Raw genomic sequence first — 83,433 nt, 5'->3', positions numbered from 1 at the left:
GAGCAAGGCGGGGCCGAGGCCGCCTCGATCAATTTGCGAAAGAATCTTGACGGTACCCACCCCAAGCGCGCCAAGGCATATTGGTTCATCAACGTGCACGTTACCGACGAACCCTATACGCACGAGTATTCCGTCGAGACCTTTGGCACGGACTTTTTGTTCCGCGTGCGCTTGGACCTGGGCTTTAAGGTCAACCAGCGCATCAATGCCTACCTGCGTCAGATCGTTGGCGACTTGATGGCATCGGGCGAGCTGCCGCCGCAGCATCACACCTACTCCATCTACGAGACGCGCGGCAACGTGGGCGACTTCCGTTTTTGCATGCTGCGCAAGATGCTTGCTCCCGAGACGGACATCAACCGCAACGACCATCGCGTGATGGCCATCAAGTATGCCGTCCGCCGCGCCTGCGGAAGCCCGGCACGCTGGTACGGTCTTGAGAACTCGGCCATCATCATCGAGTACGTACCGCTCTTTGCCCGCATGCGTCCAGCAGTCAAGCTCGTACGCACCCAGGTGCCACTCGAGGTCCAAATCGAGGAAGCCGAGGAAATGGAAGTCGATATCTTCTCGGACGACCTGGTCAACGGCAACGAGGCCGGTAAGGACATGAACGTCGATCCCACCGAGCTGCTCGAGAGCGTCGCCGATACGCCCGAACAGCAACAGCTCGACGGCCTCGAGAGCGAACAACTCAACGACGCCAACTTCTAGCAACGCCACAAATCAACGACAGCGGCCCTGCGCCTCACGAGAGACGCAGGGCCGCTTTGCATTGCAGTAAAGCTAACGGCTACGAACGGCGCGGCTCGGGAACCACGAGCCTATCGGGGCTCGCGCCCTCGGCATCCATCAGGCTCACGTAGCGAATCGACGGATCCCCATACATCGCGTAGTAATAATTGCCCGTGCGCGCACTAAAGCATCCGGTGTAGATAGTCTTCTCGAACTTGCCATCGCCCATCCTGGACGCTCCCTCGATCATCACCACGCCCTCGAGCGAGCGGAACATGCGAACGACGTTTTCGGTCTCGCTCTCCTTTTGCGGGTAATTGGCATTGAGGTACGCCGCCTTTACAAAACGGCTCGGCGAATAGCAGTCACCCGGAATACCGCGCATGCCGGCACCCGCGCCATAGGGCTTGAGCTCGGCGCCACGCCATGTCGCCGTCTGCGGAAAATCGCTTGTGGCCGTGATATAGGTGCGCAGGTTTTCCATGTGCCACGGGAAGGTGGGCTGATTGGCAAGGGTATCGACCGGATCGTCGTATACATGCAGGCCGTCAGCCATCATCTCGACCACGATGCTGCGCTGGCTGTCGCCGATAATCCAATGGAGCAGCGACACGCCCAGCCCCTCTCCGGCAGATTTGGCGACAATCACCGTGTCGCGCAGCGCGTCCTCGACCTCATCGACCGTCGAGAACGTCGCTGCCACCCACAGGGGAAACTCATAGGCCGCGATATTGTTCTTGCCGTCGACAGGGCCCTCGGCATACTCGGCATAACCCGGGAAATTGAGACCCGCCACGGCGAGGCCCGCATCGTTGCCGCAGTCGAAAAACATGGGATAGTTCTTGTAATCGATGCACATACCAATCACCGCGTGTGCCGCTGTCGCGTCGTCGATAAACGAATACGGAATGTGGAACCCGCGCGGCATCACACGAACCTGTTGGCCGTAGTCAAAGCTCCAGTCGAGGTTGCGGCCTAGATACATGTGGCCAGAATTATCGGTAAATCGAATGCTCGTACACATAGCGCCTCCTAGCTTTACGTTCCTGCTAAGGTTATTGTCACCAAACAAAAAGGCGCTAAACACAAAAGCCCGGACATGACAACAATGTCACGCCCGGACCAAAAGAGACGAAGTGTGGTGCTTTGTTCCCCTTAGACCAACTTTCCTAGACAGTGGTCAATCATGTGCTGGATCATCTGTGCCTCAAAGCCCGCGTAGTCGCGGCGGCACTCCTTCATCTTGCCGTCGACGATCTGATCAAAGGCGACCTTGCACTTGATATAGCGCGTGGACTTGGTGACCTCCTCGTGCGTCAGGCAGCTCTCCTCCATCTTGCTGGCGCCCAGGCCAAACACCAGACGGGGGTTGTAGAGCACGTGGGGCTCGCCGGCATCGTCCAGGTAGACGCAAACCTTCTTGGTAACGCCAATCTGGTTAGCGGCCAAGCAGCCGGCATCGTCGAGCGACTTGATGGTATCGATCAGGTCCTGAGCAACCGACTCGTCCTCGACGGTCGCAACCTCGCAACGCTGGGACAGAATAGCCTCGTCGTGGCAAAGCTCTTTAATCATACGTTCCTCCATAGGGGTCGTTGTAACCGCTTAAGTATACGGTACCCACACATTTTCATGCGAAAAATACCGTCCGTCTGCTACAAAGCGCCGAACATCAACATGCGAGGAACAACAGCGTCGTAAAGGGGCTATAGTGGGTGAGTTCGTGTCAATCGGCCTAAACTCGGGGCCGAGCAAGGAAAGGGTATGCATGGACGAACTATTTCACGTCAGCGAGCGCAAGTCCACAATCGGGACCGAACTGCGCGCTGGACTGACAACATTCCTGGCGATGGCCTACATCATCGCCGTCAACCCCGCAGTGCTCTCGGGCGCTGGCATCGATGCGGGAGCGCTCGCCTGCGCCACCTGCCTGGGCGCCGGCATCATGACCATCTGCATGGGCATCTTCGCCAACCGCCCGCTCGCCTGCGCGTCGGGCTTAGGCGTCAACGCGATGATCGCTGGAATCACCACCACCGTCTGCGGCGGTGACTGGCACGTGGCCATGAGCGTCATCTTCCTCGAGGGTATCGTCATCTTGCTGCTCGTGCTTTGTGGCCTGCGCGAGGCCATCATGGACGCCATCCCGGTTGTCCTGCGTCACGCCATCTCGGTGGGTCTGGGCCTGTTCATCGCCATGATTGGCCTGTGCGATGCCGGCATTATCACCGCTGGCGCCGGTACACTCGTCGGTCTGGGCGACATCACCTCCCCCACCTTCATCGTCGGCATCATCTCCATCCTGGTGACAGTCGCCCTCGCCTGCCGCAACGTCCCCGGCTCGCTGCTCATCGGCATCGTCGTCGCCGTCATCGCCGGTATCCCCCTAGGTGTGACCCATGCTCCGACCGGTATCATCGCCCCGCTCGACTTCTCGAGCATCGGTGGCCCCATCGCCGACGCCGGCGGCGTGCCCGCCATCGTCAAGGTCCTTACCGACCCCACGCTCCTCGTCATCTCGTTCTCGCTGCTCATGAGTGACTTCTTCGACACCATGGGCACCGCGATGGCCGTAGCCAAGCAGGGCGAGTTCCTCACCGACGACGGCAACGTCGAGAATATCAAGGAGATCCTGATCGTCGACTCCGCCGCCGCTGCTGTGGGCGGTTTCATGGGCGTCTCCTCCATCACCACCTTCGTCGAGTCCACTTCCGGCGCCGCCGACGGTGGCCGCACGGGCCTCACCTCCGTCACCACCGGCGTGCTGTTCATTCTCGCCGCGTTCTTCTCCCCCATCGTCACCATCGTTTCCAGCGCCGCCACCTGCGGTGCTCTGGTCTACGTCGGCTACCTCATGATGAGCGAAGCCTCCGAGGTCGACTGGTCCGACGTGTCGCAGGGTTTCCCGGCGTTCATGATCGTCGCCGGCGTGCCCTTCACCTACTCCATCTCTGCCGGCATTGGCCTGGGCTTTATCGCCTACGTGATCGTCGCGCTCTTTAAGGGCGAGGCCTCCAAGATCAAGCCGCTCATGTGGATCGCAGCCCTTGCCTTCCTCGTCTACTTCTTCGTGGCGTAACGGCATAGTCTGCTAAAGCAGAACATCAAGGCGCGGAGTCGCATCGAGCGGCTCCGCGCCTTTCTTTTAGCGTCTGCCCCCGCGCCAGCGTGCGACAATTGAGGCTGTCAATATCACAACACCGAGAGAAGCCTGCCTTGGAAGCGCATCATAAGCAGATAACCGTTTATTCAGAGTGTGTGGAAGGCGCGCCCGTCATCTACCTTCCCGTGGTTATGGGCGACGGTAGTGAAGTCTACGAGCGCTGCCGAGAGCTCGACTGCCCGCCCTTCACCCTTGCCGCCATTGGAGGACTCGATTGGAATCGCGAGCTGAGCCCCTGGGAATGCGACGGAACTATACGAGATGCCGAGCCCTTTGGCGGACAGGCGTCTGAGTTTCTCGATGAGCTGCTGAATCAGATAATCCCAGAGGCCGAATCATCACTTCCCTGCCCGCCCACCTGGCGCGGCATTGCCGGCTACTCGTTGGCGGGTCTTTTTTCACTGTGGGCACTTTGGCAAACAGATGTCTTTGAGCGCGCGGCAAGTGCATCGGGGTCGCTGTGGTTCCCCGGCTTTATCGACTACGCGCGCGAGCGCACGATGACAGCCACGCCCGACGCCGCCTATCTGTCGCTCGGTAAAAAGGAAACCAAGACGCCCAACCGCATGATGCGGCACGTACTCGACGATACGCGTGCGATGGAAGAGCTGTTTATCGAGCGTGACATTCCAACAACGCTGGAGCTCAACCCCGGCAATCACTTTGCCCAAACTGACCTGCGCATGGCGCGCGGCATCCACTGGATACTGACGCATTAAAAATGGCGTCCACGCGTACATACGCATGGACGCCATTTTTAATTTGGCTGAACGCAGCTACTATTCAGCAGTCTCCTCAAGCTCGGAAGTATCAAACTCAAAGTCATTACCGGGCAGGATGGCGTTGAGCACAATGCCCACCAGCGAGCCCACGGCAAGGCCCGAAAGCGAAATCGTCACGCCGCCCAGCTCCAGCACGATGGCACCGGCGGTACTGTAGGCAATGCCGAGCGAAAGCACGAGCACCAGAGCCGCCACCAGCACGTTGCGGTTGTTCTGGAAATCAACCTGATTCTCGATGAGGTTACGCACGCCAACGGCGCTGATCATGCCGTAGAGCACGAGTGACACACCGCCGATAACGCACGCCGGCATGGCGGCAATCACCGCAGCAAACTTGGGGCAGAACGAAAGCACAATGGCGCAGCAGGCGGCAATGCGAATCACACGCGGGTCGAACACACGCGTCAAGGCAAGCACGCCGGTGTTCTCGCCATACGTCGTATTGGCGGGGGCGCCAAAGAGCGATGCCAAGATGGTCGCCAGGCCATCGCCGAGCAGGGTACGGTGCAGACCGGGATCGGCAATGTAATTGCGTTCGCAGGTAGAGCCAATGGCGGAGATATCGCCGATATGCTCGATCATAGTTGCAAAGGCCAGCGGCATGATGGTGATGATGGCCGTCGTGGCAAGACCGCTATCGAACTGCGGGCCAAAGAGCGCAAACACGGTGTTGTCCCACACGATGGGCAGACCGACCCACGGAGCGGCGGCAACGCCCGAAAAATCGACCTCACCCAACGCGGCCGCAACGGTATAGCTCACCACGACGCCCAGCAGGATCGGCACGATCTTGACCATGCCGCGGCCCCAAATATTGCAGATGACGATGACGGCCGCAGCGACAACGGCAACAAGCCAATTGGTCTGGCAGTTGGCAATGGCAGAGCTCGCTAGGATCAGGCCGATGGAAATGACGATGGGACCGGTCACCACCGGCGGAAAGAAGCGCATGACACGCTTGGCGCCAAAGGCACGGAACAGGGCCGCGAGCACCGGATAGAGCAGACCGGCGCAGGCAACGCCCAGGCAGGCGTAGGGCAAAAGCTCGGCCTCGCCGTTGGGCGCAATGGCGGCATAACCCGCGATAAAGGCAAACGACGAGCCCAGGAACGCAGGCACCTTACCGCGCGATAGAAAATGAAACAGCAGCGTGCCGATGCCGGCGAACAGAAGCGTCGCCGAAACGGAAAGGCCGGTGAGCACGGGCACGAGCACCGTTGCTCCGAACATCGCAAACATGTGTTGCAAACCCAACACGAACATGCGCGGGCGGCCGAGCGACGATGCGTCGTAGATGGCATCGGTGACGGCGGGCGTCGAGGATTGGGACATGGAAGTCCTTTCATGATGGAAGGGCGATCAGGCATATCGGATAACCTGCCCGAACGATACGATCCGAACCATTGTACGTGATACACCATGTCTCGCGCGCGCCGTCACCTGCAAGCGGTAACGTTACTTCCAAACGCGCTCAGCAATGCGCTTGACCAGCGCGATCTTTGCCCACTGTTCGTCCTCGGTCAGCTTGTTGCCAATCTCGCAGCTGGCAAAGCCGCACTGGGGCGACAGGTACAGGTTCTCGAGCGGCACATACTTTGCGGCCTCTTGGATACGTTCGACGATAACGTCCTCGTCCTCAAGCTCAGCCGCCTTGGTGGTCACCAGGCCCAGCACGACCTTCTTGCCGGGAGCAACGTACTTAAGCGGCTCAAAGCCACCGGCGCGTGGCGTATCGAACTCAAGGTAGAACGCGTCGACGTTCTCATGTGCGAACAGGTACGGCGCAATGGGATCGTAACCACCCTCGAAGGCATACGTGGAGTGATAGTTGCCGCGGCACACATGCGTGTTGATAACCAGATCGTCGGGCTTGCCCGCGATGGCAGCATTGTTGAGCGCCACGCCCAGCTCGCTCACCTTTTGCAGGTCAACCGGGCTCATGCCAGTCTTGGACACAAAGTCCGTATCGCAATAGATGCCCCAGGTGCAGTCATCAAATTGGATGTTGCGGCAGCCCGCGGCATACAGGTCGGCGATCACCGTGCGATAAGCGGCTGCAATGGCGTCGGCAAGTTCCTCATCGGTCTTGTAGACGGCGCGCAGACTCTCCTGCTGTCCATCGCAGCGGTCGAGCGTAACCTCCGAGAACGTCTGGATCGGCGCCGGAATGGTTTGACGCGCGACCTGGCCCTCCCCCTCAAGCGCCTTGACAAACTTAAAATGCTCGACGAACGGGTGGTTCTCGCCGCTAATGGGACCGGTAACCACGGCGGTGTCGGCCGTCGTCTCCTCGTCATGGAACATATAACCCGTGCGTGAGGTGCGGCGCTCAATGCCGTTAAGGCCCCACATAAAATCGAGGTGCCAGTAACTGCGGCGGAACTCGCCATCGGTGATCACCTGCAGGCCGGCGGCCTTCTGCTTGGCCACTAAGTCGCGGATGGCCTCGTCCTCGACGGCCTTAAGGCCGGAAGCGTCGAGTTTACCCGCGACATAGGCGGCACGGGCATCCTTTACAGCCTGCGGACGAAGAAAACTGCCGACGATATCGGCACGAAACGGCGCGTTCGGTTGAATCGAAGTGCTCATAGATATCTCCCTTTGCATTGGTTGCTTTACTGGGACAGAGTATGAGCGCTCATATGGTCATCGTAAAATATACGTTTATAACAGTTTGATATAGATGCTTCCTATATCAGTCTGGACTGTCATAAAGAGACTTGAACCGTGCGGAGCACAGCAGCCTAGATATGCTGACGAATCGCGTCGATATAGGCCCGACCGTAGCGCGTGAGCGTCGTGTTCTTGCGCGTGATGATGCCAATCTCCATGTACTCGTCCACGTCGAGCGGAATCGAGATAATGCCGGGGCCGTTGAGCTCGTGGCTGATCACGCCCGAGCATACCGTGTAGCCGTTGAGGCCCATGGCCAAATTGAACAACGTCGCACGGTCGCGCACGCGGATATTTTTGCGACGCTCGAACGTCGAGGTCAGCTCCTCGGAATAGTAAAACGAGTTGTAGCTGCCCTGCTCGTAGGACAGGAACGGGTAGTCTTCCAGATCCTCGAGCGTCACGCTGGAGCGGCCCGCCAGCGGATGGTCGGCGCAGACGAAGACATGCGGCGTGGCGCAGAAGAGCCCTTCGAACACGAGCTCGTTGGCGGCAAGCATGCGCTCGATGACCTCGCGATTGTGCTCCGACAGATACAGGATGCCGAGTTCGCTTTTCATATGCGCGACATCCTCGATAATTTCGTGGGTCTGCTCCTCGCGCAGGGTAAAGTCGTAGCGCGCGGCATCGAACTCGCGGATCACATCGACAAACGCATTAACGGCAAAGGAATAATGCTGGCAGCTCACACTAAAGTGCGGCACCTGCTCGGACGTGCCTTTGTACTTGCCCTCGAGCAGGTCGGCCTGGTCGAGCACCTGGCGCGCGTAGCCCAAGAAGGTCTCGCCTTCCTCGGACACAATGACGCCCTTGTTGGTGCGCTCAAAGATATGCACACCCATCTCGTTTTCGAGATCGCGAATCGACGCGGTAATCGAGGGCTGCGACACAAAGAGCCGGCGCGAGGCCTCGGTGATGCTACCGCATTCGGCAACCTTAACAACATATCTGAGCTGCTGGAGCTTCATAGCCTTCTCCCTAGACGTTCGTGACGCCAAAACCTGCCGCGTCCATTTGACGCATAAACGACGGCATCTCCCCCGTCGCGGCGCAGGCGGCAATCTGATGCAGAGCCCCGGCAACCGCATCATCTGCCGCAGCGCCAATATGCCAGCGTGCGGCAGCCGTGACGGCCTCGTTGGCATTGGCGACTGCAACGGAGTTAGGAACGGCATCGATCATGGGCAAATCGTTATCAGAATCGCCGAATACGGCCACCTCGTCGGGCGTCAGGCCCAAAGCGCGCGCCAGCTCCAGCGCAGCGCAGCCCTTGTCCCAACCAGCCGGAAGGATGTCGAACAGGCGCACTCGGTTGTTGGGAAACACAAGCGAGAGTTCCGGCACCTCAGCGGCAACGCGCTCACGTAGCTCCGCGAGCTCCTCACGCGAACGGGCACTCCAGATATTCGCCTTAAACACCGACGCGTCATCGACGACGGGACGACATGGGGCCTCTTCGCCTTTGAGCCACGCGTTGCCGCCCGACTCCATGGCGCGACGAACGCGCTCGGGGTCACTCGTCACACAATGGGCATCGTTGCCCCAAAAGTCATCGCCCAGGCTGTAGACTTTTAGAAATGTATCGTCGGTCTCTTGCTCCAGATAGTCGGCCAAACGCATCAGAGCATCGTTGTCGATTGCGCGCGAGGCGACTACTTCGCCGTCAACAAACATCACCTGGCCGTTACAGAACGCACCGGTCGAATAACACCCGGAACGGTTTTTGAACATCCAGCCCATCGCGGACGGCTGACGACCCGAAACCGGCCCAAAGTGCAAACCCGCCGCCTGCATGGCATGAATACCCTCAATGGCGTAGTCGCTGGCGCCGTCATGCCCGGCTGGAATCAGTGTATCGTCCATATCGGTCAGCACAAGTTTGATCATAGAGTCCCCTCGGTCATTCTTAATCCCATCTATTGTACCGACCTGCCAAAAAGGGACAGGTTTATTTCGGCAGGTTTCATCTGGGAAAACGCAAAGTCCCAGTTGTTACCTGCCAAAATAAACCTGTCCCTTTTTGGCAGGTGCGCTAGTATAGGGAACAACAGATTCGATGCGGGAGTGCCGGCGGTGCAAACCACAAGGCTGAGAGGGCATGGGGCCCAATCCTTTGAACCTGTCAGTTAATGCTGGCGTAGGGAGCATGCCGCCTTTACAGGGGCGCTGTCTATGCACAGCGCCCCTTTTCTATGCCAAGGAGGCATGTGCAGTGATTGATTCGGAACAGCTTAAGCAACATATGGTCAAGGCCGTGGAGGAGATTCGCACCACCAATCCGATGGCCGGCTCCATCACCAACACGGTGACGATCGACTTTGTCGCCAACGCGCAGCTCGCTGTGGGTGGATCGGCCGCCATGGTCTATCTTCCCGACGAGGGCGAGGCGCTCGTTGCCGGCGGCGGCGCCATCTATCTCAATATGGGCACGCTCTTCCCCATCTACGAGCAGACGATTCCCCGCGCGGCCAAGGCGGCACACGACGCCGGCAAGCCCTGGGTGCTCGATCCGGTGGGTCTGGGCATCGGCAGTCTGCGCACCCAGTTGGTAAACGAGCTTAAGCAGTACAAGCCCGCCATCGTGCGCGGCAACGCCTCCGAGATCATCGCGCTCGCCGGCCTGTGGGGTCTTGAGGGCGAGGCGGCCGATCTGAGCCGCGTGCGCGGTGTCGATACCACCGACACGGTCGACGCCGCCCGCGATGCCGCCGTGGCGCTCGCCCGCTACACCGGCGGCGCCGTTGTGGTCTCGGGCGAAGTCGACCTGATCACCGACGGCATGACCGTGGCCAAGTCCCACGGCGGCAGCCCGCTCATGTCCAAGATCACCGGTTGCGGCTGCTCGCAAGGCGGCGTGCTGGCTGTGTACGCCTGCGCTGCCGACCCGTTTACGGCCGCCGTCTGCGGCACCGCCGTCTACAACGTTGCCGGCTCGCGTGCCGCCGCTGTCGCCGACGCCCCGGCAAGCTTTAAGGTCGCCTTTATCGACGAGCTCTACCGCGCAACCGCCCAGGACATCGCCAACAACCAGCTCGACCTCGAGGAGGCATAGGCCATGTCCGAGCCCGCAACCGATGCCGGCATGAATACGCTCGTCGCCGTGGCCATCGCCCCGTGCGGCACCGGCGATGAGCTGTCCGCCGAGGTCGCCGAGGTCGTGCGCGTCATTCGCGAGAGCGGCCTTCCCAACCGCACCACCTCGATGTTCACCGAGATCGAGGGCGACTGGGACGAGGTCATGCAGGTCGTGCGCGACGCAACCTTTGTGTTGGCGAGCAAGGGCATCCGCACCGAAGTCGTGCTCAAAGCCGATATTCGACCCGGATTTACCGACACCATGACCGGCAAGCTCGAGCGCATGGAAGCTCAGATCAAAAAGCAGGAGGAAACACGATGAGTATCCGCGACAACCTTGATATCTCGGCCTATCTGGTGCTCGGCCCCGAAAACACGCTCGGGCGCCCCGTGGGCGATGTGGTGGCCCAGGCACTCGACGCCGGCTTTACCTGCATCCAGGTGCGCTCCAAGGTGGCAAGCGCCCGCGAGATCATTGCGCTGACCGGCGACGCCGCGCAGGCAATCGCACAGGCCGGCAAGACCGGTCAGGTCGCTTTGCTGATTGACGACCGCCTGGACTGCGTACTCGCCGCGCGCGAGCAGGGCATTGCTGTCGACGGCGTGCACGTGGGTCAGAGCGACATTCCCGTCGAGGTCTGTCGCAAGCTGCTGGGGCCCAACGCCATCGTGGGCCTTTCCGCCCGTTGCGAGGAGATGCTCGAGTACGTCAAGACCGCCGACATGAGCCTAGTCGACTACCTGGGCATCGGCCCACTCCACGAGACCGAGACCAAGCGCGACTGCGGACGCGCGGCCGACGGCTCTATCATCACCAAGAGCTTTGAGGACCTGGCCGCCCTCCACGCGGCAAGCCCCGTGCCCATCGTGGTGGGCGGCGGCGTCAAGACGGCCGACCTGCCACAGCTCAAGGCCACCGGCGTCGACGGCTTTTTCGTGGTGAGCGCCGTCTGCAGCGCCGATGACCCCTACGCCGCGGCCAAGGAGCTCGTCGACACCTGGCAGCAGGCGTAAGTCTAGGCCGAGCAGCTGATTCGCAGCCTCATATCTTCAGCAATGGAAAGCGCATCCCAGTTTGAGCCTCCATTCCGGGATGTGCTTTCCGCCGAGATGGCGGCAGCAGCCTCTACCCTGCCAGATATGCCTCCAGTGCCGGCAAGGTCGCCTCCGCATCGCGGCGACCAATCTGGTAGATGCGCTCAAGTTCATCGGGCTCGCGACACAGCGACGGCACCTTCACCGATTCGCTCGGACGCACCACAAAGATCTCGCCGGCAGCCTCGCGACGTGCCAGGTCATCGAGCGTGGCATTGTAGACCTCATGCCGATGCTCAAGCGCTGCGACAAACTCCGGATAGTGACGGAACACGCGCCGCAGCATGGGCATCACGCTGTTGGGCTGCTTCACAAAGCCCGCCGGCTGCGTGAGTACCACGATATTGCGGTCATACCCCTGCGCAAACAGCCACGCGCTGGGAATAGAATCAGCCACGCCACCATCCAGATACTTATGCCCGTCAATAGCAACGGGACGCGTCGCCACGGGAATTGCCGACGACGCCCGAATCCACTCGATATCGCGCTCGTCGCCATACGGCAGATCGTGATAGACGGCCTTGCCCGTCTCGATATCGGTACACACGCACGTAAATCGCATGGGACAGGTGCGATACGCCTCTAAGTCGATAGGATCGCGCTCGATAGGCACCTCGTGATAAGCAAAGTCGGCATTGTACATATCGCCGGTTCGCAGCCAGCTGGTCACGCTCGCATAGCGCTTGTCGGCGCAATAGGCCTTGTTATAGCGAATGGCGCGGCCGATCTGGCGCGATTTAAAGTTGTAGCCAAACGCCGCGCCCGCCGAGACGCCCACCATATGGTCGCAGGTCAAACCGTGCTCCATCCAAACGTCGAGCACGCCCGCCGTATACATACCGCGGTAGCCGCCTCCCTCGAGCGCCAGCCCCACCGTGCGCGTCATATTTGACTGTGCCATGCGACCATCTCCGTTCCTGCGTTTTAAAACGGGACAAGTATACCCGTCAACATATATCGTCCCAGTCGCATTTTTATCGAACATCGCATCGTCGCGCTACCGCTTGTCGAATAATAGCCGCCCACAGCATGTGCACCCATATATAATTGTGCACTATTGTTTACACTACTCAGCTGTTATCAACAGCGAACATTAGCCGACAAATTAACTCAACAACGCGGCAAGGCGGGGGCCTGGATACATGCAAAGCGCTGAGCAACGACGCGTGTACACAACGAGCTCGCCCGACGCAATCCGCCCCGACCTCAGAAAGTCGCTTAGAACATGGAAACTGTCAGCAATTACACCGAAACGCTCGAAAAGACCGTCCGCGACCTTCTCGAACGGCAGGAGGATCTGATCAGGACTGCCTTTACCGACCAGCTTACCGGGCTTGGCAACCGTGGCGGCTTTGCCCGTTCCCTCGAGGAGCTCTGGGAGCAGGACGCCCCCGTTACCATGGCGTTCATCGATATCGACAATCTCAAGCACTGCAACGACGTCTTTGGGCATGACGAGGGCAACCGCTATATCTTGCAGGTAAGTCTCTATCTTAAGCTGTATATGAAGGTGGGCGAAGCGGCGTTTCGCATAGGCGGCGACGAGTTTGCCATCCTATCTACGATTGCAACCGAGGACGACCTCGCCGAACGTCTGAAACACTGCCGAACGGTTCTGCTCAAAAACAACGATTCCGAGATGCCCCACTCGTTTAGCTACGGAGTGTCACATGCCGACCCCGCCCTGGGCGAAGCTTCCAATCGCATGACGCTCGATGCCGACCATCGCATGTACGACTACAAGCTACGTCATGCCATGCACCTCGATCGACGCAATATCACGCAAGTCCACGCCGACGACTTCGAAATAAGCGATCGTATTTTTGACGCCTTTTCGATGCTCAACGAGGGCCGTTATTTCTTTATCGAGAACTTGGACAAACATCGCACCCTTTGGTCACAAGGTGCCTTGCGCGATCTTGGCCTTCCCTCGGAGCACATAGACAACTGTCGCGATTACTGGAAAACGCGCGTCCATCCCGACGACCTTGAGGCCTGCATCAACGACATCGACCAAGTCTACAACGGCACCAAGCACCGTCGCGTCATGCAGTATCGTGTGCGCAACGCCGTCGGCGACTACGTCCTTTGCCGTGCTCGCGGGTTTCGTATCGACGGCGACGGAAATGTCCCCTCGCTCTATGTCGGCGAGCTCGTCAACCACTCACTTGCCGAAACCGTCGACGCTGCCACAGGCCTCGGAACGCAGCGCATGCTGGTCAACGCCATCGACGCCTGCCGCCGCGATCGTTGCGAGACAGGGCTTATAGCGGTGCGCGTTCGTGGCACGACAAAACTCAACGAGCTCTACGGGGCCGAGGCTGTCGACAACATGCTTGCCGAATACGCAGGCCGCATGCTGTCGATCACCCGCGGCAGGAGCCGGGTCTACCGTTCACGAAGCGTCCAGTTCGTCGTGCTCAGCAACGAACTAGACCACGAGGCATTCGAGCAACTGACCCGCCACCTTAAAGAAGCCGTTTTCGCTCCTGTTCGAATCGCAGGCGACACCATTACTCCCGTCTGCCTTGTCGTCCCGGCCTTTTACGAGCACTTAACCCATCAAGCGACCGCCGTTTTAGGCGAACTCGACCGTCGCCTTCGCACGGCCGGCGGGCTTGTTCCCAACGACAGCCTCCCCATACCCGAGGCGGAGCGCAAAAGCGCCATAGCTGAACGTATCGACTCGCTCACGGGCCTCTATCGACCCAGCGAGTTTATGCGGCGCGCCAACGCATTTCTCGAGGCAAGGCGCAACGGCACCTGGTGCATCGCCACAGTCGACATGGGCCACATGCGCCTGTTTAATGAATGGCACGGCCAGGCCGAGGGCGACCGCGTACTCGCCGATGTGGGCACGGTCCTCAAGGACATCGAGAATGCCGATATGGGCGTCGCAGGGTACTGGGGCCAAGATGACTTTTGTGTACTCATCCCCTTTAAGCACATCACCGTCCATCAAATCTACAACCGCGTTCGCGAGGCCGTAGCCAGACATGATGACGGCGTAGGTTTTTGGCCGTCCATGGGCGTTTACCCCATCGACTCCAATGAGGAAATCACCATCGATGCGCAGGCAAAGGCCATGTTTACCAATCGACGCGCAAAAAACGACTTTAAGGAGCGCATTGCTATTTTCCGCCCCGCGGAGTACGAGCGCGAAGTCGCGTTCCACCGCACGCTGACCGAATTCCAGTACGCGCTGTCAAATGGTCGCATCACGTACTATCTTCAGCCCCAGGTCGATATGGAAACCGGCGAGATTATTGGCGCCGAAGCACTCACCCGCTGGATTGACAAGGACGGCTCTCTCATTTCGCCCACAACGTTTATCCCCGCACTCGAGGAAAGCGGCTTTGTAGTGACGCTCGACAAGTACATTTGGCAGGGTGTCGCCATATGGCTTCGCGAGCGTCTCGATCGCCGTCTTCGCGTGGTTCCGGTCTCGCTTAATGTGTCGCGCGTGGATATCCTTGCCTGCGACGTTGCCGAACATATGGGGGCGCTCGCCGCCCAATACAACCTACCGCCCGAGCTCATGCGTATCGAGATCACCGAGACGGCTTATACGGGAGAATCCGAGGCCGTGGATAAGCTGACCGCAGATCTGCACACCCGCGGCTTCTCGACCTATATGGACGATTTTGGCACCGGTCAGTCCACGCTCGCGATGCTCAAGAACGTCAACGTCGACGTCATCAAGCTCGACCGCACCTTTGTGCCCACCGACCGCGATCAAGGCCGCAGCACGCAAATCATTTCATCGATGCTCGAAATGGCGCAGTCGCTCCATCTGCCCGTCGTGGTCGAAGGCGTCGAGACAAATGAGCAGGCAAACATGCTACGACAAATGGGCGCCCGCTACGCTCAGGGCTTCCTCTACTACCGCCCCATGCCTGCGAAGGATTTTGAGGCATTGCTCGATGGTGGCAATAACAACTGATACGCTCGCGCGCAAAACGCCACCGTCGAAGGGGGCATTTGTCTCCATTAGCTAACTTATATCCCCAATTCAAACCGAATTGGGGATATGATACAAACCGTTGTTCCGCCCAAGGAGGTTATCCATCATGAACGAGTCATATCGCCTGGGCGAGCAATCGATTATTGCCTATCTTCAGCGACTTGCGAACGGCGTCTCGACCGCCGAACTCGATGTTGCCGCGCTGCCTGCTGAGCTACGCGCCGTTGGTGAGCAACTGCAAAAGACGCATGCCATCCTGCAACAAGAGCGCCAGCTGCTTGAGCGCAACGCCTATATCGATCCGCTCACCAACTTGGGCAACCGCAACGGATTCGACCGTCACGTCGAGCAACTCTGGCGCAAAGGCGACCCCTTCACCTGCGCCTATATTGACATCGACCATCTCAAGCATTGCAACGATAGGTTTGGCCACGCCGAAGGCAATCGCTATATTCTGAGCATCTGCCGCACGCTCTCCGAAACCATGGAGCACGATGAGATGCTGTTCCGTATCGGTGGAGACGAGTTTGTGCTCATCTCGCCCTCCGCAAACGAGATTGAACTCGAGCAGCGCTTGGAGCAGGTACGTACCAGGCTGATCGAGGCGAGCTCAGGTGGCAAGGCGCCCATGATCGGCAGCTTTAGCTTTGGCTGCTCGCGCGTCGATCCACTTGCTGGCGACACGCGTCGCCAGATGACGATGGATGCCGATCGCAAGATGTATCGCTATAAGCTTATGCATCGTGTGCAGCAACCGAAAGACGATGACGCGCCGCAACGCCCAATCGTCGATCAGCTTCCCTGCAACGACCGGGTGTTCCAAGCGATCTCCATGAGCTCCGAGACGCGCTATCCGTTTATCCTCAATCTCGATACGGGAGAATCGCAATGGTCGGTTAACGCCGTGCGCGATTTTGACCTGCCCTCCCAGCACCCTTTTAACTCACTCGACATGTGGCTCGCCCGCGTTCATCCCGAGGACCGCGACAACGTACGTGCCGAGCTCGACATGGTGATAAACGGCACATGGCACTTCCACTACATGCAGTATCGCGTAATGGATGCCACCGGAAAATACGTGCTTTGCGACTGCACGGGCTACCGCTTGGACGGCACCGATACCGAGCCCGGCATGTATGTGGGCATTATCATCAACCGAAGCTTGGCAGATACGACCGATTCCGTGACCGGCTTGGGCGATATTCACGCCCTGGTCAACGCCATTGGAGAGATGCGCCGCGTGGCGCGCGAGGCAGGCTTTATTGCCATTAAGGTCGACGATATCGCCGAAGTCAATGCCCGCTTTGGATTCGATGCAGGCGACCGCGTGCTCGCCGAAAGCGCCGCCTGCCTCATGGACTGTTCGCGCGGCAAGGGTCGCTTGTTCCGCTCGACGGGACCAATGTTCGTGGCGCTTTTCGATGAGCTCGGCCCCGAGGCAATCGACGAGCTCGCAAACGAAATCGAACGATTCCTGGGTTCTCCCGTGCTCATCGGCTCGCTTGAATATCAGCCGCCCATTCGTGTGGCGACGCTTCATCTGGACGCTGTCAATCGACAGCCCGTTTCCATTTTGAACGAGCTCAAAGCGTTGCTCGGTAAAGCCGTGCAGGTGCCAGGTACCAAACTGGATTAGCACCGCGCCCGCACCGCCTCCCCCATCGTGCGATAATCCTCTGCAGAAGTCACCAACAGCAGAGGGAGTTTGTGATGAAGGTTCTTTTGGTCAATGGCAGTCCCAAGGCAAACGGCAATACCGCCCGCGCACTCGCCGAGGTCTCCGAGCAACTCAACGCCGAGGGCATCGATACCGAGGTGTTCCAGCTGGGCGCCAAGCCCATTCGCGACTGCATCGGTTGCGGCCAGTGCGGCAAGCTTGGCGGTCGCTGCACCTTTGACGACGACGTGGTGAACGAGCTCATCGCTGCCGCCGAGCAGGCAGATGGCTTTGTCTTTGGCTCCCCCGTCTACTATGCGCATCCCAGCGGACGCATCCTCTCAGCCCTCGATCGCGCCTTCTATGCAGGCGGGCATGCCTTTGAGCACAAGCCCGGCGCCGCGGTCGCCGTCGCCCGTCGCGGCGGCACGTCGACCACGTTCGATGTGCTCAACAAGTACTTCACCATTAAGCAAATGCCTGTGGTTGCCTCCACCTACTGGAACAACGTGTTTGGCCGCGTGCCCGGCGACGCCGATGGGGATGCCGAGGGCCTTGCCACCATGCGAAACATCGGCAAAAACATGGCCTGGCTCCTGCGCTGTATCGAGGCAGGACAGGCCGCCGGTATCAACGCACCCGAGGCAGATCGAGCAACGACCAACTTCATTCGATAGAGCGGCGGAGCATGAATATCCAGATTTTTGGAACCAAAAAGTCTTTCGATACCAAGAAGGCCCAGCGCTATTTTAAGGAGCGCCGCATTAAGGTGCAGTTTATTGACCTTAGGGAAAAGGAGATGAGCAAGGGCGAGCTCACGAGCGTGATGCAGGCGGTCGGCGGCATCGACAAGCTGCTCAACCCCAAGGCCAAGGACGAGGAGACGCTCGCGCTCATCCAGCACCTCACCCCTAGCCAGCGCTTCGACAAACTGCTCGAAAACCAGCAGGTTCTAGCCGAGCCCATCGTGCGCAACGGCAAAAAGGCCACCGTCGGTTATTGCCCCGATGTATGGGGAGCCTGGGAGTAGCCTGTGTTATTTGCCGGCGCGTGGGTATAAGAGCAGGCGTTTGGCATAAGATTCAACTGTAAGCCATGTCTAACAAAGGAGGGCACATGCCCAACAAACCCGTGAAGATCATCATGCTTACCGGATACCTCGGTGCCGGCAAGACCACGCTGCTCAACCACATCCTCGCTAACGACGGCGGCATCCGCGCCGCCGTGATCGTCAACGATATCGGCGAGATCAATGTCGACGCCAGCCTTATCGCCGACGGCGGCCTTTCCGAGACCGACGACCTCATCCCGCTCACCAACGGCTGCATCTGCTGCACGCTTTCGGACGACCTGGCCAACCAGCTGCAGGGCATTGCCGATTCGGGCAAGTTCGACTACATCATCATCGAGGCATCGGGTATTTGCGAGCCTATCCCCATCGCCTACACCATCTCGAGCTTCTGCGACGAGGCCAAGGTGGGCGGCGAGCCCAAGCTCGCGCTCGACAACATCGTGGCCGTGGTCGACTGCGCCCGCATGTACGACGAGTTCAACGGCGGTCGCGACCTGCTGGCTGAGGATATCGACGAGGACGACATCGAAAGCCTGCTCATCCAGCAAATCGAGTTCTGCTCCACGCTGATCCTTAACAAGACCGATACCGTAACGCCCGAGCAGATCGCCGAGCTCAAGGCCATCGTGCGCAGCCTGCAGAAGGACGCCGTGATCGTCGAGGCCCAAAACGGCGAGGTCCCCATGGAGGAGCTGCTCGATACCGACCGCTTCGACTTTATGCGCGCCTACAACTCCGCCGCCTGGATCGAGGCCATGGAGCATCCCGAGGAGCACGACGACCCTGAGGTGCTCGAGTACGACATCGAGACCTTTGTGTACTCGCGCCGCAAGCCGTTTGACCTGCAGAAGTTCACCGATTTTGTTGAGCAGGAGTGGCCCGACGAGGTCATCCGCGTCAAGGGTCCGCTGTGGCAGACCGGCGATCCGGACATGTGCTACATGTTCGAGCAGGCCGGCCACCAGATGCGCCTGATGGAGAACGGTCTGTTCGTTGACTCTGCGCCCGAGGGCGAGAAGCAGAAGATTATCGACGAGAACCCCGAGATCATGCAGATTTGGGACGACGAGACGGGCGACCGCATGACAAGCCTGTGCATCATCGGCCGTCACATGGACAAGGATGCGCTCATCGCCTCCCTCGATGCCTGCCTGACCGACTGGCACCGCGCCTAGGTTTATCCAAGCGGGCATTTTTCCGCCTACGTAACCGCCAAACCACCACGAAGGTGCCCTTCGTGGTGGTTTTTCGTTCTGAGCCAAGGAGATTCATGTTCAATATCGTGCTGTATGCGCCCGAGATTCCGGCCAATACGGGCAATATCGGCCGTACCTGCGTGGTCACCGGTGCCCATCTGCATCTGGTGGAGCCGCTGGGGTTTTCCCTCGATGACAAGACGGTACGTCGCGCCGGTCTGGGCTACTGGCAAAATTTGGACGTGACGACCTATGCCGGCTGGGAGGATTTCCTTGCGCGCAACGGCCTCTCCCCCGCCGATGGCCATCTGCATCTGCTGACCAAAAAGGCACGCCGCACCTATGCGCAAAGCACCTACCGCGACGGTGACTATTTGGTCTTTGGCAGCGAGAGCTCGGGCATTCCCGAGCCACTGCTTGCCGCGGCGCCCGAGCGCTGCGAGCGCATCCCGATGCTGCGCGATTGTGACTCACTCGATAACGCCGAGGCCTGGGAAGCTCACGAGGAATCGCTCGGACATACCGAGGACAGCCACGAGACCATCCTTCAGCAGGATATCTGCGGCAACTTCGTCAACCCGGACGACTACCGCATCAGCGCACTCAACCTCTCCAACAGCGCCGCCATCGTCCTCTACGAAGCCCTACGCCAAACAGGCTTTCCGGGAATGTGACAAAGGGACTGACCCTTTGTCACATTCAAGCGCCACGCCGACGGCACACACGCCTAATTGATGCTCTAGATAAAGAGCCATCACTTTTAATCAGAATTAACTAAAGTAAAATGAAATTAAACGGCGGTGTGAAAGGAGAGCCTTGTGAAATATCTCGAGAACCCGTTTACCCCCAGTTTTGGCGAGGTTCCTGCCCATCTCGCTGGCAGACAACAGATTATTCGGGATTTGGACCGCGCCTTCTTGAGCCAGCGCAGGCGCCCAGAATTGACCTCGATCTTCTCAGGCGCGCGTGGAACCGGTAAAACCGCTCTCATGTCGTCGCTCGCGACAAGGGCGGAATCCCACGGCTGGATAGCCGTAAAGACGACCGCGCTCCCGGGAATGCTTGAGGAAATCGAGTTCGGGGCGAAACGCGCCGCAGCCCATCTCATCGACTCGTCCAGCCACTTCGAAGTCACCGGTCTCGGAATTGCACCGCTCGGCAGCATCGAGGTCAATCGCGTTCACGATGCCTCAACCTGGCGTTATCGCATGAGCGACATCATCGACCAGCTCAACGAGGCGGGCACCGGTCTGCTCGTCACGGTTGACGAGGTAGACCCGACACTCGACGAGATGATTCAGCTCGCAGCGACGTATCAGCACTTTGTGACCGATGGGAAACGCGTCGCGCTGCTCATGGCGGGGCTTCCCAACAACGTCTCGACGTTGCTGAACCACAAGACGGTCTCGTTCCTTCGCCGCGCCCAACAATATCATCTGGGTCGCATTGCCGACTATGACGTACGCGAGGCCTTGATTCGCACGATCCAGGAAAACGATCGCCTGGCAGATGTCGAGGGAATCGATAGAGCCGTTCGCTCGATCTCTGGTTTTCCCTTCCTATTGCAACTCGTAGGCTACCGTGCCTGGGATCTCACAAGCGATTCGAAGGAAATCTCGTCACGCGACTTTGACCTGGGAATCAAAATCGCGCGCGACGAGATGGACGACCGAATCCTCGCGGCAACCTATCGGGAACTCACTGCAGAGGACAAGCGATTCCTCATCGCCATGCTCGATGACGAGGAAGAGTCCACCACCGCTGACCTTGTCGAGCGCCTTAAGCGTTCGCCACAGCAGGTCTCCCGCTACCGACGCCGCATGATAGATGCCGGCATCATCGGAGAACGAGGACGAGGGCTCGTCGCATTTGAATTGCCATTCTTCCGCGACTATCTCACGGCTCAATGCGTGAAATAGAAGTCAATGAGGCAAAGGGGCTGTCCCTTTGCCTTGTTGTCTATAGGTAGCGTCCGGTAATGCTCTTGGAGCAGACCGCGATATCCGCCGGCGTGCCGGCGCAGACGATTTGCCCGCCCGCATCGCCACCGCCCGGGCCCATGTCGATCACGTAATCGGCGTTACGGATAAGATCGAGGTCGTGCTCGATCACGACAACCGTGGCGCCCTTGGCAACAAGGCCGTCAAACACGCTCAGCAACACCTGAACATCGAGCGGATGCAGGCCAATCGTGGGCTCATCAAATACGAATACGGCATCATCCTGCACGCGGCCCATCTCGCTCGCGAGCTTAAGACGTTGTGCCTCGCCGCCCGAAAGCGCCGGTGTGGGCTCGCCAAGCGTGAGATAACCCAGGCCCAGGTCGTGCAAGGTCTGCAAGCGCGCCTGCACCTTTTTGAGCCCCACCGTGGCGTCGAGGGCCTCGTCCACACTCATGTCCATGAGCTGCGGCAACGTAAGCAGGCTCTCGTCCTTGCCCTCGCGATGGATATGCGAGGCGGCCTCGGCGTAGCGCGAACCACGGCATGCCGGGCAGACGATCTCGACGTCGGGCAAAAACTGCACGTCGAGCGATATCGAGCCCGTGCCGTCGCACGTAGGGCAGCGCAAGGCGCCGGTGTTGTAGCTAAAGGCACCCGCCTTGTAGCCGGCCGCCTTGGCCTCGGGCGTACGGGCGAAGGCGCGGCGCAACTCATCATGGATGTCGGCATAAGTCGCCACCGTCGAGCGCACGTTGGCGCCGATGGGCGTGGCGTCAATCAGGTTGGCACGGGCGATGCCCTCGGCATCGATCCAGCGCACATGGCGTGGCAAGCGCTCGCCAGCTGCCTGTGCCTTAAGCGCCGGGATGAGCGTCTCGAGCACGAGCGTCGTCTTACCCGAACCCGAAACGCCCGTTACCGCGACAAGGCGGCCGCGCGGGATATCGACTTCGAGCGGCTTGACGGTATGGATGGTATCGGTCGCCATACGGATATGGCCCTGGTCGAACATTTCGTCGTCAGTCACCTGCGGACGCAAGCGCTTGGACTCTGAGCGCAAAAACGGCGCGATGCGACTGCCCTGCGATTGTTCGATCTCGTCTACCGTACCAGCAGCGATCACGTTGCCGCCGCCTGCTCCGGCAACGGGGCCCATCTCGACCAGATAATCAGCCTCCGCCAGCACGCGCGTGTCGTGGTCGACAACAACCACGGTGTTGCCGTCATCCACCAGATCGCGCATCACGCCTACCAAGCCGTCGACATTGGCAGGATGCAAGCCGATCGAAGGCTCGTCCAGCACATAAAGCACGCCTGTCGATCGGTTGCGCACCACGCGAGCAAGTTGCACGCGCTGGCGCTCACCCGTGGAGAGCGTGGCGCCAGCACGATCGAGCGAAAGGTAATCGAGGCCCAAGTCGACCAGGCGACGGGCCGCGCTCAAAAACGAATCGCAGATATCCGTCGCCATGGGCCGCATCTCGGGCGGCAAGGATGCGGGCACCCCGCGCACCCACTCAATCGCCTCGCCCAGCGTCATGGCCGCCGCCTGCGCCAGATTGATACCGCGCACCTGGGGCTGGCGCGCAGCCTCGGAGAGACGCGTGCCACCGCAATCGCGGCATGCTCCCTCGCGCAAAAAGCGAGCAACGCGTTTTAAGCCCTTATCGTCCTTGACCTTGGCGAGCGCATTCTCAACGGTATAGACGGCGTTGTAATAGGTAAAGTCGAGCGGCGTGGCGCCCTCGCCGTTTTTGGGCACGTAGAGAATGTGTTTTTTAACCGCCGGGCCGTGGAACACGATGTCGCGCTCTTGAGGCGTGAGCTGGTTAAACGGCACGTCGGTACGCACGCCCATCTCGCCTGCCACCTGCTTCATCAGATCCCACATGAGCGTGCCCCAGGGAAGGACCGCACCCTCGTTGATGGTCTTTGACTCATCGGGCACCAGGCTCGCCTCGTCCACCTCGCGCATGACACCGGTGCCACCACAGGTGGGACACGCACCGCCGCTGTTAAAGGCAAGGTCCTCGGCACTCGGCGCGTAGAACTCGCGACCGCATGCAGGGCACGTGAGCGACAGGCCCGCAGCCACGTTAAGGCTCGGCTCCACGCGCGCCCCGCAGTGCGGGCACACGTGATGGGCGCAACGGCTAAAGAGCAGACGCAGGCTGTTGTTGAGCTCGGTCATGGTACCAAAGGTCGAGCGCACGCCCGGCACGCTGGGGCGCTGATGCAATGCGAGGGCCGCCGGTACGTGCAATACCTCGTCCACCTGGGCGTGCTCGGCCTGCGTCAGGCGACGTCGAGTATAGGTGCTGAGTGCTTCCAAGTAGCGACGCGAGCCCTCGGCATAAAGAACCCCCAGTGCCAGCGAACTCTTGCCCGAACCCGACACGCCGGCAATACCCACGAGCTTTCCCAGCGGGATATCAATATCGATGTCCTTAAGGTTATGGACACGCGCGCCACGCACCTCGATAGCCTGCGGGCTCATCTTCTGTTCCGTCACCTTTATCACCCTACTCATGCCATAAAACTCGATCGCGAATGTACTCGCCCAGCATGGGCACGGTAAACCGGACGAGACCGTATCCGGCAGCCTCGATGACGCGTTCGCGAATCAGGCTTGCGCGATATTTGCTCGCCCAACTCTGAGTACGGTCGCAGCGCTCAATGATATCCGCCATACGCGTCGGTTTACCCTCGTCAGCAGCCATGGCCTCGATAAAGAGGCGTTGCGGACTGCGCAATCCATAATACAGGGGCGCGTCGACCGCTTCGTAGAACTCGGAGGCGGCATCCGCATGGCCATCCTCGACATCGCGCCTTTCGATGACCTGCGAGCCACGCCGGACAGCAGACCGCCACATGTAATAGCCCACCAGCTGAACCATATAGGGATGCCCCATGCTTTTGCGCGCCGCAAGGTCCGCCGTCTCCGCGTCAACGTAAAGACCAGCGTCTTTGACCGTCTGGATATACGAATCGCGCACCTTGGGCAAAGATATCGCCCCCAGCGTACGCTGCTGGGCACGCCGCAAAAACGTCACGCTCGGCTCTTCGAGCAGATCGTCAACCATACTGGGTAAGCCGGCAAAAACAAGCGCAAGGCCGCGCTGGTCGCTATCGGACAAGCCCGTGGCATCCTGGTCTCCGAGCACCTGTTGATAGAGAACGGCAAGAGCCGCCAGCTCCTCGATAGACGCAGATTGAGCCTCGTCAATCGCAAACAGTATGCCCTTGCCTGGACCGAGCTTCTTGAGGCGCTCGTTGACCAGCCCTCGCAACGTCTCGCCCTTTGCTCGCGCCGCCTCGACTGACATCCGCCCAAATGACGGACCGAACTCCATTGACGTTACAACGGGTTTATTCGAGCGAAGCGCGTCGGCCAAGCGGTCGCATAAGCCAAGCGAAGCGGAATCGGAGACAACCGCCCATCCGCGCTCACTGGCCAGACGTTGCAGCTCCCGCAGGAGAACTGTCTTGCCGCAGCCGCGGTTTCCCGTAATGAGCATGAGCCTACCCGGCGCTCCGGCGCCGTTATCGAGCCCTTCCTCGAAATCTTCGATAACCGACTCGCGACCGATGAGTATCGGAGGCCGCTTGCCTGCCGTTGGCTTAAAGGGATTTGGATTCATGTCGGCCTCCTCGGATTGGCAAACCCTGGTAATAGTTATACCAACTTATACCGAGTTATACCAATAGCATGGAACAAAAGGAACTGCCCCTTTGTCACATGTGGCCGAAAAACTCCGCGTCTGCTGCACGCCAGGGGCGGAAGGTGGCGGGATCGACCTTTACGTGTGCCGCGGCGGGTACGTCGTACCATTTGACCGTGTAACCGGCGCCGTGAGAGCAAAAGACCGAGTCGGGCGTGTTGGGCAGATCGGCCTCGGGCTCATAGGCGGCAGTCTCGATGACGCGCTCGACATCATGGCAAGCCGCATAGCCGGCGAACTCCAGGTACAGATGCCCGCGACCGCTCGTGTAGGCGGCCACCTCCAGCGCGTAATCCTGCACCTCGGATGCTGGCACGCGACCCACAAGCTTTGTCCGGTCTCCCGCCATCGTCGGCGGCTCGTACTCGGCACCCATGCGTGTGGCATCCGAGAGCGCCCGGCCCACGCACTCCCCCGGTACCTCGAGCTCAAAGCGATACCACGGCTCCAGCAGTACCGCCGCGCCGGCCTCACGCGCCTGCATGAGTCCCTGGCGAATCGCACGGTACGTGGCCTGGCGAAAATCACCGCCCTCGGTGTGCTTGGCATGCGCGCGGCCGCCCGTGAGCGTAATGCGCACATCGGTGATGGGCGAGCCAGTCAGCACACCCAGGTGGTCGCGCTCCATGGCGTTGGTGAGTGCCAAACGCTGCCAGTTAAGATCGAGCTCGTCGGTCGAGGTCACGGTGCCAAACTGCACGCCCGAACCCGCTGGCAACGGCTCCAGGCGCAAATGCACCTCGGCATAGTGGCGCAGCGGCTCAAAGTGGCCCACGCCCTCGACCGGCTGCGAGATAGTCTCCTTATAGAGAATGCCGCCAGACTCAAACTCAATCGAAAGGCCAAAGCGATCTGCCAACACCCGCTGCACGACCTCGAGCTGCACGGCGCCCATCAACTGCAAGTGAATCTGCTCAAGATGCGTATTCCAGCTTACGCCGAGCATGGGGTCTTCGTCCGCCAACTCGGTCAGCGCTTTGAACACCGCATGGACACCGTGTTCGCCCGGGAGCACCGTATAGGTGAGGACCGGCGCAATGACGGGTGCATCGCACCCGGGCTCCGCGCCCAAGGCATCCCCCGGGCGAACGTGCGCAAGACCCGTCAAGGCACAAATACCGCCAGCAGCAACTTCTTGGGCAAGCTCATACTTCTCGCCGTTATAGATACGTACTTGATCGACCTTCTGCTCCCATGCCTCGGCGCCGGAACGTCCGTTAATCAGCTGTTTGGCGTGCAGCGTGCCGCCGGTCACTTTAACCCATGCCAAGCGCTCGCCGCGAACGCCTCGGCTGACACGATAGACGCGCGCGGCGAACTCCGGGGCCCACGCCTGCTCACGCATCAGCGTGCACATACCATCCAGCAGCTCGTCAACGCCCTGGTCCTTGAGCGCCGAGCCGGCAAAGCAGGGAAAGAGCTTGCGCTCGGCAACCATACGTGACAGCGTTGCGACGGAAAGCTCACCCGTCTCAAGAAACTCCTCGAGGGCTGCCTCGTCCAACGCGGCAGCGTCCTCCCAAGCGGCACCGCCCGCCAGCAGTTCGTTCGCATCGAGGCAGCCCTCGGATAGACGTTGCCCAAGTTGTGCCAGCAAAACATCGCGGCCGGGATTCTCCAGATCGATTTTGTTGATAAAGATAAACGTCGGGATGTCATAGCGCGCAAGCAGACGCCACAGGGTATCGGTGTGTCCCTGCACGCCATCGTTGGCCCCTACAACCAAAATCGCGTAGTCGAGCGCGCGCAATGTGCGCTCTGCCTCGGCCGAAAAATCCACGTGGCCGGGAGCGTCCACGAGCATAACGTGGGTATCTCCGTGATCGAGCACTGCCTGCGACGAGAAAATCGTGATGCCGCGCTCGCGCTCGATAGCGTTGGTATCCAGGTGCGAGTCGCCGTCATCCACGCGGCCGCGCTTGCGAATGCGACCCGCGCAGAACAGCATGGCCTCGGCCAGCGTGGTCTTGCCGGCATCGACGTGCGCCAAGATTCCAACGACAGCTTGCTTCGACATGGCTCTCCTCTTATTGCGAGCCCATCGCACGCGGCAACGGGCATTCTCGTTCCACACTGGATGATACAATTTACGAGCCGGCGGGCGAAGCGGGCCCTATCCCCCGACCGAGCTCATCGCCCCGCGTTGCCGCGCGGCGATTTTCGTAGGTTCGCGCCTTGCGAAAGCCGGCTTGCAAATCAGCGCAGCGAACGAAAATGGCCCCGGGTGGGACCATTTTCGTTCGCGCGAATTGTTGACACGCGCCCCTGCTCTTACGCCTCGCGCAGCCAGTCGAACGCAACACGCGGCGTGCCGTCCGAAACATACACGACGCCGGCGCGCTCGAACCCCGCTTTCATGCTCGCGCCCTGCATAGGCAGGTTGTCCGCGTGCGTGTCGATACGCAGGTGGTCGGCGCGCGCCTTGGCAAAGGCAAACATCGCGGCCGCGATACCGTGCACGGTGCCGTCGGATGCCACGCGATGCAGCACGGCATATGGAGTGTCGCTGCGCCATTGACCGTCCTCAATTACGTCATAGCACTCGTCCGGACCCGGTAAAAAGGCAAACGTCGCCACCACACGGCCGTCGACTTCGCACACGTAACTGCCACCAGCGGCAATATCGGCAGCCAGCTGCTCGGCCGAAGGCGTGCCCTCGGGCCACTGCGTGGCGTTACCATGCGCGCGCATAAACGCGCGGGCGGCGTCATAGATAGCCATGACGGCGGGAATGTCGGTATCGAGGGTTTTTCTGATCATCACGCGGCAACCTCACGTTTATTGGTATCACATTGATTGGGCAATGATACCAACGTTTTGAGAAGGGCGCGAAGCAGATGGGAAGCAAAAAGCGAGCCGCCTGGTCAAAGGCCAAAAGCGAGTTTTTGGGCGCTGCTACCGGCGGCGATATGAGCGACCTGTTTGCGCGCGAGGACGAGCGCCGCGACGCCCTAGACGCCAAGCGCGATGAAGTCTGGCGCTACAAGTCGTGCGAGCGCAAAAACCGTTACGACACGCGCGCCGAGGCCGAGGCCGTTATGGCCGACTGCGAAAACCGCGGGCGGCGCGGTTTGGCCTGCTACAAATGCGAATACTGCGGCGGGTGGCACCTGACGTCGCACCCTTGGAAATAGACCCCGCATCGACACGGCGCTGACGGAGCACCAGCCATCGCACGCAAGCTACGGGCGCGGCGGCACCAGGACATCGTAGCGGACGGCCTTGCCCGCAAGCTGATAGCTCGGCTTAACGCCGGCAAGCAGCGGGCCTTTCACCGGCCGCTTGATAACCACCTTGCGCGGGTGCACCGCGAGCGCAGCTTCGACCAGCGCCTCCTCATCGGCACACGGCTGTTCCAGATGGTGCAAGAGTTGGAACTTCTTTTTCACCGCCGCGCTCTTGTTGCGCTCGGGAAACATGGGGTCCAGATATACCACGTCGGGAGCGGTAAGCTCGCCCCGCCCGATCAGCTCAGCTGCATGGCGAAGGCCGGCAATGCTATCCTCGCCCGCATGTAAGCGCATGTGCGCCGCGGCAGTCGCAAGCGCCGGATCATCTGCCGCGCGATCCAGGGCATCCTTGAGAAGCGCCGCGATCACGCAATCCTGTTCATACAGATCGACGGTAAAGCCCGCGGCCGCCAGCAGCAGCGAATCCTCGCCAAAGCCTGCCGTGGCATCAATCGCCCATGGGCTCTCGATGCCTTTTGTGCGCGCAGCTTTTACCAGTAGCTCTTGCTGCAGACGGCCCTGCTTGAGCCGCGGAAGCATGCGGGTAAAATCGGCACGCAGCTCCATCGTACCGTCGGTGAGTGTGAGGCCCTCGGACTTCCCGGTCAGCTCAAGCCCCGCGGCCCGAGCAACAGAAAAGGGATCGACGACGCCCATGGGTACTCCTTAGCAAGCAAAACGAATACGCGAGCGCCGTTTACGCCGGCACCCAACCGTCCGCTATTGTCCCACATGCGACATGGCCCACAGCATCCCAATGCAAAGCGCCGCCATCAATCCCGTGCACACGGCAGCGATCACAGAATCACCCATGCGCCTTCCCAACGACCGCGGCTCACGCACTTGCTTGGCTCCGTACATCATGGCTCCTCCTTCGCTCCAGCTCTTACCATGGCCCCATCATCGCAGCGCCGCGCATACGCTGCCATCGATTTGGCTTACACCCAGCTTTCCTTTTTGAAAGGTTGGACCGTTCAGGCAAGAGATGCTTTCAAACGCACGCATCGCCCCGTTGAACTACAATGTGCTTCACGATATGTGCCGCAACCTGGGTGCGACAGATTCTCTGCACCCGCATCGAAAGGACCAGCTATGAGCGCCGCTCGCAAGACACTCAAAATCCTTGCCCTGATTTATTTTGTTCTGGGCATCGCCAGTCTCGTCATTGGAATCGCCGGCATCGCGACCGGCAAGTTCGAGTCCACCTACGGATCGAACGCCATGCTCGCCGCGATCGTGCTGGTCGCCAAGGGCCTTGTCGATCTTGCCGCAGGTGTTGCGGGCATCAAGGGTGCCAACAAGCCTTCGCAGGTGGATGGCGCGTTTAAGCTTGGCATCGTTGCCGCAATCGCCACGATTGCGCAGGCCATGCTCACGCTCCCCGCGTTTGGCGGCGACGCCATCAACTTTGGCGCCTTTGTCATCGTGGTGTACGACCTGTTCTTTATTCAGCAGGCACACGCCGTTAAGGCCGAGAACAAGGACCGCCTGTAAGCGCTCGCTTTTCATAACCTCTGCAGCCAAACAACTAAAAAGGGGCCGATCGCGCATCTCCGCGGTCGGCCCTTTACGTTTGCCCAGATAAAACCTGCCAAAATAAACCTGTCCCTTTTTGGCAGGTTGCTAGCAGTGGCGGTACTCGGCGATGATGAAGTCGATGTCGGTTTGAAGGGTGTCCAGGTTTGCCAGGCGCTCTTTATCGGCAGGGCGCGTGCGGTAGTAGTACGGCGTCATTTGGAATACCGCCTCAATGTCGGCCTGCGTCCGGAGCGTAATATTCGCAGACACCCGCTGCGTTCCGACCAACTCGAGCTCGGTAGTCTTCGGCAGTTTCTCATCGTTAAGGTACGGCGTGTCGTAGAGCACTTCCTTAAGCCCAAACAGATGACAGGCACCCGGCACCACGGTATAGAGTGAACCGTCTGGCGCCAGCACGCGGGCAAACTCGCGCTCGTTAAAGGGAGCAAAGAGCTCGGTCACCATATCGAAGGCGGCATCAGGCACGGGGATGTCCTTCATGTTGGCCACGAAGTAGGTCGCATCGCCGCGCTTGGCGGCAAGGCGCACCATCTCTTTGCCCAGGTCAAAGCCGTAAGCATCCACGCCCGGCACCGCGCCCATGGCGCTGGTGTAATAGCCCTCGCCACAGCAAATATCGAGCAGCGTCATGGGGCCGTTCACGGGCGCGGCGCGCCCAGACACCTGCTTGCGCGCCAACTCAACCATCGCATCGCGCAACGGCGCATAGTAACCGCAATTCAGAAAGTCACGGCGGCTGCGTGCCTGCGACTTGGGATCGCCCATAGAGTCGCCGCTCTTGGACGAGCGCAGTAGATATAGATAGCCCTCGCGCGCACGGTCAAACCGGTGTCCGCCCGCGCATGCAGCACCGCGCTCGTCGTCCACCAATGGCTTATGGCAAACGGGACACAACAACATGGCAACTCCTTAGCGCGAACAACACAACGCCCACCATTGTCGCACGCCTTCCCCACCTAGTCATTGGGGACGTTCTTGAATGACTAGTCGTTTAAGAGCGTCCCCAATGACTAGTCGATTAGGAGTATCATCGTCTGCGCAAATAAGCGCGAAATAGCATGTTAGAGATTGAGAGCGTATGGCCGATACCGTATCTAGGCACATTGACATGACCACCGGCTCGCTGTGGCGAAATATTCCCCTGTTCGCCTTCCCCGTGGCCGCCACGAGCATCTTGGAGCAGCTGTCGAACCTCATCGCCACGGTCATCATCGGTAACTTCTCGGGCGACCAGGGAACCCTCGCCATGGCGGCGGTCGGCTCCAATGTTCCGCTTACCAGTCTTATGCTCAACCTGTTTATTGGCATGTCGCTTGGCTCCAACGTGGTCATCGCCAACGCTATCGGCCGCAACGACCAGAACATGGTCAAACGCGCCGTCCATACCTCGATTCTTATGGCGCTCGTGGGCTTTGTCGTCATCGCACTGGGCGAAATCTTTGCCGAGCCCATGCTCGCCGCGCTCAACGTTCCCGCCGAAACCATGCCGCTCGCTTCGCTCTACCTGCGCGTCTTTTTGCTCAGCATGCCCTCGATCTTGCTCTACAACTTTGAGGCCGCGATCTTCCGCTCCGTCGGCATCACCCGCATGCCGCTGCAAGCACTTGCCGTGTCCACCGTCCTCAACATTGGCCTGGACCTCATCTTTGTCCCCGTGCTCCACTGGGGCGTCGCGGGCGTCGCCATCGCCACCGCCATCGCCTACACCGTCAGCGCCGCTACGCTCTTTATCCACCTGCTCAAGACCGACTCCGTCGTCCGCGTTACCCCACGCGACCTGGCTATCGACCCCGTCGCCCTCAAGCGCATCGTCAAGATCGGCCTGCCCGCCGGCATCCAAAGCGCTGTCTTTGCCGTCGCCAACATCATCATCCAGTCTGCCATCAACAGTCTGGGCACCGAGGTCATGGCCGCATCGAGCGCCGCCATGAGCCTGGAGTACGTGTGCTACAACCTGCTCAACAGCTTTAGCCAGGCGTGCACCACCTTTGTGGGACAAAACCACGGTGCCCGCCAGATTGACCGCTGCACCAAGACGCTCAAGGTCTGCCTGGTCGAAGGCGGCATCGTTGCGCTCACCACGATTGTCGTCATTGTCGGCCTGGGGCGCGAGATCCTGTCGCTGTTCAACAGCGATCCCAACATCGTCTCGATCGGCTATATCCGCGTGTGCTCAATCTTTCCGGCATACGCCTTTAGCATGTTCTACGAAAACATGTCCGGTTATCTGCGCGGCTTTGGCATCTCGCTCACGCCCGCCCTCATCACCATGATCTGCGTCTGCGGCATCCGCTTCTATTGGGTGTTCTGCGTGTTCCCGCACTTCCGCACTTTTGCGAACATCATGATGGTCTACCCCATCAGCCTGGGCACTACGGCGTTCTTTATGGTCGTGGCGGTACTACTTTGCCACCCGGCACGCACCTATCGCGCCACCCAAGCCAAAGCGACAGCCCGCTAAACACCGCGCTCAACGCCACGCCAGTCATTAATTGACAATATGCGAGCTCATATAGTCGATAAAGCGCCTCGTGGCGATGGGCATGGTGTCCCAGCTGCGCCAGGCGGCCACCACGTCGCGCGAGGGGGCATGCACGATGGGACGCACGCGAATATCGGTCTGCATGCCCTCGACGGTACGGCGATACAGCATGCTCACGCCTAGGCCCTCCTCCACCATCGCCATGATGGTGTAGTCGTCGGTGACCTCGCTCGTCACATGCGGCGACAGCCCATGCGCTGCAAATGCATCGAGTACTAGGCTCTGTTCGCCCTCATCCAGCAGCACAAACGGCTCGGACGCCAGGTCGGCGAGCGTTACCTTTTCCTTTGCCGTCAGCGGATGCGTGGCCGGCAGCAATGCCACCAACTCGTCGTGATAGACCACGCGCTTCTCGAGCCCAGCGGTAAATCCGCGCGCCGTAAAGCAAAAGTCAACCACGCCATCGTGCACCCACTGGGCGTTACGCGTGTAATCGCCCTGCTTGAGGGTAAAGTGCACGCCCGGGTGCAGAGCCCCAAAGTCGCGAATCACGCGCGGCAGCACGGTACGACTCACGTTGGTGAACGTCGCAATGCGAATATCAGTCGAAGAGAGCCCCAGCAGCTCCTGGCGCTTGCCCTCAAGCTCGGCCTCGGCGGTCACAATCTGGCGCAGGAACGGCAGATATTGTTTACCGTCGCGCGTAAGCGAAACGCCCTGCTTACCGCGCTCGATAAGCGTAGTACCCAGCTCGCGCTCGAGCGCCTTGACGGCCTGGCTCACCGCACTTTGCGTATAGCCCAGCTCGTCCGCCGCGCGTTTCAGGCTGCCGCGATCGACCACCATACAAACAATCTGATACCGCGATGCCATCGTGCCTCCATATCAATGCAGCCGTAAAACGTTTTGCCAGGGCTTTTCCCGCCAACATTAGCATTTCTTAATCATACTGAAGATACATTCGCTTTACTACATCCAAATCTGCGAGCAGAATCCCTTTTACGAAATCGTTCTGTAACAAAAGGAGTCCCATGGATCGCAAAAAAGCAATCGCGCTCTCATTTTCCGTTCCCGTCGCATGGGGCTTTTCGTACCCCCTTATGAAGATCGGCATGGACAGCATGAACGCCACGAGCATCGTCGCGCTGCGCTGCATCATCGCCTTTGCGGCCTGCCTACTGCTCTTCCACAGGCGCGCGTTCCGTATCAACCGCGATCTTATGGTCCGCGCCGCCATCATCGGCGCCATTATGGCAACCGAGCTCACCTGCATGTGCCTGGGCTCCAGCCTCACCTCTGCCTCCACCGCCGGCTTTTTGCAGAGCCTGACGGTCGTGATCGTGCCGTTTGCCAACGCCGCCCTGCTGCGTCGCGCCCCCGAACGCAAAGTGCTCGTCGGCACCGCCATCGTCACCTGCGGCATGCTGCTGCTCTCGGGCGCCGACTTTACCAGCCTGAATCCCGGCGCGATCATCATGCTGCTCTCGGCCTTTATCTATGCCGGCCATATCATTGTGGCGAAGCGCTTTGTCGAAGATGTCGACCCGCTGGCCCTGGGCGTTTGGCAGCTGGGCTTCGGCGGCTTATTCTCGGGTATCGCCGCATTCACCTTTGGCGGTTTCACGCTTCCCGGCACGCCGGGCGAGGTCGCGGTCGTCGTCGCACTCGCACTCATCTGCTCTGCCTATGGCTTTATCACCCAGACGCTCGTGCAGCCCCACGTGCCCGCCGAGACCACCGGCTTCGCTTTCTCACTCGAGCCGGTCTGCTCTGCCGTCTTCTCGTTCTTCCTGGTCGGCGAGGTCCTGAGCCCCATCGCCTTCTTTGGCGCCGCCCTCATCCTCACCGGCGTCATGGTGGCAACCGTCGAGCTTCCGCGCCTTCGCGCGCATGGACAGGCTCGTATGGCAGGAGCGCCCGAGCGCGTCTCGTAATCCCCACTCCTTATGCAGCCGCGGCATAAAGGCAACCGGTGCGCCTTTACAATAGATGCCAACAGAGCATCTGCCATAAAGGAGCCCCATGGACACCGCAACCCGCGACCGCAACATAGCAACTTGGTTGGGCGATGCGCCGCAGCCGGTACGTGACACTACGAACCAGCTGCTCGAGCGCATCGCCCTTTTGCGTGCCGAGCAGACTATCTACCCGGCACAAGACGACATCCTCAATGCCCTCGCCTACACGCCGGCCGACCAGGTCAAGGTTGTCATCTTGGGTCAAGATCCCTATCACGGACCCAACCAGGCCATGGGACTGTCCTTCTCGGTCCCCGCGACGCAAACCAAGTTGCCGCCGAGCCTGCGCAACATCTATAAGGAACTCAAAGCCGATCTGGGCTGCCCTATTCCCGCCACGGGAGATCTAACACCATGGGCACAACAGGGCGTCCTGCTCCTCAACACTACGCTCACCGTGCGCGAGCATGCCGCCAACTCGCACGCCAAACTGGGCTGGAGCACGCTCACCGACTATGTTATCGAACGCTGCTGCCAGCTGCCCCAGCCGGTCGTCTTTTTGGCATGGGGCCGCTTTGCCCAGCAGATGGTCGAAGGCAAGCTCGTCGCAACTGGCGCGGGCAAGGCAACCGACAAGTTCTGCCTGGCCTCTACGCATCCCTCGCCGCTTTCGGCCAACCGTGCCACGGCAGAACTCCCCGCTTTTATGGGATCGCGCCCCTTCTCGGCAGCCAATCGGCTACTCGAGCAGCACGGCTCGACCCCCGTCAACTGGACTTGCCTCGGCTAAAAATCGATACATCAAAAACGCGCCCGACGGCTTTCCATCGGGCGCGTTTCCTATTCAGGCCAAATAAATTGTGTGCGGCCGGCCTCGCCGCCATCGATCAGCAGGCTCTGCCCGGTCATAAACCGGTTGGTCACGCCCACAAAGTAGATCCACTCGGCGATCTCTTGGGCAGTGGCCCAGCGCTTAAGCGGCGTGAGCTCCATAATCTGGTTCCACAGGTGCTCGTCTTCCATCACACAACGGTTGAGCGGCGTGATAACGCCACCCGGGTCCACACTGTTGGCGATGGCCTGCGGCGCCAGACGGTTTGCAAGGTTCTTGGTGTAGGCGATAACGCCACCCTTGCTGGCGGCATAGGCGGGAAACTCCGATCCCGTATGCCCGCTCGCCGACCCCACATTGACCACGGATTTGATAGCCGGCGCAGGCTTGGCGGCAAGCCCCTCCCCCACAAAGGCGTAGTGCTCGGTCACGTTGATGGTGCCACGCAGGTTGGCAGCGATATCGTCGGCCGAATCCTGCGTACCGGCAACGTTCACGATTACCTGGGGTTCAAGGTCGCCTGGAAACGAGTCCGGCTCGCGTACATCAACGATCAGATGGCGGTAGCGCTCGTGTTCGATCGCCGCCGGCAGCAGATCAAAGCCCACGACCTCGTGGCCCTCGTCCAAAAAGCGCTGCACGCACGCGGCTCCGATACCGCCCGAAGCGCCCGTGATCAAAACCCGCATACTTGCTCCTTAGGCGGTTGCGTGGCGCTCGAGGTACTCGGAACCCACATTCTCGCGCTCCCAGCCGCGCACGACCTTGTAGCCCACGGGGCTCAGGAAGACCTCGCACAGCAGCTCGGCGACAGCGCCGGTCAGTGAGCACATAAGGACCTGCACCCAGGTCCAACCAAAGAACGTGTGGCTCACCACAATGGCAAAGACCAGGTTGTCGATAAACTGGCCAACACCCGTGGACACATAGGAGCGGAAGGCGAAGCTCGCAAAATTATTCTTTTTGAGCATGCGGCCGAGCGACTGGTTGAGCGTGGAGTTAACCACGGCAGAGACGAGCATTGCCAGCGAAGAGCCCAGCACCACGTACCAGGTGCCACCGATGGTAGCGTTAAGGGCAGTGTTAACCTCGATCATGCCCGTGTCGTAGTAGGCGCCCCACATACCGGGCGTGAGCGAGCATGCCCAAAAGCACAGGCTCACGGCCAGGTTGACCAGCAGCGCGAGGATAGAGATTTTGATGGATGCCTTGGCGCCAAAGCGTTTGCAGATCATGTCCTGGCACAAAAACGAAACCCAGCTCACCACAAAGCCGCAATCGAGTGCCAGATACGGCAGGCTGATGAGCTCTTTGTTGGCCAGCAGGTTCATCATGATGACACTCACGAAAAACAGCGAAACCGTTGCCGCGGGAATGCTCCGCAACAGGACCTTGTAGTCCTCCATGACCTTCTTGATCATTATGTACTCCTTTGGTTTTAGGTTTAACGAGCAGGATATCGGACCCGAACTGCTCGGACGCCCCGGTCTTGAGACGACGGTGGTATGATAGCCGCTCACACGGCATCAGGCAAGCAAACGGCGCGGCAGCCCCGCAGGGCCACCGCGCCGATGCGTTAAAACGCTACGTTGCCAAACTCCGACAGGATAAGGTCGGGGTTGTGGTCGGTTGCCCAGTCCACGTTCCACGGGCTCGTGAACAGCAGCAGCTTACCGCCGCGCATATCCTCGACACGAAGCGTGTCGCGCGTGAGCGAAAGGGCCGGGATATCGATGGTATCGGGGTCGTTCTGGATCCAGCGGATGTCCGTATAGGGCAGCGGCTGGCGACGAACCTCAACACGGTACTCGGCCTTGAGGCGGCGCTCGAGCACCTCAAACTGCAGCACACCGACCACGCCCACGATGACGCTCTCCATGCCGGCACCCAACTCGCGGAAGATCTGGATGGCGCCCTCCTGGGCAAGCTCCTCCATGCCCTTGACGAACTGCTTGCGCTTGAGCGTGTCGACCTGCGTAATACGAGCGAACATCTCGGGGGCAAACGTCGGGATCTGCGGATACTGCACGTGGCGCTTGCCAGAGCACACGGTGTCGCCGATGCTAAAGATGCCCGGATCGAACAGGCCCACGATATCGCCCGCGTACGCCTCGTCCACGATGGCGCGGTCATCGGCCATCATCGACGTGCCCGTGGCAAGCTTGAGCTTGCGGTTGCCCTGCACGTGGAAGGCATCCATGCCGCGCTCGAACTTGCCCGAGCAAATGCGCACAAAGGCGATGCGGTCGCGGTGGTTCTTGTCCATGTTGGCCTGGATCTTAAACACAAAGCCGCTAAAGTCGTCGCGGCAGGGATCGACCGGTTCGCTGGTGAGCGTATCGGTATAGGCGCGCGGCGTCGGGGCCAGACGCAGGAACTCCTTGAGGAAGGGCTCCACGCCAAAGTTGGTAAGCGCCGAGCCAAAGAACGCCGGGCTCAGCTTGCCGCAGGCCACGGCGTCCAAGTCGAGCTCGTCGCCGGCACCATCGAGCAGCTCGATGTCGTCCATCAGGTTCTTATGGTTCTCCTCGCCGATAAGCTCGTCCATGGAAGGATCGCCCAGCTCGGCCTCGACCTCGGCGACCTTCTTGGTGGCGTTGGCGTGACCGTCGCCCTCAAAGGCAATGACGCGACGGGTCTGACGATCGAACACACCGCGGAAGTTGCGGCCGCTGCCGATCGGCCAGTTCATGGGATACGTATTGATACCCAGGACGTTCTCGATCTCTTCCATGAGCTCAAACGGATCGCGAGCCTCGTGGTCGAGCTTGTTCACAAAGGTGAAGATGGGAATGTGGCGCAGCGTACAGACCTTAAAGAGCTTTTTGGTCTGGGCCTCGACGCCCTTGGCGCCGTCGATGACCATGACTGCGGCGTCGGCGGCCATAAGGGTACGGTAGGTATCCTCCGAGAAGTCCTGGTGGCCGGGGGTATCGAGGATGTTGACGCAGGCGCCGTTGTAGGTGAACTGCAGCACCGAGGAGGTAACGGAAATGCCGCGCTCCTTCTCGATGTCCATCCAGTCCGAAACGGCATGCTTGGCCGAGCTCTTGCCCTTGACCGAGCCGGCGGTCTGGATGCTGCCGGTATAGAGCAGCAGCTTCTCGGTAAGCGTGGTCTTACCGGCGTCCGGGTGGCTGATGATCGCGAATGTGCGGCGCGACGAGATTTCATCCGACAGGCTTGCCATGCGGATCCTTTCTTGCATTGAGTGCATTACGTCGTTGTAACCGTATTATTGTAGCCGCGAAATCTCGCTCTAGGGCGCCTATCAGGACAAATTCATCAGTCAGAACGTGAACGGCTAGTTATCGAAAGTATTCTGCAGCAGACTGTCTCAATCTGTAACAGCAGAGCTTATTTGCCCCCCCTATCTGTTACAGATTGAGACAAACGAACTTGTCCGCCGGCACAATCTCAATCTGTAACACCTGGCCGCCCAAATTGGGTCTAGCTGTTACAAATCGAGATAAACGGAAAGGCAGGCAGCCAATGTCTCGTTCTGTAACATCTAGCCGCGCAAATCGACTCTTACTGTTACAGATTGAGACAAATAGGCAGGCGGGAAAATAACATCTCAATCTGTAACAGCTGGCGACCAAAAACGGACCCAGATGTTACAGATTGAGATTGTTTTGGAGCAAGCGCGGCGCCGATGGTCTATTCCACATTTAGCTCTTGCATAACTGTGCATAGTGTATATATACTGTGCTTACCGGTTATATACACGTGTAGCCCAACAGCTAAGGAGCCGCTGTGGACATCATCCTATCCAATTCGAGCGATAAGCCCATCTACGAGCAGATAACCTCGCAGGTCAAAGCTCAGATCTTATCGGGCACGCTCGCTGCGGGAGCCAAACTCCCCAGCATCCGTGCACTCGCGAGCGACCTGGGCGTGAGCGTAATCACCACCAAGCGTGCCTACGCCGACTTGGAGCAGCTTGGCTTTATCTGCACCGTGCAGGGCAAGGGCTGTTTTGTCGCCGAGGGCAACCAGGAGCTTTTGCGCGAAAACCAGCTCTGCCATATCGAAGAGCTACTTGCGAAAGCGGCGAGCCAAGCCGAAACCCTGGGCGTCACGCGCGACAAACTGCACGAGATGCTCGACCTGGTAGCCCCCGAAACCATGCAGTAGCCATCTGCAAGAAAGGCTATACCATGCAAAACTTGCTTGAACTCAAAGGCATCTCACACGCTGTAAGCGACCGCTTTTCGCTGCGCGACGTCACGCTTGCCGTGGAGCCTGGCCAGATCATCGGCTTTGTTGGTGCCAACGGTGCTGGCAAAACAACGACGATTCGAGCTGCTCTCGGGCTTATAAAGCTCGATGCCGGCGAAGTGCACCTGTTTGGGCAGCGCTGTGGCGCCGACGCGCCCGATGAGTCGCAACGCCATCTACGCTCCCGCGTCGGTCTTGTCCTGGACACGTGCCCCTTCCCCTCCACGCTCAAGGTGGGCCAGATCGAGTCGCTCGTAGGCCCAGCGTACCCCACGTGGGACCGCGAAACGTTCGCCGGATTCATCAACCGATTTGGCCTCGATCCCAAGACAAAGGTCAAGGACCTCTCCCGCGGCATGGGCATGAAACTGCAGCTTGCCTGTGCGCTCAGTCACAAGGCCAAGCTGCTCGTTTTGGACGAAGCCACCGCGGGCCTCGATCCCATGGCACGCGAGGAACTGCTTGATGAGCTGCTTGCCTTTGTCGCCGACGGCCAGCACAGTGTGCTGCTCTCGAGCCACATTACGTCCGACCTCGATCGCACCGCTGATCGCGTCATCTGCATCGATAATGGCTCGATTATTTTTGACCTGCCGCGCGAGGACATTACCGACCGCGCCGGCATCGCCCACTGCACCCAATCGCAGGCTGCCGAGCTTATGGCTTGCGTCGAAGGCGCCCGTGCCGCCCGTCACGCCTACAGCGTGGACGTACTCGTACCCAACCGTCGCGAAACGCTCGAGGCCTTTCCCGAGATTCCCTGCGATCGGGCAACCATTGATGACTATCTGCGCCTCATACTGAAAGGGGCTTCGAAATGAAACGCGCCTTTATGTCCGAACTCGCCATCGTTCGCACGCTCATCCCGAGCATTGCGGGCGTCGGCTTGTTCATCTTCGTTGTGCTGACGCTCGTCAACGCGTCGGATGGCGATTCCGGTATGAGCGCCGGCGCCTGCGCCGTCAGTGCCATGTCGCCCATCATAGTCATGAACTCACTGGCCGGTTTCGACAATCAAAACGGTTGGGAGCGCTACCGGGCAACGCTGCCCTTCTCGCGCAAAGACATCATCCGCGCACGCTACCTGAGCGTTATTGTCTTCTCCGCCGTCATGGCATGTGCAGCTACGCTTTTGAGCATCGCCTCCATCCCGCTCTTCAACAGCGCGGGCATTCCTTCGACGGGACAGACGGTCTTTGAAATCGCAATCGCCTCGGCAGCATCGATGCTCATCTCCCTCATGATGGTGTTTTTGGCGCAGCCGCTGTTCTTTCGATTTGGTCACATGGAGGCGCTGCGCCTATCCGTTGGCCTGTTTGCCCTGCTTGGTTGCGGCACCATGGCCACGCTGAGCTCCTCCAACCCCATCAGCAACTGGCTCATGTCGATTGCCGGAGCGAATCCCGATCCTGCCGTTCTTGGCTGCCTGTGCGCAGGAATTGCCGTACTGGCCCTCGCGCTATGTGCAGTCAGCTGTACCGTCAGCACCAAGGTTTATCAAGTACGCGATCTGTAGGCACGCGAAACTCGACCTATGCAGGCCACTATCGGTCGCAATCGCCCATCCGCAAATCCGTGACAAACGGCATGTCCCCGGCGTGCGTCACCGTGCTACTTACGCAGCGGCTTGGGCAGCGGAATGCCAGCGGCGATAACGGCGGCGATGATCATGCAGACGATGCCCTTGAGCGGGAAGCACATAAGCAGCAGGCCCACAACCATGACAGGCTGGCGCATGACCGCACCCATCGTCGATGCCGTGCAGACGGCGACGCAAAAGACCGGATCTGCGCCGGTGAGGATGGCAAGGCCATAGCCCAGGCTTACGCCCGAGAAGATAACGGGGAAGAAGTGGCCGCCGCGCCAACCAAGGTTGATGAGGGCGGGCGTCAGCATGGCCTTAACAAGACCGGTCGCGATAAGCACGCCGGCGGGAATGGTGAGGTAGGTCTCCATAAGTACATCGGCCTGGGTCTCGCCGGCAAACATGGTGTAGGGCAAGACCGTGCCGCAGATGGCGAGCGCCAGACCGGCCAGCATGGCCTTGACGACAGGACGCTCCCCTATTGCATGGGACAGCGCCTCGCTCGCGTGCTCCGAGACAAAGTACAGCCAGCCGCAAACGGTGCCAACCAACGCCAGCGGGATGAGCCAGGCAAGCTCCAGGTTGCCCACCTCGGCGGCCTCGAACCTGGGCATGCCCATGCCGCCGCCCATAACCTGGCCGAGCAGCAGATAGGTGCCCAGGCCGCCGGCAATCGCAATACCGTAGACCACAGTCTTCTGTGCCTTGGGCAGTTTGATGGTGATCTCGCCGGACGCGGACCCATCGCCGGCGTCTTCGCCCTGGCCGTCGGCGCTACCGGCGAGCGGCGCCACAAAGCCAAAGACGGGCGCGGTAAAGAGCGCCGTCAGCGCGGCCTGGGTGCCCAACAGCGTGAGCTCCCTGAACTCGGCGCCAAAGCGGCGCATGCGGTCGCCGACCCAGCTGCACAGACCCGCGATAACGCCGGTCAGGCCGGCCTCCGGTCCAATACTTCCGCCAAACAGCAGCGGCAGCAATGCCGCGAGCGAAAGCTTGCCCAGGTTGTCGTACGGGTAGCGCCCGTCTTGCTTAACCTTAGCCATCACCTGGTTGAGGTCGTCGGTCTTGGTGCCCGTAAGCTTTTCGTACAGGCCGATCAGCAGGCCGCCCAGCAGGCAGACGAAAAACGGATACGGCAGAAAACCGAACGGGCCGCTGGCGAGTTCGGGCGACGCCGCGCCCAGCATGTGGGGGATCTCGGTCCACAGATAGTCGATACCGTGCTCCATCGCAAAAAAGAACAGCCAGACCGCGGCACCTGCGAACGCACCGGTCACGGCAACGCTCATTAAAAACAGCGCGCGGTTTTTGGGTTTGGCAAGGCTATCCATCGGGTCCTCCCGCGGTCAAAGTCGACATAGATACGTTTTATTGTAGAGCGAGCGTTGCCCAGACAAGCCAACCATCCGCGCTGCAAACGGCACCATTGGGAGTCATAGCGGAACAGGCTCAAGACTTGTCCGTTAATAATCGAGGCAATCTCGCGCAAATCGTCGGCAAAGTAGATGCCTTGTTGGCGCTGCGGACTCGACAATGCCTTTTCGATCATGTGCCCGAGCAGGGCTTTGAGGTCGTTGTAGTACCCACCCAGGTTGTACAGAATGCACGGAGCACTCAGGTGCCCCAACGATACCGCGGACATAACCTCGGCAATCTCCTCGAGCGTGCCCGTCCCACCGGGAAAGGCGATGAACGCATCACCGAGCTCGATCATCTTGGCTTTGCGCTCGGCCATGTCACTTGTAACGATAAGGTCGTCGATGCCCTCGTGCTGGAACTCCGCCTCGATAAAAAAGCTCGGCTCAACGCCCGTCACGTGTCCACCTGCCTCGAGTACGCTATCGGCGAGCGCGCCCATCAGGCCCGATTTGGACCCGCCGTATACCAGCGCGTGCCCGTTGGAGCCAATCCAGTTGCCCAGCTCTTGCACCGCAGGCAGAAACGCCGGGTCATTGCCGACGCTGGCGCCCAGGTATACCGTGATATTCATATTCAGTCCCCCTCGTCGTGACGCGCGGCGCCCGTTCTAGCGTTGGCGTCGGCGATATTCGCGCACACGGCGCGACAGGTCGGCGAGCTCGTCACGATCGAGCTCTTCCAAATGCTCCAGATCGTCCATAAAGCGCGCCATGGTGTCCTTTTGGCGCAGCTTGATGAGCATATTGCAGTAGTTCACCGCCACACCCGTGAGCATGGCGATGTAGAAGATGCTGATAACGCTCAGGACGACGGTAATAGCGCGAGCGACCGGCGTTTCGGCCGGGATATCGCCAAAGCCGATGGTCGAGACCGTCTCAAAGCTAAACCAGAGACCATCGCCAAACGTGAGGGTCGTGGGCTCGGACAGCCAGACAGCCGTCGAGCACAGCAGATAGAAGATAAGAAACAGGCCCGTGATGCGCGCAAAGCCAGCCTGGCGCAACACGTCGGCAAGCGTCCTCAACTTGTTCATCGCGACCCCTTTTCTCAGATGCCCAATCACATTCGCTCGGTATTGTCCCACATCCGGCACTTGAGGACGTTCCTTTTGTGCCGGCAGAAAGGGACTGTCCCCAAGTGCTGGGAGGAACCGTTTAGCGGCGCAACTGCCGGTTAGGCAGGCTGAGCTGGTATCCTTGTGCGGTAACGTCTCGATTCGTTAGGATTGCATGTGAGAGCTTCCGCTGTCCTTCGTTCAGTTATATATCGCACCCTGGCCGTCGCGCTTGCCGCGCTCGCCGTACTGAGCACCATCATGCCCGCCCCCGCCTTTGCCGCCGGCTCCGATCAACAGGTCAAAACGGTCCGCGTTGGTTGGCTCGTCAACAACGAGGGCTTCCAGGACGGCACCCCCGGCGAGCGTCTATCGGGATGGGGTTACGAGTACCTCCAGACCCTGTCGTACTACACGCCCGGCTGGCGGTACGAATACGTCTCCGGCACCTTCACCGAGCTTATGGACATGCTCGAGGCAGGCGAAATCGACCTCATGCCCAACATCTCCTACTCCGAGGAACGCACCCAAAAGCTGCTCTTTTCCTCGAACCCCGAGGGCACCGAGCGCTACTACATCTACGCCAAGCCCGATCGCGACGACCTGGCCAAGGGTGACCCCCAAGCGCTCCAGGGCCTTACCATCGGTTGCAACTCCGGTGTTATGCAAACCTTCGTTGGCCAGCAGTGGCTCGCCAACGAAGGAATCACCTGCACATACAGGGAGTATGACGGAGGATCCGATCTCTTTGACGCGCTCGCAAACGACGAAGTCGATGCCGTCATCATGAACGACACGACCTCGTCGCCCAGTGCCTCCCCCATGTTCTACATCGGCTCGAGCGACTACTATTTTGCCGTTCCCAAAAGCCGCCCCGACCTGATGAACGACATCAATGCTGCCATGACGGCAATCGCCCGCGTCAACCCACGCTATAACGACGAAGTCAAATCTAACTACTCGACCCAAAACAGCGGTTCATCATCGCTCAACGGCCCCGAACGTTCCTGGCTCAAAGCAAATGACAACACCATCACACTCGGCTACATTACGGGCAAACTCCCCTACTGCAACGAAGACGAAGACGGCAAAATGGAAGGCTCGCTCGCATCGCTTGCGACAACGTTGCACGATAAATTTGGCATTACGGTCAAAACCGTCGCCTTTGATAGCTACAAGATGACGTCAAAGGCCCTGTCAAAGGGAAGCATAGACGTTGCGCTGCCGGTATACCGAGATTACTGGTTTGCCGAGCAAACAGGCGTTGTGCAGTCGATATCGTTGGGGACCATATCCCTCACCGCCATCTACACCGGCAGCAACCTGAACAAAGACCTTCAGAACATCGCCTGTACCAAATCATCGTTTGTCAACAAAAATGCACTTGAAAGCCTGTTCCCCACAGCGACCGTAACCGAATACCAATCCGACGATGAAGCGTTCGACGCCCTCAGGAAGGGAACGGCGCACTGCATCGTCGCTCCCAGTTCACGCGTAAAAACCATCGGTGACCGTTACGATCTCGAGGACTGCGAGACGGTCGAGCTCCCTGACACCTGTGAGCTCTCGTGCTGGATTTCGCGCGGAAAGCCCGAGCTGCTGGGAATCATCAACAAGGGCATCATCAATGCCGGAGAATCGCTCTCCGCAAGCAATTTCTCCTCCACGTCGTACACGGCCCAGGAATCCAACACGCTTCAATTCCTTTATCGCAACCGCACCGCCATTGCAGCTACCCTCATCGGTATGTTGTCGGTCGGCATCGTCCTGCTCATCTGGGCGCTCGTGCGCGCTCGAACCGAGCGCAAAAAAGCCGATGCCGCCAACGCCGCTAAGACGGCATTCCTCACGCGCATGAGCCACGACATCCGTACGCCACTCAACGGCATCCTGGGTCTTATCGAAATTGAGGAATTGAAAGACGGCGACATGCAGGCCGCCCGCGAAAGCCGCGCCAAGGCGCGTGTTGCCGCCAATCACCTACTCTCGCTGATCAACGACATCCTCGAGATGGGCAAAATCGAAGACCGCAAGCTAACTCTGGAACATGCGCCTTTTAACCTCAAAGAGCTCTGTGACGATACGCTGGTGCTGTGCAAGCTCCGCGCATCCGATAACGGCATCACAATGCAGGACAATAGTCTGCCGTACGCCACGGGGCCATACATGATCGGCAGTCCCACCCATATCCGACAGATCATAATCAACCTGTTAGACAACAGCATTAAGTACAACAAGCGCGGCGGCTCCGTCACCTTTAGTTCAAAGACCAAGCCACTCGATGATGGGCGCGCGCTCTTTTGCTTTAGCGTTTCGGATACCGGCATTGGCATGGCTCCCGAGTTTTTAAAGCATATCTATGAACCGTTTGCCCAAGAAGGTGACGATGCGCGCAGCAAGTTCCAAGGAACCGGCATGGGCATGCCAATCGTCAAGTCGCTTATTGAACTGATGGGCGGTACGATTGAGATTTCGAGTGAGGTTGGCGTGGGGAGTACGTTCAACGTCCAGATTCCGCTCGATATCGACAAGAACCCTCAGGCGCGGGCAGATACGGTCGAGGGGGTGCTCGACTGCTCGCTCGCCGACATGAACGTGTTGCTCGCCGAAGACAACGAATTGAATGCCGAGATTGCCCAGACGCTGCTAGAATCCGAGGGCGTCGTGGTCACCCGCGCCGCCAATGGCAACGAAGTCGTCGATCTGTACCTGTCACATCCCGCCGGCAGCTTCGATGCGATTCTGATGGACATCATGATGCCGGGCATGGACGGCTATGAGGCAACCCGCGCGATTCGTCTGAGCGAGAAGGTCGATGCAGCCGATATCCCCATCATCGCGCTCACCGCCAACGCCTTTGCCGAGGACGCCAAGGCGGCACACGATGCCGGCATGAACGCCCATCTGTCCAAACCGCTCGACTTTAACAAGCTCAAAAACATACTCGCCCGCATCAAGAAAAACGGATCCGTTTCGCTATAGTTTGTGCTCAACCACCACGCACGACCAGAAAGGAAACCAACGATGTTTAGGCCCTTACGTCGAAAAAAACGCGCCATCACTGACGAGGAAGCGCGCGAACTGCTCGCTACCTGCAAGCGCGGCGTCTTTGCCGTCAACGGCGACGATGGCTACCCGTACGCCATTCCCGTCAACTACTTCTTTGACGCCGAGCACGACAAGATTTATTTCCATGGCGCCAAGGCTGGCCACAAGGTCGACGCACTCAAGCGCGATGACAAGGTCTGCTTTACCGTTTACGGCAACGAGTGGTACCAGGACGGTGACTGGGCTCCCTACGTTATGAGTACCGTGGTCTTTGGCCGTTGTCGCCTGGCGAATGACACCCCCGCGTTTATCGAGGACAAAGTCCGCCAGCTCGCGCTTAAGTACTACCCTTCTGCCGAGGAAGTCGAAGAGGAAATCGCCAAAGACATCAAGGGCGTCCAGCTCTACGAGATTACGATTGAGCATCTTTGCGGCAAGCAGATTCAAGAAAAGTAAGCCTCTCAGCAGGTCTGCGCCCAATTGCTACAGATGCTTTACCATGTGGGGCCTTCTAGCCAACTTGGCAGAAGGCCCCACATGCAGCGCACGCTTACCGTGCATTAAAAACGTAGCGGTCCAGGCGGTCGCACGCTTCCCTCACGCGCGAAAGCGGCAGCGCCAGATTCACGCGAATGTGGCAGGGCCCGTGGAACGGGCGGCCGTCCTGATACCCCACGCCCACGCGCGCCCCCTCGTCGAGCAACCACTGAATATCGCGGCCATGCTCGCGGCACCACTCGGTGCAGTCCAGAAACACCATGTACGTGCCCTGCGGACGCGAAAACGCGACGCCCTTCCAGTGCTTTTCTGCATACGTGCAGAAGTACTCGATATTGCCGGCAAGCACCTGGTTGAGCTCATCAACCCACTCATAGCCCTGCGGCTGGTAGGCACCGATAAGCGCATGCATGGAGAGGACATTCATCTCGTTGTAGTGGGTCTTGTTGGACACGGCGCACACGCGGTCGCGCAGCGTCTCGTTGTAGATGATGTGGTAGCTGCCGACCAGGCCCGCCAGGTTGAACGTCTTGCTGGGCGCGTAGAGGGCAACCGTGCGCATGCGAGCATCCTCGCTCACCGACTGCGTCGGGATGTGCTTGTGTCCCGGCAGGATGATATCGGACCAAATCTCGTCCGAGATCACCACGCAATCGTGCTGGCGATAGATGTCCATGGCGCGCTCGATCTCGTCGCGCTCCCATACGCGGCCGCAGGGATTGTGCGGCGAGCAGAACACCGCGGCATGGATGTAGTTTTGGGCGAGTTTGCGCTCCATGTCCTCAAAGTCCATGCGCCACACGCCCTGGTCGTCGAGCTTAAGCGGGCTGTGGACAATACGATAGCCCGCGGCCTCGATGGACTTGGTAAAGCCGATGTAGGTAGGGCTGTGGACCAGCACCGCATCACCTGGCTGGACATACGCGCGTAGCGTCGACACGACACCGCCCAGCACGCCGTTTTCGTAGCCGATATGCTTCGGCGCCAAGTCCTCAACGCCGTTGCGACGGCTCTGCCATTCGATGATGCGGTCGAAGTACTCGGGACGCGGATTGAAGTAGCCAAACATGGGGTGCTGAGCGCGCTTGATGATGTACTCCTGAACCGTGGGCACCGTGGCGAAGTTCATGTCGGCCACCCACATGGGAATGCGGTCGAAGCCCTCGTCGGGTGCGTTCGGAGCCATACTGGGGATCTCGCCCCAAGAGTCAACGGCGATGGCATCCATGCCGTGGCGGTCGATAAGCGAGCTAAAGTCGTATTTCATGCTGAGCTCCCATGCAAAGCGGACTATTTTGGTAGGCGTTATTGTCCACCAGCATGGGCGATTTTGACATGGGGTTTGGCGCTTAATTTGACGGGTTCAGACGAATGGCTGGTTAGTCTTGCGCGTCGTTGACGGCGACTACGGTTAGCTGGGTTTTATCGACCGTAAAAGATATGTCGAGCCCAGCATAAGCTAAGTGGTAAACGCGGTTTGGCTCGTGCTTGCTGCCCGCGCGGCGCGGATCTTGGCAAAGGACCTCGACCAAGCCGGGGAGCTTTGCGGGCGGGACCATATCCTGCAGCGCTTGTGGAAACTCAACATCGAGCTCTTGCCACGGAGCACCCTCAATCCAGCCGCCGGTCGCATCCGGGTGGCAGTCCGCAAACGGGATGTAGGGCTTGATATCGTAGATGGGCGTGCCGTCGCGCAGATCGGCCCCCAGCACATGGATGATGGGGCCGTCGTCGGTAAGCTCCACGCGGTCGAGCTTAACGCAGGTGAGCCCGATGGGATTAGGGCGAAACGGACTGCGCGTGGCAAAGACACCCACGCGCTCGGCTCCGCCCAGACGCGGCGGGCGCACGGTCTTCGACCACTTGACGTTGGTGCCAGACCTGTCCTGCGACTTGGCATCGGCAGCTATGTCGTTTGCCGTGCCGCCGGGCGTTCCGTTTTCGAAGCGCCACAACAGCCATAGGTGAGAGAAGGAGTCCAGGACCTCAACCGCTGCATTGGAGGCAAATTCCGGCTCAAAGACGATGTGTCCCTGCAGATGAGGCGCCAAAAAGCTGTTGCGCGGAATGCCGAACTTCTGCGGCAGGTCGGTATGTATGTGTGCGATAGGTTCCATGCCGGTCATTGTACGGCATGGAGGTGTGGGGCGTTGCGTGCAATTCTTCGCCGCGGTCCCCCGTCGTGCAACCAACGGTTGCTTGGAAGGGCGCCTGCTGCCGCGTATGCTTAAGCCATCAACCAGCAGAAAGGAGCCGTTATGGCCTTTGCAGAAAAGCTCATCGCCGTCCGTCGCGCTCATCACCTCACCCAAGAGCAACTCGCCGCCAAGCTCTTCGTCACACGCCAAGCCGTCAGCCGTTGGGAGCGTGGCGAGGTCACACCGGGCATCGACATGATGAAGCTCATCGCCGCCGTGACCGGCGAGCCCCTGTCTCATCTGCTCGAAATGCCCGAGCACTATTGCCAGAGCTGCGGCATGATACTCACGCCCGACGACTGCGGCACCGATGCCACGGGCGCCACGACCGACCATTACTGCAAGTGGTGCTACGACCACGGCAAGTACACCTACGACACCACCATGGAGGCGATGATCGAGGACTGCGCCCCGCGCCTGGCGCAAAACACCGGTATGTCGCTCGACGATGCCGTCTCGCTCATGGGCGCCGTGTTGCCGCAACTGGAGCGCTGGCGCACCGTGCAGGAAAACGAGGAGCGCTACGGCGCCGAGGCGCGGGCGCGCTATGGCGATGAGGCTATCGATGCAGCAAACGAAACGTTACTGGACATAGATCCTCAGACATGGAACGACATGAAGGAACTTGAACGCGCTATTCTGGGCCAGCTCTCAATTGCCATGGGCATTGGCGACCCAGAGAGCAACGAGGCTCGCAAGCTTGTCGCGATGCATCGTCGCTGGATTGCTCTCAACTGGGGATGCGAGCCCCAGAACGAAGCGTACCTGGGCCTCGCCCACGGTTATCTTGCCGACCAGCGCTTTGTTGGCTACTACGACAAACCCTGCGGCACCGGAGCCACGGCGTTTTTGGTACAGGCCATCGAGTCGTCGCTGGCCCGCGCATAGATTGCGGCGGCTTTGGGTATTTCAATCAAAACCGCAACCGATTGGAGACCTATGGCTACTAATCATGAGCTCGTGCTCTACGTTATGACCGGCTGCCCGTATTGCATAAAGGTCAAGCGCTTTTTGGCCGATAACGGCGTGACCATTCCCGAACGCAATATCTCGACCGATACCGAAGCCGAGCAGACACTCATCGCCGTCGGCGGAAAACGCCAGGTTCCCTGCCTGTTCATCGACGGCAAGCCACTCTACGAGTCGAGCGACATCATCGCGTGGGCGCAGGAGAACCTGCTCTAGCGTTCTATTGCGGTCGGCTGGCCCCAACCCATACGACCCAAACATGTACACCAGCATCCAAAATCGACATTTTTCGACATCTTTGGATGCTGGTGTACAGTTTTTTGCATGGGTAGTCATTGGGGACGTTCTTAAATGACTGGTTGTTTGAGACGACCTTTGGATTATGGCTGTTTGAGGCCATCTGACATCTCTGGAAAGGGCTCCTTAGAGGACCGTGTTCAAAAAATGGCAAATATGAGTACTGCTACTTGTTTAGTAACAGCGATTTTAATCATTTCAGGGATCATTCAACGCCCCAAGCGCCCGCAGACGGCGTTATTCCTCCCCATATGTTCAATAAAAGAGACGCCTAATGGTATTAAATCTCATCAGGGACCTCATTTTTGAAAAAAATAAATGCAACCATAATGGCAACAGTACTCATATTTGCCCTTTTTTGCACACAGCCCTCCAGAATAGTCGTTAGGGACGACTCAAAATGGCAATTCTGGCACTTAGACACTCTTTTCTTGAATGACTAGTTGTTAAAGAACACTCAGCGACTACTCCAATTCGCGACACACTGTGTCGCGAATTGAGCTGTTCTCACCACCGAAGACCGGTGAAAGCTCCTGACCAGAATCTCGATAGTTTGTTAAAGTGCCCCCTCTGCAGGTTCAATGAGCGCTCATGTTCCAGACTGGAAAGCGAAGAAATATCGAAGCCATCGATGCTCATTTCCTATCGAAAAAACTAGTCAATACACGCTAATTAGCTTGATAAACTGCTTGTATTTTTGTCTACAAAACTGTATACAAAAAGAGATTCCGAGAACCAGCGCTCGACATTATGTCAATCGATAGGGGGCGCTATGGACGCTAAGCAGCTCGAAAAGATGATGGGGTTTGCCCCCCGGAGAGTTGGAGAAAGCCGCGGAGGCATACGAAAAAGATAAGTGGCCGAAGGGTCGCACCATCAAGCTGGGAAGACCGCCGATCTCTGATGAGCCAAGCATTGTTTTATCGGCACGTGTGGGTGAGTCGGTTCTTGATGCGTTTGACGCAAAAGCAAAGCGCCATGGGCAGACACGCACAGAGCGACTCAGGGAGCTCATCACGATCGATGCAATGATTGCCTAGTTATCCACCGAGCCCAAAGACGTACGCCAGCATCCAAAGTCGACATTTTTCGACATCTTTGGATGCTGGCGTACGGTATTTTGCAACATAGTCATTCGGGACGTTCTTTTAAATGACTAGTCGTTAAAGTGCGTCCCCAACGACTAACTAGCCGTGGAAGCGTGCTATGGGCGCAAGTGGCTGTTCGCGAAAGACGCGCTCGACGGCGGCGCGGTATTCGTCGACCTTTTTGGTCTTGCGTACGAGCTTGTGAACGGTAGCGGGGTCGGCGAAGGCGCATTTGGCGTAGAACCACCACTCCTTCATGCGAAAGACCGCATTGCCGCCAATCTCTTCTGCATAGGCCGCAAACAGCGTGTCGTGGAAGCGCTGCAGCTCAGCAGCCGTTGCAGCAGGGCCACCCTTGACCATGCGAGCGAGCGCGGGATTCGCAAGCAAGCCACGCCCCAGCATTACATGGCGCGTGCCGGGATAGGCCTCCACCAGCGCGTCCATATCCTCAAGATCGAAAATGTCACCGTTATAGGCCACGGGGAACGGCGCGCGTTCCAGCGTCTCGCCGTAAAACTCCTTGCGCGGCGATCCCGTATAGCGGTCCTTTTGCACGCGCGGGTGCACGATCAGCTCTGCCAACGGCATGCGGCAATACAGATCGAGCACACGCTCGTATTCGTCGTCGCTCTCAAGCCCCAGCCTGGTCTTGACCGATACCGGCAACGGTGACCGCTCGCACACATCGCTCAAGAACACCTCGAGCTCGTCGAGGTTGCGCAGAAAGCCCGATCCTTTACCCTTGGCAACAACCGTACCCGAGGGGCAGCCAAGGTTGAGATTGACCTCGCGGTAGCCCATGTCGGCGAGCACCTGTGCCGCCCATACAAACTCGTCCGCGTTCTTAGACATCAGCTGAGGCACTACGTTGAGCCCCTGGTTATTGGCAGGATCGATCTCCTTAAACGCCTTGCCGCCAAAGCGGTTTCCCACCCGCGGCGGCGGCAAAAACGGCGTATAGTAGCAGTCGAGCGCACCAAAGCACTCCGCATGCACGCGGCGGAACACATGCCCAGTAATCCCCTCCATAGGGGCCAACGATAGAATCATCAACATCTACTCTCAGATCAATGCGGTAAAGGGACTGCCCCCTTGTCACATGCATTATGCCTTGTGCTTCAGATGATTCACAAGGCAGAGGTAGCTACTTGACGATAATCACCCTTCCATCCGTCGCCTCACGCAACGAAGGTGAATGCTTTTCCGCGAAGTGAACGAGTAAAATCGGACCCCCGAAGCATCGACACTTTTGGAAGACCAATTCCTGCGGTTTTATCACTCAAATCCTGCGGTTTTTGCATCCAAAAGTGCGAATGCTTCAGAGGTCCAGAATAGGTCGTTCACTTCTCGGGAAACCATTCACCTTCGATTTGCTGGCGCTCACAAACAGCGAGAGGCTGTCCCGCGACAGCCCCCTTGCGCGTCATTCGCCCCATGACAGCGGCTCCATGCTCCAAAAACGACGTTCATGATCACGACGACCGCCAACAGCACGCTGTTGACCGCTATGTCTGAACAACAGACACCCTCCACTCATCTATACTCAAGAGCATGTGCGCATCGCCCAAAAACGATGAGAGTCGAGGCCCCATGCAGCAGCTCACCGAACAAGAAAAGAAACGCATCCAGCGGTACTGCACATACCCCAAGATCGCAGCGACCGCACTCGTCATGTCGTTCGTGGCATGCCTGTTGATGTTGCCGCTCCAAATGATCAACGATATCGCGTTCCACCAAAAGGAATTCCAACCCGCGGGCATATGTACCGCCATCGCACTCACCGCAATCGAACTCGCCATCTTTTGCTATTGCGCTCTTGCGCCGCGCTTTGGAATGCAGGGCAAACAGTGGAAGGAGCTGCAGAGCAGGCTTGCGGTAGCCCAGACTAACAAGGACCGTTCCGCGGAGGTCGCCGGCGTGCTTTCCGCGCAAGCTGCCGGCCGCATGCTCAAGAACAGCGATAACGATCTCGCGCGCGACCTGGGCGGTGCCGCCGAGGTCGCCGGCGCCGTAGGGGCAGTCGCCACGGCGGCAGACGTGCTAGCCGAAACCTCGAGCAATGCCGAGGCCATGGCAAACGCATACGGCGTGACGATTCCAAGCGTCAAGAAGCAGGTCATAGCTCTCGCAGTGGTGCCCGTCATTGTGCTGCTTGGCGTCTACATCCCGCAGTTTATCCAGGGAAATAACGAGCTTCAGGCAAGAAAGGCTGCAGCCGCCGAGCAGCTCGCCATCGCGCAAGATGCCTTGGAGCCCGTGTGCGAACGCGTCGCAGCAGACGACCCATACGTGTCATATCACGACTACGGCTACCGCATAATCGGCTATCTACGCGATAATGACCTCGGCGCTCAAGCAGCCTATGTCTACCTTTCTTTTGATGCAGACAGCATGCTCACGGACGTCGATTACACCAGTCAGATCGACCCCGAGGAAAGCCTTGCAGACAACCTCGCCCGCGCCGAGCAGGATATCGCGACGCTCTGCGCCCCGCTCAACGGGTTGGACATTTCCGTTGCCACACCGGGCCTCCTCACGCCATGCAGCCTGTCGGATGAATTTAAACAGGCATTTTTAGCCGGATCCCTATATGAAGAAATCAGCATCAAGACGGAGGACGAATCTATCAAGTCGTACTACACCTTTGACACCGAGCCCAAGGAAGAGTTCGACGAATACACCCATCCGGAAATTAGACTCATGCTCTCTGCAAAGAAGAACTAAAAGCTTACGCTCTAATTGCCGCTCGCAAACATCATCTATATCTCGAGGTCTAATACTTTTCCGAGAAGTGAACGGCTGTATTTGGACCCCCGAAGCATCGACATTTTTAGACGTCAAAACCGCAGGATTTGACTGGCAAAACCGCAGGAAATTGCATCTCAAAAGTGTCGACGCTTCGGGGGTCCATTTTGACTCGTTCACTTCTCGGAAAAGTATTAGACCCCGATTTACATGCCACTCAATGTGACAAAGTGGCTGCCCCTTTGTCACATTCGATGAAAAAGGGCACCGATGTTAGTCGATGCCCCAAAGCGGCTGTAGGTTAAGCCCTACAGCGTATGTCTAAGACGAATCGAACTATTCGTCCCAGGAGAGGTTCTTACCAGTCTTTTTTGCCAGCAGCAAGAACAGGCCGATAATAACGTTGCATGCGATGCAGAAGATGAAGACGCCCTGGAAGGAGCCGACAAGCTCATAGACCTTCATCATAACGGGCATGCCAAAGGCGCCGACGATATAGCCCACGGAGCAGATCAGCGCGAAGATGCGACCGAAATCGCGGGAGCCAAAGACGTCCATAACCAAAACGGTCAGGGCAGTGCCAGCGATGACGTACATTACGTCGTTCACGCCTGCTGCGAGGATGCTGAGCGTCGAGTTGCCGCTGCTCATCATGAGCATGACAAAGGAGAGGATGGAGACAGCGAGCCAGCCCAGAATAGCCTTCGTGCTGCCAAACTTATCGCAAGTGGTGCCGACGATCGGATTGAGGAACAGATCGAAGAGCGATGCAGCGGATACCATGAAGCCGCCCACCATGGGGCTAAAACCAACCTCGGAAGCATACGTCGGGAAGAGCTGGTTCATGCAGCAAGTGAGCTGAACGAGGCAGAGGAAGCCGATGCAGAAGAAGAAGGCAGGCGACTTAATGGCGCGCGCATAGCTAACGCCACGCGTGCTATCCTCGGTCGTCTCCTCGGTCTCGGCGTCCGGCTCGCCCTCGACGTAGCCATAGGGCAGCATGCCCTTGTCCTGAGGCTTATAGCGGATAATCAGGACGGAAGCGGGGAGAATGAGCACGGCGGAGACGCCAGCGAGCACCAGATAACCAGTCCTCCAGCCAGCGGCCTCGATGACAGAGGTGATGACGGGGCTCATGATGAGCATGTAAATCGAGTTCACTGCCCAGGCGAGACCAATTGCCAGGCCACCAGATTTTTTGAACCACTGGTCAATAACGTCGGACATGGCGACGCCGGTGGTGAAGGCGAAGCAAATGCCAATCAGGGCGCCAGCGGCGATGAACATCCAAACTTCGGTGTAGAAGGCCATGCCTGCGCCGGCGGCGAGCAGAATAAGCTCGACGACGGGGAGCCAAACCTTGCCAACAACCTTGGGGATAAGTTTTCCGACAAACGGAAGCGCCGCCGCAAGACCGATGAGCGTCGCGGTGAAGTAATACGAGAAGATTGAATAGTCAAACCCGAACTCCTCGCACACGGGCGCGACGAAGGAGCCGGCGATTACGCTATAGGATCCGGTCGTACCAGCAGACATGAGGCCAAGCGCGATTACGAGAACCCATGCGTAGACCTTGCTGCTCTTTAACTTTGCATTTTCCATTGATACAGCTCCTAGAGACCCAGAAGGGCACACATAACGGCCTTGATGGTGTGCTGACGGTTCTCTGCCTCACGGAAGATGACCGAAGCGTTGGCCTCAAAGCACTCGTCGGCAATCTCGAAGCCCTCGGTGATGATCTCGCGATGAAGGTCGTTCTTGCACTGGTCGAGGAGCATTTTGCCAACACGGTGATCTGCGTTATGGACAGAGGGAAGCTCATGCATGCAGAAGATGTCGGGATTGTTGGTGCGCTTGCACAGCTCGCTGGTGACGCGATAGGGGTACAAAGACTCGGCATCGCCCAGCCAGGAGTTGTAGTCGTCGGGATCCAGAACCTCTTCGCCGCACTCGGGGTTGATGTAGCGCCACTCCTCGGTAACGATAACGTCAACGCCATCCAGGGCATCGAGGTCAGAGGTGATGGTAAAGGTCCTATTGGGAGCGTACTTGGCGTAGCAGGCCTCCACCTCTTCGATCATTTCCTTGCACATCTGATGACGGAGGTCGTCGGGGCCGATGGCAAGGAAGTCCATGTCGAGCATAGCGCACAGACGGCCATACCACACCGGGGCGCCGGCGCAGTTGCCAACGAAAGCCATCTTCTTGCCGCGGCTCGTACGCAGACCGCCCCATTGCTCTTCCATCGTAAGAGCGTCAGCGAGCATCTGAGTCGGGTGATCGCCGAGAGTAAGGGCATTGATGACCGGGATGTCAACCAGGTCGGCGACGTCATAGAGGAACTGCTCGTCCTTCTGTGCGCGGTAGACGATGAGATCGTACATGCCGTTAAAGACGCGCATGGCATCCTTGACGGTCTCGCAGTCACCCATGTGGGAGTTGGTCAGATAAGTGAAGCCCATGCCCAAATCATTGCAGGAGGTCTCGAATGCGCAACGAGTACGGGTCGAACCCCACTCAAAGTTGGCGAGGACGTTTTTACCGGGGAAGTAGCGCTGGTCGACACCAGACTTCTTCTGAGCCTTAAGGTTCCAGGCAAGATCAATGAGATAGCGGAAATCCTCGGAGGAGAGATCATGGATGTTGATGTAGTCGCGACCGCGGAGGCTGTTGTTCATGCCTATTTCCTTTCCATTTAGTAATAGATGAATGTCGAATGTGTCCCCGAGGGAAACACGGATATCCCTCGGGGAGCAGTAAGTGTGGCGCCTAAATCAGACAGTGCAGGCTCAAAGGCTCGCTAGCAGCTGGCTGCCACGTCCTTGGTCCAGCAGTGCACGCCGCCGCCGGACAGGTTAAGCGCGAGAGAGTCAATCATGATGACTTTGCGATCGGGGAAGCAGCTCTCAAGAACGGCTTTGGCCTGCTCGTCCTTCTCCTTCACGACTTCGTTCATGCCCTCGTGGTAATAACGCTGACCAAGAACGACGCCATTGCAGATGAGGAAGTTGCAGTAGCTCGCTGCTGCGTAGAAGTGAACGGGACCCTCGGGCCAGGGAGTGCCATCCATAAACTTGCCGCCCATTTCGTCGATGAAGCCCTTATAGAGCTCGTAATCCTCATCGCCAGGGGCGATAACGACTTCAATCGGCTCGGCGGTGGGCATACGAACGATCTCGAAGGGCTTGCCCTCCCAGTCCGTTTCGTTGCTCAGGATCTCGTAGGCCGCCTCAATGCGGCGACGAGACTCTGCGCCAGCCTTGCTCGAAGCTGCCTCTTCATCGGACACCTCGGCAAGAAGAATCTTGTTCGGAGTGATAAAGCGACACATCTCATCAATGTGAGCCGCAAAGCTCATGCCAAAGACGGGAGTTCCGTCTTCCTTCTCGTCGAGGATGCCCAGTCGATAGTCGTCGTCCTCGAGCATAGGCTGCGGAAGCCAGATAACCTTGTTGAGGTTGTAGATGCGCTTATACTCGGCCTCAACTTCCTCTTTCGTGAACTCGGGGTTACGCTTGCGGCATTCCGTGTCCTCGATGGCGATCAGAGTGCCGTGACCGTCAAACTCGCGGTCGCCGCCCTCCGAAACCATTTCGGAATTGACGATATCGAAGCAACCGAGCGCAACCGCCATGTGAACGGCTGCCTTACGTGCGGACTGGCACTCCGGGGAGTTCTTGTCCCACACGCCGTAATAAGTCCAAGCAGGGTTGACCATATAAGAATGGCCCTTGTCGTCGACCATGATGCTGGGACCGTTGTCGCGGACATAGAAGTTGGAGTCTTCGAACTGCGTGATCTCGATGCGATCGAGATCAACCCCCTCCTCCTTCAGGCGCGAGCAAGCCTCCTCATAGGAGCCGGGGGTGCCGCAATTGAGGTTGACCGTAACGTCGCCATACTCGAGCAGAGCCTTGATCACGTCAACGCAGGGCTGGCGGTTATCGTAACCCTCTGCACGGATGTAATCGGGAAGCCATGTCACATAGACGTTGGAGCGCTTCTCGAACTCGCCCGGCATACGATAGTTCTCGTACATGGTTGGTCCTTCCGTCGGGTTTCCCGCGATGCTGTCCGGCCGCGACAATAGCGGGGTTTCACCTGCTATAGTACTACTATACCTACCGTTCGGTAGATAGTTTTGAATAATTTCCGCTCGCCTACTGATACATACCGTTCACCGTATATAGTGGTCATGTTTGGACACGAATTGATGTTCCGTTGCCATCCTTAATAATGTTGGTAGTGCGGAAATGATTTGCAATGGAGAAATGCAGCGTGAGCACAAGAAAAAAAATATTGGACGCAATGTACGATCTTGTGGCAGAAGTCGGTTATGACAAAGCGTCTATCGGAAAGATTTGCGACTTTGTCGGTATATCCAAGCCGTCGGTGTACTACTACTTTCCCTCTAAAGAGGAGATTTTCACTACGCTCTTGGACAGCATGTTTCCGACCATCGACTATCAGCGCGACTACTCGCTAATAGTCGATAGGGACGGGTTCAAGGCCGCGCTTATCGAGCTCGGCAATTCAGTTATAGGTGGTTATCGAAGCGATGAAAAGCGCCGGCGCGTGCTGGCCGAGGTTAGCGTTCAAGCAAATCGAATTCCTGCAGTTCAGGAACGTCAAGCGACGGCGACCAAACGAACCATGGATGCGCTTAAAGACATCCTTCTTCATGGTGCAGAGATTGGCGCGTTTTCCGATAGTGCCGACGTGATGCTCTACGTACAAATTCTTTATACCGTTCTGGAGGGAGCGAGCAATACGGTCGCTCAAGGTGAGGATATTGATGAAAAAGCGGTTTGGGCGGGAATAGTCGAGCTTATGTTCAAATAGGCCAGCCAAGCTGAAGCGCATGTTGGCACCCATGGTGCCTGCGGGCAACCTTTAAAACGAAAACAGGGGTTGACTCCAGTCTGGCTTGGAGTCGACCCCTGTTGCATGGCAATCTATGCCGATGCAATCGGCGCTTATTACTTTTCAGCAGCCTTACTGAGAAAGCCGGAAACGATAGCAAACGCAGCAATCATAAGGTTGCAGGCAATGCAGAAGATAAATACTCCCTGGAATGACCCTGCCATGCCGTAAACCTTCATCATGACCGGCATTCCAAAAGCACCGACGACATAGCCCGCTGAGCAAACGATTGAATAGATCCTTCCAAAATCGCGTGATCCAAAGAGCGAGAGGAGAAGCATCGGCATTGCGGTTCCAACAATGGCGAACATGACATCGTTTACGCCAGCTGCAATGATGGAAACGGTCTCATTGCTTCCGCCAATGATGAGAAGTAGGAATGAAAAAATGCTGACACCTGTCCACGCGACCGTTGCTTTAATAGCGCCGAGTTTGTCACATGTTTTGCCTACGAAGGGATTTAGGAAGATGTCGGAGAACGAAGCTGCCGAGACCATTAAGCTTCCTACGATGGGATTGAAACCGACCTCGCTTGCATAGGTTGGAAACAACTGGTTCATGCAGCAGGTGAGCTGCGCCACGCAAAGCAGGAGGACACAGAGAATAAAAGACGGCGTTTTCGTGGCATCACGGAGTGCCATGCCCGAGAGGGTATCTTCCCGCTCATCGACGCTGTGGCTCTCATGGGTTTCAGAGGTGGTCTCTCCGTACGGAAGCATGTTGCGATCAGAGGGTTTAAGGCGAATGATAAATGCACTCGCAGGTAAAATCATAGCTGCAGAAACGGCCGCAAGTACGATGTATCCCGTACGCCAGCCTTGTTGCTCGATGACCAGCGTAATGACAGGGCTCAACAACAGCGTACAGAGAGAATTAACGCCCCAAGCAAGGCCGATGGCAAGACCGGACGATTTACTGAACCATTGGTCAATAACATCGGACATGCAGACGCCCGTTGTGAACGAAAAGCAGATGCCGATCACCGCAGCGGAGACGATGAACATCCAGACTTCGGTGTAGAACGCCATTGCGGCGCCGGCGGCAATAAGGACAAGTTCAACGCAAATATGCCACGGTTTGCCTATTACTTTTGGAATGAAACGACTCAAAAGTGGAAGTCCAAGTGCAAGGCCAAGAAGAATCGCAGTGAAATAGAAAGAGAAAGAGGTGTACTCAAAGCCCAGGTCTTCACATACTGGAGCAACGAATGAGCCGGCAATAATGCTATATGTGCCAGTCGTTCCGGCGGACATTAAGCCGAGCGCAATAACGACAATCCAAGCAAATACGCTGCTCTCGCGAGGACGGTCTTTTTCGGCTGGTGCGGTGAGAGCCATGGTCACTCCATTTCTATCGGCATTACATCCTATATGCCTACCGATAGGTATATAAACCAGGGGACTCTCCGTCAAGCATTAAGCGGGGAAAGGGAGTTCTTAACGTGCCGAACGGTAATTGGGCCCTTGCAAAATCGAGGTCTAATACTTTTCCAAGAAGTGAACGACCGTTTTTGGACCCCCGAACCATCGACATTTTTAGACGACAAACCCGCAGGATTTGGCTGGCAAAACCGCAAGAAATTGCATCTCGAAAGTGCCGATACTTCGGGGGTCCGTTTTCACTCGTTCACTTCTCGGGAAAAGTATTAGACCTCGATTTACAAGCCACTCAATGTGACAAAGGGACTGTCCCTTTGTCACATTATTCGGAGCGCAGGGCTTCCACGGGGTCCTTTTTGGATGCGCTGCGGGCTGGCAGCAGGCCAGCGACAACCGTCAGCAGCACCGAAATCGCGATGAGCACCAGCGCATCCTGCACGGGCAGGCTCATCAAATTGGGGACCTGTTTGGCAGCAAGCGCCCAGGCATTAACCGGGAAGCTCACGAGCACCACAACGACAATGGCAAAGATGCCGGCAATGAGGCCCTCGATAAAGGTCTCGGCGTTGAACACGTTTGCCACGTTGCGCTTCGACGCACCGATTGCGCGCAGGATGCCGATCTCCTTCTTGCGCTCCAGTACGCTGATGTAGGTGATGATGCCGATCATGATGGAGCTCACGACCAGGCTGATGCTCACGAACGCGATGAGCACCAAGCTGATGGTATTCACGATATCGGTCACCGAGCCCATGATGATGCCCATGTAGTCGGTGTACGAGATTGCCTGCTCGTCGTGGCCGGCGGCTTTGACCTGTTTGTTGTACGCATCGATATGGTCGAGTACGCGTTCCTTGGCCTCAAAGTCACGCGGGAAAATCTTAACCGAGATGGGGTCGGCCTCATCCGCATAGCCCAACGTGGTCAGATTGTTGTCGTAGGTGAGCTTCGACGCCTTCGCATAGCTCATCATGAGCGAGCTCAGGTCCTCGGCGTCCATGTTGAAATGGATAGCACGAGCAAAGGCACTCGCATCCACCTGCATGGCGCTCGCTAGGTTGGCAAAGCTCGACGACATCTGCGTGGCCATCTGGCCCATAAGTCCTGCTGCACCCGCCTTGAGCTGGGACGATACCGTCGTCGCAATCTGGTCGCTGATTGTCTTGGTCACCTGATCCATAGCCTGCTGCAGATACGGAGCCAGTTGCTTTTGCACATAGTCGGTCATCGCCTGCTGCAGGCGCTCGACCAGGGCATCGCCGCCGAGCGCTTTGAGCTGGGCTAGGATTTGCTGGGCCGCGGTATCACTCTCAAGATACGTCGAGAACGCGGCGGCGAGCTTCGACGCGTCCTTAAGATCCTCGGGCGACAACGCCTTAAACTGCTCCGACTGCAAAAATCCCTCAAACAGCTGGTTGGCAAGCGTTCCCACCTGCTGCATTTGCTCGGGTGTGAGTTCCAGGCCGTCAAAGATGCCCGAGAAATCTGGTGCCGGCGCTTTGGCCATAATGTCGCTGAAATCGATGTCCTTCCCAACGCCCGAAAGGTCAATGTCCAGCCCGGATAAGTCGATACCAGAAAGGTCCATACCGCCGGCAACACCCGAGAGCGCAGACGCATCGAACGAGAACGCGCTCTTCAGCGCTGCCTCGTCCACACTGAACATGCTGCCTAGATCAACTCCTTGTTTGGCCTCGCCCTGCAGTTCATCGAAAGACTTGCCCGTAAAGACATCCGTCTCGGGGTGGGCGAGCTGCTCCTGCACAATCTGCGAATCGGCGGCGCGCTCCATAAGCTGGCGAGTCAGCGCATGCGTGTAGGCAATGCCCGGGGACAACGCGCTCGCATTGGCTGTCTCGTTAGGTCGCACCACGCCCACAATGTGCACGTCGATACCGTCGGCAACCTTGGCTGCCATAAAGTCGGCGTCGCCAGACATGTCAGTCCACATGCCAGTCTCTTCGTTTTTGCGATAGGCATCGGCCGGCGACAACACCTTAAACGTGGTAGACAGCGCATCGTCGTAGGTAAAGTCGGCGCCGGTCTCGGGCGCTTCGACCCCACCGTCAGCCGCCATGGCGCTGTTAACCAGATCGTTGAGCTCATCGATATCCAGCGCACCGATGCTGTAGAGCGTGTAATCGCCCACCGTGCCGCGGCTCGAAAGCACCATTACGGCTTCGTTGGCAGACGTGGGCCAATGACCGGCGACAACATCGTACTGGCTGTCGAGCAGACTCTGGTCGTCAATCATCTCGTTAAAGACCGAGGTTCCCATGGATTCCATGCTCACCGTAGCCGCCGAGCTCGCGCCTCCGCTCATGGCCTCGGTCATGGCGTTGGGCACCAGCCGGACAGGCTTCTCATCGCCCTTGCCGGCACGATAGACAACCGGCGATATACCGTAGCCGTACTGAATGGCGTTGACCTCTTTGTCGATACCATCGCCGCCGTCGTCAAGCCATGCCTTAAAGCTCGTCATATCGTTGGACTTAACGCTTGCAAACATATCCTTTACAGCCGTGACCACGGGAATCTTATCGGTTCCCTGAGCCTTGCCGCCGGCACTGTCGTCGGACGAGTCCTCGCTCTTGGACATATCGTCATCCGCGGCCCCCTGCCCGCCCATCATGGACGACAGGTCGTAATCCTGCTTGGAGATCGTAAGCGGGTAACTCGAGAGCGTATCCTCCTCGACCTTTTTGATGTAATTGTTCACGCCATTGGAGAGCGCCAGGATTGCCGCAATACCGATAATTCCAATCGAACCTGCAAAGGCCGTCATGGCCGTACGGCCCTTTTTGGTCATAAGGTTTCGGGCAGAAAGCCCCAACGCCGTCACAAAGCTCATCGAGGTTTTGCGCGTAGGCTTGGCCTCACGGCGCGTGGCCTTGGCAACATCAAAAGGGTCGGAATCGTCGGTGATCTTGCCGTCCGCCAGGTTGACGATGCGCGTAGCGTACTGGTACGCCAGCTCGGGATTGTGCGTGACCATGATAACCAGGCGGTCGCGTGCCACGTCCTTGAGCAGATCCATGACCTGCACGGACGTTGTGGAATCCAAGGCACCGGTCGGCTCGTCTGCCAGCACGATCTCGGGGTCGTTGATCAGGGCACGGGCAATCGCCACGCGCTGCATCTGTCCACCCGAAAGCTGGCTCGGGCGCTTGTTAACGTGCTCGCCCAGGCCAACCGCCTCGAGCGCCTCGCGCGCACGCTGGCGGCGCTCGGCATGCCCCACACCCGTGAGCGTGAGCGCCAGCTCCACGTTTTCCAAAATGGTCTGATGCGGAATGAGGTTATAGCTTTGGAACACAAAGCCGATGCGGTTGTTGCGGTAGGCATCCCAATCGCGATCGTGAAAGTCCTTGGTCGAGATGCCGTCGATGAGCAGGTCGCCGGAATCGAAATGATCGAGTCCACCGATTACGTTGAGCATTGTGGTTTTGCCCGAGCCCGAGGGACCCAGAATGGCCACGAACTCGTTATCGCGAAAAGCCAGGCTCACGTTATCGAGCGCCACCTGCGTAAACGACTGTGTGACGTACCTTTTGCAAATACCTTTGAGCTCCAACATGGACGGCAACCTCTCCCACGCGGACGCACTTGCCCGCTCTCCCCCGCCGTTCGTATTCGACGCGTTTGTCCTACTCTATCCCCATTTTTTGCCGGAGCCAGTGAGGAATGTAACGAAGCACGCCAAAAAACGAACGGGACGACGCCCAAAAGAAGAGGTCCCGAGCGGGACCTCTGTATGGTGGAGATTATCTTGAAAGGCAGCGGACTACTCCGCACAGCGGCGCGCGATCCTCGCCATGCTTTACGCGTTTTCTACTGCTCGCTATTCGCAATCGCCTGGTCGATAAGCTTGTCGAGCGCTGCGCGCTGCTCAGCGGAGCTGATGGCTCCCACGATTGGATCCCCTACGATGTTGCCATTCTGATCGATGACATACGTTGTCGGGAACGAGAACAAATTTGACGTAAACTTACCGGCCTCGCTATCCGACTTGAACCAGATGTTCTTATATGTCACGCCCTTCTTGCTCAGCACGTCCTTGGCATCTGCGATCTCGCCCTTGTTGCCATCGAGCGTAAAGGAATTGACGCCCACGACCTGGCCGCCCTTCTCGGCAAGCTCCTGATTCAGCTTCTCAAGATCGCCCAGCTCGCCCACGCACGGCTTGCAAGTAGTGAACCAGAAGTTCATGACGGTGACCTTGTTCTTAGAGAACAGCTCGTCGCTGTTCACGTCGTTGCCATCCAGGTCCTTGCCCGTAAAGCTGGGGAACTTCGTCGCCTCGCTCGAAGCATTGGCACCAGCCGTCATGCCAGCGGTCGAAGCGTCGACGCTCTCGCCTGAGCTCGGCGTGCTTCCACAGCCGGGGAACTCCTTCTCCAGGCTCTCGAGCTTGTCCTCGATCTCCTTGATCTGCTGTGCACCGGCCTTGAGCGTCTTGAGCTCATCCGCCGTGAACTCATCCTTGGCGCCGTCGATGGTCTTGAGCAGGAAATCGCCGTAATTGCTGCCGTCCTCAATCATTGCCGAGTCTTTATTTGCCGCATTGAATACCTTTTCCCACAGCGCGTTATCACTCGAAAAGATCTCGTTCTCCTTCTGCATGAGCTTCGCATACAGCTCGGCGGCCTCGTCGGCATTGGCCGGCTTCTGCGCAGTGAGTTCTGCGATCTTAGGATCGGAGCTCGCAGATTCGCTCGCATTGCCACTGGGCGCCGAACACGCCACAAGGCACAAGGCCAATACTGGCACCATAAACAGGGCCGCAATCTTAGAAAGCTTCATGGTCATTCCTCCGTTTTGTCGAAGCTTGTTTACTTTTTATCGGCGGTCAAGGGGAGCTTTTCCGCCGACACATCCAGGCCATAGCGATAGCTGATGGCGTCGACGGGACAGACCCCGATGCACTTTCCGCACCGGATACATTCGGCATGATTGGGCGCGCGGACCACATCAACGTCCATCTGACAAACCTTTGAGCACTTGCCGCACGAGACACATTTGCATGCGTCAACCCGAATCCCCAGTAGGGACACCCTATTCATGAGCGCATAGAATGCGCCGAGTGGACAAATCCATTTGCAGAAGGGGCGGTAGAACAAAACGCTCAGCACTACCACGGCAATGAGAACGGCAAGTTTCCAAGTAAAGAGCTGTCCCAACGCAGATCGAATGCCGGCATTGGCAATGGCCAGAGGAATGGCGCCCTCGAGCACACCCTGCGGACAGATGTACTTACAAAAGAACGGGTCGCCCATGCCCACGTCGTTAACCACCAAGACGGGCAGCAGCACCACGGCAAACAACAGCACGACGTACTTGATGTACGTGAGCGGCTTGAGCTTTTTCGTGGAGAACTTTTTGCCGGGAATCTTATGAAGCAGCTCCTGAAGCCAGCCAAACGGGCACAGAAAGCCGCATACAAAGCGTCCCAGCAGCACGCCGAGCAAAATGAGCGTACCGGTAACGTAGTAGGAGAAGTTGAACTTAGATGAACCTACCACCGACTGGAACGACCCAATGGGGCACGCACCCGATGCCGCGGGACACGAATAGCAATTAAGTCCAGGTACGCAGACCGTTTTTCCCGCGCCCTGATAGATGCCGCCTTTGGCAAAGTTTGGCAGGTGAATGTTGGTAATAAGTGTTGCCGCCGCCTGAATGAATCCGCGAAATCGGGCCAAAACATGCGACGCAGTGTTTTCTCTTTTATCCAATTCCGATACACTCCAAGCACAGCCTAATCGCCTTGGCCAGCACGGCATCCGCCTCGCCACGCATAACGCCAAAGCACACCATGGCAATTCCGACGATCAACAAAGCGACCTGTACCACGGGTTTTACCGCTTTGAACAACCTGACCACTCCTTTCGTTACGCGACCATTGGACCATATCGGCTATAAAATCCGTGTTAAGCGCGATTTGAAATGTGCAAGGAGACTGTTATGCGTATTTTGATCGTCGAGGACGAGCAGGCGCTGTGTGACGCAATCGCGCGCAGCTTGCGAAACTTGGCGTACAGCGTCGACTGCTGTCACGACGGACAGGAGGCGCTCGACCTACTGGACGTTGAGGCCTTCGACCTCGTGGTACTCGACCTCAACCTTCCCCGTATCGACGGCATGACCGTACTCAGGGAACTTAGGAAAACTGACTGCGAGACCAAGGTACTGATTCTGTCCGCACGTGGCGGAGTATCCGATAAAGTCGCCGGACTCGATGCCGGCGCCAACGATTACCTCACCAAGCCGTTTCATCTGGACGAGCTTGCGGCAAGGATTCGCAGCCTTACCCTCAGACGCTTTACACAAAGCGGCATAGTTTTAACCTGCGGAAAGCTCCGCTTTGACACCAAGGCGCGCATCGCTTCTGTGGACAGCGAGGCTTTATCTCTTACGCGCAAGGAAACGGGAATCTTGGAATACCTGATGCTTAATCAGGGGCGTCCGATAAGTCAAGAGGAGCTTATCGAGCACGTTTGGGATAGCAGCGTGAACAGCTTTAGCAACGCAACCCGCGTTCACATCTCGTCGCTCCGAAAAAAGTTGCGCAGCGCTTTGGGATACGACCCGATTCGCAATCGGATTGGAGAGGGCTACGTTATGGAGGATAGCGAATGAAAAGGCTTTCGCTGCAATGGCGCATAACGATCATGACGGCGCTGCTGACGTGTGCGGCGTGCGTGCTGACGAACTGCCTGGTCGGCTATACGGGCATGCGCTATATGGATGCCATCGGCAGTGACATCTCGGCCTTTAACGCTGCCGGCGCGGATTCGCCCCAGGTGTTCGACCCAACGAAAGCGACCCCCGATGACAAGGTCACGATCGTCGTAAACGACGCACAGGAATCTTTTGGCACGACAGCTTGGTACATCACGGCTGGAGTCACACTCCTTGGCGGCGTGCTGGCATACTTTGTGAGCGGCCGTGCACTCAAACCGCTACGGGCTTTTGCAGCCCAGGTTGAGCGCGTGCAGCCTGACAACCTAAGCGAAATCAGACTCAGTGAAGATGTGCCCACCGAGCTACAACGATGCAGCGCCTCTTTCAACGACATGATCGCCCGTCTTGGCGAAGGGTTCTCTGCACAGCGTCAGTTTACCGGCAACGCCGCACACGAGCTGCGCACCCCGCTCGCCCTTATGCAAGCACAGATTGAACTATTCATCTCCGAGCACTCCGGTTTGCAACCCGAAACAGCCGAGCTGCTCGGCCTGCTACAAGAACAAACCGAGCGCATGTCTCGAATGGCCAAGGTATTGCTCGAGATGAGTGAGCTCCGCAGCGTCCCTTGCGAGGACGATGTGGAACTTGGTCCTTTATCCGAAGAGGCCCTCACCGACCTTGCGCCACTTGCCGAAAATAAGGGCATAGCCCTCAATTGTGCTGGAGACGCTTTAGTAATCGGGAGCGACACGCTCCTCTATCGGCTGGTGTTTAACCTGGTCGAAAATGCCATCCGTTACAGCCGCACCGGCTCGACTGTCAACGTCTCCATCTGCGACAACGACAGCCATGTGTTCCTGCGAGTCGAGGACCAGGGCCCGGGAATACCCAAGCAGTACCGTGAGAGCATCTTCCAGCCGTTCTTTCGTCTAGACACATCCCGCAGCAGGGCATATGGCGGCGCAGGACTCGGACTAGCGCTCGTTTGGGAGATTGCAGCGCTTCACGGTGGCACGGTAGAGGTCGAAACAAGTTCCGAGAACGGGACCGTGATGCTCGTGACCCTCTCAAAGGGGGCCACCACGTGATCCGACTGTCCAGGAATCCCACTCGACATTGTGAAACGCGTCCCAAAACTTGGACATGAGAAATGGGAGACAGTTCGCATCTATGCCGAGGACGAAGTCCTGGCGGGGATTCAGGATGCGCAGAGGAAGCTTACGGCAGAAAACCCCGACAGAGTCGTGACCGTCGGCGGCAACTGTATGGTGTCGCTTGCCCTCTTCGATTACCTGCACGGGAAATACGAGAACGTTGGAATCGTCTGGATCTATGCGCATCCGGATGTATCCACGCTGAATGATGGCTACCCCAACGCTCACGCCATGGTACTTGGCAGCCTTTTGGAACAGGGTGCACCGCAACTCGTTTCGCGGATGCGGCATCCGGTGTTTAAGCCGAGCGATCTCCTGCATGTCGGGCTACAGCAGCTCCACGACTATCAGGAGGTTTGCTTAAACAAGCATAGGTGTTGCGGTTTTAGCCGATGTCCTCATGGAGGAAAACGACATGCTGGGTCTGTCTGATTAAAGTCCAACAGTTTCCATGAGGCATCTAGCGCGGTAAAAGCTAAAGACACGGGAGGCCCCAAACTGTCAACCATCTTTACGGATGCAAGGGAAACGGGCAAGACAGCCCCCCCTCTCGCTCCTATCCGAAACGGCGCTTGAACACGGCTGGATTGCAGCGAATGTCTCCGCCATGCTCGGCATGCTCGAAGATATCATCGAGCACACAAAGGAGGCCGCAGGCCGTTACCTCTCGCAGCCCCATACACGCGTGAGCGGAGTTCAAGTTGGGCAGCGGGGCGGTTTAGCGCGCCAATATAATCAAATCGTGCACTTCCATAGCCTCTCGTCTACGTGGTGTACCGTCGTCTCCCCTTTTATCAGAGTTGGGCGATTTTCAGGCACCCGAGCTGAACTCAAATTGAACTCAACGATGCCTTATCGGTCGAGGGCGTCCTAGCGAGAATATACAGAGGCGCACATTTCGCAGGGAACCTCCCATTCGTTATCATATCGGGATGCTGTCAAGGCAGCGTCAATGCGTTCGACCTACACCTTCTCGCTTTTCGAGGCCTCGTCTGCAAGACCATCGGAATCGATACGGAATCGATCGGCATACCATTCATCCGAAGCAATCACCTTATGGAGCATCTGGAGATGCAGGTCGACATAGTGGCAGAACGCCTTGCCGCATTCCACGAGAGGCGCATTGTTTCTCTCGTTGGGCTCGGCTCCAAAATTAAACTCGACCTCATAGCCCTCCCCAGGCACACCCATGCTCGGCAGAATATCAATGGAGAAGTGGACGAATCCAGACGTCACCTTGTATACATCTTTTACCTTTGGATCGAACTTCTCGAGTAAGTCTTGAAGTCTTCCATCGGACATCTTCTCACCCGAGAAATCTTTCAGCTTGTTCACAGGCACACCTTGAAACACCTGCTTGAGAAAGTCATCCTGGTCTTCGGCGGCGAATAATGCGAATGTCCGCAGGCAGACTCCAACCTGTGCGCGGAGAAGCTGGGCGACGCAAACAAGATTCCTCGACTCGAGCATGGAGATGAATCCGTCTATCAGTCTCATCGCATACTCAGAGGAGGATGCCAGATATAGATCCCATTGGGTAAAGTCGCCGTTCATGAAGGGAATCACTGCATTGCGCTTGGCGACTCTCAAGGCACTCAGGCTTTGTTCTATTTTCTCAGCTTCTTGTTTGAACTGTTCGCTATCCAAAATGCCCCCAAATGCCGGCTTCTCAACAAATCAAAAAGGCAAAAGAGACAGAGATTAGGTTCCTGCTCCACTGAACCCGCGTTTCCAGTCGAGACACTCCTCCTCGAAGATCTCCCCAGAGTCCCGTCTCTCGCGCCCCTCACGGAACTGTCCATATCAGTGTAGCCAATCCAAGCACAGCCCCACCGCACGGCCCAGTCGCTTCCGGTCCTGCGTGACCCCGTGAAGGCGGAAGGGCGTGGTTGTCGTCATCGCGTTCCTTTCTCCTCGTACCTTTTTGGGCATGCGTCACGGGCCCCCGCGCGGCGCTGAGAGCGAATCGGCGCAGGCTTGGGGCCAGTTGCGTAGAGGTTGAGGTTCGGGTTTCGCCGGCTTACGCAGCTTGGCGGGCAGAGCGCCCGGGCTCGCTGCGCCTAGGGCGCGGCGGGATCCGCGACGCCGGAGGTGTCGATCTCGCCCAGATTGGCGAGCTGGCTGATGAACGGGATACTCTCGTGTTCGTCCACCTCGACGCCGCCGAGCACGATGGTGCTGTCGCGCGTGTCGATGTGGGTTGTGAACACGGCCGGGTCGAAGCCCGAAGCGATAAAGCCAATGCCCGCGAGGACAACACCCGCGGCAACGAGCCCGCCCGCCACGGCGAGGTAGATCTTCTTCGCGCTGGTCATGGTACTCACTCCTTTCTACGCTGCGAGGTGCGCGGCAGCGCCGCCTTTCTCGCCCCTGTTCTTCCAGAAGGGCGAGGCGGCCTTCCTCGCCCAGAGCGCCGAGAGGCGCGCAATTTGTTTTGAGGCGGCCCAAGCGCCAGCACCAACGAAGAGAGCCACGCCGACGAGGCCGAGCCCCACGCCCGCCGAGGCGAGGGCGTACGGGAAGTGACCGATGGTGACGCCGCTTACGGCAAGCAGGAGCTCAACTATGCCCGCGCCCCCGAGTGCCGCCGCGACGATCCACACGCAGAGCGCCAGCACCCAGATGCAGATATAGACCGTGACGGCCACGGCGGCGAAGGCGGCGAGCAGCGGCACCCACACCGGGGAGCCCACGATGGCCAGCACCCACAGCAGCGCGGTGCTGCGCCGGCGCGTCCTCGCGATTGCGCGCGGCACGGCGGGCAGGTCGTCGAGCGTGGCCTCCGCCACCTCGCCGGGCGTGCCCATGGCGGCCACGGCCTCCTCCTCGCTCATACCGTCCTCCATGCGGTCGGCGATGGCCTCCGCGTAGAAAGCCTTGGTCTCCTCCACCTGCTCGGCCGGAAGGCAGGAGAGCAGCTCGCCCAGCCGGCCCAGGAACTCATCGCGCGTCATGGTGCGCCTCCTCAACGTATGCGTAAATCTCCCGTACGGACGGCCACTCGGCCAGGAACTCCTCGATGCGCGCTCGCCCGTCGTCCGTGATGCGGTAGTACCGGCGCAGCCGCCCGTTGTGCTCGGCGGAGCGCGCCGTGATGCATCCGGCCTTCTCCAGGCGCTTGAGCAGCGGGTAGAGCGTCGACTCCGTGAGCCCCATGCTCGCCGGTACGTCCTTCACAATCTGGTAGCCGTAGGACTCCTCGCCGGAGACGGCCGCGAGCACGCAGGCCTCCAGGAAGCCGCGCTTCATCTGTGCCTCCATCCGCACACCTCCTCTCGTCATATGCTATGCTATACACACTATACGATGCAAGGTATTAGACGTCAACTCTCATCGCGAAGATTCTCCGGCCCCTGCGCGCTGCGAACGTGATATCGCGGGGCGGTTGGCATTATGCATGAAACGTCAAGTAACGCTCTTTTGATCCACTTCCACTCGGCCCCATATGCCCTGTACAACACCCCCCTTCAACCTTGGGTTCAAGGGAGCCGCTAGGCTGGGCGTGCCGGACGGTAAGGTCCTGGACGCGATGGTGGACTTCTCCGATGCCATAGGGGTCATGGGTCTACGCCGATGGAGGCCCACGCACGCGGCAGGGCTCGCCCGTCACCGCTGGTCGCCGGACGGTCCCCACGCCCCGCTCGCCAACGCGCAGGCGACAGCAGCAGTCCAGCGCTAGCTGGAGACGCCGGAATGCCCAGAAGATGCGTTTCCCATCACTGCGACAGAGCTTTTTGCAGGGGTGGCAATTTTTCCTAATATCGAGGTCAGCTTGGCTTCGGTAGCCACCTTGAGAGCATCGCCAATAGACTCTTCCTTTATGCGTTCGACATAATCGTAGGCAATGCCCAACAATTCCAGTCCCGAGCAACAGGAGTACAATTGTCGCTATAGTTGCCAGCTGTTGGGAGATGGAAGATGGACTGCGATGGCTACCCGCGCATTCCCATGCCGTTGATGTGCACTGCCTTTGTGCCGGGCCAGATTGACGCTGCGGTTGCAGGCATTTCCGACCCCGATTCACGCACCATCGCCACGGCAGAAGCGCTGTACTTTCGCGGACAGGCCACGCTCGCCGCCGAGACAGCACGCCCCTATCTTGACGCCACCGACCCCGCACTGCGCTATTCCGCATGCTTTATCTGCGGATATGCCAGTCTGTCGCTCAACCGTATCGCCGACGCCCGCCGGTGCCTTGCTGGCATCCTCGATACGCCAACTGACGAGGAATCGCCCGCCGTCCACGCCACGCATATTCTGTTCGCCTCGGCCGCGAGCGTCCTACTGCACTTGCCTTCCCCGTATTCCGCCGAAGAGTTTTATCCACTTGCGGCGCATCTGCCCGAAGGCCTGCGCCTGTTTGCCAGCTACGTGATGGCGCACGCCTTGTATCTGCGCGGCGAATACGGCCGCAGCCTGGGCATGGCGGAAAATGCCCTGATCATGAAACAGGGAAGTTATCCCATCTCGGAGCTGTTCCTGCACCTGTCGGCTTCCATGGCCTGCATGAGCCTCAAGGACATCGACGCCGCAAAAGCACACTTCGGAGCCGCTTGGGACATTGCGCGCCCCGACGGCCTTATCGAACTCATCGGCGAGCACCACGGCCTTTTACAGGGGCTCATCGAGGCGTGCCTAAAAACGCAATACCCTGACGACTTCGCGCGCATCATCGAGATTACGTATCGATTCAGCTACGGCTGGCGGCGCATCCACAACCCCGATTCGGGCGAGGACGTAGCCGACGATCTAACGACCACGGAGTTCACCATGGCCATGCTCGCCTGCCGCGGATGGACCAACGCCGAAATCGCACGCCACATGGAAGTATCGCCGGGCACTGTTAAAAACCGCCTATCCGGCGTATACGCAAAGCTTGGCATCGGCACACGCGCCGAGCTGGTCGCGCATATGTTACGTTAGCGACCGGACTACCAAGCGCATCGAACGCGTTCCGGAACCCGGCGCTTCGCTCGATCAATTTGGACATTTTGACCCTTGAACGGCACTACCGCCACGGGGCGCCTTCTCGCAAAATTGGATTATTTCCACCGATACCTGCGGGATGGGAGCCAAAGATGCTTGATCGCCGTTCGTTACTTGTTGCCGGAGCGTCCTCGCTGGCGAGCATTATGTTGCCGCGCGTGCCGGGAAGCGCAAACGCCTTCATATTGCCGTTCGCGCCCACCGAAGCCTATGCCGACGAAAAAGACCCTTTCAGGGTGCTCGTTCTCTCGCGCACCATGTTTGGTGTGGTCGTGGTCGACGTCGCCAACAAGAATACGCCCATCACGGGTGCCCAGGTCACGCTCGCATCGCGCTATGCCGCAGGCAAGCAGCTCACCGCCACGACCGATGACGAAGGCACGGCCATCTTTGAGGTCGCGCCGCTTTCGGAAGGCTACGTGGACGAGGCAACGCTTCTCGACGCGTACGACTTTAACGGCGGCATCTCCATTAGCATGGCAGGCTACCGCGATGTCGAGATTCCCCTTGCGCGTATCCAGGGCGGCACCGCTATTACCGCACCCACACGTCCGCTCTCCGATGGCGAGCCGTACTTTCGACAGCTCACGTTCGACGAATGGGACATCCAGTACGCCGACGCCACGTTTATGGCAATGCCAGCGGACGAAGCAGCAAACGAGCAGCCCGACACGCACGCCTTTACCGTGCAGGCACATCTGCCACAGGGTGGACAGGCAACGCTGCACATCAACAAGGTAATGCCCGCCACGAGTAGCTCACCCGAAACCGTCACGCAGATTGGCCAAGTCAAGGCCAGCGCATCGGGCACGAATAATCTGGCGACGTTCACGCTCGAAGACAAGTTCCTCGATGCAGCGTCAAACCTTCTGGAAGAAGGGTGCAAGCTGCGCTTTGTCCTCGACTACCAGGGCAAAACCTACACGCTCTCATCCCCTATGGCCGTTGTTACCGCGCCGGCGGCAAAGGCGGAATCCGGATCGACCACTATCGTCCCCACTACCATGGACCAAGAGATCACTCCGTTTGATTTCCCGGCGGCGTTTCCCGGCATCGGCGGCAATAAGTTCACGTGCTGGATGCCCTCGTTCCCCATTTTGTTCGATTTCTCGTTTGCCGGATACGTGCTGTTTGGCGGAGGATACAAGCCGGTCGGCTACATGAACGATTCGGGCAATCCGGATCCGGAGTACTGGAAGAAGTCACCGCGCGAGTCGGGCACCAAGCAAGCAAACCGCTACCTCGACGAGATGGAGGGGAAGTGGAATCAGTACAAAAGCATGAGTGCCGGTTCGGGCACCGATCCAAGAAACACCAAGCTCCTTCGCCACCATTGCACGCTGCTGTTCACGATGGATATCGCCACACAGCTGTACGGCTCGCTCGCCTACGATTGGGTGGGCAAAACCTGGGGTAACAACAACGACCCCGCATACGGCAATATTAAGGCCCTCTTCCAGGTAAGAACCGACCTCAATTGGACCGAGCAGTTTACCCTAGGACCGGTGCCGTTTTTCTTAAACGTCAACCCCTGGGTGCTGGCAAAACTGGCGCTCGCCGTGGGCGCCCACACGCACGGCAGCGGCGCGGCGTTTTTCAAGAACATTTCGCTCGACTATTCCAATACGTCGGGATCGTTCACCATCCAGATCGGGCTTGCCGTCACCTTTGGCGCCGGCGTTGCAGGCGTCGCCTCGTCTGCCGTGCGCGGCGCCGCATCCCTCACGCTGTTCATTGGGTACGAGAAGGCAGATGGGCACCAGCTTCCGCGACTGCGCGTAGGTGCAGACGTCGATGTCGATGTGATACTCCAGTTTGTAATGTTCAAGTGGACCACCAAGGCTTGGTCGGGGTCGTGGCCCACACTCCTCGATTCGTGGAATATGTCGGTGAACAATGGCAACCAGTATGTGCTCCAGCGCTCTGAGCTCGCATTGGGTGGAGATACGCCTTACACGCTGGATGCCCGCTTCGGCACGCCCGGCAACATCGAGGCGGGCGGCGTGCCGCAATTTATCGCATCGGCCACCATCGTCACCAACGCCGAGCTGCTCGCACGCGCCGAGGTTAAGGCCACTGCCGTAAACGCCGCGCCTGTCGTGCGCGATTGGGATCAAGCGGTCACGTGCATTGAGCTCGAGGCGGATGCAGAAAGCGACGACGCGGGACAGATCGAGCATTTCGTCCATGCACTGATAGGGAACGACGAAAACGCCGCGCCGATGTACGAGTACACCTATATCGAGCAGGCGACGAACGCTGTTGCGGACCCCAACGCCAATTCTGCTGGTGTATCGGAGGACGAGCGTGGCGGCATCAAGCCCTCGAGCGACAACGTGCTGTTTTCCGGCGTGCTCAGCGAAGCTCACATGAAGCTGGCAATGATCGCCGGCGTAGAATGCCTGTTCCGTATCGCCTCGGTGCGCTACGGCGACAATGGCCGCTCGCGCCTGGTGGTGCACACAAAGGCAAACGGCACGTGGTCCGCTCCCACGCCCGTGGACTTCCCCCTTGGGTTTGGCGAGGGCGACGTGGGGCGCGACGGCATATTCGATTACGACTTCGACGTGGTGGAATATACGGACGGAAGAGAAAACCAGGACGCTTACGTGCTGCTGGTCTCGGGCGAGCGCCCCGACGGCGACAACACCCTTTTCGATACGGCAAGCACAGCCGGCATGCTGTCCGTTGTGCGCCTGCGCATAAGCAACGACGGAGTTCGCGTGATGTCGCACACGTCGTGACGCAGCATCTCGCGCGGCCGCCTTCAGGAGGATGGCCACCATTGTCTGCAGTGTCCACGCATCACGGTGGGCAAGACGCTGGTCGACGGGCGCCTGTCGGGCGCTTACCTCCACCGCCGCGGAACCACCGCAGAAAAGGCGCTGGGCAATGAGGCAGAGGTTGCGCTGGAGTGCTTCACCCTGTGGTCGGATGATTTGGGCGACAGCCTCACGTTCCGTCAGGTCCTCCGCTTTCCGCAAGCGCCATCGAGCATCGAGCTGGGCGTACCCGAGAATATCAACGGCAAAATGGTGGTGCCCGTTGCATACGAAACTGCAAACGGTTGTGGCTGCGCATCGTATGCCGTGATCGGCCAGTCCATCGCGGGTTGGGGCGTTATGCCACCAGATGCCACAGTACCCCACGCGGTGCCGTGCCACAACATTCGGGCTTTTTGGCAACCGTCAACGAGCAACTGCAGCATATTACTTGGACGCGAGGAGCATCGGCATTTGCAACGCAGCCCGTGGGTGCCGCAGGCTGTGGCCCGGCATCGTTTAGCGTAAGCGACAACGGCAGGTGCGCGCTCTATGTAGAGAACACCGATGGCAAGGTGGGACAAACCTACGACGAAGAAGGCAACCCGGTGGCAGTGATGGGCAAGCACTTCCGCATCTTCGCCAGCACCTTGGCAGGCGATCTGTTCACGGAGCCGTTCGTGATGTGCGAGCTGAACCATCCCGTCGATCAGATAACGACATTTTTGACGTCGGGGGGCATGCTCTCCGCGCTCGCCACGCACATTGTGAGCGCGGAGAAGAGCGAGGCAGAGCTGCACGGCATCGAAGTGCCCTTGGTGGCGTGTGCCACTCCGACGGGCGCGGTCGCTACCTCGGGCGCGGTGGTGCCCGGAGCAGCAGGCGAATCCTTCATGGTCACGGTGCGAAACGACGGCAACACCTTGCTGACCGCCGGCACGATCGATCTGTACCGAGAGGGCTCCAGCCAGCCGTTCTCCAGCGCATCCATCGGGTTCGGCGCGAACGCACGCATGGCTTCGATCTTTGATCCAGAGCTTGCCGAGGACGCTTCGGACAACGATATGGCACGCGTGAAATACGCGCTCGAGACGCTGGGCGCGCGTTTTGCAACGCACCCGCTGGTAGCCGACAACGGCAACGCCGTGCTGGCACCGGGTTGCACGGCACAGTTCCGCATGAGCTTCGCCATCCCCGAGAGTTGGGGCGACGAAGTGGGCAAACGCGTCACGCTGTATGCGAAGGCGCGTGACCTGGTAGCGCTCGATCCCGTAACGCTTGAGGAAATTCGACCGGGCGCAAACTCGGCGCTGGGTGCCGTACTGCATGAGCTTCATGTGCCTGACGCGGCATGCGAGCGCTCAGAAGTTCAGGTCGGCATATGCGACAGCGCGGATACGACAGGACTTCACGACGCCCCGATGACGGCGGACGGCGATGGTGGCTCGAGTGGCGGCGGTACTGACAAGGGCGGCGGCTCCGGCGGAAGCAGCTCCGGCAGTGGCAAGGACCACGGCAATAGCAAGCGCTCCGGAAAAGCGGGCGCGCTTGCGGGCACGGGCGATGTCAACGCTCCCCTTACGGCAGCCGCTGCAGCACTCGCCGCGGCAGGCGCCGGCCTCGTCGCCTACAGCGCCCGCCGCACGGCGCTCGAAAAAGACACCGCCAAGGAGGTCAATTCGGATAGGCCTCGCTAGCTCCTAGTTACTTTTGTGAGAGACGCCGACTCGGCTCATCGAACATCAAATGGGCTGGTTCTGGATACCCAGAGCCAGCCCATTTCGCATTAGATATCGTCAGTGGAGTCGAATTCTGCCTCGAGCTTGGCACGGCGTCTTTTCGCCGTGAAGAATGATGCACACAGAACGGCGAATGTGGCTATGAAAATCGTCGCACCACAGAACGCGCCCGTTGCCAAGTTCGCTGCCCAAAAGACATCTTCGAACGGTACGATCTGCGCCTCGGCGATACAGCGCATTGCGGCAATAACAAGCGCGAACGCGGCGCCGCTAAGACCGCTGACAAGCAGGAAATATCCAACAGGAAGATGCTCGGTTTGCCCAAAACGATTGGTATCGACATAGCCCTTCCGCGTTTGCAGTCCTGCGCAAATCAACATCACGAGAACGAGCCACAAATACATGGCTGCCTCGAACGGCGTTGCAAAGCCATGCGGCATTTCACTGGCGTCGCTGTGAACCCACGCAACCTGTCGAGCTATAAACTGGTAGAAAAAGATCATCAACATGCCAAACGAAAGCAGCACGAAACCAATCTTGTAGATCTTCGCGTTCTCGGCCTCCAGACGTTCATCCTTTGGGCCGGCATATTCACGCCACTTTTGCACGATTTTCAGATCTTCAAATTTCATAGTGAACTCCTAAAGAGTATTAGGGTCGGCGTCGGTTTCGTCTTCCCAAAACAAGTCGTTCAACGTAACGCGCAGCGCCTTACAGATTGCCACGCACAAATTGAGCGTGGGGTTGTAGCCGCCCGCCTCGATAAGACCGATAGTCTGGCGCGTAACGCCCACGGCCTGGGCCAAGTCGGCTTGCGAAAGGCCAGCCGCCGCGCGCGCCGCCTTCATGCGAAGGTTTTTCTTACCCGGCATGGAGCCCCTTTCGTAAATGTGGACAGATATCCGTTGCAACATGACAGAAATATATTGCATCCATCAGAAGATGTCAACTATATCTGTCATTATGAAAATCATGTTCGTCATCGCCATGCGGACACAACAACTTCGATTCACTATTCAAACTTACTCGGACAAAACCGACTCGGTTTTGTCCGAGTAAACGAATCTCCATCGAATTCCGAACGATTGTTCGATGGATTTCGTGTTGGGTGGAATCGTCTGTGGGCTGGGCTATGCTACCTTGACTATCTATATGACTAAAACGCAGCAAAGGAGCATCGAGAGAGCGAGTATGGCAAAAAACACCGCAAACTATGGTAACGACAGTATCCGCCAGCTCAAAGACGAGGAGCGTGTACGTCTGCGCCCCGCCGTTATCTTTGGCTCGGACGGGCTCGATGGCTGTGCACACGCTGCCTTTGAGATTCTGTCCAACGCCGTTGACGAGGCGCGCCAGGGCTACGGCAAGCTCATCACCCTTACCGCCTTTCGCGATGGTTCCATTCAGGTAGAGGACAACGGCCGCGGCTGCCCGCTCGACTGGAACCCCTCCGAGAAGCGCTTTAATTGGGAACTCGTTTTTTGCGAGCTCTACGCCGGTGGCAAATACAATAACAACCAGGGCGGCGACTACGACTTCTCGCTCGGTACCAACGGCCTGGGCTCGTGCGCGACCCAGTACGCATCCGAGTACATGGACGTCACGGTTTGGCGCGACGGCAACAAGTACTCCCTGCACTTTAAGAAGGGCAAGGTCGTCGGTGCCAAAAAGAAGGCACTCGAGATTGAGCCCAGCGACGAGGACCGTACCGGCACCACCATCAAATGGCGCCCCGATCTTGAGGTCTTTACCTCCATCAGCATCCCCCACGAGTGGTATCGCGAGACCATGCGCCGCCAGGCCGTGGTCAACGCCAACGTGACCTTCCGTCTGCGTATCGAGGGCGACGACGGCGAGTTCTCCGAAGAGGACTTCTGCTATCCCAAGGGCATCGAGGACTATGTGCTCGAGAAGGTCGGTACCGACTACCTCACCGAGCCTTTCTTTATCGAGGCCGACCGTCGTGGTCGCGACCGTGAAGACCTGCCCGATTACAACGTAAAAATCACTGCTTGCATGTGCTTCTCGCGCACCTTCACGATGCAAGAGTACTACCACAACTCATCGTGGCTCGAGAACGGCGGCTCACCCGAGAAGGCCGCCCGCAGTGCTCTGACCAGCGCCATCGATGCCTACATCAAGCAACAGGGCAAGTACAACAAAAACGAGAGCGGCATTAAGTGGCAAGATGTCCAGGACTGCCTGGTACTGGTGACCAACTGCTTCTCCACCCAGACGTCCTACGAAAACCAGACCAAGAAGGCCATCAATAACCGCTTTATCCAGCAGGCCATGACGGCATTCTTTAAGGAGCGCCTCTCGACCTACTTGATCGAGAACAAAGATGCCGCCAACAAGATCATGGAGCAGGTGCTCATCAACAAGCGCTCGCGCGAGAACGCCGAGAAGACGCGTCAGAGCATCAAGACCAACCTGCAGCAGAAGACCGACATGGCCAACCGCGTGCAGAAGTTCATCGACTGCCGCTCCAAGGACAAGAGCCGCCGCGAGATCTACATCGTAGAGGGCGACTCGGCAGCAGGCGCCATTCGCACGTCGCGCGATGCAGAGTTCCAGGGTGTCATGCCCGTCCGTGGCAAGATCCTCAACTGCCTGAAGGAGGACTACCCGCGCATCTTTAAGTCCGACATCATCATGGACCTCATGCGCGTGCTGGGCTGTGGCGTGGAGATTAAGGACAAGCGCATCAAGAACCTCGGCGCCTTTGACCTGGACAACCTCAACTGGAACAAGGTCATTATCTGTACGGACGCCGACGTCGACGGTTATCACATCCGCACGCTCGTGCTCACCATGCTCTATCGCCTGGTGCCCACGCTTATCGACGAAGGTTACGTGTATATCGCCGAGTCGCCGCTCTACGAGATCAACTGCAAAGAAAAGACCTACTTTGCCTACACCGAGCTCGAGAAGAACGGCATCCTCAAAGAAATCGGCGACCAGAAGTGCTCCATCAACCGCTCCAAGGGTCTTGGTGAGAACGATCCGGACATGATGTGGCTCACCACCATGAACCCCGAGACGCGTCGCCTGATCAAGGTGGAGCCCGAGGACGTCACCAAGATGGAAACCATGTTCAACCTTTTGCTGGGCAACGACGAGGCGGGCCGCAAGCGCCATATCTCCGAGCACGGCAAGGAATACCTGGACCAGCTGGACTTGCAATAGCAGCAAATCGATAACGACGGCCCATAACAAGTTCAAGAGGAAATCGTGGCAAAGAAGAAGACGAAAAACCAGCCCAAGAAAAAGCAGGTCAACGCCGAGAACGTCATCGGCCTGCACTCCGAGGTCACCGACCAGCCGATCACGCAGACGCTCGAGGTCAACTACATGCCCTACGCTATGAGCGTCAATGTCTCGCGTGCGTTCCCCGAGATCGACGGCTTTAAGCCCTCGCACCGCAAGTTGCTCTACACCATGTACAAGATGGGTCTGCTCAAGGGCGAGCGCCAGAAGAGCGCCAACATCGTGGGCCAGACCATGAAGCTCAACCCACACGGCGACGCCGCGATCTACGAGACGATGGTGCGTCTGGCAACCGGCAATGAGGCGCTGCTTGCCCCCTTCGTGGAGTCGAAGGGCAACTTTGGCAAGTACTATTCGGGCGACCTGAGCTACGCCGCCTCGCGTTATACCGAAGCCAAGCTCTCCCCCATTAGCGCCGAGATCTTCAAGGACATCGACAAGGACCCGGTCGACTTCGTCGACAGCTACGACGGCGCCATGAAGGAGCCGCGCCTGCTGCCCACCACGTTCCCCAACATCCTTGTCTCGGCCAACAAGGGCATCGGCGTCGCCATGGCGTCCGATATCTGCGGTTTCAACCTCAACGAGGTCTGCACCGCCACGATGCACTACCTGCAGGATCCCAACTGCGACTTGCTCGAGTACATGCCCATGCCCGACTTCTCGACCGGCGGCGAGATTATCTACCGCCGCGAGGAGATGGAAAAGATCGTCGAGACCGGCCTTGGCAGCTTCCAGATCCGCTCCCGCTGGCGCTGGATTCCCGAAGAGCGCATCATCGAGGTGTACGAGATCCCCTACACCACCAAGACCGATGTCATCATCGAGCGCATCGTCAAGCTTTCCAAAGAGGGCAAGGTCAAGGAGATCGCTGACATCCGCGACGAAACCGACCTATCGGGCTTGCGCATCGCCATCGACCTTAAGCGCGGTGTCGACCCCGACAAGCTCATGGCCAAGCTCTATCGCTCGACCACGCTGCAGGATTCGTTCTCGTGCAACTTTAACGTGCTGGTCGACGGCTATCCCCGCGTTATGGGCGTGCGCCAGATCTTGCACGAGTGGGTCAAGTGGCGTATTGAGTCCACGCGGCGCCGCATTAACTTTGACCTGGGCAAAAAGTCCGAGCGTCTGCACCTGCTGCACGGCCTCGAGGCCATCTTGCTCGACATCGACAAGGCGATCGCCATCATCCGTGGCACCAAGCTCGAGGCCGAGGTCGTGCCCAACCTTATGAAGGGTTTCGACATCGACGAGACCCAGGCCGAGTTTGTTGCCGAACTTAAGCTCCGCAACATCAACGAGGAGTACATCCTCAACCGCACCAAGGACATTGCCAAGCTTGAGGGCGAGATTGCCGAGCTTGAGGAGATCCTCTCCAGCGAGGAGAACATCAAGAAGGTCATCAGCGACGAGCTGGCCGCGGTCAACAAGAAATATGTGATGCCGCGCCGCACGGGCAGGATCGAGCCCCATGAGGTCATCGAGGTAAGCCTGGAGCCCGAGGTCGAGGAATATCCGGTTACCATCATGCTTTCGCGCGATGGCTACCTTAAGAAGATGACGGACCGCGTACTCAAGAAGGCCACCACGCTCAAGTACAAGGACGGCGACAAACCCTTTATCGAGTTCCCGTCCTCCAACACCCACGAGCTGCTGGTCTTTACCAACAAGAGCCAGGTGTACAAATGCAAAGTCGCGGCGTTTGAGGATACCAAGTCGGCCCAGCTGGGCTCGTACCTGCCGACCGATCTTGAGATGGAACCCGACGAGAGCGTCATCTGGGTCATCGACCCCGAGGACTACAAGGCCGACGTGCTGTTTGTCTTTGAGAACGGCCGCGTGGTGCGTGTCGCACTTTCCGGATATGTTACCAAGACCAACCGCAAGCGCCTTAAGAACGCCATCTACGGCGGCAGCAAGCTGCTGTATGCCCAGGTGCTCAAGGAGGATCGCGACATCGCGCTGGTCTCGAGCGACTACCGCCTGATGAACTTCAACACGTCGCTGCTCAAGACCAAGACGACCACCAACACGCAGGGCGTCCAGGCCTTTACCGCCAAGAAGGGTCGCTCGGTCACCACCGTCGGCACGACCGAGGAGATCCTCGGCGCCGGCGTCTCTGCCGAGAAGTTCACCACGCAGAGCCTCCCCTCCGCCGGTGCCCTTATGAAGGAAAACGACATGCCGAGTCTGTTTGACTAAAACAACGGTGGCCAAACCGTCATGGTTTTGCAAAGCAGCGGGGCCCGGAGCGCAGCAACATCGCGCTCCGGGCCCCGCTCGTTGC

73 protein-coding genes, 1 pseudogene and 1 riboswitch are annotated in these 83,433 nt (G+C 58.5%); of the genes and pseudogenes, 37 read left to right on the top strand and 37 right to left on the bottom strand.

Annotated elements, in window-relative coordinates; translation table 11 throughout:
- A pseudogene (locus tag DW870_RS05065) lies at nt 1-714 on the top strand (potassium transporter Kup); the annotation flags it as partial.
- A gap of 79 nt (nt 715-793) precedes the next feature.
- On the opposite strand, the gene bsh reads toward DW870_RS05065, so the two are convergent.
- Both bsh and DW870_RS05055 read right to left on the bottom strand, forming a co-directional pair.
- Nucleotides 794-1,759: a choloylglycine hydrolase gene (bsh, locus tag DW870_RS05060; protein WP_117848244.1), complete on the bottom strand. Its 966-nt coding sequence runs from the start codon at nt 1,757-1,759 to the stop codon at nt 794-796.
- A gap of 131 nt (nt 1,760-1,890) precedes the next feature.
- Nucleotides 1,891-2,310, bottom strand: a complete 420-nt coding sequence (locus DW870_RS05055; protein WP_035137017.1) for a peptide deformylase — start codon at nt 2,308-2,310, stop codon at nt 1,891-1,893.
- A gap of 193 nt (nt 2,311-2,503) precedes the next feature.
- On the opposite strand from DW870_RS05055, the gene DW870_RS05050 reads away from it, so the two are divergent.
- Both DW870_RS05050 and DW870_RS05045 read left to right on the top strand, forming a co-directional pair.
- Entirely contained in the window at nt 2,504-3,814 is a 1,311-nt protein-coding gene (locus tag DW870_RS05050; RefSeq protein ID WP_117877083.1) for an NCS2 family permease, read from the top strand.
- A 137-nt stretch (nt 3,815-3,951) separates the two neighbouring features.
- Entirely contained in the window at nt 3,952-4,617 is a 666-nt protein-coding gene (locus DW870_RS05045) for an alpha/beta hydrolase (protein WP_147332623.1), read from the top strand.
- Between the two features lie 60 nt (nt 4,618-4,677).
- On the opposite strand, the gene DW870_RS05040 is transcribed toward DW870_RS05045, so the two are convergent.
- The 4 genes from DW870_RS05040 to DW870_RS05025 form a co-directional block, all read right to left on the bottom strand.
- Nucleotides 4,678-6,012 carry a uracil-xanthine permease family protein gene (locus tag DW870_RS05040; RefSeq protein ID WP_117769834.1) on the bottom strand — a complete coding sequence of 445 codons (1,335 nt, stop codon included), beginning with the start codon at nt 6,010-6,012 and terminating at the stop codon, nt 4,678-4,680.
- A gap of 123 nt (nt 6,013-6,135) precedes the next feature.
- Nucleotides 6,136-7,269, bottom strand: coding sequence for a 5-methyltetrahydropteroyltriglutamate--homocysteine S-methyltransferase (locus tag DW870_RS05035; RefSeq protein ID WP_233504606.1), 1,134 nt, complete (start codon nt 7,267-7,269; stop codon nt 6,136-6,138).
- A 155-nt stretch (nt 7,270-7,424) separates the two neighbouring features.
- Nucleotides 7,425-8,321: a LysR family transcriptional regulator gene (locus DW870_RS05030; protein ID WP_117769836.1), complete on the bottom strand. Its 897-nt coding sequence runs from the start codon at nt 8,319-8,321 to the stop codon at nt 7,425-7,427.
- A 10-nt stretch (nt 8,322-8,331) separates the two neighbouring features.
- Nucleotides 8,332-9,240 (bottom strand): HAD-IIB family hydrolase, encoded by a 909-nt coding sequence (locus DW870_RS05025; protein ID WP_117769837.1) that lies wholly within the window; start codon nt 9,238-9,240, stop codon nt 8,332-8,334.
- A gap of 163 nt (nt 9,241-9,403) precedes the next feature.
- A riboswitch (TPP riboswitch) is annotated at nt 9,404-9,514 on the top strand.
- Between the two features lie 51 nt (nt 9,515-9,565).
- Here DW870_RS05025 and thiM point away from each other — a divergent pair.
- From thiM to DW870_RS05010, 3 genes are read left to right on the top strand one after another with little or no spacing between them, the layout of a single operon-like run.
- Nucleotides 9,566-10,405 (top strand): hydroxyethylthiazole kinase, encoded by an 840-nt coding sequence (gene thiM / locus DW870_RS05020; RefSeq protein WP_117769838.1) that lies wholly within the window; start codon nt 9,566-9,568, stop codon nt 10,403-10,405.
- Nucleotides 10,406-10,408: 3 nt separating this feature from the next.
- Complete coding sequence (locus DW870_RS05015; RefSeq protein ID WP_233504607.1) at nt 10,409-10,750, top strand: thiamine-binding protein; 342 nt, start codon at nt 10,409-10,411, stop codon at nt 10,748-10,750.
- A complete protein-coding gene (locus DW870_RS05010) occupies nt 10,747-11,442 on the top strand; it encodes a thiamine phosphate synthase (RefSeq protein WP_117769839.1) in 696 nt (231 codons plus the stop codon). Before DW870_RS05015 ends, DW870_RS05010 begins: the two co-directional genes overlap by 4 nt.
- Nucleotides 11,443-11,554: 112 nt before the next feature.
- Here the strand turns inward: DW870_RS05010 and DW870_RS05005 are convergent, their stop codons facing one another.
- Complete coding sequence (locus DW870_RS05005) at nt 11,555-12,424, bottom strand: patatin family protein (protein ID WP_199411352.1); 870 nt, start codon at nt 12,422-12,424, stop codon at nt 11,555-11,557.
- A 324-nt stretch (nt 12,425-12,748) separates the two neighbouring features.
- On the opposite strand from DW870_RS05005, the gene DW870_RS05000 reads away from it, so the two are divergent.
- The 7 genes from DW870_RS05000 (at nt 12,749) to DW870_RS04970 (ending at nt 21,331) form a co-directional block, all read left to right on the top strand.
- Nucleotides 12,749-15,466 (top strand): EAL domain-containing protein, encoded by a 2,718-nt coding sequence (locus tag DW870_RS05000; RefSeq protein ID WP_117848240.1) that lies wholly within the window; start codon nt 12,749-12,751, stop codon nt 15,464-15,466.
- A gap of 127 nt (nt 15,467-15,593) precedes the next feature.
- Entirely contained in the window at nt 15,594-17,123 is a 1,530-nt protein-coding gene (locus DW870_RS04995) for a diguanylate cyclase domain-containing protein (protein WP_117769842.1), read from the top strand.
- A 74-nt stretch (nt 17,124-17,197) separates the two neighbouring features.
- The gene (locus DW870_RS04990; RefSeq protein WP_117769843.1) at nt 17,198-17,821 is read left to right on the top strand and encodes a flavodoxin family protein; all 624 of its coding nucleotides are present in this window, start codon (nt 17,198-17,200) and stop codon (nt 17,819-17,821) included.
- 11 nt (nt 17,822-17,832) lie between these two features.
- Nucleotides 17,833-18,174, top strand: a complete 342-nt coding sequence (locus DW870_RS04985; RefSeq protein ID WP_117769844.1) for an arsenate reductase family protein — start codon at nt 17,833-17,835, stop codon at nt 18,172-18,174.
- A gap of 86 nt (nt 18,175-18,260) precedes the next feature.
- Complete coding sequence (locus DW870_RS04980) at nt 18,261-19,391, top strand: GTP-binding protein (RefSeq protein WP_117635529.1); 1,131 nt, start codon at nt 18,261-18,263, stop codon at nt 19,389-19,391.
- A gap of 95 nt (nt 19,392-19,486) precedes the next feature.
- The gene (locus DW870_RS04975; RefSeq protein WP_117769845.1) at nt 19,487-20,086 is read left to right on the top strand and encodes a tRNA (cytidine(34)-2'-O)-methyltransferase; all 600 of its coding nucleotides are present in this window, start codon (nt 19,487-19,489) and stop codon (nt 20,084-20,086) included.
- A 144-nt stretch (nt 20,087-20,230) separates the two neighbouring features.
- On the top strand, nt 20,231-21,331 hold the full coding sequence (locus DW870_RS04970) for an AAA family ATPase (RefSeq protein WP_117820870.1): 1,101 nt from the start codon (nt 20,231-20,233) through the stop codon (nt 21,329-21,331).
- 40 nt (nt 21,332-21,371) lie between these two features.
- Here DW870_RS04970 and DW870_RS04965 read toward each other — a convergent pair whose 3' ends face one another.
- From DW870_RS04965 to DW870_RS04950, 4 genes are all read right to left on the bottom strand, one after another.
- Nucleotides 21,372-23,885 carry an excinuclease ABC subunit UvrA gene (locus DW870_RS04965; RefSeq protein ID WP_199573605.1) on the bottom strand — a complete coding sequence of 838 codons (2,514 nt, stop codon included), beginning with the start codon at nt 23,883-23,885 and terminating at the stop codon, nt 21,372-21,374.
- Nucleotides 23,878-24,996, bottom strand: a complete 1,119-nt coding sequence (locus DW870_RS04960; RefSeq protein WP_117877078.1) for an AAA family ATPase — start codon at nt 24,994-24,996, stop codon at nt 23,878-23,880. Before DW870_RS04960 ends, DW870_RS04965 begins: the two co-directional genes overlap by 8 nt.
- Nucleotides 24,997-25,090: 94 nt before the next feature.
- On the bottom strand, nt 25,091-27,094 hold the full coding sequence (locus tag DW870_RS04955; RefSeq protein WP_117877076.1) for a translation factor GTPase family protein: 2,004 nt from the start codon (nt 27,092-27,094) through the stop codon (nt 25,091-25,093).
- Between the two features lie 254 nt (nt 27,095-27,348).
- Nucleotides 27,349-27,837 (bottom strand): N-acetyltransferase, encoded by a 489-nt coding sequence (locus DW870_RS04950; protein WP_117716525.1) that lies wholly within the window; start codon nt 27,835-27,837, stop codon nt 27,349-27,351.
- Nucleotides 27,838-27,914: 77 nt separating this feature from the next.
- Between DW870_RS04950 and DW870_RS04945 the strand changes: the two genes are divergently transcribed.
- Complete coding sequence (locus DW870_RS04945; RefSeq protein WP_117877074.1) at nt 27,915-28,211, top strand: hypothetical protein; 297 nt, start codon at nt 27,915-27,917, stop codon at nt 28,209-28,211.
- A 48-nt stretch (nt 28,212-28,259) separates the two neighbouring features.
- On the opposite strand, the gene DW870_RS04940 is transcribed toward DW870_RS04945, so the two are convergent.
- Complete coding sequence (locus DW870_RS04940; RefSeq protein WP_117877072.1) at nt 28,260-28,964, bottom strand: class I SAM-dependent methyltransferase; 705 nt, start codon at nt 28,962-28,964, stop codon at nt 28,260-28,262.
- A 435-nt stretch (nt 28,965-29,399) separates the two neighbouring features.
- Here DW870_RS04940 and DW870_RS04935 point away from each other — a divergent pair, with 435 nt between their 5' ends.
- Nucleotides 29,400-29,801 carry a hypothetical protein gene (locus tag DW870_RS04935; protein WP_117877070.1) on the top strand — a complete coding sequence of 134 codons (402 nt, stop codon included), beginning with the start codon at nt 29,400-29,402 and terminating at the stop codon, nt 29,799-29,801.
- 129 nt (nt 29,802-29,930) lie between these two features.
- Here DW870_RS04935 and DW870_RS04930 read toward each other — a convergent pair whose 3' ends face one another.
- Nucleotides 29,931-30,746: a putative RNA methyltransferase gene (locus DW870_RS04930; protein ID WP_117877068.1), complete on the bottom strand. Its 816-nt coding sequence runs from the start codon at nt 30,744-30,746 to the stop codon at nt 29,931-29,933.
- A gap of 178 nt (nt 30,747-30,924) precedes the next feature.
- Between DW870_RS04930 and DW870_RS04925 the strand changes: the two genes are divergently transcribed.
- Nucleotides 30,925-32,307, top strand: a complete 1,383-nt coding sequence (locus tag DW870_RS04925; RefSeq protein WP_117877066.1) for an MATE family efflux transporter — start codon at nt 30,925-30,927, stop codon at nt 32,305-32,307.
- Between the two features lie 27 nt (nt 32,308-32,334).
- On the opposite strand, the gene DW870_RS04920 is transcribed toward DW870_RS04925, so the two are convergent.
- On the bottom strand, nt 32,335-33,201 hold the full coding sequence (locus DW870_RS04920; protein WP_117877064.1) for a LysR family transcriptional regulator: 867 nt from the start codon (nt 33,199-33,201) through the stop codon (nt 32,335-32,337).
- 158 nt (nt 33,202-33,359) lie between these two features.
- Here DW870_RS04920 and DW870_RS04915 point away from each other — a divergent pair, with 158 nt between their 5' ends.
- Together DW870_RS04915 and DW870_RS04910 are read left to right on the top strand one after the other, a co-directional pair.
- Nucleotides 33,360-34,262, top strand: coding sequence for a DMT family transporter (locus DW870_RS04915; RefSeq protein WP_117877062.1), 903 nt, complete (start codon nt 33,360-33,362; stop codon nt 34,260-34,262).
- Nucleotides 34,263-34,350: 88 nt separating this feature from the next.
- Nucleotides 34,351-35,076, top strand: coding sequence for a uracil-DNA glycosylase (locus DW870_RS04910; RefSeq protein ID WP_117877060.1), 726 nt, complete (start codon nt 34,351-34,353; stop codon nt 35,074-35,076).
- A 50-nt stretch (nt 35,077-35,126) separates the two neighbouring features.
- Here DW870_RS04910 and DW870_RS04905 read toward each other — a convergent pair whose 3' ends face one another.
- The 3 genes from DW870_RS04905 to DW870_RS04895 all read right to left on the bottom strand — a co-directional run bounded on the left by DW870_RS04905 (nt 35,127) and on the right by DW870_RS04895 (nt 38,308).
- Nucleotides 35,127-35,807, bottom strand: coding sequence for an SDR family NAD(P)-dependent oxidoreductase (locus tag DW870_RS04905; protein WP_117820857.1), 681 nt, complete (start codon nt 35,805-35,807; stop codon nt 35,127-35,129).
- Nucleotides 35,808-35,816: 9 nt separating this feature from the next.
- Entirely contained in the window at nt 35,817-36,539 is a 723-nt protein-coding gene (locus DW870_RS04900) for a VUT family protein (protein WP_022093974.1), read from the bottom strand.
- Nucleotides 36,540-36,694: 155 nt separating this feature from the next.
- Nucleotides 36,695-38,308 (bottom strand): peptide chain release factor 3, encoded by a 1,614-nt coding sequence (locus DW870_RS04895; RefSeq protein WP_117820856.1) that lies wholly within the window; start codon nt 38,306-38,308, stop codon nt 36,695-36,697.
- A 566-nt stretch (nt 38,309-38,874) separates the two neighbouring features.
- Here DW870_RS04895 and DW870_RS04890 point away from each other — a divergent pair.
- Genes DW870_RS04890 through DW870_RS04880 form a run of 3 tightly spaced genes read left to right on the top strand, consistent with a single transcriptional unit; the run spans nt 38,875 to nt 40,855 of the window.
- Nucleotides 38,875-39,255 (top strand): GntR family transcriptional regulator, encoded by a 381-nt coding sequence (locus tag DW870_RS04890; protein WP_117820855.1) that lies wholly within the window; start codon nt 38,875-38,877, stop codon nt 39,253-39,255.
- A gap of 23 nt (nt 39,256-39,278) precedes the next feature.
- Entirely contained in the window at nt 39,279-40,160 is an 882-nt protein-coding gene (locus DW870_RS04885) for an ABC transporter ATP-binding protein (RefSeq protein WP_117820854.1), read from the top strand.
- Entirely contained in the window at nt 40,157-40,855 is a 699-nt protein-coding gene (locus DW870_RS04880) for an ABC-2 transporter permease (protein ID WP_117820853.1), read from the top strand. Before DW870_RS04885 ends, DW870_RS04880 begins: the two co-directional genes overlap by 4 nt.
- Before the next feature lie 95 nt (nt 40,856-40,950).
- Here the strand turns inward: DW870_RS04880 and DW870_RS04875 are convergent, their stop codons facing one another.
- The 3 genes from DW870_RS04875 to DW870_RS04865 are packed head-to-tail and all read right to left on the bottom strand — an operon-like array spanning nt 40,951 to nt 43,376.
- On the bottom strand, nt 40,951-42,255 hold the full coding sequence (locus DW870_RS04875) for a chloride channel protein (RefSeq protein WP_117820852.1): 1,305 nt from the start codon (nt 42,253-42,255) through the stop codon (nt 40,951-40,953).
- Nucleotides 42,213-42,914 carry a TIGR00730 family Rossman fold protein gene (locus DW870_RS04870; RefSeq protein ID WP_233504003.1) on the bottom strand — a complete coding sequence of 234 codons (702 nt, stop codon included), beginning with the start codon at nt 42,912-42,914 and terminating at the stop codon, nt 42,213-42,215. Before DW870_RS04870 ends, DW870_RS04875 begins: the two co-directional genes overlap by 43 nt.
- Nucleotides 42,915-42,950: 36 nt before the next feature.
- Entirely contained in the window at nt 42,951-43,376 is a 426-nt protein-coding gene (locus DW870_RS04865) for a potassium channel family protein (protein ID WP_117820851.1), read from the bottom strand.
- 198 nt (nt 43,377-43,574) lie between these two features.
- Between DW870_RS04865 and DW870_RS04860 the strand changes: the two genes are divergently transcribed.
- Together DW870_RS04860 and DW870_RS04855 are read left to right on the top strand one after the other, a co-directional pair.
- Complete coding sequence (locus tag DW870_RS04860; protein ID WP_117877058.1) at nt 43,575-46,379, top strand: transporter substrate-binding domain-containing protein; 2,805 nt, start codon at nt 43,575-43,577, stop codon at nt 46,377-46,379.
- Nucleotides 46,380-46,421: 42 nt separating this feature from the next.
- Complete coding sequence (locus DW870_RS04855) at nt 46,422-46,901, top strand: pyridoxamine 5'-phosphate oxidase family protein (RefSeq protein ID WP_055309987.1); 480 nt, start codon at nt 46,422-46,424, stop codon at nt 46,899-46,901.
- A gap of 94 nt (nt 46,902-46,995) precedes the next feature.
- Here DW870_RS04855 and DW870_RS04850 read toward each other — a convergent pair whose 3' ends face one another.
- Entirely contained in the window at nt 46,996-48,210 is a 1,215-nt protein-coding gene (locus tag DW870_RS04850) for a MalY/PatB family protein (protein ID WP_117877056.1), read from the bottom strand.
- 112 nt (nt 48,211-48,322) lie between these two features.
- Nucleotides 48,323-49,060 (bottom strand): tRNA (N6-threonylcarbamoyladenosine(37)-N6)-methyltransferase TrmO, encoded by a 738-nt coding sequence (gene tsaA, locus DW870_RS04845; RefSeq protein ID WP_233547393.1) that lies wholly within the window; start codon nt 49,058-49,060, stop codon nt 48,323-48,325.
- 141 nt (nt 49,061-49,201) lie between these two features.
- Between tsaA and DW870_RS04840 the strand changes: the two genes are divergently transcribed.
- The 3 genes from DW870_RS04840 (at nt 49,202) to DW870_RS09600 (ending at nt 51,447) form a co-directional block, all read left to right on the top strand.
- Nucleotides 49,202-50,029: a TipAS antibiotic-recognition domain-containing protein gene (locus DW870_RS04840; protein ID WP_117877052.1), complete on the top strand. Its 828-nt coding sequence runs from the start codon at nt 49,202-49,204 to the stop codon at nt 50,027-50,029.
- A 51-nt stretch (nt 50,030-50,080) separates the two neighbouring features.
- On the top strand, nt 50,081-50,326 hold the full coding sequence (locus DW870_RS04835; RefSeq protein ID WP_117877050.1) for a glutaredoxin: 246 nt from the start codon (nt 50,081-50,083) through the stop codon (nt 50,324-50,326).
- Nucleotides 50,327-51,339: 1,013 nt separating this feature from the next.
- Nucleotides 51,340-51,447: a hypothetical protein gene (locus DW870_RS09600; RefSeq protein WP_369831642.1), complete on the top strand. Its 108-nt coding sequence runs from the start codon at nt 51,340-51,342 to the stop codon at nt 51,445-51,447.
- 147 nt (nt 51,448-51,594) lie between these two features.
- On the opposite strand, the gene DW870_RS04825 is transcribed toward DW870_RS09600, so the two are convergent.
- Nucleotides 51,595-52,548, bottom strand: coding sequence for a tRNA-dihydrouridine synthase (locus DW870_RS04825; RefSeq protein ID WP_117770483.1), 954 nt, complete (start codon nt 52,546-52,548; stop codon nt 51,595-51,597).
- A gap of 540 nt (nt 52,549-53,088) precedes the next feature.
- Between DW870_RS04825 and DW870_RS04820 the strand changes: the two genes are divergently transcribed.
- Nucleotides 53,089-54,222 carry a hypothetical protein gene (locus tag DW870_RS04820; RefSeq protein ID WP_117770479.1) on the top strand — a complete coding sequence of 378 codons (1,134 nt, stop codon included), beginning with the start codon at nt 53,089-53,091 and terminating at the stop codon, nt 54,220-54,222.
- A 357-nt stretch (nt 54,223-54,579) separates the two neighbouring features.
- Here DW870_RS04820 and DW870_RS04815 read toward each other — a convergent pair whose 3' ends face one another.
- From DW870_RS04815 to DW870_RS04805, 3 genes are all read right to left on the bottom strand, one after another.
- The gene (locus tag DW870_RS04815; RefSeq protein ID WP_117770478.1) at nt 54,580-55,845 is read right to left on the bottom strand and encodes an MFS transporter; all 1,266 of its coding nucleotides are present in this window, start codon (nt 55,843-55,845) and stop codon (nt 54,580-54,582) included.
- An 11-nt stretch (nt 55,846-55,856) separates the two neighbouring features.
- Nucleotides 55,857-56,921, bottom strand: coding sequence for an ornithine carbamoyltransferase (locus DW870_RS04810; RefSeq protein WP_006234575.1), 1,065 nt, complete (start codon nt 56,919-56,921; stop codon nt 55,857-55,859).
- Nucleotides 56,922-57,043: 122 nt separating this feature from the next.
- Nucleotides 57,044-58,282, bottom strand: coding sequence for an agmatine/peptidylarginine deiminase (locus DW870_RS04805; protein ID WP_117770477.1), 1,239 nt, complete (start codon nt 58,280-58,282; stop codon nt 57,044-57,046).
- 269 nt (nt 58,283-58,551) lie between these two features.
- On the opposite strand from DW870_RS04805, the gene DW870_RS04800 reads away from it, so the two are divergent.
- The gene (locus tag DW870_RS04800) at nt 58,552-59,085 is read left to right on the top strand and encodes a TetR/AcrR family transcriptional regulator (protein WP_233504667.1); all 534 of its coding nucleotides are present in this window, start codon (nt 58,552-58,554) and stop codon (nt 59,083-59,085) included.
- Between the two features lie 137 nt (nt 59,086-59,222).
- Here the strand turns inward: DW870_RS04800 and DW870_RS04795 are convergent, their stop codons facing one another.
- The 5 genes from DW870_RS04795 to DW870_RS09380 all read right to left on the bottom strand — a co-directional run bounded on the left by DW870_RS04795 (nt 59,223) and on the right by DW870_RS09380 (nt 66,419).
- Nucleotides 59,223-60,503, bottom strand: coding sequence for an MFS transporter (locus DW870_RS04795; RefSeq protein WP_117770475.1), 1,281 nt, complete (start codon nt 60,501-60,503; stop codon nt 59,223-59,225).
- Between the two features lie 364 nt (nt 60,504-60,867).
- On the bottom strand, nt 60,868-64,122 hold the full coding sequence (locus DW870_RS04790; protein WP_117770474.1) for an ABC transporter ATP-binding protein/permease: 3,255 nt from the start codon (nt 64,120-64,122) through the stop codon (nt 60,868-60,870).
- Between the two features lie 254 nt (nt 64,123-64,376).
- Nucleotides 64,377-65,348, bottom strand: coding sequence for a TlpA disulfide reductase family protein (locus DW870_RS04785; RefSeq protein WP_117877048.1), 972 nt, complete (start codon nt 65,346-65,348; stop codon nt 64,377-64,379).
- Nucleotides 65,349-65,377: 29 nt separating this feature from the next.
- Entirely contained in the window at nt 65,378-66,280 is a 903-nt protein-coding gene (locus DW870_RS04780; protein WP_117770473.1) for a 4Fe-4S binding protein, read from the bottom strand.
- Nucleotides 66,273-66,419, bottom strand: a complete 147-nt coding sequence (locus DW870_RS09380; RefSeq protein WP_040219972.1) for a CD1871A family CXXC motif-containing protein — start codon at nt 66,417-66,419, stop codon at nt 66,273-66,275. The genes DW870_RS04780 and DW870_RS09380 overlap by 8 nt, the downstream gene beginning before the upstream one ends.
- 90 nt (nt 66,420-66,509) lie before the next feature.
- Here DW870_RS09380 and DW870_RS04770 point away from each other — a divergent pair, with 90 nt between their 5' ends.
- Genes DW870_RS04770 through DW870_RS04760 form a run of 3 tightly spaced genes read left to right on the top strand, consistent with a single transcriptional unit; the run spans nt 66,510 to nt 68,818 of the window.
- Nucleotides 66,510-67,184, top strand: coding sequence for a response regulator transcription factor (locus DW870_RS04770; RefSeq protein WP_304485488.1), 675 nt, complete (start codon nt 66,510-66,512; stop codon nt 67,182-67,184).
- Nucleotides 67,181-68,320: an ATP-binding protein gene (locus tag DW870_RS04765; protein WP_117770471.1), complete on the top strand. Its 1,140-nt coding sequence runs from the start codon at nt 67,181-67,183 to the stop codon at nt 68,318-68,320. Before DW870_RS04770 ends, DW870_RS04765 begins: the two co-directional genes overlap by 4 nt.
- A gap of 30 nt (nt 68,321-68,350) precedes the next feature.
- The gene (locus DW870_RS04760) at nt 68,351-68,818 is read left to right on the top strand and encodes an arginase family protein (RefSeq protein WP_199411400.1); all 468 of its coding nucleotides are present in this window, start codon (nt 68,351-68,353) and stop codon (nt 68,816-68,818) included.
- Between the two features lie 531 nt (nt 68,819-69,349).
- On the opposite strand, the gene DW870_RS04755 is transcribed toward DW870_RS04760, so the two are convergent.
- The 4 genes from DW870_RS04755 to DW870_RS04740 all read right to left on the bottom strand — a co-directional run bounded on the left by DW870_RS04755 (nt 69,350) and on the right by DW870_RS04740 (nt 71,647).
- Entirely contained in the window at nt 69,350-70,033 is a 684-nt protein-coding gene (locus tag DW870_RS04755) for a hypothetical protein (RefSeq protein ID WP_117770469.1), read from the bottom strand.
- 413 nt (nt 70,034-70,446) lie between these two features.
- Nucleotides 70,447-70,701, bottom strand: coding sequence for a hypothetical protein (locus DW870_RS04750; protein WP_117770468.1), 255 nt, complete (start codon nt 70,699-70,701; stop codon nt 70,447-70,449).
- A 15-nt stretch (nt 70,702-70,716) separates the two neighbouring features.
- Nucleotides 70,717-71,340 (bottom strand): DUF1700 domain-containing protein, encoded by a 624-nt coding sequence (locus DW870_RS04745; RefSeq protein ID WP_117877046.1) that lies wholly within the window; start codon nt 71,338-71,340, stop codon nt 70,717-70,719.
- Nucleotides 71,327-71,647 carry a PadR family transcriptional regulator gene (locus tag DW870_RS04740; protein WP_022093836.1) on the bottom strand — a complete coding sequence of 107 codons (321 nt, stop codon included), beginning with the start codon at nt 71,645-71,647 and terminating at the stop codon, nt 71,327-71,329. The genes DW870_RS04745 and DW870_RS04740 overlap by 14 nt, the downstream gene beginning before the upstream one ends.
- A 657-nt stretch (nt 71,648-72,304) precedes the next feature.
- Between DW870_RS04740 and DW870_RS04735 the strand changes: the two genes are divergently transcribed.
- From DW870_RS04735 to DW870_RS04720, 4 genes are all read left to right on the top strand, one after another.
- Entirely contained in the window at nt 72,305-73,309 is a 1,005-nt protein-coding gene (locus tag DW870_RS04735; RefSeq protein WP_117877044.1) for a helix-turn-helix transcriptional regulator, read from the top strand.
- Between the two features lie 155 nt (nt 73,310-73,464).
- Nucleotides 73,465-76,116, top strand: a complete 2,652-nt coding sequence (locus DW870_RS04730) for a hypothetical protein (RefSeq protein ID WP_117877042.1) — start codon at nt 73,465-73,467, stop codon at nt 76,114-76,116.
- A gap of 66 nt (nt 76,117-76,182) precedes the next feature.
- Nucleotides 76,183-76,662, top strand: a complete 480-nt coding sequence (locus DW870_RS04725) for a hypothetical protein (protein WP_117877040.1) — start codon at nt 76,183-76,185, stop codon at nt 76,660-76,662.
- Nucleotides 76,623-77,831: a hypothetical protein gene (locus tag DW870_RS04720; RefSeq protein WP_117877038.1), complete on the top strand. Its 1,209-nt coding sequence runs from the start codon at nt 76,623-76,625 to the stop codon at nt 77,829-77,831. The genes DW870_RS04725 and DW870_RS04720 overlap by 40 nt, the downstream gene beginning before the upstream one ends.
- Before the next feature lie 89 nt (nt 77,832-77,920).
- Here DW870_RS04720 and DW870_RS04715 read toward each other — a convergent pair whose 3' ends face one another.
- Nucleotides 77,921-78,505, bottom strand: a complete 585-nt coding sequence (locus DW870_RS04715; protein ID WP_117877036.1) for a hypothetical protein — start codon at nt 78,503-78,505, stop codon at nt 77,921-77,923.
- A 9-nt stretch (nt 78,506-78,514) separates the two neighbouring features.
- Complete coding sequence (locus tag DW870_RS04710) at nt 78,515-78,745, bottom strand: helix-turn-helix transcriptional regulator (RefSeq protein WP_117877034.1); 231 nt, start codon at nt 78,743-78,745, stop codon at nt 78,515-78,517.
- Between the two features lie 319 nt (nt 78,746-79,064).
- Here DW870_RS04710 and DW870_RS04705 point away from each other — a divergent pair, with 319 nt between their 5' ends.
- A complete protein-coding gene (locus DW870_RS04705; RefSeq protein WP_117877032.1) occupies nt 79,065-81,062 on the top strand; it encodes a type IIA DNA topoisomerase subunit B in 1,998 nt (665 codons plus the stop codon).
- A 45-nt stretch (nt 81,063-81,107) separates the two neighbouring features.
- Nucleotides 81,108-83,348, top strand: a complete 2,241-nt coding sequence (locus DW870_RS04700; RefSeq protein WP_117877030.1) for a DNA gyrase subunit A — start codon at nt 81,108-81,110, stop codon at nt 83,346-83,348.
- The last annotated feature ends 85 nt before the right edge of the window (nt 83,349-83,433 follow it).

Origin of the sequence: Collinsella sp. AM38-1BH (genome assembly GCF_003467545.1) — a bacterium.
GTDB lineage: Bacteria > Actinomycetota > Coriobacteriia > Coriobacteriales > Coriobacteriaceae > Collinsella.
Note: the sequence above shows the minus strand (reverse complement) of the source record. Positions and strands in the feature narration are given on the sequence as shown.

Coding starts and splice junctions, on each gene's coding strand:
- bsh (WP_117848244.1), bottom strand. CDS start 1,759: ATGTGTACGAGCATTCGATTTACCGATAATTCTGGCCACATGTATCTA.
- DW870_RS05055 (WP_035137017.1), bottom strand. CDS start 2,310: ATGATTAAAGAGCTTTGCCACGACGAGGCTATTCTGTCCCAGCGTTGC.
- DW870_RS05050 (WP_117877083.1), top strand. CDS start 2,504: ATGGACGAACTATTTCACGTCAGCGAGCGCAAGTCCACAATCGGGACC.
- DW870_RS05040 (WP_117769834.1), bottom strand. CDS start 6,012: ATGTCCCAATCCTCGACGCCCGCCGTCACCGATGCCATCTACGACGCA.
- DW870_RS05035 (WP_233504606.1), bottom strand. CDS start 7,269: ATGAGCACTTCGATTCAACCGAACGCGCCGTTTCGTGCCGATATCGTC.
- DW870_RS05030 (WP_117769836.1), bottom strand. CDS start 8,321: ATGAAGCTCCAGCAGCTCAGATATGTTGTTAAGGTTGCCGAATGCGGT.
- DW870_RS05025 (WP_117769837.1), bottom strand. CDS start 9,240: ATGATCAAACTTGTGCTGACCGATATGGACGATACACTGATTCCAGCC.
- DW870_RS05015 (WP_233504607.1), top strand. CDS start 10,409: ATGTCCGAGCCCGCAACCGATGCCGGCATGAATACGCTCGTCGCCGTG.
- DW870_RS05010 (WP_117769839.1), top strand. CDS start 10,747: ATGAGTATCCGCGACAACCTTGATATCTCGGCCTATCTGGTGCTCGGC.
- DW870_RS05005 (WP_199411352.1), bottom strand. CDS start 12,424: ATGGCACAGTCAAATATGACGCGCACGGTGGGGCTGGCGCTCGAGGGA.
- DW870_RS05000 (WP_117848240.1), top strand. CDS start 12,749: ATGGAAACTGTCAGCAATTACACCGAAACGCTCGAAAAGACCGTCCGC.
- DW870_RS04995 (WP_117769842.1), top strand. CDS start 15,594: ATGAACGAGTCATATCGCCTGGGCGAGCAATCGATTATTGCCTATCTT.
- DW870_RS04990 (WP_117769843.1), top strand. CDS start 17,198: ATGAAGGTTCTTTTGGTCAATGGCAGTCCCAAGGCAAACGGCAATACC.
- DW870_RS04985 (WP_117769844.1), top strand. CDS start 17,833: ATGAATATCCAGATTTTTGGAACCAAAAAGTCTTTCGATACCAAGAAG.
- DW870_RS04980 (WP_117635529.1), top strand. CDS start 18,261: ATGCCCAACAAACCCGTGAAGATCATCATGCTTACCGGATACCTCGGT.
- DW870_RS04975 (WP_117769845.1), top strand. CDS start 19,487: ATGTTCAATATCGTGCTGTATGCGCCCGAGATTCCGGCCAATACGGGC.
- DW870_RS04965 (WP_199573605.1), bottom strand. CDS start 23,885: ATGAGTAGGGTGATAAAGGTGACGGAACAGAAGATGAGCCCGCAGGCT.
- DW870_RS04960 (WP_117877078.1), bottom strand. CDS start 24,996: ATGAATCCAAATCCCTTTAAGCCAACGGCAGGCAAGCGGCCTCCGATA.
- DW870_RS04955 (WP_117877076.1), bottom strand. CDS start 27,094: ATGTCGAAGCAAGCTGTCGTTGGAATCTTGGCGCACGTCGATGCCGGC.
- DW870_RS04950 (WP_117716525.1), bottom strand. CDS start 27,837: ATGATCAGAAAAACCCTCGATACCGACATTCCCGCCGTCATGGCTATC.
- DW870_RS04945 (WP_117877074.1), top strand. CDS start 27,915: ATGGGAAGCAAAAAGCGAGCCGCCTGGTCAAAGGCCAAAAGCGAGTTT.
- DW870_RS04940 (WP_117877072.1), bottom strand. CDS start 28,964: ATGGGCGTCGTCGATCCCTTTTCTGTTGCTCGGGCCGCGGGGCTTGAG.
- DW870_RS04935 (WP_117877070.1), top strand. CDS start 29,400: ATGAGCGCCGCTCGCAAGACACTCAAAATCCTTGCCCTGATTTATTTT.
- DW870_RS04930 (WP_117877068.1), bottom strand. CDS start 30,746: ATGTTGTTGTGTCCCGTTTGCCATAAGCCATTGGTGGACGACGAGCGC.
- DW870_RS04925 (WP_117877066.1), top strand. CDS start 30,925: ATGGCCGATACCGTATCTAGGCACATTGACATGACCACCGGCTCGCTG.
- DW870_RS04920 (WP_117877064.1), bottom strand. CDS start 33,201: ATGGCATCGCGGTATCAGATTGTTTGTATGGTGGTCGATCGCGGCAGC.
- DW870_RS04915 (WP_117877062.1), top strand. CDS start 33,360: ATGGATCGCAAAAAAGCAATCGCGCTCTCATTTTCCGTTCCCGTCGCA.
- DW870_RS04910 (WP_117877060.1), top strand. CDS start 34,351: ATGGACACCGCAACCCGCGACCGCAACATAGCAACTTGGTTGGGCGAT.
- DW870_RS04905 (WP_117820857.1), bottom strand. CDS start 35,807: ATGCGGGTTTTGATCACGGGCGCTTCGGGCGGTATCGGAGCCGCGTGC.
- DW870_RS04900 (WP_022093974.1), bottom strand. CDS start 36,539: ATGATCAAGAAGGTCATGGAGGACTACAAGGTCCTGTTGCGGAGCATT.
- DW870_RS04895 (WP_117820856.1), bottom strand. CDS start 38,308: ATGGCAAGCCTGTCGGATGAAATCTCGTCGCGCCGCACATTCGCGATC.
- DW870_RS04885 (WP_117820854.1), top strand. CDS start 39,279: ATGCAAAACTTGCTTGAACTCAAAGGCATCTCACACGCTGTAAGCGAC.
- DW870_RS04880 (WP_117820853.1), top strand. CDS start 40,157: ATGAAACGCGCCTTTATGTCCGAACTCGCCATCGTTCGCACGCTCATC.
- DW870_RS04875 (WP_117820852.1), bottom strand. CDS start 42,255: ATGGATAGCCTTGCCAAACCCAAAAACCGCGCGCTGTTTTTAATGAGC.
- DW870_RS04870 (WP_233504003.1), bottom strand. CDS start 42,914: ATGAATATCACGGTATACCTGGGCGCCAGCGTCGGCAATGACCCGGCG.
- DW870_RS04865 (WP_117820851.1), bottom strand. CDS start 43,376: ATGAACAAGTTGAGGACGCTTGCCGACGTGTTGCGCCAGGCTGGCTTT.
- DW870_RS04855 (WP_055309987.1), top strand. CDS start 46,422: ATGTTTAGGCCCTTACGTCGAAAAAAACGCGCCATCACTGACGAGGAA.
- DW870_RS04850 (WP_117877056.1), bottom strand. CDS start 48,210: ATGAAATACGACTTTAGCTCGCTTATCGACCGCCACGGCATGGATGCC.
- tsaA (WP_233547393.1), bottom strand. CDS start 49,060: ATGGAACCTATCGCACACATACATACCGACCTGCCGCAGAAGTTCGGC.
- DW870_RS04840 (WP_117877052.1), top strand. CDS start 49,202: ATGGCCTTTGCAGAAAAGCTCATCGCCGTCCGTCGCGCTCATCACCTC.
- DW870_RS04835 (WP_117877050.1), top strand. CDS start 50,081: ATGGCTACTAATCATGAGCTCGTGCTCTACGTTATGACCGGCTGCCCG.
- DW870_RS04825 (WP_117770483.1), bottom strand. CDS start 52,548: ATGATTCTATCGTTGGCCCCTATGGAGGGGATTACTGGGCATGTGTTC.
- DW870_RS04820 (WP_117770479.1), top strand. CDS start 53,089: ATGCAGCAGCTCACCGAACAAGAAAAGAAACGCATCCAGCGGTACTGC.
- DW870_RS04815 (WP_117770478.1), bottom strand. CDS start 55,845: ATGGAAAATGCAAAGTTAAAGAGCAGCAAGGTCTACGCATGGGTTCTC.
- DW870_RS04810 (WP_006234575.1), bottom strand. CDS start 56,921: ATGAACAACAGCCTCCGCGGTCGCGACTACATCAACATCCATGATCTC.
- DW870_RS04805 (WP_117770477.1), bottom strand. CDS start 58,282: ATGTACGAGAACTATCGTATGCCGGGCGAGTTCGAGAAGCGCTCCAAC.
- DW870_RS04800 (WP_233504667.1), top strand. CDS start 58,552: ATGTACGATCTTGTGGCAGAAGTCGGTTATGACAAAGCGTCTATCGGA.
- DW870_RS04795 (WP_117770475.1), bottom strand. CDS start 60,503: ATGGCTCTCACCGCACCAGCCGAAAAAGACCGTCCTCGCGAGAGCAGC.
- DW870_RS04790 (WP_117770474.1), bottom strand. CDS start 64,122: ATGTTGGAGCTCAAAGGTATTTGCAAAAGGTACGTCACACAGTCGTTT.
- DW870_RS04785 (WP_117877048.1), bottom strand. CDS start 65,348: ATGAAGCTTTCTAAGATTGCGGCCCTGTTTATGGTGCCAGTATTGGCC.
- DW870_RS04770 (WP_304485488.1), top strand. CDS start 66,510: ATGCGTATTTTGATCGTCGAGGACGAGCAGGCGCTGTGTGACGCAATC.
- DW870_RS04765 (WP_117770471.1), top strand. CDS start 67,181: ATGAAAAGGCTTTCGCTGCAATGGCGCATAACGATCATGACGGCGCTG.
- DW870_RS04750 (WP_117770468.1), bottom strand. CDS start 70,701: ATGACCAGCGCGAAGAAGATCTACCTCGCCGTGGCGGGCGGGCTCGTT.
- DW870_RS04745 (WP_117877046.1), bottom strand. CDS start 71,340: ATGACGCGCGATGAGTTCCTGGGCCGGCTGGGCGAGCTGCTCTCCTGC.
- DW870_RS04740 (WP_022093836.1), bottom strand. CDS start 71,647: ATGGAGGCACAGATGAAGCGCGGCTTCCTGGAGGCCTGCGTGCTCGCG.
- DW870_RS04735 (WP_117877044.1), top strand. CDS start 72,305: ATGGACTGCGATGGCTACCCGCGCATTCCCATGCCGTTGATGTGCACT.
- DW870_RS04730 (WP_117877042.1), top strand. CDS start 73,465: ATGCTTGATCGCCGTTCGTTACTTGTTGCCGGAGCGTCCTCGCTGGCG.
- DW870_RS04715 (WP_117877036.1), bottom strand. CDS start 78,505: ATGAAATTTGAAGATCTGAAAATCGTGCAAAAGTGGCGTGAATATGCC.
- DW870_RS04710 (WP_117877034.1), bottom strand. CDS start 78,745: ATGCCGGGTAAGAAAAACCTTCGCATGAAGGCGGCGCGCGCGGCGGCT.
- DW870_RS04705 (WP_117877032.1), top strand. CDS start 79,065: ATGGCAAAAAACACCGCAAACTATGGTAACGACAGTATCCGCCAGCTC.